Annotated in this window: 103 protein-coding genes and 2 tRNA genes (2 of these 105 only partly in view); 32 read left to right on the top strand and 73 right to left on the bottom strand. The window is 62.4% G+C overall.

Annotated elements, in window-relative coordinates:
* From FAY22_RS19220 to FAY22_RS19205, 4 genes are all read right to left on the bottom strand, one after another.
* Positions 1-344: the 5' portion of a VanZ family protein gene (locus FAY22_RS19220; protein WP_246860573.1), read on the bottom strand. It extends 70 nt beyond the left edge of the window; the window shows 344 of its 414 coding nt (coding positions 1-344); its start codon is at positions 342-344; the stop codon falls past the left edge of the window.
* Positions 345-471: 127 nt separating this feature from the next.
* Positions 472-1,464 carry a helix-turn-helix transcriptional regulator gene (locus FAY22_RS19215; RefSeq protein ID WP_168204888.1) on the bottom strand — a complete coding sequence of 331 codons (993 nt, stop codon included), beginning with the start codon at positions 1,462-1,464 and terminating at the stop codon, positions 472-474.
* Between the two features lie 151 nt (positions 1,465-1,615).
* Positions 1,616-2,938 carry a sorbosone dehydrogenase family protein gene (locus FAY22_RS19210; RefSeq protein ID WP_146332176.1) on the bottom strand — a complete coding sequence of 441 codons (1,323 nt, stop codon included), beginning with the start codon at positions 2,936-2,938 and terminating at the stop codon, positions 1,616-1,618.
* A 245-nt stretch (positions 2,939-3,183) separates the two neighbouring features.
* A complete protein-coding gene (locus FAY22_RS19205; RefSeq protein WP_146332174.1) occupies positions 3,184-3,555 on the bottom strand; it encodes a hypothetical protein in 372 nt (123 codons plus the stop codon).
* Between the two features lie 282 nt (positions 3,556-3,837).
* Here FAY22_RS19205 and FAY22_RS19200 point away from each other — a divergent pair, with 282 nt between their 5' ends.
* Positions 3,838-4,071: a hypothetical protein gene (locus FAY22_RS19200; RefSeq protein ID WP_146332173.1), complete on the top strand. Its 234-nt coding sequence runs from the start codon at positions 3,838-3,840 to the stop codon at positions 4,069-4,071.
* Between the two features lie 15 nt (positions 4,072-4,086).
* On the opposite strand, the gene FAY22_RS19195 is transcribed toward FAY22_RS19200, so the two are convergent.
* The 3 genes from FAY22_RS19195 to trfA all read right to left on the bottom strand — a co-directional run bounded on the left by FAY22_RS19195 (position 4,087) and on the right by trfA (position 9,820).
* Positions 4,087-5,157, bottom strand: coding sequence for an AI-2E family transporter (locus FAY22_RS19195; protein ID WP_146332170.1), 1,071 nt, complete (start codon positions 5,155-5,157; stop codon positions 4,087-4,089).
* A 131-nt stretch (positions 5,158-5,288) separates the two neighbouring features.
* Positions 5,289-8,219 (bottom strand): PAS domain S-box protein, encoded by a 2,931-nt coding sequence (locus FAY22_RS19190; protein WP_168204887.1) that lies wholly within the window; start codon positions 8,217-8,219, stop codon positions 5,289-5,291.
* 656 nt (positions 8,220-8,875) lie between these two features.
* Positions 8,876-9,820, bottom strand: coding sequence for a plasmid replication initiator TrfA (gene trfA / locus FAY22_RS19185; protein WP_146332166.1), 945 nt, complete (start codon positions 9,818-9,820; stop codon positions 8,876-8,878).
* A 1,207-nt stretch (positions 9,821-11,027) separates the two neighbouring features.
* Here trfA and FAY22_RS19180 point away from each other — a divergent pair.
* A complete protein-coding gene (locus FAY22_RS19180; protein ID WP_246860572.1) occupies positions 11,028-11,696 on the top strand; it encodes a Panacea domain-containing protein in 669 nt (222 codons plus the stop codon).
* A 767-nt stretch (positions 11,697-12,463) separates the two neighbouring features.
* Here the strand turns inward: FAY22_RS19180 and FAY22_RS19175 are convergent.
* Complete coding sequence (locus FAY22_RS19175; protein ID WP_146332164.1) at positions 12,464-13,006, bottom strand: hypothetical protein; 543 nt, start codon at positions 13,004-13,006, stop codon at positions 12,464-12,466.
* Between the two features lie 215 nt (positions 13,007-13,221).
* Here FAY22_RS19175 and FAY22_RS19170 point away from each other — a divergent pair, with 215 nt between their 5' ends.
* The 4 genes from FAY22_RS19170 to FAY22_RS19155 all read left to right on the top strand — a co-directional run bounded on the left by FAY22_RS19170 (position 13,222) and on the right by FAY22_RS19155 (position 16,356).
* Positions 13,222-13,806: a recombinase family protein gene (locus FAY22_RS19170; RefSeq protein ID WP_146332162.1), complete on the top strand. Its 585-nt coding sequence runs from the start codon at positions 13,222-13,224 to the stop codon at positions 13,804-13,806.
* A gap of 393 nt (positions 13,807-14,199) precedes the next feature.
* On the top strand, positions 14,200-14,652 hold the full coding sequence (locus FAY22_RS19165) for a BRO family protein (protein WP_146332160.1): 453 nt from the start codon (positions 14,200-14,202) through the stop codon (positions 14,650-14,652).
* An 83-nt stretch (positions 14,653-14,735) separates the two neighbouring features.
* On the top strand, positions 14,736-15,524 hold the full coding sequence (locus FAY22_RS19160; RefSeq protein WP_146332158.1) for a hypothetical protein: 789 nt from the start codon (positions 14,736-14,738) through the stop codon (positions 15,522-15,524).
* A 310-nt stretch (positions 15,525-15,834) separates the two neighbouring features.
* Positions 15,835-16,356, top strand: coding sequence for an HNH endonuclease signature motif containing protein (locus tag FAY22_RS19155; RefSeq protein ID WP_168204886.1), 522 nt, complete (start codon positions 15,835-15,837; stop codon positions 16,354-16,356).
* A gap of 73 nt (positions 16,357-16,429) precedes the next feature.
* On the opposite strand, the gene FAY22_RS19150 is transcribed toward FAY22_RS19155, so the two are convergent.
* From FAY22_RS19150 to FAY22_RS19140, 3 genes are all read right to left on the bottom strand, one after another.
* The gene (locus FAY22_RS19150; protein ID WP_146332154.1) at positions 16,430-17,041 is read right to left on the bottom strand and encodes a hypothetical protein; all 612 of its coding nucleotides are present in this window, start codon (positions 17,039-17,041) and stop codon (positions 16,430-16,432) included.
* 37 nt (positions 17,042-17,078) lie between these two features.
* Positions 17,079-18,533, bottom strand: a complete 1,455-nt coding sequence (locus FAY22_RS19145) for a DUF6538 domain-containing protein (RefSeq protein WP_371417313.1) — start codon at positions 18,531-18,533, stop codon at positions 17,079-17,081.
* A gap of 99 nt (positions 18,534-18,632) precedes the next feature.
* A tRNA-Arg gene (locus FAY22_RS19140) sits at positions 18,633-18,708 on the bottom strand.
* 192 nt (positions 18,709-18,900) lie between these two features.
* On the opposite strand from FAY22_RS19140, the gene FAY22_RS19135 reads away from it, so the two are divergent.
* Complete coding sequence (locus tag FAY22_RS19135; protein WP_146332150.1) at positions 18,901-19,695, top strand: cytochrome c5 family protein; 795 nt, start codon at positions 18,901-18,903, stop codon at positions 19,693-19,695.
* Positions 19,696-19,812: 117 nt separating this feature from the next.
* Here the strand turns inward: FAY22_RS19135 and FAY22_RS19130 are convergent, their stop codons facing one another.
* The 7 genes from FAY22_RS19130 to FAY22_RS19100 all read right to left on the bottom strand — a co-directional run bounded on the left by FAY22_RS19130 (position 19,813) and on the right by FAY22_RS19100 (position 25,708).
* Positions 19,813-20,823 (bottom strand): catalase family peroxidase, encoded by a 1,011-nt coding sequence (locus FAY22_RS19130; protein ID WP_146332147.1) that lies wholly within the window; start codon positions 20,821-20,823, stop codon positions 19,813-19,815.
* 174 nt (positions 20,824-20,997) lie between these two features.
* Positions 20,998-21,762 carry an OmpA family protein gene (locus tag FAY22_RS19125; RefSeq protein ID WP_146332145.1) on the bottom strand — a complete coding sequence of 255 codons (765 nt, stop codon included), beginning with the start codon at positions 21,760-21,762 and terminating at the stop codon, positions 20,998-21,000.
* Between the two features lie 93 nt (positions 21,763-21,855).
* Positions 21,856-22,221, bottom strand: a complete 366-nt coding sequence (locus FAY22_RS19120; RefSeq protein ID WP_146332143.1) for a hypothetical protein — start codon at positions 22,219-22,221, stop codon at positions 21,856-21,858.
* 17 nt (positions 22,222-22,238) lie between these two features.
* Positions 22,239-22,640, bottom strand: coding sequence for a phage holin family protein (locus FAY22_RS19115; protein WP_146332140.1), 402 nt, complete (start codon positions 22,638-22,640; stop codon positions 22,239-22,241).
* Between the two features lie 9 nt (positions 22,641-22,649).
* Complete coding sequence (locus FAY22_RS19110; protein ID WP_146332138.1) at positions 22,650-22,952, bottom strand: YqjD family protein; 303 nt, start codon at positions 22,950-22,952, stop codon at positions 22,650-22,652.
* Positions 22,953-23,176: 224 nt separating this feature from the next.
* Positions 23,177-24,964 carry an ATP-binding protein gene (locus FAY22_RS19105; protein WP_146332136.1) on the bottom strand — a complete coding sequence of 596 codons (1,788 nt, stop codon included), beginning with the start codon at positions 24,962-24,964 and terminating at the stop codon, positions 23,177-23,179.
* 198 nt (positions 24,965-25,162) lie between these two features.
* On the bottom strand, positions 25,163-25,708 hold the full coding sequence (locus tag FAY22_RS19100) for a hypothetical protein (protein WP_246860571.1): 546 nt from the start codon (positions 25,706-25,708) through the stop codon (positions 25,163-25,165).
* 143 nt (positions 25,709-25,851) lie between these two features.
* Here FAY22_RS19100 and FAY22_RS19095 point away from each other — a divergent pair, with 143 nt between their 5' ends.
* Together FAY22_RS19095 and FAY22_RS19090 are read left to right on the top strand one after the other, a co-directional pair.
* On the top strand, positions 25,852-26,556 hold the full coding sequence (locus FAY22_RS19095; protein WP_168204885.1) for a hypothetical protein: 705 nt from the start codon (positions 25,852-25,854) through the stop codon (positions 26,554-26,556).
* 330 nt (positions 26,557-26,886) lie between these two features.
* Entirely contained in the window at positions 26,887-28,026 is a 1,140-nt protein-coding gene (locus tag FAY22_RS19090) for an ABC transporter substrate-binding protein (RefSeq protein WP_146332132.1), read from the top strand.
* Between the two features lie 82 nt (positions 28,027-28,108).
* Here the strand turns inward: FAY22_RS19090 and FAY22_RS19085 are convergent, their stop codons facing one another.
* The gene (locus FAY22_RS19085) at positions 28,109-28,588 is read right to left on the bottom strand and encodes an energy transducer TonB (protein ID WP_146332131.1); all 480 of its coding nucleotides are present in this window, start codon (positions 28,586-28,588) and stop codon (positions 28,109-28,111) included.
* Positions 28,589-28,872: 284 nt separating this feature from the next.
* Between FAY22_RS19085 and FAY22_RS19080 the strand changes: the two genes are divergently transcribed.
* Positions 28,873-29,379, top strand: a complete 507-nt coding sequence (locus FAY22_RS19080; RefSeq protein WP_168204884.1) for an SRPBCC family protein — start codon at positions 28,873-28,875, stop codon at positions 29,377-29,379.
* A 4-nt stretch (positions 29,380-29,383) separates the two neighbouring features.
* Here the strand turns inward: FAY22_RS19080 and pip are convergent, their stop codons facing one another.
* Positions 29,384-30,355, bottom strand: coding sequence for a prolyl aminopeptidase (gene pip / locus FAY22_RS19075; RefSeq protein WP_146332127.1), 972 nt, complete (start codon positions 30,353-30,355; stop codon positions 29,384-29,386).
* 128 nt (positions 30,356-30,483) lie between these two features.
* Here pip and FAY22_RS19070 point away from each other — a divergent pair.
* Positions 30,484-30,560, top strand: a tRNA-Asp gene (locus FAY22_RS19070).
* A gap of 107 nt (positions 30,561-30,667) precedes the next feature.
* On the opposite strand, the gene FAY22_RS19065 is transcribed toward FAY22_RS19070, so the two are convergent.
* From FAY22_RS19065 to FAY22_RS19055, 3 genes are all read right to left on the bottom strand, one after another.
* On the bottom strand, positions 30,668-31,579 hold the full coding sequence (locus tag FAY22_RS19065; protein ID WP_146332125.1) for a recombination-associated protein RdgC: 912 nt from the start codon (positions 31,577-31,579) through the stop codon (positions 30,668-30,670).
* A gap of 116 nt (positions 31,580-31,695) precedes the next feature.
* Entirely contained in the window at positions 31,696-32,808 is a 1,113-nt protein-coding gene (gene dinB, locus FAY22_RS19060) for a DNA polymerase IV (RefSeq protein ID WP_146332123.1), read from the bottom strand.
* An 87-nt stretch (positions 32,809-32,895) separates the two neighbouring features.
* Entirely contained in the window at positions 32,896-33,270 is a 375-nt protein-coding gene (locus FAY22_RS19055) for a hypothetical protein (RefSeq protein WP_146332121.1), read from the bottom strand.
* A gap of 348 nt (positions 33,271-33,618) precedes the next feature.
* Here FAY22_RS19055 and FAY22_RS19050 point away from each other — a divergent pair, with 348 nt between their 5' ends.
* Together FAY22_RS19050 and FAY22_RS19045 are read left to right on the top strand one after the other, a co-directional pair.
* Positions 33,619-34,056, top strand: coding sequence for a hypothetical protein (locus FAY22_RS19050; protein ID WP_146332119.1), 438 nt, complete (start codon positions 33,619-33,621; stop codon positions 34,054-34,056).
* 45 nt (positions 34,057-34,101) lie between these two features.
* Complete coding sequence (locus FAY22_RS19045) at positions 34,102-35,007, top strand: NAD(P)/FAD-dependent oxidoreductase (protein WP_146332117.1); 906 nt, start codon at positions 34,102-34,104, stop codon at positions 35,005-35,007.
* A 15-nt stretch (positions 35,008-35,022) separates the two neighbouring features.
* On the opposite strand, the gene FAY22_RS19040 is transcribed toward FAY22_RS19045, so the two are convergent.
* The 4 genes from FAY22_RS19040 to FAY22_RS19025 all read right to left on the bottom strand — a co-directional run bounded on the left by FAY22_RS19040 (position 35,023) and on the right by FAY22_RS19025 (position 37,230).
* A complete protein-coding gene (locus FAY22_RS19040) occupies positions 35,023-35,442 on the bottom strand; it encodes a hypothetical protein (RefSeq protein ID WP_146332115.1) in 420 nt (139 codons plus the stop codon).
* A 111-nt stretch (positions 35,443-35,553) separates the two neighbouring features.
* Positions 35,554-35,889, bottom strand: coding sequence for a DUF2288 domain-containing protein (locus FAY22_RS19035; protein WP_246860570.1), 336 nt, complete (start codon positions 35,887-35,889; stop codon positions 35,554-35,556).
* Positions 35,867-36,076 carry a SlyX family protein gene (locus FAY22_RS19030; protein WP_146332113.1) on the bottom strand — a complete coding sequence of 70 codons (210 nt, stop codon included), beginning with the start codon at positions 36,074-36,076 and terminating at the stop codon, positions 35,867-35,869. The genes FAY22_RS19035 and FAY22_RS19030 overlap by 23 nt, the downstream gene beginning before the upstream one ends.
* 149 nt (positions 36,077-36,225) lie before the next feature.
* Complete coding sequence (locus FAY22_RS19025; protein WP_168204883.1) at positions 36,226-37,230, bottom strand: porin; 1,005 nt, start codon at positions 37,228-37,230, stop codon at positions 36,226-36,228.
* 411 nt (positions 37,231-37,641) lie between these two features.
* Between FAY22_RS19025 and FAY22_RS19020 the strand changes: the two genes are divergently transcribed.
* Complete coding sequence (locus FAY22_RS19020) at positions 37,642-37,908, top strand: hypothetical protein (protein WP_146332109.1); 267 nt, start codon at positions 37,642-37,644, stop codon at positions 37,906-37,908.
* Between the two features lie 26 nt (positions 37,909-37,934).
* Here FAY22_RS19020 and FAY22_RS19015 read toward each other — a convergent pair whose 3' ends face one another.
* From FAY22_RS19015 to FAY22_RS19005, 3 genes are all read right to left on the bottom strand, one after another.
* Positions 37,935-38,534, bottom strand: a complete 600-nt coding sequence (locus tag FAY22_RS19015; RefSeq protein ID WP_146332107.1) for an HD-GYP domain-containing protein — start codon at positions 38,532-38,534, stop codon at positions 37,935-37,937.
* A gap of 136 nt (positions 38,535-38,670) precedes the next feature.
* Positions 38,671-40,098, bottom strand: coding sequence for a hypothetical protein (locus FAY22_RS19010; protein WP_146332105.1), 1,428 nt, complete (start codon positions 40,096-40,098; stop codon positions 38,671-38,673).
* A gap of 140 nt (positions 40,099-40,238) precedes the next feature.
* Positions 40,239-42,263, bottom strand: a complete 2,025-nt coding sequence (locus FAY22_RS19005; RefSeq protein ID WP_371417312.1) for a UvrD-helicase domain-containing protein — start codon at positions 42,261-42,263, stop codon at positions 40,239-40,241.
* Between the two features lie 200 nt (positions 42,264-42,463).
* On the opposite strand from FAY22_RS19005, the gene FAY22_RS19000 reads away from it, so the two are divergent.
* The 4 genes from FAY22_RS19000 to FAY22_RS18985 are packed head-to-tail and all read left to right on the top strand — an operon-like array spanning position 42,464 to position 46,105.
* Positions 42,464-43,105: a TetR/AcrR family transcriptional regulator gene (locus tag FAY22_RS19000; RefSeq protein ID WP_146332101.1), complete on the top strand. Its 642-nt coding sequence runs from the start codon at positions 42,464-42,466 to the stop codon at positions 43,103-43,105.
* The gene (locus tag FAY22_RS18995) at positions 43,102-44,064 is read left to right on the top strand and encodes an HlyD family secretion protein (RefSeq protein WP_146332098.1); all 963 of its coding nucleotides are present in this window, start codon (positions 43,102-43,104) and stop codon (positions 44,062-44,064) included. Before FAY22_RS19000 ends, FAY22_RS18995 begins: the two co-directional genes overlap by 4 nt.
* Positions 44,064-44,987 (top strand): ABC transporter ATP-binding protein, encoded by a 924-nt coding sequence (locus FAY22_RS18990; protein WP_146332096.1) that lies wholly within the window; start codon positions 44,064-44,066, stop codon positions 44,985-44,987. Before FAY22_RS18995 ends, FAY22_RS18990 begins: the two co-directional genes overlap by 1 nt.
* Positions 44,984-46,105, top strand: coding sequence for an ABC transporter permease (locus tag FAY22_RS18985; protein ID WP_146332094.1), 1,122 nt, complete (start codon positions 44,984-44,986; stop codon positions 46,103-46,105). The genes FAY22_RS18990 and FAY22_RS18985 overlap by 4 nt, the downstream gene beginning before the upstream one ends.
* Before the next feature lie 56 nt (positions 46,106-46,161).
* Here the strand turns inward: FAY22_RS18985 and FAY22_RS18980 are convergent, their stop codons facing one another.
* From FAY22_RS18980 to FAY22_RS18965, 4 genes are all read right to left on the bottom strand, one after another.
* The gene (locus FAY22_RS18980) at positions 46,162-47,970 is read right to left on the bottom strand and encodes an alkaline phosphatase (protein ID WP_146332092.1); all 1,809 of its coding nucleotides are present in this window, start codon (positions 47,968-47,970) and stop codon (positions 46,162-46,164) included.
* 144 nt (positions 47,971-48,114) lie between these two features.
* Positions 48,115-49,677 (bottom strand): FGGY-family carbohydrate kinase, encoded by a 1,563-nt coding sequence (locus FAY22_RS18975; protein WP_146332089.1) that lies wholly within the window; start codon positions 49,675-49,677, stop codon positions 48,115-48,117.
* Positions 49,678-49,696: 19 nt separating this feature from the next.
* Positions 49,697-51,301: a glycerol-3-phosphate dehydrogenase/oxidase gene (locus FAY22_RS18970; RefSeq protein ID WP_146332087.1), complete on the bottom strand. Its 1,605-nt coding sequence runs from the start codon at positions 51,299-51,301 to the stop codon at positions 49,697-49,699.
* A 2-nt stretch (positions 51,302-51,303) separates the two neighbouring features.
* The gene (locus tag FAY22_RS18965; protein WP_146332085.1) at positions 51,304-52,899 is read right to left on the bottom strand and encodes an FAD-binding oxidoreductase; all 1,596 of its coding nucleotides are present in this window, start codon (positions 52,897-52,899) and stop codon (positions 51,304-51,306) included.
* A 101-nt stretch (positions 52,900-53,000) separates the two neighbouring features.
* On the opposite strand from FAY22_RS18965, the gene FAY22_RS18960 reads away from it, so the two are divergent.
* Positions 53,001-54,044, top strand: a complete 1,044-nt coding sequence (locus tag FAY22_RS18960; protein ID WP_146332083.1) for an AraC family transcriptional regulator — start codon at positions 53,001-53,003, stop codon at positions 54,042-54,044.
* Positions 54,045-54,232: 188 nt separating this feature from the next.
* Positions 54,233-55,726: a PAS domain-containing protein gene (locus FAY22_RS18955; RefSeq protein WP_146332081.1), complete on the top strand. Its 1,494-nt coding sequence runs from the start codon at positions 54,233-54,235 to the stop codon at positions 55,724-55,726.
* Position 55,727: 1 nt separating this feature from the next.
* Here FAY22_RS18955 and FAY22_RS18950 read toward each other — a convergent pair whose 3' ends face one another.
* Complete coding sequence (locus FAY22_RS18950; RefSeq protein ID WP_146332079.1) at positions 55,728-56,072, bottom strand: DUF2917 domain-containing protein; 345 nt, start codon at positions 56,070-56,072, stop codon at positions 55,728-55,730.
* A 174-nt stretch (positions 56,073-56,246) separates the two neighbouring features.
* Here FAY22_RS18950 and FAY22_RS18945 point away from each other — a divergent pair, with 174 nt between their 5' ends.
* From FAY22_RS18945 to FAY22_RS18935, 3 genes are all read left to right on the top strand, one after another.
* Positions 56,247-57,683 (top strand): PLP-dependent aminotransferase family protein, encoded by a 1,437-nt coding sequence (locus FAY22_RS18945; protein WP_146332077.1) that lies wholly within the window; start codon positions 56,247-56,249, stop codon positions 57,681-57,683.
* A gap of 163 nt (positions 57,684-57,846) precedes the next feature.
* Entirely contained in the window at positions 57,847-59,064 is a 1,218-nt protein-coding gene (locus tag FAY22_RS18940) for an EAL domain-containing protein (RefSeq protein ID WP_146332075.1), read from the top strand.
* Between the two features lie 112 nt (positions 59,065-59,176).
* Positions 59,177-59,647 carry an SRPBCC family protein gene (locus FAY22_RS18935; protein ID WP_146332073.1) on the top strand — a complete coding sequence of 157 codons (471 nt, stop codon included), beginning with the start codon at positions 59,177-59,179 and terminating at the stop codon, positions 59,645-59,647.
* Between the two features lie 56 nt (positions 59,648-59,703).
* On the opposite strand, the gene FAY22_RS18930 is transcribed toward FAY22_RS18935, so the two are convergent.
* From FAY22_RS18930 to FAY22_RS18920, 3 genes are all read right to left on the bottom strand, one after another.
* Entirely contained in the window at positions 59,704-60,873 is a 1,170-nt protein-coding gene (locus FAY22_RS18930; protein ID WP_146332071.1) for a YsnF/AvaK domain-containing protein, read from the bottom strand.
* Positions 60,874-61,000: 127 nt separating this feature from the next.
* A complete protein-coding gene (locus tag FAY22_RS22470) occupies positions 61,001-61,639 on the bottom strand; it encodes a YsnF/AvaK domain-containing protein (protein WP_246860569.1) in 639 nt (212 codons plus the stop codon).
* A gap of 13 nt (positions 61,640-61,652) precedes the next feature.
* Positions 61,653-61,871 (bottom strand): hypothetical protein, encoded by a 219-nt coding sequence (locus tag FAY22_RS18920; RefSeq protein WP_146332070.1) that lies wholly within the window; start codon positions 61,869-61,871, stop codon positions 61,653-61,655.
* Between FAY22_RS18920 and FAY22_RS18915 the strand changes: the two genes are divergently transcribed.
* Complete coding sequence (locus tag FAY22_RS18915; RefSeq protein ID WP_146332068.1) at positions 61,855-62,454, top strand: hypothetical protein; 600 nt, start codon at positions 61,855-61,857, stop codon at positions 62,452-62,454. The two genes, FAY22_RS18920 and FAY22_RS18915, sit on opposite strands and share 17 nt — an antisense overlap.
* 15 nt (positions 62,455-62,469) lie before the next feature.
* Here the strand turns inward: FAY22_RS18915 and FAY22_RS18910 are convergent, their stop codons facing one another.
* From FAY22_RS18910 to hemE, 5 genes are all read right to left on the bottom strand, one after another.
* Entirely contained in the window at positions 62,470-63,189 is a 720-nt protein-coding gene (locus FAY22_RS18910) for an endonuclease/exonuclease/phosphatase family protein (protein WP_246860778.1), read from the bottom strand.
* Positions 63,190-63,227: 38 nt separating this feature from the next.
* Positions 63,228-65,396 (bottom strand): VTT domain-containing protein, encoded by a 2,169-nt coding sequence (locus FAY22_RS18905; RefSeq protein ID WP_246860568.1) that lies wholly within the window; start codon positions 65,394-65,396, stop codon positions 63,228-63,230.
* A 95-nt stretch (positions 65,397-65,491) separates the two neighbouring features.
* Positions 65,492-66,094 (bottom strand): hypothetical protein, encoded by a 603-nt coding sequence (locus FAY22_RS18900; protein ID WP_146332064.1) that lies wholly within the window; start codon positions 66,092-66,094, stop codon positions 65,492-65,494.
* A 131-nt stretch (positions 66,095-66,225) separates the two neighbouring features.
* Positions 66,226-68,247, bottom strand: coding sequence for a primosomal protein N' (locus FAY22_RS18895; RefSeq protein ID WP_146332062.1), 2,022 nt, complete (start codon positions 68,245-68,247; stop codon positions 66,226-66,228).
* Positions 68,248-69,040: 793 nt separating this feature from the next.
* Complete coding sequence (hemE, locus tag FAY22_RS18890) at positions 69,041-70,129, bottom strand: uroporphyrinogen decarboxylase (RefSeq protein WP_146332060.1); 1,089 nt, start codon at positions 70,127-70,129, stop codon at positions 69,041-69,043.
* A 195-nt stretch (positions 70,130-70,324) separates the two neighbouring features.
* Between hemE and FAY22_RS18885 the strand changes: the two genes are divergently transcribed.
* Together FAY22_RS18885 and FAY22_RS18880 are read left to right on the top strand one after the other, a co-directional pair.
* Entirely contained in the window at positions 70,325-71,425 is a 1,101-nt protein-coding gene (locus FAY22_RS18885) for an ABC transporter substrate-binding protein (RefSeq protein ID WP_146332058.1), read from the top strand.
* A complete protein-coding gene (locus tag FAY22_RS18880; protein ID WP_146332056.1) occupies positions 71,422-73,254 on the top strand; it encodes a GGDEF domain-containing protein in 1,833 nt (610 codons plus the stop codon). The genes FAY22_RS18885 and FAY22_RS18880 overlap by 4 nt, the downstream gene beginning before the upstream one ends.
* Before the next feature lie 29 nt (positions 73,255-73,283).
* On the opposite strand, the gene FAY22_RS18875 is transcribed toward FAY22_RS18880, so the two are convergent.
* From FAY22_RS18875 to FAY22_RS18795, 17 genes are all read right to left on the bottom strand, one after another.
* Positions 73,284-74,048: an SGNH/GDSL hydrolase family protein gene (locus tag FAY22_RS18875; RefSeq protein ID WP_246860567.1), complete on the bottom strand. Its 765-nt coding sequence runs from the start codon at positions 74,046-74,048 to the stop codon at positions 73,284-73,286.
* Positions 74,049-74,483: a CoA-binding protein gene (locus FAY22_RS18870; RefSeq protein WP_146332054.1), complete on the bottom strand. Its 435-nt coding sequence runs from the start codon at positions 74,481-74,483 to the stop codon at positions 74,049-74,051.
* Positions 74,484-74,624: 141 nt separating this feature from the next.
* Complete coding sequence (locus tag FAY22_RS18865; RefSeq protein WP_146332053.1) at positions 74,625-75,047, bottom strand: F0F1 ATP synthase subunit epsilon; 423 nt, start codon at positions 75,045-75,047, stop codon at positions 74,625-74,627.
* A 77-nt stretch (positions 75,048-75,124) separates the two neighbouring features.
* Positions 75,125-76,525 (bottom strand): F0F1 ATP synthase subunit beta, encoded by a 1,401-nt coding sequence (gene atpD / locus FAY22_RS18860; RefSeq protein WP_146332052.1) that lies wholly within the window; start codon positions 76,523-76,525, stop codon positions 75,125-75,127.
* Positions 76,526-76,558: 33 nt separating this feature from the next.
* The gene (atpG, locus tag FAY22_RS18855) at positions 76,559-77,428 is read right to left on the bottom strand and encodes a F0F1 ATP synthase subunit gamma (protein ID WP_146332051.1); all 870 of its coding nucleotides are present in this window, start codon (positions 77,426-77,428) and stop codon (positions 76,559-76,561) included.
* 25 nt (positions 77,429-77,453) lie between these two features.
* Positions 77,454-78,989 carry a F0F1 ATP synthase subunit alpha gene (gene atpA / locus FAY22_RS18850; protein WP_146332049.1) on the bottom strand — a complete coding sequence of 512 codons (1,536 nt, stop codon included), beginning with the start codon at positions 78,987-78,989 and terminating at the stop codon, positions 77,454-77,456.
* Positions 78,990-79,035: 46 nt separating this feature from the next.
* Positions 79,036-79,569: a F0F1 ATP synthase subunit delta gene (locus FAY22_RS18845; protein ID WP_146332047.1), complete on the bottom strand. Its 534-nt coding sequence runs from the start codon at positions 79,567-79,569 to the stop codon at positions 79,036-79,038.
* Positions 79,570-79,571: 2 nt separating this feature from the next.
* Positions 79,572-80,042, bottom strand: a complete 471-nt coding sequence (locus FAY22_RS18840; RefSeq protein WP_146332045.1) for a F0F1 ATP synthase subunit B — start codon at positions 80,040-80,042, stop codon at positions 79,572-79,574.
* A 73-nt stretch (positions 80,043-80,115) separates the two neighbouring features.
* Positions 80,116-80,361 (bottom strand): F0F1 ATP synthase subunit C, encoded by a 246-nt coding sequence (gene atpE / locus FAY22_RS18835; protein ID WP_040040588.1) that lies wholly within the window; start codon positions 80,359-80,361, stop codon positions 80,116-80,118.
* A 70-nt stretch (positions 80,362-80,431) separates the two neighbouring features.
* Positions 80,432-81,271: a F0F1 ATP synthase subunit A gene (atpB, locus tag FAY22_RS18830; protein ID WP_146332043.1), complete on the bottom strand. Its 840-nt coding sequence runs from the start codon at positions 81,269-81,271 to the stop codon at positions 80,432-80,434.
* A gap of 1 nt (position 81,272) precedes the next feature.
* On the bottom strand, positions 81,273-81,611 hold the full coding sequence (locus tag FAY22_RS18825; protein ID WP_146332041.1) for an ATP synthase subunit I: 339 nt from the start codon (positions 81,609-81,611) through the stop codon (positions 81,273-81,275).
* Between the two features lie 330 nt (positions 81,612-81,941).
* Positions 81,942-82,826, bottom strand: coding sequence for a ParB/RepB/Spo0J family partition protein (locus FAY22_RS18820; RefSeq protein ID WP_146332039.1), 885 nt, complete (start codon positions 82,824-82,826; stop codon positions 81,942-81,944).
* 12 nt (positions 82,827-82,838) lie between these two features.
* The gene (locus FAY22_RS18815) at positions 82,839-83,609 is read right to left on the bottom strand and encodes a ParA family protein (protein WP_146332037.1); all 771 of its coding nucleotides are present in this window, start codon (positions 83,607-83,609) and stop codon (positions 82,839-82,841) included.
* Between the two features lie 6 nt (positions 83,610-83,615).
* The gene (leuE, locus tag FAY22_RS18810; RefSeq protein ID WP_146332034.1) at positions 83,616-84,248 is read right to left on the bottom strand and encodes a leucine efflux protein LeuE; all 633 of its coding nucleotides are present in this window, start codon (positions 84,246-84,248) and stop codon (positions 83,616-83,618) included.
* Positions 84,245-84,898 carry a 16S rRNA (guanine(527)-N(7))-methyltransferase RsmG gene (rsmG, locus tag FAY22_RS18805; protein WP_146332032.1) on the bottom strand — a complete coding sequence of 218 codons (654 nt, stop codon included), beginning with the start codon at positions 84,896-84,898 and terminating at the stop codon, positions 84,245-84,247. The genes leuE and rsmG overlap by 4 nt, the downstream gene beginning before the upstream one ends.
* 1 nt (position 84,899) lies before the next feature.
* Positions 84,900-86,813, bottom strand: coding sequence for a tRNA uridine-5-carboxymethylaminomethyl(34) synthesis enzyme MnmG (gene mnmG, locus FAY22_RS18800; protein WP_146333534.1), 1,914 nt, complete (start codon positions 86,811-86,813; stop codon positions 84,900-84,902).
* 212 nt (positions 86,814-87,025) lie between these two features.
* Positions 87,026-87,757 (bottom strand): hypothetical protein, encoded by a 732-nt coding sequence (locus tag FAY22_RS18795; protein ID WP_146332030.1) that lies wholly within the window; start codon positions 87,755-87,757, stop codon positions 87,026-87,028.
* 304 nt (positions 87,758-88,061) lie between these two features.
* Between FAY22_RS18795 and FAY22_RS18790 the strand changes: the two genes are divergently transcribed.
* A complete protein-coding gene (locus FAY22_RS18790) occupies positions 88,062-89,228 on the top strand; it encodes an iron-containing alcohol dehydrogenase (protein WP_146333533.1) in 1,167 nt (388 codons plus the stop codon).
* A gap of 69 nt (positions 89,229-89,297) precedes the next feature.
* Here FAY22_RS18790 and FAY22_RS18785 read toward each other — a convergent pair whose 3' ends face one another.
* The 9 genes from FAY22_RS18785 to FAY22_RS18745 form a co-directional block, all read right to left on the bottom strand.
* Complete coding sequence (locus FAY22_RS18785; protein WP_146332028.1) at positions 89,298-90,275, bottom strand: branched-chain amino acid ABC transporter permease; 978 nt, start codon at positions 90,273-90,275, stop codon at positions 89,298-89,300.
* 28 nt (positions 90,276-90,303) lie between these two features.
* Positions 90,304-91,188 carry a branched-chain amino acid ABC transporter permease gene (locus tag FAY22_RS18780; RefSeq protein ID WP_146332026.1) on the bottom strand — a complete coding sequence of 295 codons (885 nt, stop codon included), beginning with the start codon at positions 91,186-91,188 and terminating at the stop codon, positions 90,304-90,306.
* 203 nt (positions 91,189-91,391) lie between these two features.
* Positions 91,392-92,600: an ABC transporter substrate-binding protein gene (locus FAY22_RS18775; RefSeq protein ID WP_146332024.1), complete on the bottom strand. Its 1,209-nt coding sequence runs from the start codon at positions 92,598-92,600 to the stop codon at positions 91,392-91,394.
* Between the two features lie 41 nt (positions 92,601-92,641).
* On the bottom strand, positions 92,642-93,352 hold the full coding sequence (locus FAY22_RS18770; RefSeq protein WP_146332022.1) for an ABC transporter ATP-binding protein: 711 nt from the start codon (positions 93,350-93,352) through the stop codon (positions 92,642-92,644).
* On the bottom strand, positions 93,352-94,122 hold the full coding sequence (locus FAY22_RS18765; protein WP_146333532.1) for an ABC transporter ATP-binding protein: 771 nt from the start codon (positions 94,120-94,122) through the stop codon (positions 93,352-93,354). The genes FAY22_RS18770 and FAY22_RS18765 overlap by 1 nt, the downstream gene beginning before the upstream one ends.
* Positions 94,123-94,375: 253 nt before the next feature.
* Positions 94,376-94,909: an Rrf2 family transcriptional regulator gene (locus FAY22_RS18760; RefSeq protein ID WP_146332020.1), complete on the bottom strand. Its 534-nt coding sequence runs from the start codon at positions 94,907-94,909 to the stop codon at positions 94,376-94,378.
* 104 nt (positions 94,910-95,013) lie between these two features.
* Positions 95,014-96,642: a GMC family oxidoreductase gene (locus FAY22_RS18755; RefSeq protein WP_146332018.1), complete on the bottom strand. Its 1,629-nt coding sequence runs from the start codon at positions 96,640-96,642 to the stop codon at positions 95,014-95,016.
* A gap of 30 nt (positions 96,643-96,672) precedes the next feature.
* Positions 96,673-97,725 (bottom strand): nitronate monooxygenase family protein, encoded by a 1,053-nt coding sequence (locus tag FAY22_RS18750; protein ID WP_146332016.1) that lies wholly within the window; start codon positions 97,723-97,725, stop codon positions 96,673-96,675.
* 347 nt (positions 97,726-98,072) lie between these two features.
* Entirely contained in the window at positions 98,073-99,581 is a 1,509-nt protein-coding gene (locus FAY22_RS18745) for a CoA-acylating methylmalonate-semialdehyde dehydrogenase (protein WP_146332014.1), read from the bottom strand.
* 109 nt (positions 99,582-99,690) lie between these two features.
* On the opposite strand from FAY22_RS18745, the gene FAY22_RS18740 reads away from it, so the two are divergent.
* Both FAY22_RS18740 and FAY22_RS18735 read left to right on the top strand, forming a co-directional pair.
* Positions 99,691-100,569 carry a LysR family transcriptional regulator gene (locus FAY22_RS18740; protein WP_146333531.1) on the top strand — a complete coding sequence of 293 codons (879 nt, stop codon included), beginning with the start codon at positions 99,691-99,693 and terminating at the stop codon, positions 100,567-100,569.
* Positions 100,570-100,951: 382 nt separating this feature from the next.
* A complete protein-coding gene (locus FAY22_RS18735; RefSeq protein ID WP_146332012.1) occupies positions 100,952-101,728 on the top strand; it encodes a 5'-methylthioadenosine/adenosylhomocysteine nucleosidase in 777 nt (258 codons plus the stop codon).
* Between the two features lies 1 nt (position 101,729).
* On the opposite strand, the gene FAY22_RS18730 is transcribed toward FAY22_RS18735, so the two are convergent.
* The 3 genes from FAY22_RS18730 to FAY22_RS18720 all read right to left on the bottom strand — a co-directional run bounded on the left by FAY22_RS18730 (position 101,730) and on the right by FAY22_RS18720 (position 104,511).
* Positions 101,730-103,754 carry an AsmA family protein gene (locus FAY22_RS18730; RefSeq protein WP_146332009.1) on the bottom strand — a complete coding sequence of 675 codons (2,025 nt, stop codon included), beginning with the start codon at positions 103,752-103,754 and terminating at the stop codon, positions 101,730-101,732.
* 66 nt (positions 103,755-103,820) lie between these two features.
* Positions 103,821-104,168, bottom strand: a complete 348-nt coding sequence (locus tag FAY22_RS18725) for an antibiotic biosynthesis monooxygenase (RefSeq protein WP_146332008.1) — start codon at positions 104,166-104,168, stop codon at positions 103,821-103,823.
* 4 nt (positions 104,169-104,172) lie between these two features.
* On the bottom strand, positions 104,173-104,511 hold the full coding sequence (locus FAY22_RS18720; RefSeq protein ID WP_146332006.1) for an NIPSNAP family protein: 339 nt from the start codon (positions 104,509-104,511) through the stop codon (positions 104,173-104,175).
* Between the two features lie 80 nt (positions 104,512-104,591).
* Here FAY22_RS18720 and FAY22_RS18715 point away from each other — a divergent pair, with 80 nt between their 5' ends.
* Positions 104,592-105,281 (top strand): helix-turn-helix transcriptional regulator, encoded by a 690-nt coding sequence (locus FAY22_RS18715; protein WP_146332004.1) that lies wholly within the window; start codon positions 104,592-104,594, stop codon positions 105,279-105,281.
* Positions 105,282-105,555: 274 nt separating this feature from the next.
* Complete coding sequence (locus FAY22_RS18710; RefSeq protein WP_168204882.1) at positions 105,556-108,420, top strand: EAL domain-containing protein; 2,865 nt, start codon at positions 105,556-105,558, stop codon at positions 108,418-108,420.
* 45 nt (positions 108,421-108,465) lie between these two features.
* On the opposite strand, the gene putA is transcribed toward FAY22_RS18710, so the two are convergent.
* Positions 108,466-112,146: a trifunctional transcriptional regulator/proline dehydrogenase/L-glutamate gamma-semialdehyde dehydrogenase gene (gene putA, locus FAY22_RS18705; RefSeq protein WP_146332000.1), complete on the bottom strand. Its 3,681-nt coding sequence runs from the start codon at positions 112,144-112,146 to the stop codon at positions 108,466-108,468.
* A 142-nt stretch (positions 112,147-112,288) separates the two neighbouring features.
* On the opposite strand from putA, the gene FAY22_RS18700 reads away from it, so the two are divergent.
* On the top strand, positions 112,289-112,739 hold the 5' portion of the coding sequence (locus FAY22_RS18700; protein WP_146331998.1) for an Lrp/AsnC ligand binding domain-containing protein. 8 nt of this gene lie beyond the right edge of the window; the window shows 451 of its 459 coding nt (coding positions 1-451); it begins with the start codon at positions 112,289-112,291; the stop codon falls past the right edge of the window.

Raw genomic sequence — 112,739 nt, 5'->3', positions numbered from 1 at the left:
AACAGGCCGGCATTGATATCGATGAACCAGTCCAGCACGCTGGCGCCACGATAGGAGAACAGGCTTTGCACGCATTCGTCGACGGCGCCCATCGCGGCGATGATCAGGAAAGCCTTGCATGCCTTGCGCCAGGCGCAGCCCTGCGCGCCGCAAAACAGCAGCAAGGCAATGAAGGAATACGCTGCCAAGTGCAAGGTCAGGCCCGACGCAAATTCGCCGATTTCGGCGCGCGCGCCGGGAATCGACCCGAACACGATCACCGCAGCATAGAACAGGAATGCGGCACGCATGGCCAGCGTGCGGTTGTGCGGATCGGCCATCAGTCGTGCGAAGAAAAGACGCATGTCTTGCCTGAAATGAAGTGGCGTGCGCCGCGCGTAGCGCACACCGGTTGATGACAAAAGCTAGCTTGTACCACCGATACCTGGATGCTGGTCTGCGCTTGCCCAAACAATGAGCCGGCGTGCACGCTCAGGAGTTCAGGACGACGTAGCGGGTCAGTTCCGCCTTGTCGTGCACGCCGAGCTTCGAATACGAGCTTTTCAGCTGCGCGCGTACCGTATGCTCGGAGACGCCGAGCGCGCGCGCCACTTCCTTCTGGCTCATTCCGGCCGAAAACAGCATGGCGACGCGGTTTTCGGCGGGACTCAGGCGCGCCGGCGCGGCCGGCCTGGCACTGCACGCGAGGCTGCCGAAGTGCCAGGAAAACTGGATATCGATGCATTTTCCCCGGTAGCCCCGCCCCTGCATGGCGCTGTCGAGCGCCGGCTGCGGCAGGCTGATTTCCTGAAAGTCCGCCCATTCCTTGCGCAGCAGCGCAACGAACAAGGGATCGGCGGCGAGGATGGCGCCGTGGGGCGTCGCCAGCGCCAGCGCGCGCCGCATATCGGCGACAACGGTGGCGGCGGACTCGGCGGCGCGATCGGACGCGAGGCTTTCCAGTGCCCGGCGCCGGTTGGCGCCGATCGCAATATCCAGATGCAGCCATAGCGCGTACAGGCGCTGCGCGTCTCCGGCGCCAAATGGCAGGCCGGTGCCACGGTACATGACCAGCCAGCGCGCCGGCGCCCGTGCCGGCGGCGCATCGCCAAAGATCATCAGGTGGTGCAGGTCGTGCCGGCGCGAAAACGCCGCGAGCCCTTCGCGCGCGCGACTGGCGTACAGGCTGCGGCAGTCGCAGCGCAAGGGCGCGGCCAACCCGTCAAGGAAGGCGTGCGTGATGGGGTCGGCGGCCGACACCTCGGGATAGTCGTCGAGGATGGACGACGCCCTGTTGTGCACATAGGCTTCGGCGATTTCAAGCCCGGCCTGCGGTGCCTCTTCGGCGCGGCCCATGCCCAGGACTGCGCCATCGAAGGTAATCCAGTTCTGCAGCAAGCGCATTGCCTCGCTTGGGAATGCCTGGACCGAAGCGGCACTTGCCAGGTGGTGCAGGTCGGCCAGGGCACGGGCGAATGCTTTCACAGCGTTCTCCTCCACGGCAGCCGGCGCGCGGTAAGGCATCGGCACGCAGGCCGGAAAGCTGGTTAGATGGCCGCCGACCGATTAGTGCGCATTTCATTCATGCGATTGGAGCTGCCTCAAGTGGCGTGCATTTCCAGCTACGCAGAACACGCTATCGACCACGCGCGGCGGGCGTCACGCGCCATACGGTATTGCCGACGTCATCGGCCACCAGCAATGCACCGCGGCGGTCGACGGCGACGCCGACCGGACGGCCGAGCGCCTCGCCCTTTTCACTCAGGAATCCTGTCAACACGTCTTCCGGCATGCCAACCGGTTTGCCGTTCACAAATGGAATGAACACGACCCGGTAGCCGCTGTATGGCTTGCGGTTCCATGAACCGTGCTGGCCGACGAAGGCGCCGCCTGCGTATTGTTCGGGAAACAGGCTGCCCTCGTAAAACGTCAGCCCCAGCGACGCGGTATGCGCCCCCAGCGCGTAGTCGGGCACCACGGCCTTGTTTACCAGGTCGGGGCGCTGCGGCTTGACGCGGGTATCGATATTGCGACCGTAGTAGCTGTAGGGCCAGCCGTAAAACGCGCCCTCCTTTACCGATGTCATGTAGTCGGAAACCAGGTCGCTGCCCAGTTCGTCGCGCTCATTGACGGCGACCCAGAGCGCGCCGCTTTGCGGCTGCCACGCCATGCCAACTGGATTGCGCAAGCCGGAGGCGAACACGCGCGTGCTGCCGCTGGCCGGGTCGACTTCGAGGATGGCGGCGCGGTTGGTTTCGTTGTCGATGCCGTTTTCCGCGGCATTGCTGTTGGAGCCGACGCTCGCGTACAGGCGGCGTCCGTCGCGGCTGGCGACGAGGTTCTTGGTCCAGTGGTGATTGATCGGGCCGGCGGGCAGGTCGGCGACCTTGGTGCCGGGTGCGGTGATCTGCGTCTGTCCGGTGCGATAGGGGAAGCGCACGATGGCGTCGGTATTGGCGACGTAGAGGTCGTTGCCCACCAGCGCCATGCCGAACGGCGAATGCAGCCCCTGCAAAAAGACGGTGCGGGTTTCGGCCACGCCGTCGCCGTCGGCGTCGCGCAGCAGGGTGATGCGGTTGGCGCTCGGCCCGGCCGCGCCGGCGCGCCGCATGAAGCGTTTCATGAACCAGCCACGGATGCCTTTGCTGTCTTCCGGTTTGGGCGGGGCATTGGTTTCAGCAACGAGCACGTCGCCGTTAGGCAGCACGTACAGCCAGCGCGGGTGGTCCAGGCCGCTGGCAAACGCATTTGCGGCCAAGCCGGGCGCGGCCTGCGGCATGGCACCGGGTGGCCAGCCGGTGGCCTTGGCCACATGGACGGTGGGAAGCAACGACATCGCCGGTTCCGGCAAGGCCGGCTGCGGCCCGATCCCGGACTCCAGCGGCAGCTTGGCCACGTCGCCGCAGCCGGCAAGCAAAACGGCCAGCATGCCTGCCAGCAGCGGCTGAGATGCGCGCATCAAGCCTCCTCGTGCGGAATCAAGACAGAAATGGAATGGCAGCGGGAACGAGCGCGCAGAAGCAGTCGTGGCTGCATCCGCATTGCATGCCCGCAGTCGTGGTTCAATCTATCAGGGCGATGATGCGGTCGCGATGCGCAAACTCAAGCGGTGCGCGCCGGGAAGAGAGGAAGAAGCGGAATGTTCCGCACCGCACGCGGCGATGTCGCAGCCGGCCGGCGGCGATGCGGAAACGCGCGGCGCGCTTACTTGCCGTTGGAAACGACGACGCGGTTGACGAAGGTCACGCTTGGGAAGGTACGCTTCAGCAGCTTGCTGTAGAAGTTGGTCATGACGGCGCCGTTGTCGTAACGGATCGTGTCTCCCTTCTTCAGCGACAACTTCTGCGCCGCCAGCCAGGTGGTTTGCTGGCCTTGCGTGACTTCGATATAGGTGTATTCGTTGGCATCGGTCGTGCTCACGACCTTGCCCTTTTGCGTCAGTTCGGCCTCGGCGACCGGCGCCATGCCCATCATCGAGGCAGCGGCGGCAGGGGTCGGGTGGCCGGCTGGCGGCGCGGCGAAGGCGGCGGACATGCTGAGCGTGGCCAGCGCGACTAGGGCGGGAAGGGATTTCATGGAGAGTCCTGTTCAGTGGGAAGCGACATGGCAGCGTCGCAATTGATTAAGATCAAAAATGACGGCGCGCTGCAAGTGTTTTGCGCACGCACTGTCCTGATAGTAACAATATCTTCGAAGACATCCAATTCCTTTTCCGCGAAGACGCTGTCGGCGCAACGCTCGCCAGCGGCGCAAACGCACGCTGACGATAATCAAAGATCATCCTTCTAGGCGTAGCCCCAACTCGAAATGCCAGGCAATTGATCTATAAATAAAGATCAACGTCGCGCGGAGAGATGAATGAAATCGACATTCCATGAAGTGGAGCTTGGCAAGGCGGTGGTCCAGAATGCAACCGACGGCGGCACCGAACAACTGGTGGTGACCTTACCGCCAGAAAACAGGGCCACCATCCAGATTCAGATCAGGCAAAACACCGATGGCAACAGCACCGCCTCCGGCACCATCGAAATCTCCCAGCACGGCTTGCAGCAATTGTTCGACTGGTTGCGGGAAGAACAAGCGCTGCCCTGATCCGGCGCAACGCCGTCAGCTGCCGTCGCCGGAATGACGCAGCTCGGCCTCGACGGCAAACATGTCCCAGCAGGCGATGAACAGCGCGGCGATCACCGGCCCGATCACGAAGCCATTCAAGCCGAACAACGCCATGCCGCCGATGGTGGAAATCAGCACCATGTAGTCGGGCATCCTGGTGTCTTTTCCCACCAGCACCGGGCGCAGTACATTGTCGACCAGTCCGATCACGAACACGCCGAACAGGATCAGCGTCACCCCCTGCCAGATGGCGCCGGTGAGCAGGAAGTAGACGGCCACCGGGCCCCATACCAGGCCGGCGCCGACGGCCGGCAGCAGCGACAGGAAAGCCATCAGCGCGCCCCACAGCAGCGCCGCCTGCACATCGAGAAACCAGAACATGGCGCCGCCGAGCGCGCCCTGAACCACCGCGACGACGATATTGCCCTTCACGGTCGCCCGGATCACGGTCACGAACCGGCTGAACAGCTGCTGCTTGTGCGCGGCCGACAGCGGGATCGCCTGCTTGACGCGCGCCGCCAGCATGGCGCCATCGCGCAGCAGGAAGAACAGCAGGTACAGCATGACGCCGAAGCTAATCACGAAGTCGAGCATGTTCTGGCCCACGTTGACCGCCTGCCTGGCCACGAGCTGGCTGCCCTGCGCCGCGCTGGCGGCCAGTTTTTCCTGCAGCGTCGCCAGCTGCGCGAAGCCGAAGCGGTCGAGCACCTTGACCAGCCAGGCGGGCAGCGCGTCAATGACCTGCCGGAAGTAGGCGGCGAAGTCGATCTGGTTGGCGCGGACCCGTTCGAACACGGTGGCAGCTTCCTGCAGCAGCGACACCGAGATCAGCGTGGTGGGAAGAATGACGACCAGCAGGCACAGCGTGAGCGTCAAGATGGACGCCAGGTTGCGCCGCTGGCCCAGCCGGCCGAGCAGGCGCTGGTACAAGGGAGAAAACAGGATGGCCAGCACCACGCCCCAGAAAACCGCGCCGTAAAACGGCCAGATGATCCAGCCGAAGGCGGCTGTCACCGCCACCAGCATCAGCAGAAATGTCTTGTGCTGCATCTCGCGAGAATGCATCGCTTCATCCCTATCGCAAATCACTCCAGGCGCGGCAAGCCGCCCGCTACGACAGAGCATGCCCTATTTCGGCGACGCTGCCTATCCGGCCCGGCAAGACGACCTCATTTCGCGCCGCAGCGGCACGGCCATCAGTCGTCGTGCGGCAAATAGAACTGGAACGCGTTCTTCGTGCTGTGCTTGACTTCGTACATGGCCGCGTCGGCATGGTTCAGCAGCGCATCTTCATCGAGTCCATGATCAGGAAATACGCAGATGCCGACGCTGGCCGTCACATGGTGCGTCGTTGCGGCCAGCAGCAATGGCGCGCGCACCGCCGCCACCACTTTCTGGGCGATGCAGCGCAGCTGGCCCATGTCGCTCATCTCCTGGATGATCACCACGAACTCGTCGCCGCCCAGGCGCGCCACGAAGTCGCTGGCGCGCACGCCTTCGGTCAGGCGCTTGGCCGTCTCCTTGAGCAACATGTCGCCGGCCTCATGACCGAAGTTGTCGTTGACCGCCTTGAAGTGGTCGAGGTCGATGAACATCACCGCGAACTTGCGGCCGTAACGGCGCGCCTGCTGCACCTGGTTGGTCAGCATCTGGTTGAACATCATCCGGTTGGGCAGGCCGGTCAGGATATCGTGGCTGGCCAGGTGCCGGATGCGCTCTTCGGCCACCGTACGTTCGGTGATGTCCTTGCCAGTGCCGCGATAGCCGATCAGCCGGCCATCGCCGTCGAGCATCGGCAGGCCACTGATGCTGACATAGCGCAGCGCTCCATCCGCGGCAACGGTCTTTAACACCAGCTCGTAGAATGGCTTGCCTTCGGCCAGTCGCGCCTTGTGCGCCATCCACAGTTCGGCCGGCACTTTTTCGAAGGGCATTTCCCACAAGGTCCGGCCCAGATAGTCGTAGGCGGCCATGCCGGTCTTGCCGAGCACGTCGCCATTGATCTGCATGAAACGGAAGTCGCTGTCCTGTTCCCAGTACCAGTCGGACGACAGCTCGGTGAGGTCGCGGAAACGCTCCTCGCTCTCGCGCAGCGCCTCCTCCATCTCGCGGCGCGCGGTGACGTCGCGCAGGAAGCCGCGAAAGCCCACCGGCTCGCCGCTGGCGTTGCGCACCAGGTGGATCGAGCCTTCGCACATCAACATGCCGCCGTTCTTGTGCAGCAGCCGCCAGTCGATCCCCTTCTTCGTGACGCCGGTGCGGTACACCTCGTTGAAGTTGGCGAAGACATACATGGATTCTTCGCCCGAATGGTACTGGCGGTAGTTCCGGCCGATCACCTCATCCATGGTGTAACCGAACATGCGGCAGAAGGCCGCATTGCACATCAGCAGGCAGCCGGCAGTGTCGACCTCGTAATATGCCTCTTCGATATTCTCCAGGATCGAGCGGTATTTCTCTTCGCTGGCACGCAGCGCCTCCTGCGCCCTGCTGCGCGCAGTGATGTCGCGCGAGATGCCGCGAAATCCGGTCGGCGTGCCGCGCGCGTCGACGATGAGCTGCACCGAGGTCTGCGCCACGCAGCGCGTGCCGTCGCGGCGCCACACCGGATATTCGGTCAGCTCGCCGGACTGGCCGGTGCGGAAAACTTCATTGAATACCTTGAACACGGCCTGCGCCGTATCGGCATCCATGTAGTCGCGGTAGTTCATCCCCAGCGCTTCTTCCCTGCTGCAACCGTGCAGGCGGCACAGCGCATCGTTGACGACCAAATAGGTGCCGGCAAGATCGATCTCGAAGTAGCCGTCATCCATGTTCTCGAGGATGCTGCGGTATTTTTCTTCGCTTTCGCGCAAGGCTTGCAGCGCCTTCCGGCGTTCGACTTCGCGCTCGAAATTATCCAGCGCGAACACGATGTTGCGCGTCATGCGTTCGAGCAGCTGCACGATCTCCTCGTCGAACGCATTGGTTTGCCGCGAATACAGCAGCAGGACGCCGACCGACTGGCCGCGGCGGATCAGGGGCAGCGCCGCGCACGAGGCGGCGTGCACTCTACCGGCAGCTTCTCGCCACGGGCTCACCCGTTCGTCATTGAGCAAATCGTTAATGATGCACGGCTTCTGGCTGCGAAACGCGGGGCCGGTCACAGCGCGGCCTTCCGGCTTGCTCTCGTCGAACGAGATGTGGAGAGTGCGCAGCGTATCTACCATGGTGCCGGCGGCGGCAGCGATACGGGCCCACTCCGCTTCCGGGTCGGGAAGCACGACGGACGCGGTCACGATCTGGCCGCTGTGCACGGCCACCTCGCACACGCGCTGGTACAGTTCCTCGGGGTTGCGTGCGTGCAGGATGGCTTCATTGGTGCCGCTGATGGCGGCGTACATCTGGCCGAGATGCACCGCGGCTTCTTCGGCCCGCTTGCGGCGCGTGATGTCCCGGGCGATGGTGACAATCACCCAGCGCTCGCCGAAGCGGATGGCGCGCCGCTGCAGCTCGAAGACATAGATGTTTCCCGCCTTGTCGCGCGCGCTGCATTCGCTGATCATGCCCTGCCCGCGCGCGATGACCTGGTCGAAATCGCACTCGATCTCGGCGCGGTCGGAAAGCAGGAAATCGGGCGGTCCCAGCGTCATCAGCTCCTCGCGGCTGTAGCCGCTGGCTTGGCAAGCGACGTCGTTGGCGTCGATGATGCGCATCGTTTCGCGGTCGATCAGGAAGATCGGATCGCCCGAGGCATCCATCGCCGCGCGAAAGCGGCGCAGTTCAGCTTCGCTACTCTTTTGCGCGGTCACGTCGCGCATGACTCCCCGATAGCCGACCAGGCGGCCCTCGCCGTCGACGACCGGTTCGCCCGCCACGCTGAGGTAGCGCGTGCCGGCCGCGCCAGCCTGCCACATCCATTCGGCATCGCGGAACACGGCGCGGCGCGCGACGATGTCCTGCAGCCACGCCCAGTCCCGCGTCTGCGTCCTGAGCCCCGCAACATGCCAGGGCGCCTTGCCCAATGCCTGCGACAAGACCTCGGGCGCAATGTCCGCGCCGTCGTGCGTGCCTTGCAGCCGCGAAAAACAGCCGTCCGGGTCCTGTTCCCAATAATAGTCTGCGGAGAGCGCAATCAAGTTATGCATATTCTTAGTCTCCGGCCATCCATGCAGGCACTGTCTCCTCCTGCTCCGGCCCATGCGGACAACAAAACGCCTTCCCCGCGCCTCCCTTGAGAGGGAGAAAAACCGTCCCGCCGCTTCGGACGCGCCGGGACGGCATCAATGTGCTCGTTTCACGCGGTGCTTGCGATTCCGTACAAAACCGGCCTGTCAGTCAGCGAAAACCGGCAAACGGAGGAATGGAACCACATCTGCACGAAGGGTTCCCCTGCCTCCGCCATGGGACAAGGATGGCGTTCGAGACAGCGTACATGAAAAATTGCCATTAAGAAACACAAAATACAATGACCTTGCGAGCCTCGGCATGCTGGTCGATAGACCTTTAATATCTGCGGAAATTGTTCGGTTTCTGGCCGAGATAGGGTAATATTCGCGCGCAGTATAAAAAATCCACGTCAGGATGGAGAGAGACAACAGCCCGCCCGCCACAAGCGAGCCGGGCTTTTTTATTGCTGCTTTGTGGCTAATTATCTGTTTGGTGAATATCTGTTATTCGCACAATAAAGCAGAAACATTTGCTGCATTGCGATAAGATGCTTCTGTCTCCTCCAACTCTCCTTGAATTGGATTTAACCCGCGAGCCGCAAGGCAAGCGGGTTTTTTTTCGCCCCTTGCAACCGTTACTGCAATGCTTGGGCGCGCGTGGCCCGCATGACGGTAACCACGTCCGTGACCGGATCGATGCGCCAGGATTTCAGGAAGCCTTCTTCCACCAGCAGATCCAGCGCCTTTTTCAAGCCGTTGCGGAAGTGGTAAAGCTGGTGCGCGGACGAGCCGCACAATCCCTTGAGCGTTTCGACCTTGTAGCCGAACGGCTCGCGGTGCGTGAAGTAGAACCCGTGCAGCCATTTCGCCAGCGGCGAGCGCAGCTTCAGGCGCTGGCGCCAGTCGAGCTGGGTGTAGGCGTCGGACGCAAACAGCGTGATCAGCTTCGGATTGAGGCGCACCTTCCAGTGACGGTCTTCCTCATCCTTGAACGTGAATTCCTGCACCAGCGTGCCGCCGTAGCCGCGCTTGCCGGAACCGGCATCGAAACGGATCTCGACGGCGTTCGCGGTCAGCCGCAGGATGCACAGGCGCAGCCTTTCGTAGGACGGCGACGAGGTCGGCCAGCCCATCGACTTGAGCATCGAGTACGCCGTGAACGACACTTCATGGCCCAGCGGCTGGCTGCGCGCCAGATGCACCAGGTTCAGGAACACGTCTTCGTCGTCCTGCCGCAGCTCTTCCCCGGTATAGAAAATCTCCACGCCCTTGACTGAGGTGATTGGCCGCTCCTTCAGGTGCTGGCGCGGCTCGTTCTGGCGCGCCACGCTGAAGAGGGCCGAGCGCGCCAGCGGGTTCGGCAATCCGCGCACCTGGTTTTCCCACAGCGGCAGCTGAATGATGTCCAGCGCATCCTCGACCTCGCCGCGCATCGTATCGGCACCAGCTAGCCCCTCGCTGTCGCCAAATGCCATTTCCGCCTGCCCGGCCGCCGTCTTTTTCTTTCGGTTGGCGATCGTGGCCTCGATCTTGAGGAGCACTTCGCTGAGCGATTTGGGCTTGGAGGCGGTGGCAGGCATGTCTGGTTCCAGGCAGATTTGTTGACGGGTGGCAAAGGTAGCATGGCAACACTCGTCTTTCGAGCGTGGGGTCTCGTTGTTGGAGCGATGACACACGTTTTTCGAGCGAGATTGCGGAACCAAAATCCACCGGCTTTGGCCGGATGACCCGTTTTTCAAGCGTGGAGAAGGCGCTTCTGATACAAATCAGGCCAAGATTCGTAGCTCAAGCGTGGCAGGGAATGCCCAAATGCGCCCCCTGATCCATGCCAAGGCGCCACGATCCCCGGTTCCGAGGGAGGCAAAACAAGGGAAAACCTCGTTTTCCGAGCGAGGGTAAAGGCTTTGTACGTAAATTCCAGTGTCACTCGTTGCTCAAGCGTGGTTTCTAGGTGGCAAAAATACCCCTCAAGGCCGGCAAAATCACCGCTTCGGGCTCGGGAGAGCACGTATTCCGAGCGTGGAGGGCTGGATCTATCGTATTTCCAGCGTGATTTTTTCGGCGTCTGCAAGAGAAATATCGTTTTTCGAGCGATAGACGTAGGCGTGAGGGCAAAAATCGGCCTGCCGATATCGTATTCCGCGCGTGGATACCCGTCGTCATTCGAGCGTGGAGCCTCGTTTTTCCAGAGAGAACGGGCCGTACGCCCAGCGAGCGCGATTCGTTTGCCGAGCGCGGCGAGGACGTTTTCCGAGCGTGCGACGGATAAAAAATCTCTTTTTATTTCAATGACTTACAAAGCTTTCCGGCAGCCTTAATCGTCTTTAATCTTTCCTTTAATTCGCACCCACCATCGGTCGGAAAACGATAGTAGACGTACGGGACAAATAAGGAAGGACGTCATTGGCGGTCGGAATTGCATTTTTTACAACTAGCCGATGCGCCGGAGCTGAATAAATGGCGGGGGTCGAAAAAGTAGGCTCACAGAGTGGCGGCTGCGGGAAATGCCTAGAGGAAACGAATTACTGCCGAGCCTGATGGCTCATGAAAACAAACTTTTGGGGGAAAGAAGAAATCAATAACTTCCGTCAGAAGTTATTGAAAAGAATGGCGCGGCTGGCGGGGATCGAACCCACTCCTTAAAAATCAAGGAGTTAGCATATACTGGGTGTTACAAGTGGAACACAACAGTGTAACACCGGACTGATTGGATTTTTCGATCCTCATAGCCATACTGAGTTGGTAGAAGTTTCATAAATTCCTTGAGGAACTTCTAGAAGCAACACCTTGACAAACCGCTTTCTTTTGCATAATTTCTTTAAAGATGGGATAATTTTGGGTTATTCTGCTGGCTCCTTTTCGTGGAAGACGCCTTTGAACGTCAATCGAGACCGACTTATCAACGCAATAGTGTTTTTTGCAAAGAACACAGCGTATTGCGGAAAGATTAAGCTCTTCAAACTGCTTTACATGCTTGACTTCGAGCATTTCCGGCAGACTGGCAAGAGCGTGACGGGCTTCGACTATCAAGCATGGAAGTTCGGTCCGGTCCCAGTTCGGCTTATGGAGGAGTGGGAACAGCTAGACGAAGACATGGCGGCTGCAATTCACATAGTAGAAGAGCCTGTAATCGATTATGTCCGTCAGACCGTAAAGGTTAATGAGGGCGTTGATTTTAACGACGACGACTTTACGCCCCGCCAGCTCCGTATTATGAATGCGCTTGCCGAGCAGTATCGGGAAACCCGATCACCTGCAATGATTGATGTTACACATGCCCAGAATGGGGCTTGGGACAAAATCTGGCGTGACGGTGCGGGCGCGAGTAAGCAAATCCCCTATGAGCTCGCAATCCCCGACGACGCACCAGAACGCGAGACTTTGCTAGAAATAGCAAAAGAGCAGCAGATGTATGAAGCATCAATGGCAGCAGAGCGGCCTCAAAACCTCCACTGACCTTGAAGCCCATCCTCCACGCGGGCCAGATTTGGCTTGACTCCCGCTACTATCTCGATACTGAAACCGGCGAATACATGCCGAAGTATCTGCTGATCTTAGCGGATCACATAGACTGCGCAGACATAATTGCTGCGGTTTTCACATCAAAGCCAAACGGACTACGAGAGCATCCCGCCTGCGATCACGGACCGCCGCGCGCGGGCTATTTTGTTGGGGCTCCTGGAGCACCGCTGACACTTCCATCTTGGGTCGACTTTAGTAGCGTCCAAACATACGATGAACTAGATGTTGCTCATCACGTGAAGAGCGGGCGCTATACGCCCGTGCAGCGGTTTCTCGATGCAGGTGTATTCTGCGGGGTGCTTCGATGCATTTGTCAATCGGACGATCTGACGAAACGGCAGAGAAACTGGATCCACGACATCATTGCAACGAAGTGCCCGCTTTAACCAAATGCTCATGATTACAATTACTTTCAATGAGCTACTCCCTGCAACTTAGGCACGCCCCTTAACTTCGCTGCACTTGCATAAAAAACTGATGCAGTTTCGTGCGGCGGTCTCCAATAGTTCGAGACCGCCTATTCCCCCGTACCCCTCCCTGAAGTTGCAGAACGTCTCAAATCTTACGAGTGATGCGACTCGAATAACCTCATTCCTAAAGCAGTAGTTCTAGAGCAAATGCCTTTTGAAGCTGAGACGAAAGTTCTGTGTAATCCAATTGTGCGGAAACCGGGATACCTCGTTTAAGGGATGAGCCGCCGTCTACATAATTTCACCGGTGTCGATCCGTTCCTTGCAGTCAAGGGGGCCATGCTTTCGGATAAATTCGTGTAGTGCTTTCTCGTTGATCTTCAACGACTTAACTGGGCGATACCAAGCTGGAAACTTTGCCATCGTGTGCTCAAAAATACCAGTTCGAACCAGAGCATCAACTACTTCGTTGCTGGCTTGCATCGTATTTCGGTATGGAGAGTTTTCGGGGAGAAAGAGACGGCGAATTAGTGGATCAAGACCATTGCGGGCTTGCTCTTCATCAAATTTTTCCAGCGTTTGAGCCCGCTGAGCGATCGCAATGCAAGTCGTGCCTCTGCGTGCAAACAGATCGACCAGTCGCAACACATCGAGATGAAAATTTGGCCCTGCGTTGGGGAGTCGGACATACCGACCATCTGCGCTCAGTAAGGATGCCGTCTTAGGCAAGTCCCCGGAAGGATTGTTACTTACTAAGGTTTGATAGATCGCCATCGGAACGACAGCGAAAATTGGCTGACCATCAGCCGAGTGGATGAATTGAACGTTTTTCATTATTTACAGTGAATGTTTTCTGAAAGTACAGTGATTATAATTGAAATTTCTTAGGATTCAATAGTTTGATTAGGACGTTTTGCAAGGAGATCAAAAGGCCTAACTTGTGGACTCGGTGCAACACGCTTCCCTCGCCTAGCTCAAAAGATACTTGAGTAGATTTATGCGCTGGCTCATAATAGGATTTATAACTTATGACCCGAAGAGGAGCCAGCATGAGCCACATTGCGTATTACCGAGTATCGACCACAGACCAAAGCATTGAAGCCCAACGTGCGGCACTGGCCCAAGGACAGAAGATAGACAGGGAGTTTAAGGACGAGGGTGTATCGGGTGCCGTGCTTGCCGCAGATAGGGCAGGATTCCGCGCCCTGCTCGATTACATCCGGGAGGGAGATACTCTGCATGTGTACGCAGTTGACCGGCTAGGCCGGGATGCCATTGACGTACAGAGCACAATCCGCGCCTTGCTTGCTAAGGGCGTGACCGTAGAAATTCGGGGCCTAGGCCAGATCGCGAAGGGTGTCGGGGAATTGATTATTGCCGTTCTTGCTCAGATCGCTGATATGGAGCGCCAACGCATCCGGGAGCGTACCGCCACAGGCCGGGAGTTAGCCCGTGCGACCCTCGCTGCGACGGGCAAGACTCACCGGGGCAAAGAAAGCCTTGGCAGGCCAACGATTGGAGATGCCGAAACAGTCCGGGCATGGCGCACCGAGCACAGCGCCAGCATTAGACAGACAGCCGAGCACTTCAAACTGTCTGAGTCCACCGTGAAGCGGTACTGCTCTGCCGCTTGAATACAGCCCCGCTGAGCGATTCATTCCGCGCAGGAGTACCGGAGTCAACCCTGCCGAATCGGAACGCTCTGATGACCATTTAACCCGCCTATTCCATGTAGTGCAAACATCCCCTCCATTTAGAGCGACATGTATTGGAGAGATAGGCCAAGCCTACGCATCTTGAAGGTTAGAGGGACATATAGTGGAGGAACATCGGCAAGCGCAACCCTCTGCATTCCTCCTATCGACAAGCCTGAAGTAACACTGAGCAGTCCAGTACCCAGCCGGGATCAGCCAAAGGTGTGAATCCCAATCCTTCCAAGCAGTGATTCCATAACGGCCACCCAGCTGGCCGCGCTCCCCTCACTCCGGAGGACCAAATAACCCACGACGCAATCCGAAGGAATAACCATGTCTACCATTAACAGCGCCAGCACCTTGTACTACAACAGCACACCTGTGCGGGTAGTCAGCATCGATGGTCGGCCTTGGTTCATTGCCGCTGATGTCTTCAAGTGCCTAGGTGTCGTGAACACCACCACGGCAGTAAAGTCTCTACGCCATGACGAAGTGCGCTTGACTGAGGTACTAGCTCAGCGTCCAATGCAAGCTTTGTCCGAAAAGGGGCTCCGCAAGAAGCTTATGCGCTCTACGAAACCCGAGGCACATGCCTTGCTTGACTGGGCATTGCATGAAGCAATCCCAGCGCATAGGGAAGCGGCCACGACAGAGGAGCAAGCCAAGCGGGATACAGTACAGCGCCTAGCCGCGAGAGTGGCAGAACTGGAGCAGAGACTCTCCACCCTCGCTGTACTCGCAAAGGGTGTACCGCACCCAATACAAGCCGCCTTGCGCACGCAGTGACCGCACCCGCAGCCCGAGCAGGGCAGCAAAAACAACTATCAAGGCCCGCCATAGTGCGGGCCTTGTCCTATCTGGAACAACACATGAGCCTTACCCAGCAAGACCAAGCCCGCCTCAACGTGATTGGAAGCCTTGCCGCCGCAGTCAAAGAGGGAGCAATCAGCATAGACAGCGTTTCCCCGCATTTCAGGGAGGCCGTACGGGATCGCCTAGCCATAGAAGGCTACAACGGCTCAGCTAAGGCCCGCAGCCTCGTTATGCAATGGCAACGCGAGGACAAGATTCGGGCCAAGCAGCGTATGCAGGAACTCCGCGTAGCGGGATGCGAGTTGTACAGCCCGAGGCCAGGAGACTATACCGCCGTAGTTCGTGTGCTCTTGGACGGATGCGAGGATGGAACGTACCCAACAGCGCGGGAATCAGCCCAAGTTGTAGCCGGGGATAAAGCTCCGAAGCTAGTCGCCAAGACCAGTAAGAAGTGCATGAAGCAAGCCTATCGAGATAACGAGGACCACCCCGGTATGAGACGGATTAGAACTGTTGCAGATAACTCTACACTCACTGCGATGGCATCGGGCAGCGTTTCTAGCTGTCTTGGTGCTTTGACTAACAGCCACAAGTTAGCTCGACGCCTTGAGCGTATCGAGCTTGAGCAAGCAGAACTCAAAGCGCGAGTATCCGCCGCTGAAGCAGAAGCAGCCCGAGCGAATGCCCGGATTGACGCTTCCGAACAATGGAAGGCCGATGCCGTGGAACTGTACCGCGCTGGGAAGGCTTACAGCAGCATTGCCAAGATTACAGGCAAGAGCAAATCCACCATAGGCAATCACATCCTTGCCTTGATTTGCGCCGGAAAACTCGAAACCAAATGAGCTGACCGTCCAACGCCGGACGATTTTGAGGTAGGAATCTATAAGGTATTTATTACCTTACTTACAAAAACACCTGTGTTGAATCGTCCGACGTCGATCGGCCCTGCATTCCGAGCCAAACCCTGATTCGCAAGAGTACCCGAGCATGCGCTTGGACTGCCTCTTTCATAGAGCATAGGGCAACCCTCTCACGAGCCTAGCACCACTCCCGTGCGCTGAGCGCCAGCAGCGCCATCCCCGCAAGCACTACCAACTCAACCAAGCAACAGAAGCGAACCACTCCTGTGCCTTACCTATGGAGCTCCGCACCATGACAGCAGCAAATCCAATCCCGTTCTCAATCGAGGAACTGGAATCAATCTTCACCCTTGACCGGGAGAACGGTCGCCTTATCCGCATGAATCCCATTCAACGACGGAAGGACAGGGAGGACTTCAAAGCAGATTACCGATACGTCAGTATCGACGGGACTCAGTACTTCGAGCACCGCTTGATCTGGATGCTGGCTAATGTCCAGCACATCCCTCCCGGTATGGATGTGGACCACATCAATCGGGATAAGTTAGACAACAGACCCGAGAATCTTCGGCTTGCAACTACTGCGCAAAACCGGGCGAATATAGGAAAGCAGCGCAATAACAGTACTGGCTTCAAGGGTGTATTCCTTGATAAGGGGAAGTTCCGGGCCAAGATCAAGACCAACGGCACCCAGCGATTCCTTGGCTCCTATCGCACCGCAGAAGCCGCAGCAGTAGCGTACGACAAAGCAGCTGTTGTGGCTTTCGGTGAGTATGCAATGACAAACTCCCAGATGGGACTACTAGCAGCATAGAGCGCCAGCAGCATTAGTACCCACCAGACCGCGTCCGAGGTTAGCTATTGAATTACCGTTCGCCACGGTCAGTTCATGTAACTGGGTTCGCAACTACAATCATGCCGTTGCGTGAATATATAGTGACATTTCTTTCCCAGAATGCATGGTCGACGGTGAAAGGCTGACCGGCTCGAAACAAGATTGGGTCTGGACTTAGCAAGCCACGCTCGCCTTCTTCCGTGTAGAAAAACAAGAGCAGGATGAACAACGCTGCTACGGCATTTAGCGCATGTTTCAAGTTAGCCTCTTGAAAATGGGTATGCCGCTTATGTTTTACGTTGTTATAGGCCTTCCACCACAACGGACTTTTTTGCAGCCCCCATTGCTCCCATGGATTAAGCATTAAACCGAATTTAGGTATGCTTGCTTCCGCTTGGGCTATTTCAGGAAAGACCGCAGTGATCTCGTTCATATACGCAGTAATACGGTCTGCGGCGCTATCGGGGTTTAGCTTTTGACAAAGTTGCTTTGCAACGACGTCAACCTCTGACGAGGCTGTAGATAAGATTCGCGCAAGTTCAAGAGAATACGCATCGAAGTTATCTGTGGTTGGCTCCAAGTACCTAGCCAATCGAACTAAGTCATCCTCTAACGCGAGGAAAAAGTTCCAATGCTGCGGGGTTTTTTTCTCAATAATGCCCATGCCAGCCCTTTGTCGTTAAGCGAGTGCCTGCCTAATTCTAGTGCGCCACGAGTTCCTCTGAAAACCTCCACGAAGCAGGAAGTATAAGTCCAGGAATCCTGTATCGCTTAATCGCATTTACCAAAGGCCGAATCGGATAAGCATCTCCTCCGTACTTGTCCCCGACATCTCCAGATTCATGCCCGGTCAACGCGTCGTTAATCTCTTTCGGAATCTCTGCTTCGCGCAGGACTTCCTTAAACAAGTGCCTGAAGGAGTGGAACACCATACGCTTGTCTGCAACCTTGCAAACATCACGCAGATACCGGCCAAACCACTTGCTGAAGTTCCCGCTCTCCTTGCCGTCAATGCTGGGGACTAGCTTATGGAAGATGCGCTTGCGCCCTTCGGCCTTTGCCTGCTGCACGTACTCGACAAAGCCCAATCGCTCAAGCTCCGGGTGAAGCGGAACCCGCCTACGGCTCCCCGCATTCTTCAGTCCCTGACCCTCGCCGTCATCGGTAATCCGGATTACCCAAGCAGAATTCTCGCTGCCTTCGTCGTGATAAGGCACTTGCATTACATCGTGAGGGTGCAACTGGCAAAGCTCCTCCAACCGGGCACCTGTAAAGAGCGCCAAGAGCGGAATCCAGTACGATGCATCCCCGCCGCCACCCTTCGGTCGATGTCCTGCGGTATAAACGGGACTGCTGAAGATGCTCTTAAGCGCCAGAAGATCAAACGACCTCCGCGCCTTCTCCCCACTAGGGGCTTTGACAGCCAAGCCGGATGCCTCGTTCGTCTTTATCAGGTCAAGACGCACTGCATAGTTCAGGAGCTTTATCAGGCTTGCCAAGTGCATGTTGATGTTCTGCGGGGTTTGCCCTGCCTGCTGCAACTGCTCGATGAACCGGATTGCGTGCTGCCGCGTCACTTCCTCAACGGTATGAATGCCGGCCATTTCCTCGAATCGGCGTGCATGCATCCGCGTCCGGCTAATCGTGTTTTGCTCCGGCTGGACTCCCAATGCCCACTTATCAATCAGTACATCGAAGCTGGTCTTCCCCTTAAGCGCCCCTGCCGCCTTTGGCTGGCCGTTCTGAGCTTGCCGCGCTGCCCATGCTCCTGCAGTACCCGTGCTTCCCTCGGTCGTTGGAACCTCCTGCAATCCGTTCCTGAAGCCTTCCTGCCGGGAAAGATGGCGCTGGACGCCTGAGCAAAGTAGCCTGGGTTCTGAGCCAGAGTCACTGATCGCATTTACTACCGGTGTAGCCAGAGCAGAAGGTTGAGCATCTGGCAACCCGTCGCTCTTTGGTGCGTGATTCGCCCGAAGTCGCTCGAACTCTCGATCAAGCTCAACGCCGACAATGCGAGCCAGCCGCTCCGCTTCCCGCCTGTCGGATGTTCCAAGCGAGCGCATGACTTCTCTGCCTTTGTAGTGCGGGAGCAAATCTAGGGGGATTTTGCGTCGGAAATAGTACCGGGAGCCACGTTTTGCGAGATGCGTACACATAAGCCTTTTAAGGTTAGGTGTAACACCCACGGGGTACATTTCCCGCTTGAAAGCCTTGCTGGCTCTAGGTTCCGCGTCCTGTAAGGACTTTGGGACGGATGGCGCGGCTGGCGGGGATCGAACCCACGACCCTTGGCTTCGGAGGCCAATACTCTATCCACTGAGCTACAGCCGCGTAGAGGGATGCATAAAAGAAGGCATGAAGGATACCGTCTTTCTGTCGAGACGTCCATGCAAACCATTGATTTTTCGTTCCAAAGCGGGGTCTTTCCGACTATAATCAAGGGTTTTGCAAGGTATTGCGCTGCAGCATCCAAGCCAGTCCCTGCACCTGCCCAACGGTTTCGACAATTGCACTGAGGGAATAATGAGCGACGCACACAACGAACACCAATCCGCGATCAAAACGCCGAAGCAGCTCATCGCTGCCGTAGTGGCAGGCTTTTTGGTGCCGATTATCTGCATCGTCCTGCTGGTCCAGTACGTATCCAATGCCGACAAGGTCGGTGCCGGCTCGGCCGCTCAGACGCCGGAAGCGATTGCCGCCCGCCTGCAACCGGTAGCCGATGAAGGCTATACGCTGAAAGACGCGAGCGCACCGAAGCAGTTGCAATCCGGCGAAGCCGTCTTCAAGGCGGTATGCGCAGCCTGCCACGCCACCGGTGCAGCAGGCGCGCCGAAGGTCGGCGATGCAGGCGCCTGGTCTGGCCGCATCGCGCAAGGCGAATCGACGCTGATCGAACATGCCGTCAAGGGCATTCGCGCCATGCCGGCCAAGGGCGGCAATCCGGATCTGGCCGATGCCGAAGTCGCTCGGGCCGTGGTCTACATGGCCAATCAGTCCGGCGGCAAGCTCAAGGAGCCGGAAGTCAAGGCAGCACCTGCCGCTGGCGCCGCTGCTCCGGCCGCGGCTGACGCAGGCAAGAAGCTGTACGACAGCACTTGCGTAGCCTGCCACGGCGGCGGCGTTGCTGGCGCACCGAAATTCGGCGACAAGGCTGCCTGGGCGCCGCGCCTCAAGCAGGGTTCCGCGACCTTGTACGAGCACGCAATCAAGGGCTTCCAGGGCAAGGCCGGCATGATGCCGCCCAAGGGTGGTTCGACTGCGCCGGATGACGAAGTCAAGGCTGCCGTCGATTACATGGCTGCCGCAGCGAAATAAGCGCTCTGCACCGAACAAAAAAGCCGACCTTCGGGTCGGCTTTTTTTATATGCGCCATGTCATCAAACCGATGGCCCGGACGCGAATATCAGGCTGGGGCGACATGTCATCGGCACCTTATTTTCCCTGGATGCGCTTGCCAAAGGATACGGCGTACGCTGGCGAGCGAAAAAGCAGGATGGGGTCCTGAGTCGGGGCAATCCCGTCAGCCATGACCAGCGGATCAAAATTGACTTTCTCGCATGCCGCTCCCTTCTGCGACATCGCCGATGTGATGGTCAGCGTTCCAGCCTTCACCTGCTTACGGTTTTCAGGCCAAAGTACCGTCGGGTCGTTCTCGGGATCCCCCGCTTCGCCTATCCACACCAGCATGTCCCAATGCACCGGCCCCTTGCGCGTGCGGTCGATGAGCTCCTGTTGCAGGAAATTTTCTGGCATCGATTTGAGCTGGGCGTCGGTCAACCGCTTCTCGCCTTCCTGAGGGACGAAGCGCCAGCGCACGAGAGTCGTTTTGCTGTCCTTGTTGATGAACTTGAACGTGTGGATACCGAAATAGGCGCTGTCGGCGAAGCTGGGCGGCGGGTTGTGCTTTTCGAGGTATTCCGCCTGGGCTCGGCTATCCGGATGGCTTGCCTTGAAGGCTTTCATTTTCTCGGGGTCGGGCTTGCCTGTGGCCGGGTCCGGTGTTGACGCAATGACCTGGTCCAGGAACGTCTGGGGCACGCTAGCCCCGAACATCGGGGTGTTTATCATGGTCATGTGCTGCAAGCGGCCATCGGGCAGCTTGAACTCCAGGGCCATGCCGCGCGGATTCTTCGTCGTATCGGGAACCTTGGGATTGCCTCCGGCAACCGAGAAGCGAGCGATAACGGGAATGGTCTTCCCCGAAAACAAGGGAGAGCGCGAATACTTCCCGACCTCCTGGTTGCCGATGAACTGCCCGACAGCGCATACACCCTTGATGTGATTGCGACGCTCCCCTGGCGTTACTCCGGATGCCTTTTCCAGCGCCCCGACCACTTCGTCGGCATTCACCGGCGGTCCCGATGAAGAGGCAATCGCTGCCGGTATGCCTGCCGGGAGGACGATGCCCGCAAGAAGCAGTTGGATCGCATGTTGCTGGAGCATGTGTTTCTCCTTCCGACGACGAACTGATTGCGGAAAATGCACGCCGTACTCAGCTCCGCTGCCGTTTCGGCTCGCTGAAGAGCGCGCCATGAAGGCCCTTCAGCTCATTGGATGCTCCGTACCTGAATCGCGTTTCACCCGGTAGCCATCGGCGCAAAACCGATGCTGCACGGCTTATCGCGGCGGCAGCAGATAGCCTCCGCCCGCGCCAGTCCCCTGCGTGGCTCCGGTGCCGGACGATTGTGGCGCTTGGGCGGTTGCCTGCGGCTCGGCGACGAAGATTTCTACACGGCGGTTCTTCGCGCGATCGGCATTGCTGTCGTTCGGCACGAGGGGCTCGTGCGAGCCGCGCCCCTCGACGGTGAACCGGTTGGACGCCACGCCGCGCGCGGCCAGGTAATCCCGGGTGCGGGCGGCACGGTTGACCGACAAGGGATCGTTGATGGCGTCGCTGCCGGTGTTGTCGGTATGCCCGATGATGGTGATCTTGGAGTACGGATTTTCAACCAGGGTCGAGGCGAACTTGTCCAGGACGGGCCGGAAGTTCGGCTTTATGTCGGAGCGGTTGGTGTCGAACGAGATATCGGTCGGAATATCAAGCTTGAGGCGGTTGTCTGCCGTCTGCGTCACTTGCACGCCGGTGCCCTGGGTTGCCTGCTGCATGGCGCGCTTTTGCTGCTCCATGCGGGCCGACCAGATATTGCCGATGACGGCGCCGGCCGCGCCGCCAATGGCAGCTCCCGTGGCTGTCCTGCGTCCGCCGCCGTCGCCGGTGGCGGCACCCAGTACCGCCCCCACGCCTGCGCCGATGCCCGCGCCGGTGGCGGTGCCACGCTGAACTTCATTCATGTTGGCGCAGGCGCCGAGCGCCAGCACCGCCGCCAGAGCCGTTAAACCTGGCTTGAAAGCGCAGGACGCTGCGCAGAGTCGATTGCGCATATGCATTCCCTCGTGATGTGAAAATGTGAGGATTGGACCCACGAGGAAGATGCAAGTTCGGCAAGTTACAAATCGATAAAGTTGGTGCCGGCGTCAGCTGCCCGGATCGTCTTCTTGCCCTTGGTTCATCGGCGTTTGTTTCATTTTCATCAGGAACGCCACGACGCCGGCCACGGTGCCGGCAACAAGGGTCGCCTTGAGGAGGGATTTTTTCTTGGCTAGGGCAGAAACGCCGCGCAGCGCCAACGGCAGCAGGACCGGCAGGTTCAGTCCGGAAACGGCAAGGCCGCTTCGTTTCTGCAACAGTGAGACGGCGATGAGGCCGGCGCGCGCGAGCGCATTTCTGGCCAATGTTTCCGGCTGCAGGCTGACGCGCACCGTTTCCTTGGCGATCATCACTTCGGCGCGATAGAGACGGCCTTCGGCGATGAGCTGTTTTTTGCGATCGGCTGGCTTCACGTCGGTTCCTCGCGCCTTCACAGCAGCGCGTCGCGGTCGCCGCGCAGTTCGGCCAGCGTGGCCGGCAACGACAGCGGGTCACGCGCCAGCATGGCTTGCGCGCGCCGCAGGACGACCAGCGCCAGCACGGTATAAAAGATTGCCACCAGGAGCAGGATCTTCCAGCCCAGCGCATCCCAAGCCAGCACTACGACCAGCGCGGTCCAGCAAGCCGCACCCAGCCACAATGCCACTACGCCCAGCGCGCCGACCAGCAGCAGGCGCACCAGGTTGTCGCGCGCCTCGCCCAGCTCGCATGCCGCCAGTTCGATGCGGCTCACCAGCAAGCCGAACAAGTTTTTCGCCACTCCGCCCAGGCCGGCGACCAAGCCAGGCTGGGCGGCGCCGGTCGGTCCCGGGCCGGAGGATTGACTATCCATGCGCAGCAATTACTTTCGTGAAATCAGCAAGCCCACCAGCACGCCGAGGCCGGCCGACACGGCAATGGCTTTCCATGGATGCTCATGCACGAATTCATCCGTGGTCTGTGCGGCTTGCTTGCCTTTTTCCAGCGCCACGGCCTGGATTTCGTGCGCCCTTTCCATTGCGGCGTCGAGCATCATCAAGCCCTTGTTGCGCAGCTCGTCGGCTTGCGCCCCGGTGGTGGCGGCGGCTTCAAGGAACAGTTCCTGCGCATCCTTCATCAGGGTTTTCATGTCGTTTCTGGCGGTTTTGACGTTCGAATTCAGCATGGCGATACTCCTCTTAAAAGGCGGCGCCGGCAGGCGCGCAAATTGGTGGAATGGCCCTGGCTGGCCCATACCGGACCGGCCAGAGCATGCTCTCTTTATCTCAGGTAATTTACTGAATGTAAAGGCTTCGTCGTCAAGCATGCCTGGCGTGCCGCGCGCCTGCGAATGTTTCTTGACTCATGTCATGCGCTGCCGGCAATGGTGGCTTGGCCAAGGCCGCATCTTCAGGATGCCTGGTCCAGGTCCAGATACTGTTCGACCAGCGTCAGAATCGCCTTGGATTGATAGTCGTGAGCCAGATCCTGCAGCTTGTCGGCGAACGGCCGGTAGCGCTCGTCGAGCCCGGCCAGATGCTTGGCGTAATGCCGGATCTCGCGCATGTTGCCGGCCAGCGCAAGCTGGTGCAGGTGGCGCATTTCCGGCTGCGGCGGGCTGATCAGGCGTGCCTCGTCGCGCCTGATCAGCCCGGCAGCAATGGGTATCTCGCGCGCTTCGCGTCCGGCGGGCTGCGCTTCGACCAATGCCGCCACCAGCTCGAAGCTGAAGATGCTGCCGCTGTCCGGCTCGCTGCTAAGCTGAATGTCGCTGTGCATCATGCGCACCAGTTGCCGGCTGATCGACAGGCCGAGTCCGGTGCCGGCGAAGCGGCGCGGCACCTCGCCCACCTGTTCAAACGGTTCAAAAATGGCATCGAACTGTTCGCGCCGGATGCCGACGCCGGTGTCGCCGACTTCGAAGCGCAGCCGCACCCGGCCAATGTCCAGCGGCGTACCGTCCACGCGCAGACTGATCTGGCCATGGTCAGTGAACTTGACGGCATTGCCGAGCAGGTTGAGCAATACCTGACGCAGGCGCTTTTCGTCGAGGATGACGTTTTGCGGAACGCGCTCGGCGCCGTTGCACACAAAGGACAGCCCCTTCTGTTCCGCCTTCACGCGGATGATATCGACGATCCCTTGCAGGAACATGGGCAGGTCGACCACGCTTTCATACAGTTCGAACTTGCCGGCCTCGATCTTGGCCAGGTCGAGCAGGTCAGTAATCAGGGTCAGCAAGTGTTCACCGCTTTGCTGAATTGTGTTCAAGCTAGCGATCTGGCGCTTCGTCAGGTTTTCATCGCGCTTGAGCAATTGCGCGTAGCCCAGCACGGCGTTGAGCGGGGTACGCAATTCATGGCTCATGCTGGCCAAGAAAGCGCTCTTGGCCTGGTTGGCGACTTCGGCGCGCTCCTTGGCCACAGTCAGTTCGGCGGTACGTTCCTTGACCAGTTCTTCCAGGTGGCTGCGATGACGCTGCAATTCCTGTTCGGTGGCGGCGCGTCGCTCTATGTCGCGCTGCAACTCGCGGTTCTTGCTTTCGATTTCGTCGAACAGCGACTGCAAGGCCTGACGCGTGCTTTCGAGGCTGTTGCCAAGCTGCCCCAATTCATCGTTGCCGTGCCAGACGAAGGCTTCGGACAATTCGCGCCGCGCCAGACGCTGCGACTCCAGCATCAGGCGGCGAATCGGCGCCAGTAGCCGCGCTTGCAACAGGAACATGATCAATATCAGCGACAACAGCAACTGGCCCAGCACCGTCACCGCGAAAATGGCGCGGTTGCGCGCGACTTCCTCGTCGAGCTGGCTGCTGTCCATCTCGACCGTCACGTAGCCGATCATATTGCCGTTGTATATGACGTCGCGCGTCAAGCTGAACTGGCGTCCGTGCTGCCGCTCCGGAAACTCTCGCTCCAGGAAACTCCCGAACTTCTTGTCGCGCACCCGCAAGGCCGACACCCGCTCATCGCTCGACAGCGAGTCAAACAGCGGGCGGCCGGAATCGTAGTTCAGGTTCCATAGCGGTTCCTGCATGCCCAGCGCCAGGACATTGACCAGGCGCTGGTGATCGGCGGCCAGGCGCTGGGTGAGCACGCTTTCGAGCTGGCGCAGCGTGAGCACGCTCATGACCGAGGCCGGGATCAGCAAACCGACGATGACTGCCAGCACGATGGAGGCACGCAGCTTCAGTTGCATTGCAGTCGATAGATGGATCGCCCGCGCGGGCACAGGTTGGCGCAATCGATGACGCCGGCCGCCGGCAGCCGCATGTTCCAACTGGTCGGCCGGTCGTCGCTATTGCCAGTGTAGTAACAGCCTGCCGCAAAAGCTATTGCAGATCAGCGCGAACGCCTCGCTCGCAGCCGCGCAGAACGCGGAGACGGCCAGCGCCGCTCAAGCCGCCCTGCTGCGCAATTCGGCAATCCCTTCGATGCTGCCGATGCGGATTACCAGCGGATGCGCCAGCAGTTCCGGCTGCATGGGACGCCAGGCAAACAGCCATTCCTTTTCCGCCGCCTGCTGCTTGCTTTTAGAAAAGGCCGCGCCCAGCGGGCTCGGCACTCCGTACGACACGGCAGCGTCAATTCCGGCCCAGCTCGGCAATGCGCGCTGCACCGCCCGGTGGATACGCTCGCCGAATTCCTCGGCCTGATGCACGACCAGGCAGCAATCGGCGCCGGCGAAGGTAGCGAACAGGCTTTCATCCCAGGCGTTGGCCAGGCTCAGCGTCAGGTAATTGGCTTGCGGGGCATGGCGGCGTGCACCGAAGGGCAGGATCTGCTCGCGCGAGCCCTGAGCGTGCGGCGCATCGCCGGCCGGGCACAAGCGGAACTCGCCCAGCAGCAGCGAACGCTCCAGCCATTGGCGCTGGGAATAGCGATACAGTTTGGAGGGACGCGAATAGGCTGCGGCGGCCAGCATACGGGGATGGGAATTCATGATTGAGCGATGCCAAGTGGATACTCCCATTAAAACAGATTCGTCCCGCGCCGACAAACCGCGTGCATGCTGCCGTCACGCGCCACACAACATGCCTATGAAAAAAAGCGGCCCGCAAGCCGCTTTTTCGCAAGCGCACCAAAATGGATTACTTGCCGGTATCACTCGAGTTCGTGCCAGAGGTGCCGGACGAGCTGGCGCCGCTGCCGCTGGTGGACGAACCGGAGCTGTCGGAAGCCGCCGGGGCAGACGACGACTTCTTGGCCTTCTTGGCTTTCTTGTGCTTCTTGACCTTCTTCTTTTTCGGGGTTTGGTCGGTGCTGCCGGCAGTATCGGTGCTGCCGGCCGCGCCGGCAGCCGCTGGCTGGTCGGTGCTGCTGGCGCCGGAGGTATCGCTACGCGAACCGCTACCGCTGGTCATGCCGGGGCTGGTGGTGCTGGACGAACCGGACGCGCCGCTGCCCATGGAGCCGGAGCTGCCGGACGACGGCGAGGTGCTGCTCGGCGAGGACGACGAGGCGCCGGAAGCGCCACTGCCCATGGTGCCGGAGCTGCCGGAGGAGTCGCTGCTGGACGACGGCGCAGTGCTGCTCGGCGAGGACGACGAAGCGCCGGAAGCGCCGCTGCCCATGGTGCCGGAACTGCCGGAGCTGCCGGACATCCCGGAGGCGCCCGTGCTGCCCGACATGCCGGCGTCATTCTTGTTTTGGCTGCTGGACATGCTGCTGTCGGTGGAGGAACTTGTGCCGGACGAGGTTTGCGCCAACACGACCGAAGACACCGATGCGACCAGAACGAAGGATAGCGATCGAATAGTTTTTGACCTCATGAATTGCTCCTTAAGTTAATTAAACAGCATCATCAATGCAGCAGCTTGGATGCAGCGCCTGCATGCACGTTCAGACAAAACGGCGGCGCCCCGCCGGGGAGCCGATTGAAGCTTTGACAAGCGACTGAAAAGAAAAGATTTTTTGACAATGTAAAAATGTGTAACCGACGCCGGCAGCTTTTACACGCGGCAGCAATGAGGAATGGCAAGCCGGTCAATGCTTCTGCCGCCCAAATCGATGTCGCGCCGCACAATGTCGTTTAGAAACTTTTTCCTATTGACAATTCAAACCATCTAGAGCACGGTCGTGCTTGTTTGTATAAGAAAAAACCAGCCCCGGAGAGACAACATGACCATTTCCCGCTTATTTCGCACCATGGTGCTGGCGGCTGCTGCCGCCGCTTTCAGCCTGCCGGCAGCAGCCCAAGGCGTGACCAACGATGAAATCCTGCTGGGGCAGACCACGGCGCTGACCGGGCCGCTGGCTGAACTGGGGCTGGAGGCGACCGCCGGCGCCAAGGCGTACTTCGACTACGTGAACATGCAAGGCGGCGTACATGGCCGCAAGATCAAGCTGATTACGCTGGACGACGGCTACAACCCGCAAAAGGCGGTGATGAACGTCAAGCAGCTGGTCGAGAAAGACCAGGTGCTGTCGCTGTTCGGCGTGCTCGGCGCTCCGGCCAACGTGGCGATCATGCCGCTCATCCAGCAGGTCGGCATTCCCAACTTCGGCCCGCTGACCGGCACCAACCTGGTACGCCAGCCGTTCAACCGGCTGGTGTTCCATGTCGGCCCGAGCTACGCCGACGAGCTGGCAAAGATCGTCGAGCACCTGACGGTACGCGGCATCACGCAGATCGGCGTGGTGTACCAGGACAACGCCTTCGGCAAGGAAGGCTTGATCGCGCTGGAGCAGATCATGGCCGCCCACAACATGAAGCTGGCGGGCACGGCAAGCATCGATAACACCGGCTCGGACGCTTCCAAGGCGGTCGACGCGCTGATGAAGGTGGCGCCGCAGGCGATCGTGATGGTCACCGCCGGCAAGGCCTCGTTCGACTTCATCAAGACCTACAACCAGCGCGCCGTCGGCATGCAGTACTTCGCGCTGTCGGTGATGGCGTCGCAGTCGGCGATCAAGGCGCTCGGCAAGGATGGCGTGGGCGTGGTGGTGTCGCAGGTATCGCCCTTCCCGTTCTCGGCCACCAGCCGCATCGTGCAGGAATACCAGCAGGTGATGAAGAAGCTGGACATCAAGAACTGGTCGTTCGCCTCGATGGGCGGCTTCATCACGGCCAAGGTGATGGTCGACGGCCTGCGCCATGCCGGCCGCAACCTGTCGCGCGAGCGCCTGATCGAATCGCTGGAATCGATGGGCAAGATGGATTACGACGGCTTCACCATCAACTACAGCAAGAACAACCACCTCGGCCACCGCTATATCGAACTGACGGTGATCTCGAAAGACGGGCGCTTCCTGCGCTAGGCGCGCCCCACTGCCATGCGCTGCCGCTGCAGTGCATGGCATTTTTATTTGCGGCGGAGATTTCCTGCGGTGGGACCGGCGTTCAGCCATCCATCTGCGGCTCGGCGATGGTGCGCAGCTGGAAGCGGCCGTCGTTATTGAACAGCCAGGTTTCCGAAATCTCCAGCTTCCCCTGACGCAGCAGGTGTGTCGCCGGCTGCGGAAACGGCGCGCTGTTGCGCAGGCTTGCCAGCGCGGCCGCCTCGGTTTCGCGATCGTGGTTGGAGCGCACGATCTCGCTCTTGACCAGATTGCCGCGCCCGTCGACGACGTACCTGAGCACGACCACCGAGCGCAGCAAGGCCTGCGGCCGGCCGCTATACACCTTGGCTGAATTGTTTTGCGAAATACGCTGCGCCACGTCGCGCTTGTAGCCTTCCAGCGTAATGGCACCGGAGGCGCGCGCCGCGCTCTTTTCGCCCCGGCCCGCCTTGGCGGAGGTCTTGTCGCCGCCGACGTCACCTTGCGTGGCGCACCCCGCCAGCGCTGCTGCGGCGAGACAGAGTGCGATTCTGGTTTTCATGAGGGTCTCCTCCAGAAGGATTGAAACCGCCCTGCCTCTTGCGGGCCGATTGGCCATGCTGCGCGCATAATGAAAAAGCGGATCGCGCTGCCTGCACCAGTTTCTCAGGCGAAATATTTTCTACTTCAACTTAATGTAGCTTGGAACGAAGCGGGTAGCAATCTTACCCGTGGTTACAAATGCGTCGTGCTCCTTGCAACTTGAGAGGCCTTTCCTATGCTGCTGGGATGGTGTTGCTTGCTTTTTTTGCAATTGAATATTGCACTCCTGCGCAGGCGATGCCCTTGTCCACCGTTCAGGCGACCGTCCCGATGAGTGATCACGGTTCCCCCTCCTTCCAGCTGGACGCGCGCGGCTTTGTCCATGTGCCGCCGCAGCAGGCATGGCAAGTGCTGACCGACTACGAGCATCTGCCAACGTTCGTGCCGGACCTGCTGCGTTCCAAGGTGCTCTCGCGCGGCCCGCATGAAGCAACCATCGAGCAGGTGAGCCGCGCCGGCTTTCTGTTCGTGTCGCATACGGTGCATATGGTGGTGCATGTGGACGAGCGACCGTTTTCTGCGATCGATGTCACGCTGGTATCGGGCGACCTGCGGTATTACCGCGCGCACTGGGCGCTGGCGGAAACCACGCGCCAGGGTGAGAGCGGCACGCTGATCACCTACTCCGGCGAGCTGGCGCCGAAGTTTTACTTGCCGCCGCTGATTGCCCAGCCGCTGGCGCAGGCGCAGGTGCACCGAATGGTGGCGGCGGTGATATCGGAAATCGAAGCGCGCGGCCGCCAGCGCTGAGCCGTCAGTCGAAACGCTGGCGCTGCTTGAACTGCTCGGTCGCCGCCACCAGCGCCGCGGCGATGCCGGGCTCGTAGCCGGAGTGGCCGGCGTCGGCCACCATGTGGAACTTCGCTTCCGGCCATGCCTCATGCAGCCGCATGGCCGACAGCGGCGGACACACCACGTCGTAGCGCCCCTGCACGATCACGGCGGGCAAGTGCCGGATGCGGCCGACGTTGCGGATCAGCTGGTCGTCGGCCAGGAAACCGTCATGCAGGAAGTAATGCGCCTCCAGCCGTCCGATGCCCAGGGCTACCGCGTCGGAGCTGAAATCGTCGATCGCGTCCGGGTCCGGCCGCAGGAACAGGCAGCTGCCCTCGTAGCGGCTCCAGCTGCGCGCGGCCGGCATGTACACCGCCGGGTCTTCGGAAAACAGGCGCTGCGCGTACGCCTGCAGCAGATCGCGCCGTTCGTCGGGCGGGATCGGCGCGGCGAATTGCGCATGCACGTCCGGGAAAAACCAGCGGATGCCGTTCAGGAACCAGTCGATTTCCGCGCGCGTGCACAGGAAAATGCCGCGCAACACGAAGCCCAGGCAGCATTGCGGATGGGCCTGCCCGTAGGCCAGCGCCAGGGTCGAGCCCCAGGAGCCGCCGAACACCAGCCATTGTTCGATGCCGAGCATGACGCGCAGGCGCTCGATGTCGGCGATCAGCAATTGCGTGGTGTTATTGTGGTATTCGCCCAGCGGCGTCGACTGGCCGGCGCCGCGCTGGTCGAACAGCACGATGCGGTAGTGCGCCGGATCGAAGAAGCGGCGCTGGCGCGGAGACAGCCCGCCGCCCGGCCCGCCGTGCAAAAACAGCACCGGCACGCCGTCGGGGTTGCCGCACTCTTCCCAGTACAGCGTGTGGATGTCGTCGACCGCCAGGAAGCCGCTGCGGTAGGGCTCGATGGGCGGGAACATGGCGGCTTCGGCGGCGGATTCGATCATGGCGGACCTGCATATGGGTGGACTTTTTGCATTGTACTAGCCAAAACGCGGAAACTCCTGTACACTTCGGCCCCTTCAGACGTGGTGACAAACGTCGCGTGTCCGGCAACGGGCATGAGCAGTTTTCAGGAGTGGTAGTTCAGTCGGTTAGAATACCGGCCTGTCACGCCGGGGGTCGCGGGTTCGAGTCCCGTCCACTCCGCCAAAATAAAAAGACGAGCTTTCGGGCTCGTCTTTTTTTTCGCCTTCACTTCCCCGCTCGGCGTTCCACGGGATGGCTCGCAAGCCATCCCGGCCACGGAGCAGGCGCGATTACGCCGCCTTCTTCTGCTGCTCTTCCCCGCCCAATGCCTGCACCAGGTCGGCCATCAGCTTGGCCAGTTCGCCGGTCATCAGCGCGAAATCGGTGTCGAAGCGTTCGTCCTCGTTCTGCATCGAGGAGTCGGCATTTTCCTTCAACACGTCCAGCGGCGCGACGCGCTTGACCGCGAGCGACTCGGTCAGCACGAAGGACACGCGATCGCTCCAGGTCAGCGCCAGCCGCGTGCACTGCTTGCCGGCGGCGATATGCCGGCGCACGTCGTCGGCTTCGAGCGTATGGCGCACGTAGCGCACGGTCGCCTTGCCCTCGCCTGTGGCGCGCAGTTCGGTGTCCTGGTCGACTGTGAAGCCGCCGGGCGCCTCGTCGGCGGCCAGCCAGTCGGTCATGGCCGACAGCGGCGAGCGCTCAGTGCGCAGCGCGGCGAACGGCAGGCTTTCCAGCGACTTGAGCAAGAGCTTGAACACTTCGTCGGCGCGCGCGCTGGAAGCCGCGTCGATCACCAGCCAGCCGTTGACCGGGTCGATCCACACGCGCGTGCTGCGCTGGATGGAAAAGGCGCGCGGCAGCAGCTCATCGGTGACCTGCTCCTTCAATTCCTTCATCTGTTTCTTGCCCGGCTTGAAGCCCTGCTGCTCTTCCAGCTCGGCGGCGCGCGCCTTGGTGACCTGGTTGACCACGGTCGAGGGCAGGAGCTTCTTTTCGGTGCACAGCTGCAGCAGCAGCTGGCGGTTGACGGTATGCACCAGCATCCCGTTGTCGCGCGGCGAGGTCCAGCCCTGGGTCTGCATTTCCAGGCTCGAACCCGGCACGTACGCTTGCGGCGCGAGGCTGGCTTCCAGTTGTTCGGCAGACAATGTCCAGGGGGCGGTGAGGCGGTAAATCTGAAGGTTCTTGAACCACATGGCGGGCGCGCAAAAAGCACTCATTCTACAGGCTGTGCGCGCTTACCAGCGCGCGGAATATGTTGCAGAAACGCCTATCCGTCCATGTGCGGCAGGCGCGCCGGGAAGGCCACCGCTCAGGGTTCGGATGCCTGCGTGGCGAACAAGCCCAGCTGCAGCGTATCGTCTTCCTCCTCCAGGCGCACTCCCACGCCCAGCAGGCGCACCGGCCGCCGGCCGCGCTGCCACGCCGTGTCCAGCAGCGTGCCGCACTGCTCGGCGTCGATGCCGGCGCTCACGCACTCGGCCGTCGTGCGGCGGAAATTGTCGAAGCGGATCTTCACGAACAGTTTATGGATATGGCGCTCGGCATCGACGCGCCGCACGCGCTTGACCAGCATCTCGATCAGCGCCGCCAGCTCGCGCCGGCAGGCGTCGAGGTCGGGCAGATCGGTGACATAGGTTTCTTCCACGCTGACCGACTTGCGTTCGCTGCTGGGATCGACTTCGCGCCGGTCGATGCCGCGGCACAGGCCGTACAGGCTGGCGCCGAACTTGCCGAAATGGTGCTGCAGTTCGAGCATCGACCAGCCGCGCAGGTCGGCGCAGGTGTAAGCGCCGAGCTTGTTGAGCTTGGCGGCGGTGACGCGGCCGACGCCGAACAGCTTATCGACCGGCAGCTCGGCCACGAAGGCGTCGACGTCCTGCGGTCGGATCACGAACTGGCCGTTGGGCTTGTTCCAGTCGCTGGCGATCTTGGCCAGGAACTTGTTGGGCGCGATGCCGGCGGAGGCGGTGATGCCGACGGTGGCGGCGATGCGCGCGCGGATGTCCTGCGCGATGAGGGTGGCGCTGCCCTTGAAGTGCGGCGCGCCGGTCACGTCCAGATAGGCTTCATCGAGCGACAGCGGCTCGACCAGCTCGGTGTAGTCGCGGTAGATCGCCAGGATCTGGCGCGACGCGGCGCGGTACTTGTCCATTGCCGGCGGCAGCACGATCAGGTCGGGACAGCGCGCCAGCGCCTGCGACATGGCCATGGCGGAGCGCACGCCGAAACGGCGCGCCTCGTAATTGCAGGTAGCCACCACGCCGCGCTGCTCGGGCCGGCCGCCGACGGCCAGCGGCTTGCCGCGCAAGGACGGATCGTCGCGCATCTCCACCGCCGCGTAAAAGCAGTCGCAGTCGCAGTGGATGATCTTTCGCAGGGAGGACGTCACGGGGGCGCAGGCATGAACAACGAGGCTGTTCATTGTAGCCGCTTGGCGCCGCGCCATAAAAAAACAGCGCCACCGCTGGAGCGATGGCGCTGACCATGTCGGAGACTACTGCCCGGCGGCTTACTTGCCCGAGCTTTCCATTTCCTTGCCGTCCATGCGCTGGGTGGCGGCCGACGTCGCGCCGGACGCCTTCAGTTCGGCTTGCGAATCCTTCTTCGCGGCCTTGTAATCGTCCTTGGCCGCTTTCTTGGCTGCCTTGTACTCTTCCTTGGCGGCCTTCGTCTTCATCTTGTACTCGTCCTTGGCCTGCTTGTTTGCTTCGCGCCGCTGGACAAAGGGATCGGTGCTGCCGGTGGTCGAACCGGTCGCAGCACCGGAGGCGGCGGCGCCGGTTGCTGGCTGCTCGGCGGCGGACGAGCCGGTCGATTGTGCGTAAGCGAGATTGGTGAGGGCGGCAATGGTGCAGCCCAGCAAGAGTTTTTGCAGTTTCGTCATACGTTCTCCTGTAAAAAAGGGAAAATCCGGCGCGGCACGCCGGCACGTATCAAAATGACAAAGCCGACAATCGCATGGTTCCGGCACCGCCGTCCGGAATTGCAAGCGAAACTGACAAACAAGTAACAAATCCTTTCAGTCATCCGCCCCCTCGCTTGCGGCATGGCCGCCGCGCCGTTACACCCCTTTACACAGTTGCCGCGCCGCCACTCCGGACGCTGGTGCGACGTATCCTGTCATGTCGGCAACGCATCCAGCACCAAGGCAGGGGCATGCATATTGCTTCGATATGCCGGAGAACGCGGCGGCATCCCGCACGCAGGATGCCGGCAAACCCAGGAGCACATCATGGCAACCAGCACTTTGGACCCCGACCACAGCCCCGAACGCGACCGTCAGCTCGGCAAGGGGCACGGCACCGGCGCGCTCGGCCCGAGCGACACTTCCGACACCGGCAGCGACGTCCAGGGCGGCCTGCGCTGGCCGGACGAGGCCGACATCGGCCTGGACAAGGGCACGTATGAAGACCCGGACAGCGGCCGCCGCGACATGAGCGCCGGCCCGGACATCGGCGACGCCGACCTCGACAGCGATACCGATTCGCGCGGCACCGGCGAACGGGCCACGGCCGGACGCGACTCCGACATCGAGATGGGAAACGACATCGACACCGACCATATCGAGACCGCCGGCCCGGACGAGGAACCCGACGTGGAACGTTCCGAGCATCCGCAGGGAACGCCGCGCCAGCCACGCCGCTCCGGGCAGCCGCAGCAGCGGCGTTAAGGTGCGTCAGGCGGGATTAAGACCGGCGCAAAGGAAGGATAACTCTTGGCACAGCCCGCGCCACTGGACTGCATCGTCGTCGGCGCCGGCGCCGCCGGCCTGACCTGCGCCATTTACCTGGCGCGCTTTCGGCGCCGCGTGATCGTCATCGACTCCGGCGCCAGCCGCCTGCTGACGATTCCGACGTCACACAACTATCCGGGCTTTGCCGGCGGCATTCACGGCGGCGACATCCTGCAGCGGCTGCGCGCGCAGGCCGCGCACTATGGCACCAACGTCGTCACCGGCGTGGCCGAGCGCATCGAGCGGCGCGACGATGGCTGCTTTGCGGTGGCAAGCGAGCGCAGCCGATGGCACGCGCGCACGGTCGTGCTGGCCACCGGCGTGCAGGATGTCGAGCCCGGCCTGCCGGACGTCAGGCGCGCCGTGGCCCAGGGCTGCGTGCGCTACTGCCCGATCTGCGACGGCTACGAAGCGATCGACAAGAAAGTCGCGGTGCTCGGGCGCGACACGAGCGGGCTGGCCGAAGCGCTGTTCCTGAACCACTTCACACGCGACGTGAGCCTGTTCGCCCTGCGCGGCGAACTGCGCATGAGCGACGAGGAACGCGTGCGGCTGGCGCGCTCCTCGGTGCGCTCGGTACCGCACGCGGTGACGCGCCTGACGTTCGACGAGCGCGGCGCAATGACGGTATGGCTCGACAACGGCCGGCTCGAACACTTCGACATGGTGTATGCGGCGCTGGGCACGCTGGTCAACTCGGGACTGGCGCAGACGCTCGGCGCGCGCTGCACCGACAACGGCGAACTGCTGGTCGACGATCACCAGCAGACCTCGGTGGATGGGCTGTACGCCGCCGGCGACGTCGTCGCCGGGCTCAACCAGATCACGGTCGCGATGGGACAGGCGGCGATCGCCGCCACGGCGGTGCACAACCGGCTGCGCGGCTGAAAAGCTCTGACGTTTTTACAAGGCAGAGAACACGAAGTCGGTGACCAGCACTTCCTGCACCTTGTCGGTGTGAAGCCGGGCATTGCTCTCGTTGCGCAGCGCCTCCTGCCACGCCTTCAGGCCGTTGGGCGCCAGCAGCCGCTTAGGATCGGCATCGTTCAGGCGCTCGCGAGCGAGTTCTTCGAGCACGCGCCTGGTTTGCTGCGCCCAGTCGCTGTCGGCCGCGCTGGTCTTGAGCGACAGGGTCGCGGCCATGCTGTAATCGTCGTTGCTGACGGCGACTTCCAGCGGCGGTGAATACGCGACCTGGCCGCGCAGGCGCTCCATGTGCTGGCGGTACCACCAGGCGCCGGCATAGCCGGCGACCAGCACGAACGAGACGAAAAGCAGGGAATAGACAATCAGGTTGTTGTCGCGTGCAACTTTGCTGGACATGAAAATACTGCGGAAGCGATACGGAGGAATGACGGTGAAGGTGAAGGCGAAGCCATGTCGTGCCGGGCACGAACCGTCATTCTACCGTGCCGCCGGCGGGCACGGCACTGGTTAGTGCGCCTTGTCCTGCTGCACCAGAATCCACGGCTTGACCACCACCGTCCACAACGCCATGTCGGCGTCGAGCCAGGCGCCGGCCTGTTCGTCGCTGACCTTGCCAAGGCGCCCCTCGCCCATCCAGCGCGCCACGGCGTCCTTGTCGTCGTTGGCGATGGACATCGCCACTTCCACCAGGTCCAGCCCGGTGCCCACCGCGATCACGGTGCCCGCCGCGAAGAAGCGCTGCAGCTCCTTCCACTGGAAGCGTGCGGTTTCGCCATTGATTTTGGCGCGCAGTAAGTCTTGGTCGGTATCGCTCATGGCATCAATAATGCGGTGGTCGTTCATGCGCGGGGCCGCGTTCGCTGGCCGCTTCGCGCAAATCCTTCACGTGCCGCGCCAGCGCCGTGCACAGCGCTTCGAGCTCGTCGATCTTCTTTTGCTGCCGGTAGACCGTCTGGTTCAGGGTCTCGACCAGGTCGTCCTGGCGCGCCAGCTTGATTTCGATGTCGATCAGACGCTCGTCGGTGGTCACGTTCGCTGCTCCTCGTCAGATGGGGGATGGCAAGGCACGAGAGCATGGACCAGGCGCCGGGCAATGTCAACCGGAGGGCGCCGAACGACAACGGGGCTCGCGCACGAGCCCCGTTTGTCAAACGTTTTCCGGCCCGAAGCCGGGCGCGCTCAGAACGTGTGGCGCATGCCGACGCTGAACTGCTTGGTGGTGGACGGCGTGACGTTTTCGCGGTCGATGTGGTTGAACAGGGTGTACAGCGTGGTGCGCTTGGACAGCGCGTGCGTGTAGCCCAGCGCCCACTGCTTGACGTCCTGGTTGGTCGCCAGGCGGTCGTCGCGCTTCATGTAGGACGCCAGCACGGTGCCGGCGCCGCCGACCGGAGCGGATGCGCCCAGCATCCAGTCGCGGTTGTCGAGGTTGTCGGCGCCGGTGGCCGGATTGCCCTTGTCCCAGGCGTAGCCGGCGTGCAGGGTCGCAGGGCCGAAGTTGTAGGTGCCGCCCAACAGGGTGGTCTTGGCCGAGCCTGCGTCCGTCTGGGCAGGAGCGGTGCCAGCCGTCAGGTTCTGGTTGTGGTAAGCCAGGACCGCGGTGAGCGGGCCGTTGGCGTAAGTACCGGACAAGCCCAGCTGACGGCCGATGGAGGTGCCGGTGGCGTTCTCGCCGAAGCTGTAGGCCAGTTGGCCAGTAAAGCCGCCGAAGTTGGCGCTGGTGTAGTTGATGGTGTTGTCGGCGCGTTCGTCATACAGGCTGAACACATTCTTGGCCCAGCTGCCCATGGCAAGGCGGAACGGGTCGATGCCTTCGACCGCGACACGGATCGGGTTGTACTGGCGACCGAGCTTGACGGCGCCGAATCCGCCCTGCAAGCCGACGAAGGCTTGGCGGCCGAACAGGCGGCCTTGGGCTTGCTGGCCGTCATCGATGGTGAAGCCGTTTTCCAGCGTGAAGATGGCGGACAAGCCACCGCCGAGGTCTTCGCTGCCCTTGAAGCCCAGGCGACTGCCCGACAGCTGACCGCTGTCGACGGCCCAGGTCTTGGAATCAGTTGCTTTACCGTTATCCTTGTAGCTGATGGCGGCGTCGGCCACGCCATAGACGGTAATGTTGGTCTGTGCGGAAGCGGCGCCTGCGAAGGCAGCCAGCACGGCGAGGGAGACGAGCGATTTTTTCATTGTTTGAAGTTCCATGTGAGTTAAACCAGGAAGGAGCAGGCGCCGGCCGGATTTTTCGCGGAAGCCGGCCGCCACTTGCGCACACTCGACATCAAGTGTCTTTCGCGTATTTACTTTCCAATAAGGAAAACAAATCGAGGAGGACTTTACCTAGCGAACATGACAATCTGATGACCTTGGGAAATGGTCGTCAATGTGTTGTAATGGCACGACAACGTTGCGCCATGCCATGAGAAAAAGCCCGTGCGCCTTGCGGCGACGGGCGAAAAAGCCACCCTTGGGATAATTGTGACTGCCGGCATATTGCCTTGAGCAAATGACATCACGATGACACGGCGGCCAAGGATGGGGCGATGAACGAAATGCACACGCCGCCGTCAACATCATGCATATCGGACACGAGGCCCACCGATGAGATCCACCAAAGCCAGCGCCGCCGTCACCCGGCTCAACACGCGCGACACCGAGTACCGCTATTCGCTGGGGATGACCGCCAGCGGGTTCTTTTACCTGTTGCGCGCGGCGCCCGGCGGCGCGCCGGAAAAGATCAGCGGCGACCTGACGCTGGAGGAATTCGTGGAATTCGCGAACAAGACCGGTCCGCAGAAGAAGGTCAGGGTCAGCAAGCTCGATGCCGCGTTCGAAAAGCAGCTGGGGAATGCGAAAGGCGCGAAATAGCGGGCGATTGCGCGGCCGAGTGGCTGCTATTGCGCGCGCGACGCGCTGCGCTCGATGACGCGCGCAAACTGTTCGAATACCGACGGATCGAACTTGCTGCTGACTTCGGTGTGCATCACCGCGAGAATTTCATCATGCGTGCGCTTGTGGTGATAGACGCGCGACGACGCCATCGCGTCGTAGCTGTCGGCCACCGACAGGATGCGCGACATCAGCGGGATCTCTTGCCGCGCCAAGCCGTCCGGATAACCGCTGCCGTCGAAGTGCTCATGGTGATGCCGCACTACCGCGCCGATCGCGCCGGCGTCCGGCAGCAGCGTGGCGCGCAGGATGCGCTCGCCGCGGGCCGGGTGGGTTTTCATGATTTCCCATTCCTCGGGCGTAAAGCCGCCCGGCTTGCGCAGTACGTGGTCCGGAATGCCGATCTTGCCGATGTCGTGGAAGGACGCGCTCACCGCCAGCATCCCCAGCTCGCTCCTGGAAAGGTCGCAGGCGGCGCCCAGTTCCATGGACAAGGCAATGACGCGGTCGCAATGCAGGCTGGTGTACGGATCGCGCTCATGCAGCGCGACCGCGAGCGCCTCGGTATAGCGGCGCGATGCGCTGAAATCGGACAGATCGTGCATTGCTCCCTTTCGAATACGTCTCGTTGACCCTTCATGCCAGATCGGCAGGCATGGGCCGTCGGACTTTCTTGATTAAGAGAATTCTACCCGGATCACCGCATTGCGTGCAGGCATCAAGTATGCGCGGGGAACGCGCTCAGGAACCGGCCGCTGTCATCGGCGGCACGCTGTCTTCCGCCGGCAACGCGACAGGTTGCGCCGGCGGCGGCGCATCGGCATGCTCGGCCGCTCCCGCTTCGGGTTCCTGCGCCGCAGGCGCATCGTCCAGGGGGCGCAATTCGGTCGTTCCGCTATCCGCGAGCGCCTCCGCGACGGCCGGCGGCGCATCCGGGTCCGCGCCGGACAGGGCCAGCTTCACCTTCTCGGCCAGGCCCTTCTTCTGCGCCATCTCGCTGATGAGCTTGAGCCTTTCCTCGTCAAACACGAAGGCGTTCTGCGACAGCGAGCCGGACGCGAGCTTGTAATGCAGCGTGAAGGCGGCCATGGGGTCGGCGCCGAGCGCTTCCATGCGGTCGAACGCCCATTTGTCGGCCATGTAGAAACCGGTGCCGGCGACCCACGAAATCCCGGACAGGCTGTCCTTGAAGATGGCGGCGGCCTTGACCGAGTTGATCGCGATGTCCTGCGCCTGCTGCCGCAGCAGCTTTTGCGCGGCGTTGATCGCGCTTTGCCGCGCGTCGTCCGCCACCTGCTGGGCCAGCGCCTTGGCCGCCGCCTGCGCTGCGGCCTGGGCGGCGGCATTGCCGGCCGCGCTGGCGGCGCTGTTGGCGGCAGCGTTGGCCGCCGCATTGGCCGCCTGGGCGGCGGCGCCCACGCTGCCGACGACGCTGGCGATGCTGGCGATCGTCATGCCGGTCTTCACCGCCTTCAGGCCGTAGTGATACACCTTCATGCGCGCGCCGGCCTCTTCCGACAGCCCCTGCGTCCACAGCACGGCCCACAAGGCTTCGTCCGGCGTCAGCTTGGGCGAGAAGGCCGAGAGCGGATGGGTCGACTGCAGCCAGTGGTAATCCTGCGCCGGCCCGCCTTCCGGAGCCGCGATCTGGAAATGGCCGCGGCAGACCTCGACCGGCGCGATTTTGACCACGCGCATATCCGACAGCTTCAGCTCGAACGGGCGCCCGCTGTCGCGCCGGTCGATCAGCTCGACCAGCATCTTCTGGGTATTCTCGCGCTTATAGCCGTGGACTTCCTCGATCTTGTCGCCCACCGCGAGACCCGATTCGGGGGCGGCCGCAATCACCGACAATCGCTCGTCGACCGCCAGGCCGCGCACCCAGGCGATCTTCTTTTCGCGCGGCAGATCGTAGGAAGTCGCCACCACGAACGGCAGCTCCCATTGCTTGTCGCAATCCTTGTCGTTGAGCTGTGCGGTCTTGACGACGGCCGCCCGGGTGGCCTGATGGCCCTGGCCGTAGGTGCGGATGGCGGCGAGCAGCTGTGCATCGACCGGACTGCCGTCGTCCACCGTGTACTTCGGCCCGGCGCAACCGGACATGATCGCAATCGCGGCGGCGATGCCGGCAATGCGCAAAGGGGCAAGGCGAACAGGAGAGCCGGGCATGGGAAGCTTTCTTGTTGTGACGGTTGGCGATGGGACATCCCGATTTGAAACAGGATGTAACAGGAAGTATATTTCCGGTTTGCATCATTGCCAATCACCAACTTACAAAAGGCCCGCTGCCAGCATGCTGGCCCGGCGCCTTACGCCGCCTTCGGCCTGGACAGCAGCGCCTTCAGGTTCGCCAGCCGATCCTGCGGCGTCATGACTTCCTCTTCCTTCGGCAGCGCGTCGCCCTCGTCGAGCTTCATTTCCTTGATGAAGCGCGACACGTCGCAATTGATGCTCTCCCGCGCGCGCTTCCGGCGCTTGCACCAGGTGATGTGCAGGCTGCGCTGCGCGCGCGTGATGCCGACGTACATCAGGCGCCGCTCTTCCTCGATGCGCGCGGCCAGCGTCTCGGGTGGCGCGTCGGGGTCGCCCTTGTGCGGCAGGATGCCCTCTTCCACGCCGACCAGGAACACGTGCGGGTATTCCAGGCCCTTGGACGCATGCAGCGTCGACATGCGCACCGCGTCGGGTTCTTCGTCGCGGCCTTCGAGCATGGTCATCAAGGCCACCATCTGCGTGAGCTCCAGCAAGCTCTTTTCCTCGGCGGTGCCATCCTTGCCGCCGGTGCCTTTTTCCTTCAGCCAGGTGGTGAAGTCGAGCACGTTCTGCCACTTGCTCTGCGCCTGGCGGTCGTCGAAGGTATCGTACAGGTAGTACTCGTAATTAATCTCCTTCATCATCTCGTCGAGCAGCTCGGCGGCGTTTTCGCCGCGCTTGGAGGCGCGCGCCTCCAGCCCGTTGATGAAGTTGCAGAATTCGCGCAAGGGAGTGAGCTGGCGGTCGGCCAGTTTCGCTTCGATGCCGCCCTTGAACACCGCCTCGAACAGCGAGCATTGCCACTGGCCGGCGAAGGCGCCCAGCGCTTCCAGCGTCGACTGGCCGACGCCGCGCTTGGGCGTGGTCACCGCGCGGATGAAGGCGGGATCGTCGTCGCTGTTGGCGACTAAGCGCAGGTAGGACACGATGTCCTTGATCTCGGCGCGGTCGAAGAAGCTCTGGCCGCCGGAGATCGTGTACGGGATGCGTTCCTTGCGCAGCGCCTGCTCGATGACGCGCGCCTGGTGGTTGCCGCGATAGAGGATCGCGTAATCGGAAAACTTGCTGCGCCGCTCGAACTTGTGCGCGGAAATCATGATCGCGACTTGCTCGGCTTCCTGCTCGTCGTCCTGCATCGCCATCACCTTGATCGGCTCGCCCAGGCCATGCTCGGACCACAGCTGCTTTTCGAACAGCTTCGGGTTGTTGCCGATCACGGCGTTGGCCGCCTGCAGGATGCGCGTGGTGGAGCGGTAGTTCTGCTCCAGCTTGATCACCTTCAGGTCGGGGAAATCGACCTGCAGCTGCTTGAGGTTTTCGATGGTCGCGCCGCGCCAGGCGTAGATCGCCTGGTCGTCGTCGCCCACGGCGGTAAACATCGGCTTCTTGCCGACACCGGTGACCATGAGCTTGACCAGCTCGTACTGGCAGGTGTTGGTGTCCTGGTATTCGTCGACCAGCAGGTAACGCAGCTTGCGCTGCCAGCGGTCGCGCACTTCTTCGTTCTGGCGGAACAGCTCGACCGGCAGACGGATCAGGTCGTCGAAGTCGACCGCCTGGTAGGACGACAGCGTGGCAACGTAGTTGCGGTAGATGCGCGCGGCTTCCGCCTGCTCTTCGGTGACGGCCAGCTTCACTGCGGTGTCGGGGTCGACCAGCGCGTTCTTCCACAGCGACATCTCGTTCTGGATGCGGCGGATCAGCTGCTTGTCGGTCGTCATGGCCAAGTCCTGCACCAGCGAGAAGCAGTCGTCGCTGTCCATGATCGAAAAGCGGTCCTTCAGGCCGAGTTCCTTCGCTTCGCGCCGCAGGATCTGCATGCCGAGCGAATGGAAGGTACAGACGGTGAGGTGCTTGGCTTCCTTCGGATTCTTGAGGAGCTTGGCGATACGCTCCTGCATTTCGTGCGCGGCCTTGTTGGTGAAAGTGACCGCAGCGATGTTGCGTGCTTCGTAACCGCAGTTTTCGATCAGGTGCGCGATCTTGGTGGTGATCACGCGCGTCTTGCCGGAGCCGGCGCCGGCCAGCACCAGGCATGGCCCCTCCATGTACAGGACCGCTTCGCCCTGCGGACGATTCATTCCATGTGTAGCGTGATGCGGAGCGTGGGACATATGGAAAACCGGAGAAGCAAAAGCGAGCCATTGTAGCAGCGCAACGCCGCACGGACCGGAGAGTTGCAAGTCCGCTACGGGAATAAATCGCTTGCCGTTGAATGCGCTGTGCTGAAGCAGCGGCAGATTGTCATTGCGATATTATTAGTCGGCCGTATAATAATTCCATGGCCCGCCCCTCCCAAAACATCGACCAGCGCCTGCTGCAGGCCGGCTTCGAACTGCTGCCTGAATCCGGCTGCCGCGGCCTATCGGCGCGCAAGCTGGCCGAGCACGCGGGGGTGAACCTCGGGATGTTCCACTACCACTTCCGCAGCAAGGACAACTTCATCCGCACGCTGCTCGCGCAAATGTACGAACAGATGTTTTCCGAGCTGGTGCTCCAGTCGCATGCGAGCGAGGCGCCGCTGCAGAATTTGCGCAATGCCTTGCGCGTGCTGGCCCACTTCGGCCGCACGCACCAGCCTCTGTTGCAGCGTATCTTCGCCGATGCGCTGGCCGGGGAACGCATCGCCGCCGAATTCCTGCAGACCAACGTGCCGCGCCATGTGCGCATCCTGGCCGGGTTGATCGGCGATGCGCAGCGCAGCGGGCACCTCGTGCAGGCGCCGCTGCCGCAGCTGGTCGCCTTTCTCGGCGGCGCGGTGATGGCTCCCCTGCTGCTGGGCGCGGCGGCGCGCAATGCGGGCATGCTGCCGCCCGGCGCAAACGGCATCGTGCAGCGCGAAGTGTTGTCGAAAAAGGCGGTGGAGCAGCGCATCGAATTCGCGCTGCGCGGCCTGTCCAATCCAGATCGGAGCACCGCATGAAAGCAGTACACATTCTATGGATCGCGGCACTGCTGGCAGGCTGTGCGGAAAAAGCCGCCGACTACTTTCCCGGCTACGCGGAAGCGGAATACGTGCGGCTGGCGACGCCGATTGCGGGCACCCTGGTGAAGCTGCATGTCAATCGCGGCGACCGCGTGCAACAGAACGCGCCAGCCTTCGTGCTGGAGCAGGAAAGCGAGCGCGCCGCGCGCGAGGAAGCCGCGTTCCGCGTGCAGCGCGCGCAGGCGCAACTGGCCAACCTCAGGAAGGGCAAGCGGCCGGATGAAATCGCGGCGGTGCGCGCGCAGCTGGAGCAGGCGCAGGCCGCACTGCAGCTGTCGACGCGCAACCTGGCCCGCGTCAAGAAGCTGGTGGCCGACAAATTCCTCTCGCCGGCGGCGCTGGACGAGGCGCGCAGCGCCTATGAGCGCGACCAGGGGCGCGCCGGCGAGCTGCAGTCGCAATTGCGCGTTGCGCAGCTGGGCGCGCGCAGCGACGAGATCGACGCCGCGCAAAAGGACCTGAAGGCAGCCGAAGCGCAGCTGGCGCAGGCCGACTGGCGGCTGGAACAAAAGACGCAGCGCATCCCGGTCGCTGGCGAGGTGAGCGACACGCTGTACCGCGAGGGCGAATTCGTGCCAGCCGGCAGCCCCGTCGTCAGCCTGCTGCCGCCGCAAAACATCAAGCTGCGCTTTTTCGTGCCGGAGCCGGCGCTGGGCGCGCTTAAGCTCGGGCAAGACGTGGTGGTGCGCTGCGACGGCTGCCAGTCCGCCATTGCGGCGAAGATCAGCTATCTGTCGAGCACGCCGGAATACACCTCGCCGCTCATCTACAGCAAGGAAACCCGGGCGACGCTGGTGTTCATGATCGAGGCGCGCCCGGCGGCAAACCAGGCGCAGGCGCTGCATCCGGGCCAGCCGGTGGAAATCCGGCTGGCGAACGCGAAGACGGGCAAGTGATGGACAGCGCGCAAGCCATCATCGATGTGCGCGGCTTGACCAAGCGCTACGGCGAGCGCATCGTGGTCGACCATGTCGACATGCGGGTCGAGCGCGGCCGCATCTACGGCTTTCTCGGGCCTAACGGCAGCGGCAAGACCACCACCATCCGCATGCTGTGCGGCCTCCTGACGCCGGACGACGGCAGCGGCACCTGCCTCGGCCACGACATCCGCACCGAGTCGCGCCAGATCAAGCCCAAGGTCGGCTACATGACGCAGCGCTTCGGGCTGTACGACGATCTCTCCATCGAGGAAAACCTCGACTTTGTCGCGCGCGTGTACGGGGTGCCCGAGCGCGGCGGCAAGGTGGACGCGACGCTGCAGCAGCTGGGGCTGGCCAGCCGCCGCACGCAGCTGGCGGGCGCGCTGTCCGGCGGCTGGAAGCAGCGCCTGGCGCTGGCCGCGTGCCTGCTGCACGAGCCGCAATTGCTGCTGCTCGACGAGCCGACCGCCGGCGTCGATCCGAAGGCGCGGCGCGAGTTCTGGGACCATTTGCACGAGCTGGCGGCGAAGGGCTTGACCGTGCTGGTGTCGACGCACTACATGGACGAGGCGGAGCGCTGCCACCGGCTCGCGTACATCGCCTACGGCAAGCTGCTGGCGCAGGGCACGGCCGAGGAACTGATCGCGCAGGCGGGGCTGGCCACGGTCGAGATCAGCGGGCCGCAACTGGCGCAAGTGGCGCAAGCACTGCGCGCCGATGCGGCGATCAATGCCGCGTCATTCGGCGCCACGCTGCATGCGAGCAGCACTTCTCAGCAGGCGCTCGATGCGGCGCTGGCGCCCTACCGCGACAGCGGCCTGCAAATCACGCCGGTGGCCACTAACCTGGAAGACGTGTTCATTGCGCTGATGCGGCAGTCGGAGGATAACTACGCATGAACTGGTCGCGCCTGCTCGCCATCCTGATCAAGGAATTCCGCCAGATCCGGCGCGACCGGCTGACGTTCGCCATGATGGTCGGGGTACCGATCATGCAGCTGATCCTGTTCGGCTACGCGATCAACACCGATCCCAAGCACCTGCCGCTGGCGGTGGTCTCCGCCGATCACAGCGAGTTTTCGCGCAGCCTGGTGGCGAGCCTGGAGAATTCGTCCTATTTCCGCGTCACCGCGCGACCTGCCAGCGAAGCCGAAGGCGACCGCCTGCTCGACCAGGGCCGCGTGCAATTCCTCTTGGTGATACCGCCCGATTTCTCGCGCCAGATCCTGCGCGGCGAGCATCCGGCGGTACTGCTGGCGGCCGACGCCACCGATCCGGCCGCGTCCGGCAATGCGCTGGCGACGATCAATGCCATCAGCCGGCAGGTGATCGCGCACAATCCGGTCGGGCCGGTGGCCGCGTCGCAGCAGGACACGCCGTTCGACATCCGCGCGCAACGGCGCTACAACCCGGAGGGCGTGTCGCGCTACAACATCGTGCCCGGCCTGATCGGCGTGATCCTGACCATGACGATGGTGATGATGACGGCGCTGGCGATGACGCGCGAGCGAGAGCGCGGCACCATGGAAAACCTGCTGGCGACGCCGGTGCGGCCGCTGGAAGTCATGGTCGGCAAGATCCTGCCCTACATCCTGATCGGCTACGTGCAGACTGCCGTGATACTGATTGCGGCCTGGCTGCTGTTCGACGTGCCGATGTTCGGCAGCCTGGCGCTATTGTCGGCGGCGCTGGTGGTCTACATGGCCGCCAATCTTGCCGTTGGATTCACCTTTTCCACCATCGCCAAGAACCAGATGCAGGCGATGCAGCTGACCTTCTTCTTTTTCCTGCCGTCGATGCTGCTGTCGGGCTTCATGTTCCCGTTTCGCGGCATGCCGGAATGGGCGCAGGCGATCGGCGAATTCCTGCCGCTAACGCACTTTTTGCGCATCGTGCGCGGCATCATGTTGAAGGGGAACGGCGCGGTGGAGATCGCGCCGCAAGTGTGGCCGATCGCGCTGTTCATGCTGGCGGCCGGCCTGATCGCGCTGCGGCGGTACCGGCAGACGCTGGACTGAACTGTGCCTGCACCGCCATCCCGGCCATCGGGCCGGAACGGCGGCGCGCCTGGCGTTTAGGCTACGTTGTCTTCCACCATCGGCGCGGTGGAGCCCGCCTGCACGGTGATGCGCGTGCGCTTGGCCAGCGGCTCGGCAGGTTTCGTGCCGTCGCTGTTCAAGGGCTTGACCTTGTTGAACAGGACGGTGAACGCGGTGGGGGTAATGGTCGCCACCGCATAGCCCTGCGCATTGTGGTCGGTATAGGCAAAATCCGGATTATTGGCGCGCATGACCTGGTCGAAGATTTCCGGCGTTGCGACCAAGGGGGCCAGCGGCGTGCTGCCCGCGCCATCCCTGAGGTAGGTGTAGAACGACGAGCTGCTGATGCCGGCGGTGACGAAGTCGACCACGACCGGCGTGCCGGCTGCGGGATCGGGATTGTCGCGGATCACGCCGCACTGGAAGGCATGCAGATCGCCGGTGATCGCCACCACGTTGCCGATGTTCTCCGTCTTCAGGTACGACATCAGCTCGGCGCGGTGCGCCGGGTAGCCGTCCCAGCCGTCGGCGTTGACGATGTAGAGCTGGTTGTACGGCGCCGGCGCTTGGCTGCGCAGGTCGAGCCACATGCGGTTGAGCGTGACTTCGTTGCCCCACACCTTCCACGCGGCGCCGGAATTCTTCAGCGTGTCCTTCCACCACTGCGCCTGCGTGGTGCCGAGGATGCTGGGCGCGCGCTGCATGGCCGCAGTCTTCTGCGCCTCGATCTGCGCCAGCAGCGGCTGCGGCACGAAATAGCGGCTGCCGATCGAATCGTTGCCGTTGATCGGATCGTGGCCGACCATCGATGCGTACAACGCTTCGCTGACGATATGGTCGTCGCGGTACAGGCGCTCGTCGGTCATCACCAGGTGCATCAGCTTGCCGAACTTGAAGTCGCGGTAGATGCGGATATTGTCGTAGGCTTCGTTGGCCAGGTCGAACGACACGTCGCCCCAGTCGATCGGCATGTATTCGGCCCAGGCCTGGCTGGCGGCGCGGCGGCGCGCGGTCTGCTGCTTGTTTTCGTTGGAATAGGTCTGGTGGTCGCGCCAGCAGTCGTCGGAAAACTCGTGGTCGTCCCAGATCGCGATCATCGCGAACTTGCGGTGCAGCTCCTGCAGGCGCTTGTCGCCGCGGTAGGTGCGGTACAGCGTGCGGTAATCCTCGACGCTGGTGGCGCAAACGCCGCGCGGTGGCAGCGCCTGCCCGTCGGGCAGCATGATCTGCTGGTGCGCGGGCTCGGCGGCGCCTGTCTGGAACGACGCGCCGACCGTCTCGTAGATGTAGTCGCCCAGGTGCACCAGGAAATCGACCTCTTCCTCGGCCAGCATTTCCATCGCCGCCCAGTGGTTGACGCTCCAGTCCTGGCAGGTCAGCCAGGCAAAGCGCAGCGCCTGCACGTCGGCGCCGGCGGCCGGAGCGGTGCGGGTCTGGCCGATCGGGCTGGCGTCCTTGCCGCACACGAAGCGGTAGAAGTAGCGCGTGTCCGGCTTGAGGTTGGTGACCTTGGCGCGCACCGTGTAATCGTAGGTGTCGGCGGCGCTCAGCTTGACCGAGGCGACCAGCTTTTCGAAGCCGGCGTTGGTCGCCACCTGCAGCTCCAGGTCGAGCGCGTTGATCGGAAAGCCCGCATCCTTTGCCGCTTGCGGATTGGTGAGCACGCAGCGCGTCCAGAACACGATGCTGCTCTCCTTCGGATCGCCGCTGGCCACGCCGAGCGGGAAATCGAACGTCCCCTTCGGCAGGTTGGCGAACAGGCCGCCGCAGGCGGTGAGCGTGCCGCCGGCGGCGGCCGCGACCGTGAAATAGGCCGCGCCTTTCAGAAAACTTCTTCTATCCATGTTGTCTCTCTCCCTTTTTAATTCATGAAGCGCCTAACAGCATGCCGCTCGATGTTCGTGCCGCCTTGACCTGGCTCTTGGACCCTTCATATCGGCTCGCCTTGTCAGCGAAATTCCGTTAGGCGCTCGAAAGAACGGCATCCGTCAGTGCATGCGCGGATAGCCGGTGATCTTCTGGATTTCCTTGTACAGCGGCTGCAGCCGCGCATACATTTGCCGGTACACGCGACGGTACAAGTCGTCGTAGATTTTCCGGTGGTGCGGCTGCGGCTCGAACACGCGTCCCACGCGCGTCATCGCGGCGATCGCGCTGCCGAAATCCGCATGCAGCTTCAGACCGACGGCGGCGTCGATGGCCGCGCCCAGGCCCGAGGTTTCATATAGATGCGGGCGCGCGGTGGGCAAGCCGAAGATATCGGCGGTGAGCTGCATCGCCGCGTCGCTTTGCGAGCCGCCGCCGGACACGCGCAATTCGGTGATCGGCACGCCGCTGCGCTGTTCGATGCGCTCTTTGCCCTCGCGCAGCGCGTAGGCAAGGCCTTCCAGGATGGCGCGGTAAAAATGGGCGCGGGTGTGCACGTCGCCGAAGCCGATCACCGCACCCTTCGCTTCCGGCCCCGGCACCTTGATGCCGGGCGTCCAGTACGGCTGCAGCATCAGGCCCATCGAGCCGGGCGGCACCGAATTGACCAGCTCGTCGAACAGTTCTTCCGGCGCCACCCCCTGCTGCGACGCGACGCTCTTTTCCAGGTGGCCGAACTGTTCCTTGAACCAGTTCACCATCCAGTAGCCGCGGAAGATCTGCACCTCGGTGCTGTAGGCGCCGGGCACGGCGGCCGGATACGGCGGAATGAAGGGCGTGACTTCGACGTATTTCTTGCTGGTGGTGTTGATGGTGGCGGTGGTGCCGTAGGACAGGCAGCCCACGTGCGGCGCGATGCAGCCGGCGCCGATCACTTCGCAAGCCTTGTCGGCGGCGGCCGCCACCAGCGGCGTGCCGGCGGGAATGCCGGTGGCGGCGGCGGCAGCCGGCGTGATCTCGCCGATGATGCTGCCGGGCGCAGCCAATTCCGGCAGCATGTGGCGCTCGACCGGCAGCCCCTGCCATTTCCAGTCGAAGCTGCCGGCCCATTTCAGGCCCTTGTAGTCGAACGGGATGTAGCCGACCTGCGAGCCGATGGAATCGATGAAGTCGCCGCACAGGCGGTAATTCAGGTAGCCCGACAAGAGCAGGTACTTGTCGGTCCTGGCCCAGATCTCGGGCTGGTGCGCCTTGATCCAGTTGGCTTCGGCCTCGCCGCTGAAGAACCGGATCGTGTCGCTCACGCGCGCCAGCTTGAACGCGGCGCGCCACAGCGCATTGATGGGGGGGACCTGGTCGGTGCGGCGCTGGTCGAGCCAGACGATGGCCGGGCGCAGCGGGCGCCCTTGCTTGTCGAGGTTGATGACGGTGCCGCGCTGGGTGGTGACGGCCACGCCGGCGATCGCGCTTTTCGGAATATCGCTTTGCGCCCACAGCCGCTGGCAGGCGGTGCACAGCGCCTGCCAGTAGCCTTCGGCGTCGTGCTCGGCCCAGCCGGGCTGCTCCGAAAAGTAGGCCTCCAGGTGCACCTGCGACTTGGCGACGATGTGGCCGCGCAGGTCGAACAGCAGCGCGCGCACGCTTTGCGTGCCGTTGTCGATGGCCAGGATATATTCTTTGGACATGTTCTCCTCCGCCCGGCCGTCACGCGGCCTGTTGGGATGCCGGCGCGCCCTCTTCCGGCACGCTGTAATGCTTTTGCCATAACGCCAGATAGGCCGCGAGCTCGGCGTTCCAGCGCGCGTCGTCCCACTTCAGCGCGGGCTGGCAGATGGCGCGTATCTTCGGCAGCAGCTCGGCGCCGCCGTGGCGCAGCTGCAGGCCCAGCCGCGTGCGCCGCAGCAGCAGGTCTTCCAGGTGCTGCACCGCTTCCATGCGCGCGGCCCAGCGCAGCTCGGCATAGAGCGTGTCGGTGCCGGCGATCGCCTCCAGTTCTCCCTCGCGCGCGTCGGCCACCAGCATGCCGGCATAGCAGCCGTAGCGCCCGGCCAGCCGGCGGCGCTGGAAGGTGTTCAGTTGCGGCCGCCACGCCAGCGCCGGCGCCGGACGGAAGATCGGACGCGGCCGGCGGTCGAGCTGCCAGCCGCGCAGCATGGGCTCGGCGTGCTTGAGCGCATCCTGCGCGATCAGGCGGAAGGTGGTGAGCTTGCCGCCGGTGACGGTCAGCAGCCCGTCTTCCAGCCACACCGCGTGGTCGCGCCCTTCCTTGGACGGATCGGCCTTGCCGCTGTCGATCACCGGGCGCACGCCGGCATAGGTGGCGATGATGTCCTCGCGCGTGATGCCCAGCTGCGGGAACTGGAAATCGAGCGCGGCCAGCAGGTAGCTCACTTCCCCGGGCGTGATCGCGGCCTCGCAGCGCAGGTCGGCGCGATGGTCCACATCGGTGGTGCCGACCAGGGTGACGCCCTCCCACGGGAACGCGAACACCGGACGCCCGTCCTGCGGATGCATCAGGCTGACCGCCTGCGCCACCGGCAGGCGCCAGGCGGGCAGCACCAGGTGACTGCCGCGCAGGGGCCGCAGCTTGTGGCCTTTGTGGACGGCGCCGCGCATGGCATCGGCCCAGGCGCCGGTGGCACTGATGACGACCTTCGCTTGCACCGCATGCATTTCTCCGCTCGCCGCATCCTGCAATTCGACGCCGCAGACTTGACCATTGCGGCGGATCAGCTGGCGCGCGGCCATGTAGTTGATCGCGCTGCCGCCGCAGGCAAGCGCTTCCTGCAGCACGCGCAGCACCAGTCGCGCGTCGTCGGTCTTGGCGTCCAGATAGCACATGCCGCCGTCGAGACCTTCGGTAGCGATGTGCGGTGCGAGCATGGCGAACTCGTCGGGCGCAAAGTAATGCCGCATGCGCTGGCCGGCCATCAGGTCGTACAGCGCCAGCCCCAGTTCGAACATGCGCCGCCCCGGTTTCCTGCCGCGGTAATCGGCGAACGCGAAGCTTTGCGGCTCGACCAGGCCGGCCGCTTCCTGCAGCAGCTTTTGCCGCTCGCGCACCGAGTCGCGCGTGAGCAGGAGCTTGCCTTCCTTGAGGTAGCGCAGCCCGCCGTGCACCAGCTTCGAAGAACGGCTCGACGTGCCCCAGGCGAAGTCGCGCTGCTCCACCAGCAGCGCGCGCAAGCCGTTGCGCGCCGCTTCCAGCAAGATGCCGGCGCCGGTGATGCCGCCGCCGATGATGACGATGTCCCATTTGCACGCGTCGAGCGCCGCGCATGCCTGCTCGCGCCAGTTGGTCTGCCACATGATCAGGCCGCCAACAGTTTGCCTGGATTCATCATCCCGTTCGGATCGAAATGGCGGCACAGCTCGCGCATCGCCCCCATCCCCAGCGTCCCCTTTTCCGCCGCCAGGTAGGGCGCGTGATCGACGCCCACGCCGTGCTGGTGGCTGATGGTGCCGCCGGTGGCGACGATGGCCTCGCACACTGCGCCTTTCAGCGCCTGCCAGCGCGCCAGGTCGGCCTCGTAGCTGCCGGCCAGGCGGTAGGCGAAGGTGGTGTAGACGCTCGCGCCCTGGGCATAGATGTGCGACAAGTGAGTGTAGACGTGCACCCGCTCGCCACAGGCGGCAAACGCGTCGCGCGCGGCTTGCTCGACCGCCTGCATCATCGCGCCCACGCGCGGCCAGTCGACGGCGGTCTCGACCGTGTCGACCGCGTAGCCCTGCTGCCATAGCGCGTTGCGCAGGTAGACGTTGCGAAAGCGATTGTGCTTCCATTTCTTGCCGATCGCCTGGCCCGCGTGCACGCCGTGAAAGCGCCGCGCCACGGCCAACGCCTGGCCGATGGCGGCGGCCACGCCGCCGGCGTCGCCGGACGCGCCCAGCAGCAGCATGCATTTCTGGTTGCGGCAGCCGCGCCAGCCGAGATAGCCCTGCAGCAGGTCGAGCAGCCTGCTCTTGCCGGCCATGGCGAGCATGGTCTGCGTCTCGACCGGGTTGGACAGGCGCAGCATCGACAGCGGCAGCCTGGCTTGCGCGATCGCGCGCACCGCGTCCTCGGCGGCGGCCCAAGTCGGGAAGAACACCGCGTGAAACGCTTCGCGCTGCGGCAGCGGTGAAATGCGCACGGTCGCTTCGGTGAGGATGCCGATGCGCCCTTCCGAGCCGAGCACGATTTCGCGCAGGTCGGTGCCGGCGGCCGACGCCGGAAAGCTCGGGATGGTCAGCGTGCCGCGCGGCGTCTCGATCTTTCCGCCGGCGAATAGTTGCTCGATGCGGCCATAGCGCAGCGACTGCTGGCCCGACGAGCGGGTCACGATCCAGCCGCCCAGCGTCGAATATTCGAACGATTGCGGGAAGTGGCCGAGCGTGTAGCCGTGCGCGCGCAATTGCGCTTCCAGGTCTGGCCCGGCCACGCCAGCGCCGAAGCTCGCCAGCTGCGCCTGCCGGTCGAGGTCGAGCAGGCGCGACAGGCGCGCCAGGCTGATGGTAAGCACCGGCTTGTCCGTCTGCGGCGCGCCCAGGTGGCCGACCACGCTGGTGCCGCCGCCATAGGGAATGACGAGCGCATCCTCCTGCCGGGCCCAGGCCAGCAGCTCGCGCACCTGTTCGCCGCTTTCCGGGAAGGCGACGCCGTCCGGTACACGCTCGACTTTTCCGTAACGCAATTTCAGCCAGTCGGGCAGGCTTTGCCCGAGCGCATGGCGCAGCCGCGCTTCCGGCGTCGTGTCGATGCCGCGCCGCGCCGTCAGCCGGCTCGGCGCCACGGAGCGGCAGGCCTGCGCCAGCGTGGCGTCGGCCGGCGGCGTGCCGGCGCCGATCCGGTCGCGCAGGAAGGCGAGCATGTCGTCGTTGAGGGGATAGTCGATGGCGTCGTCGCCCCAGCCGTTCCAGCGTCTCATCGTGAATTCCTTACTTGTTATACTGCATCGATATTTGACAAAATCTTAACGAGCGGCCGCGGCCGTGTATTGCGCATTCATGACAGCCCACTTGTCCGATCATGCCAACTCCACCCCTTAGCCGCTCCTGCGGCCGTGTCGCCGGCACCTACCTGCAACCGCTGATCGAGGCGGCGGCCGCGCGCGGCATGAGCGAGCGCATGCTGGAACAGGCGGCGGGACTGCCGGCGGGAACGCTGGCGCCCCTGCCGGAATCGCTGGCGGCGACCGATTACGTGCGGCTGCTCGACCTCGGCGCGCAACTGGCGAACGATCCGCAGTTCGGGCTGCACGTGGGCGAGCGGGTCAAGCTGGGCACCTACAACGTCTACGGGCTGATCCTGTTGAGCTGCCGCGATTTCGGCCAGGCGCTGCAGCAGACCATGCGCTACGAGGCGCTGGCGCACGACCTGGGGCGCTCGGAAATATCGGTCGAGGGCAACAACGCCGAATACCGCTGGCACAGCGCCTTTCCGCGCGCCTCGCGCCACCTCGCCGACAGCGTGTTTACCGGCATCCGCGTCTTCGGCAACTGGCTGGCCGGGCAGGCTTTACCACCGGTACATGTTTCGTTTGCCCATGAAGCGCCGCAGGACCGCAGCGAATACCTGCGCATCTTCGGCCCCGACGTGCACTTCGGCGCGCCCGCGCATGTGGCGCGCTTCGATGCCGCCCTGCTGTCCTGGCCGGTGCCCAATGCCGACGTTAGCCTGTACCCGGTGCTGCAGCAGCACGCGGAACGCTTGCTCAAGGAAAAGCAGCGGGCCGAGCGGGAAGGCGGCATCGTCGCGCAGGTGCGCGCGGCGATCGTCGGCAACCTGGAGCAGGACCGCGTGCGCCTGCCGACGATTGCGCAAGAACTCCACATCACGCCGCGCACGCTGCAGCGCAAGCTGACCGATGCCGGCATCGGCTTCCAGCAGTTGCTGGACCAGACCCGGCACGAGCTGGCGCTGGAGTACCTGAAACAGAAAAACCTGAGCATCGCGGAAATCGCCTTCCTGCTCGGCTACCAGGAGCAAAGCTCGTTCAACCACGCCTTCAAGGATTGGACCGGCATGAATCCCGGCGCTTACCGCGCCTTCCAGGAACAGGGCGGCAACTAGTTGCATTGCCGCGCGCATCCGGCGCACGCCTCCCTGCCGGCTGCGCTTTGCGCAAGCGCAGGAACGGCGCAGGCAACCGGAACCGCCCCCCGCCGCACCCAGTCCCACGCGATATTCATTCAATAAGAAGCGTGGCACGTCGCCGCCCCTCTCCCCCAACGGAGCTGACCGGAGACGTTGGAGAGCTCATGAGCGCGAGACACCGCATTCTTCTGGTCGACGACAATCCGGCATATCGCGCCCTCATGGAACGCGAGCTGCAGCGGGAATTCTCCGGCCTGCAGGTGCAGCATGTCGTGGACGCGGATAGCCTGGCCGGCGCGCTGGCTGCGGGCCGCGCCGATGCCGCCGTCATCGATGCGCGCACGTACTGGTCGAGTGGGCTGGACATCTTGCTGGCGATCAAGACCAGCCAGCCGGCATGCGCCGTCATCATGTTCGCTGCCGACGGCGATGCCGGACTCGCGGTCGCCGCCATGAAAGAGGGCCTCGACGATTATCTGGTCAGGCCCGCCTGGCCAGGAAGCCTGGCGCCACTGCGGCACGCGCTGCGCGACTGCCTGGCCCGCGCGCAGCAGCGTCAGGCAGCCCCGCGCGAGGTTACCGAGACGGACGTCGCCAGAAAGCTGCATCTGCTGGCCGAGGCGCAACGCGTGGCCCACATCGGCAGCTGGGAGCTGGACCTCGGCAGCGACACGCTTGCCTGGTCGGACGAGCATTACCGCATCCTGGGCCTGGAGCCGGGCGCAATCCGCCCGACCTATGAACGCTTCCTGCGCTTCATCCACCCCGACGACGTGCAGTTCGTGCGCGACACGATCGCGGCCAAAGTGGCAAAACAGGGCAACTACGACATCGAATGCCGCATCATCCGTGCCGACGGGCGCGAGCGGCACGTGCGTTCGCGCGCCGAAGTGGTCAGCGGCGACGACGGCCGCCCGGCCCGCCTGATGGGCATCCTGCAAGACATCACCGAGCACAAGCAGTACGAAACCGCGCTGCAACGCAGCGAGCGGCAGCTGCGCGCTGCGCTAGCCGAGCGCCGCCAGCTGTCGCAGGACTTGCATGACAATATCCTGCAGGCCATTTGCGCCGTCAGCTTTAGCCTGGAGCACAGTCAGCGCCTGATCGCGGAAGGCCAGGCGCACAGCGCGGCGCGCGAACTGTCCTGGGAAATCGCCACCCTGCGCAACATCATGCGCGATATCCGCCACTTCATCCGCGGACAGGAACCCCTGCTGCTGAGCGCGTCGCAGCTGAAGGCCGAACTGGCGGAGCTGGCACGCATGATCGAAACCCGCAGGCTCGGGCGCTTTTCCATCGATGTCGACCCGGCGGCGGCTTCGCAGCTGATGCCGGACGAGGCGCGCCAGGTGTTGAACATCGCGCGCGAAGCGATGAGCAACAGCGCGCGCCATGCCCATGCGACCTGCGGCACGGTGTCGCTGCGCGCGCAGGACGAGAGCATCCGCTTCGAGCTGCGCGACGACGGCGTCGGCTTCGACGTGCAGCGCATCGCCCACCGCGGCGAGGGCTTGAAAAACATCGCGGCGCGCGCGCGCCAGATCGGGGCCCAGATCGAGGTGCTGTCCCAGCCCGGCCACGGCACGCGCGTCGTGCTCGACCTGCCGCTCTTGGCGCGCGGCCGGCGCAACGGGCGCGACCGGCGCCGCAACGATTAAATCAAATCGACACCTTCAGCCGCACGAGCGCCGCCTGCAAGGCCCTCACGGTGCGCAACAAGCCGGCCGGCATCCGATATGCCGCGTAATGCAGCGAGCGCGGCAGGTCGACCCGCATGCGGCCGTGCCCGATCGCCTCGGCCAGCGCCAGCCCGCCGTTCGGGATCACGAAGGATTGTCCCGGCTTGAGAAAGATATCGGCCGGCTGGTTGCAGGCGGTGATCCACACGATGCCGGCGAGGCACTGCACGCGGCGGCCGCGGGCGCCGACAAGACGCAGCGGATAACCTTCATGCAGTTCGCATTCGACCCCGCTCTGGGTTGCTGCCAGTATCTTCGGTTGCATCGCATCGCTCCTTTCGTCTGTTGAGGTACCAGCGTACGGGCAAGCGTGCGGCGGCGACAGGCGCAGCGATTCGAAATTGTTACCATCACAGCTGGCGCGCCTGCAAACTGTACTGGTCGAAAATGCATCGAACTGTATCTTGGTCGCGGGTGCGCGCCCCTGCAGAATGAATCCATGCCCGCCCAAGCCAACCTCTATGAAAACCTGGCCGACGAACTCAGCGCGTTAATCGCGAACAAGGTGTTCGTCCCCGGCGACCGCCTGCCGTCGATCCGCCACCTGTCGCAGCAAAAGCGCCTGTCGATCAGCACCGTGATGCAGGCGCTGCGGCTGCTGGAAGACCGCGGCCTGGTCGACGCCAGGCCGCAGGCCGGCTTCTACGTGCGGCACCGGGCACGCAGCCTGATCGCCGTGGCCGATACGCAATGCGTGAAGGAGCCGACCCATGTCGGCATCAACAACCTGCTGATGCGCGTGCTGCGCGCCAACAAGGCGCCGGGCACGCTGCAGCTGGCGCTGTCGTGGCCGCCGGACGAACTGCTTCCGGTCAAGCGCATGCAGCAGGTGATGAGCAGCGTGGCGCGCCGCCGGCCCGACATGCTGACCCAGGATGGCTGCTTCGACACCAACGAGCCCAACTTCATCCGCCAGATCATCCGCCGCGCGCTCGACTGGGGCCGGCTCAACCCGCGCGAAATCATCGCCACCAATTCCTGCACCGAGGCGATCTCGCTCGCCCTGCGCGCAGTGGCCAGGCCGGGCGACACCATCGCGATCGAGTCGCCCACCTATTTCGTGCTGCTGCAGCTGATCGAGAGCATGGGCATGAAGGCGCTGGAAATCCCGACCGACCCGGTCACCGGGCTGTCGGTCGACGCGCTGGAACTGGCGATCCGCGAAGGGCTGGTGCAAGCTTGCCTGTTGGTGCCGAATGCGAACAATCCGCTCGGTTGCATCATGCCCGACGAAAACAAGAAGCGCCTGGCGGCGCTGATGACGCAGTACGACATCCCGCTCATCGAGGACGACGTGTACGGCGACCTGTGCTTTTCCTCGGAGCGGCCATGGCCGGTGAAGGCGTACGACGATAGCGGCCACGTGCTGCTGTGCTCGTCGTTTTCCAAGGTCGTCAGCCCCTCGGCGCGCGTGGGCTACGTGGTGGCGGGGCGCTACGCGCAGCAGGTCGCGCTCTTGAAGAATGTCGCCTCGGGCGGCACCAACCATTACTTTCAGGCGGTACTGGCCGATTTCATCGGCAGCAGCAGTTACGACAGCCAGGTGCGCAAGATGCGGCGCGCCATGACCCGGCGCATCGCGCGCATGTCCGACGCGGTGTCGGAATTCTTCCCGGCCGTCTGTTCGGTATCGCAGCCGCAGGGCGGCTTCGTGCTGTGGGTGCAGCTGCCGGAACAGGTCGACGCGCTGCGGCTGCACGAGCGCGCCATCGCGCATCGCATCGCGTTCATGCCGGGTCCGCTGTTCTCGGCCTCTGGCAAGTTCGGCAATTACCTGCGGCTCAATTGCGGCAACGAATGGAGCGCGCAGATCGAAGAGGCAGTCAAAACCCTGGGCGCGCTGGTCCACGAGCGGCTGGACGAATGGGCCGCATAGACACCACTGGCGCCGGCAGTGTCGCGCCGCGGGCACGCCCCGGCCGCCTTTCGCGCCGGGGCGGTACAAAGTGCTTTCATATCTTCCCGAAGCATAGGCATAATTGACGTACGGCAACTATGCCATCCGTGCAGGCGAGGATATTTCGCCTGGAAACGAAGCCATGACCTACCACTCTCCGTCGAACATTGCCGACCTGCATTTCCTCGTAGCCGAAGATGACGAATTCCAGCGGCGCTGGCTGGTCGTCATGCTGGCCGGACTGGGCGCGCAGCATATTGCCGAAGCAGAAAACGGACAGGTCGCGCTCGGCATCCTGCAAGACAAGAGCAGGCGCATCGACATCAGCTTCATCGACCTGAACATGCCGGGCATGGACGGCATCGAGCTCATGCGCCACTTGGCCAAGGCCGAGCACCAGGGCGCAGTGGTACTGGTCAGCGCGCTCGGCTCGGCGCTGCTGTTTTCGGTCGAGACCATGACCAAGGCCTACGGCATCAACCTGCTCGGCGCCTTCGAAAAGCCGGCCACGCCGGAAATCCTGCAAGACGTGATCGGGCGCTACCAGCCGCCGCACGCGCACGATGGCGCTGCCAGGAAAGCCCTGCCGGTGCTGCGCCTGGAAGACATCCGCCAGGGATTGCAGGAGCAGCAATTCGAACCGCTGTTCCAGCCGAAGGTGGAACTGGCCACCGGCAAGGTCAAGGCGGTGGAAGCCTTCGCCCGCTGGCGCCATCCGCAGTACGGGCTGGTGCCGGCGGCGGCCTTCATCCCGATGCTGGAAGCCAGCGGCCACATGGACGAGCTGACCTCGGTGATGGTCGAGCAATCGATCGCGGCCTGCCGCGCATGGCAGGATCTCGGCCTGCTGCTGGCGGTGTCGATCAACCTGTCGGCCAGCTCGCTGGCCGAATCGGGCCTGGTCGAGAAAATCGTCGCGCTCGCCGCCCGGTACGGGGTGGCGCCCTGCGACGTGACGTTCGAGATCACCGAAATCATCGCGATGACCGACGTGCCGGTCTGCCTGGAAAACCTGGCGCGGCTGCGCATGCGCGGCTTCGGCCTGTCGATCGACGATTTCGGCACGGCGCATTCGAACCTGCAGCAGCTGTTGCGCATCCCTTTCCTCGACCTGAAGATCGACCGCTCGTTCGTCGCCGGCGCCGCCCGCAACAAGCAAATGCACCTCGCGCTCAGTTCCTGCCTGGAGCTGGCGCGCAAGCTGCGGCGCAATTCGGTGGCGGTCGGCGTGGAAACGCGCGAGGACTGGGACTTGCTGCGCGACCTGGGCTGCACCTATGCACAGGGGTATTACATCGCCAGGCCGATGGAGCGCGACGCGGTGCCGGCCTGGGTCGAGGAGTGGTCTCAGTTTTTTTGAGCGGGCGAAATTTCCGGCAAGGCAAACTCGACCATTCCTTGCCTGCCGCTGCCGAATTGAGCGAGATAGCGCTACACTGGGAGGTTACCGACCTCTCGCAGCAGCATGCATCATGAAATTCGCCCATCTCATCGAGATCAACGACCCGCTCAATCCCCTGATCGAACCGCTGTCGCGCAAGCAGCTGTGGCGCGGGCTGGTGTTACGCGCGGAAACGCCGCAAGCCTTCATCCCCTGGCTGGACAACTGCGTCATCCTGGACCGGACCGAAACCACGCTGGTGCGCATCTCGCACTACGGCGACGTCACCGTGCATGACAAGGTGGTGCTGCACCCGCAGGAACGGGTGGTCTACCAGGTGCCGCAGCAAAAGGATATTCCGGCGTCGAGCCTGACGATGACGATCGAGGAGCCGCAGCCGGGCGCATTCTTCGTGCGCTTCGAATACGACGACGGCGCAAGCGACGCCGACGACAGCGCGCAGGCGATGTACAACGACTTTCGCCGCTCCGCCTACGAGGAAGCCGACATCGACACGATACGCACGATCCGGCAGATGGCCGAAGAAGGCCAGCTCGACTAGCCAATCAAGCCCCGTCCCCGCGCGGGCGGGAACAGGGCTGAATCAAGACACAGGCTTCAATGCGGGCGGCCGGTGACTTTTTCGGCGCCGTAGCGCACCGCGTCCTTCACCTTGTCCCAGGTGCTTTCCGGATGCTGCGTTTCCCAGTCGCTGCGCAGCTGGGGCTCGACATCCTGCCACTGGTAATTCTTGAAGCGGCCGCTGCCGGCCATGGTCGAGCCATAGCGATAGGCGGCATCGTAGTCTTCATAGCGCCCGCCCGTGGTGCCATAGGCGTTTTGCCAGTGACGGCGGTAGTCGGCATCGTCGACGCTGGCGGTCGTGTCGGCATAGTCGGTGCGCCGGGTGCTGCCCGCGCCGAGCTGCTCGACTTCGACATCGGTGCGGCGCACGGTATCGTTGACCTGTTCCGTGCGCTGCGTCGTATCCTTGCCGACCACGACTTCCTCGACCACGCGCGCGGTCTTCGACACCACCGGCTCTTCTGCCATTTCGCGCACTTCGACCGAACCTTCCTTGAAGGCGGCGAGATCGGCCTCGGTGGCAGGCTGGTCGACCGCATGCCGCTGCACATCCACATGCTCTTCGCGTAGCTGCACCGATTCCTGCACCGGCTTTTCGGTCACGCGCTGGTAGACGCGCACGCCGCCGCGCTGCACTTCACGCTTGCCGACGCGCAGCTGTTCCTCCACCACCGGGATGCGCGTGCCTTCGGTGCCGGCGGTCTGATCCGTGCGCAGGTTCGTTGCGGCCGCCTGGTTCATGTCCGTGGTGCTGCGTGCCGCATAGGTGCCGCGCTCGCGTTCGATTTCGGCATCGGTCAGCATCGGCGCGCTTTCATCGTAGCCGGCCCAGCCCTGGCTGCGCCAGTGCGATGCGCGCTCGTCGATGTCGACCGGATCATGCCGGTTCATGATTTCGGTGGCGCGGTCGCGCATGTCCTCGCTGGCCGCATCGACGGTCAGCACGCAGCTGCCGCGGCGCACCGCTTCCGAATAAATGTCGCGATGCTCGCGGTGCTCTTCCAGCCCGAACAGAGAGCGGAAAAAGTGGCCGATGCCCGACTCGCCCGTATCCTCGCGCCCGCTGACGGCGGTCTGGGAGCCGCTCGTCGCCTGTTGGTCGAGATGCACGTCCTCGCGCGAAAAACCGGCAGCGAGCAATTCATTCATCGCGCTTTCTGCCTGGGTATAGCTGTCATACACGCCTACAACGGTGTTTTCCATGATCAGTCTCTCCTAATTAACAAGATCATCCGGCAGTCCCGCCCGAGCATGTGTTGCCGCTTCCATGCCGAGTCCGCTGCCGCGACTTGAATCTGCTTCACAGGCATAAGCCGTGCCTGCCTTGCGCTTACTGCGGTGTGTGACCGGCGCCTTCGTCGAAACGCTCCACTGCGACTTGTTCCGACCTCAACACCACGCTTTGCGGCTCGCGCACTTGGTGCTGCCGTCGCGTGATGCGCACCTCTTCCTTCAACAGCAGCTGCTTTTGCACCATCAGCACCTCTTCCAGCACCGGCACGACCAGCGTGTCGCCTTCGTAGCGCGCCTGAGGCGGTGCCGCCTCCTGCACGATCTGCCCCACCGGCACATGCTCGACCACCAGCTCGTCACGCCGCAGCGGTTCGTCGAGCAGACGTTCGCGCTCGGCCACGGTCTTGTGCAGGCGCACACCGCGCCCGGTGTCGACGATGCGCTTTTCCACCTGCATCTGCTCTTCCAGCACCGGAAAAGACATCTGCACCGCAGCATCCGAACCGATGTCGAAGGTGAAGGGCAGGCGGAACGTGCCATCGCTCTCGCTCGCCAACAGGCTCACCGGCACCAGCACCCGGGTACCGCCGTCGATGCGGATCCACGCCTGCTCTTCGGCGCCGACATGCTGGGTTGAAACTATCGCCGCCTGGTGGCCGGCCGCATCGATCACCCGCGCATTGGCCAACGTCCCATCGGACAGATGCGTGCTGCCGTTATCGTGAAAATGCGCCATGGGCTGCATCCATTCAGTCGAAAGGGGAATCCGGACATGCAAGTAGCAGGCCGGGCCGCTTGCGCTGCTGCCGGCGCGCGCCGGGGAAGACGCCATCCATTTTTACCAACCGTGCGGAAAAACTTACACTGGCACCGCTCGCGGCAGCCTCCGAACTAATGCGCCGATGCATGTTCATATCTTCTTTAATCGCAGCAAGCCAACAGGAGGCAGCCATGAGCAGCACCATCATTGCAGGCCGGTTCCAGCAGCAAACCGAGGTCGACGACACGGTGGCGGAACTGCTGCGCGCCGGGTTCGCGCGCGAGGACATTTCCACCTTTTTCGTCAATCCCGCGGGACAACACGACACTTACCCGATCGGCGGCGACCGCATGGAGTCGCCCGGCGCGGAACAGTCGCGCAAGGGGGTGGCGACCGGCGCCGCCGTGGGCGCGGCCGCCGGTGTTGCCGCCGCTCCATTTCTCGGGCCGGTCGGCGCCGTCACCGGCGGCCTGGTCGGTGCGCACGTCGGCGGCTTGGTCGGCAGCATGTCGCAGATGAAGGAAAAGGAAGACAGCGGCGTCCCCCTGGATGCGCAAGACCCGCGGGCGCAGCGCCAGTCGGGCATGCTGGTGGCGGTGGCCGTGGCCGACGGCGCGCAGGAAGATCAGGCCATCCATGTGCTGCGCGCGGCGGGCGCGGTCGACATCGAGCGCGCCCAGGGCACCATCGCCAACGGTGACTGGAGCGATTTCAATCCGCTCGACACGCCGGACCTGATCGGCACTCCGCCGCAGGCGCCGCGCGATGCCGGAGCGGGCCGGCGCCTGTAGCGAAGAAGCAAAGCGCTAGCCGTCGATGTGCGCGATGAGCGGCAGGTGGTCGGACGCCACCCGCGCCAGCGGCGTGGCATGCACCTCCACATGCACCAGGCGGTGGCGCGGCCGGATCCAGATGCGGTCGAGCGCGAACACCGGGCGGCGCGACGGGAAGGTGGCCGGCGCCGGCACGGCCTGGAAATGCGACACCAGCCACTTGAGCGTGCGGCCCCAGGCAAACCATTCGTTGATATCGCCCAGCAAAATGACCGGCATTTCGTCGGTGTCGAAGACTTGCAGCAGGCGGCGGATCTGGTCGCGCCGTTCCGCCGGGCGCAGGCCGAGGTGGGTGGCGATCACGCGCAGCATGTGCCCGTGGCAGTCGAGGTCGGCATCGAGCGCGCCGCGCGGTTCGCGGCTGCCGAACGACAGGTCGATCATGCGCATCGACAGGATCGGATAGCGGGACAGCACCGCATTGCCGTAGCGCCGCTCGGGCGTATCGCAGGCCGGCCCTTCGGCCGCGGCATAGCCGGTGGCCTTCTGCAGCGTGGTCAGTACGTTGGGCGTGCGGCTGCCGCCAAGCGGCACCTCTTGCAGGGCGATCACGTCGGCATTGATTTCACGCAGCACCGCGCCCACCCGCTCGGGCGCGAAGCGGCCGTCGCAGCCGACCGCGCCATGGATATTGTAGGTGGCAATCGTCAACGGCCACGGATCGAGGTCGGGTGCGGCCGGCGCAGGTGCCATGTGCTGCGCTGGCGTCGCGGGAGCGGTCAGCGTGTCCGTCATGCCGTGCGGTCCTCCTTGCGTTTGAGCAGGCGCTGCAGGCCCACCGCCAGGCCGATGATCAACAACGCCACGCCCGCCAGCACCGCGACCGTTCCCGCGCTCGGCCGGCGCACCGCTTCTGCCAGGTGATGCACGAAGGTGACCGTCATCATGATGCCGGGCGCCATGCCCATCGTGGTGCCGATCATGTAGTCGCGAAAGCGGATATGCGAGGCGCCCGCCACCATGTTAACCACCGTAAAAGGCGCCACCGGCAGCATGCGGATGACCACCATCGCCAGGATGCCGCGCCGGGCGATGCGCTGGCTCAGGCGGTTGATGCGCGGCCCCACCAGCCGCTGCACCGTGTCGCGCCCCAGCCAGTGGCCGACGCCGTAAGTCACGGCCGCGCTCAGCAGCGTGCCGGCAATGGCATAGATCGAACCGTTCAGCGGACCGAACACGATGCCGGTCACGGCGATCAGCAGCGTCACCGGCACCACCAGCAAGCCCGCCACGACATAACTGCCGAGCACCGCCAGCGGCGCCAGCGGAAAGCCTTCCAGTTCATGCGCGTAGCGCACCAGCGATTCGAGGTTGATCCATTCGCGCAGCGGCGTGAAGCGCCACACCACCGCCAGGAGGGCCAGCGCGATGGCCAGCATGCCCAGGCCGATCAGGCGCGCCGGCAGCGGCTTGCTCGCTTCCCGCGGCACGAATTGCGTGACCAGCTCGTCCGGCTCGATCGGCCGCTCGGGATCGAACAGGGCTTGTTCCGGAATGAGCGAGTCGAGTTCGGGCGCCACGACCGGATCGAGCCGGCATAGCGTGCGGTCCGAATGCCGCAGCGCATCGATGGCGCGATGCAGGCTCCCGTGCGCCGCGATGGCTTGCTGCACCTCTTGCGGCGTGCTGTCGAGATGCTCGGCCAGCAGGCGGTTGCGCAAATGGGTAATGGCGGCGCGAATGCGGTCCCGCTGCGGCCCGTCGCCGCTCGCCTCGATGACGAGGTTGCATTCGGTATCAAGCGCCATCGACCGGTTGGAGAGATTGGCCGACCCGATGCAGAACAGATCGTCGTCGATCGCGAACACCTTGCTGTGCACGTTCAGGCACTGCTCGCGCAGGCCGGGAATCTGCGGGCAGGCCATGCGGTAGCGGCCATGGCGGTCGGCCTGCCGCAGGCGGCGGTGCACGCGCGCGCGCAGCACCCCCATCGTCACCTGCTCGAGCCAGCCGCTCTGGGTCTGGGGCGACACGATCAGCACTTCCGGCCCGTCCGGTTCGGCCAGGCGGGCGGCGAGCGCATCGGCGATCATGCCGGAGGTGAAGTACTGGTTTTCGAAAAACAGGCTGCGGCGCGCGGCGGCAATCGCATCCAGATGCAGCTGCCGCACTTCATGCACGCCGGGACGGCCCTCGAATGCCGGCTCGGTGCGCGCGATGGCCACGTCGATGTCGGTCAAGTCCGGCACGACCTGCGCCGGCCAGGGATCGTGCGCCGCATCCGGCATCACCTCGCGCGGCGCCACCGGCTCGTGGCCGGTCGCGGCGCGCCAACGGGCACGCGCCAGTTCGCCCAGGGCGCGCGCGGCGGCGCCGTCGACCAATGCCTGCACGTCGTGGAACGGCGCATGCGGCCGGCCGTCGCTGTCGCGCCGGCGCGGTTCGCGGCAGGCGTGTTCCGGCGTGTCCCAGCGGCTGCGCGTCAGGTCGAGGCCGCCGACGAAGGCCACGCTGTCGTCGATCACCACCACTTTCTGATGGTGCGAGCCGCCGATCGGATGCTGCCCGTCCATCTTGAATTCGAGGCGCCGGTGCGTGCGCCAGTCCAGCTTATAGACCGGCAACCATTCGCGTTCCAGCGCATACAGCATCGCGAAGTCCCAGTTGAGGACGTAGGCATGCAGGTCGGGGCGCGCGGCGACGATGGCGTGCAGAAAATCGCCGAGCGGTTCGGGACAGCCGTCATTGGCGCCGTGCGGCACCAGCCATACGCGGCTGTCGATATCCCAGCTCAGGATGAAGATGCTATGGCGGGCGCGGCGGATGGCGGCGCGCACCGCGCAAAAATAGGCATCCGCGTCGACCAGCATGGAAAAGCGCCGGGCGCGCTCGATGCGCCAGCAATTGCGTCCCGGTTGCAGGACAGCGGCAGTGGAATGATCGGAAAGCGATTCGCGCAAGCAGCCTCCTATGCCGAATGGAAACGAGACTTGTGTTTCATTCGACGCGGACAGGCGCGCTTAGTTTCTGCAACAGTCCTGCAAGTGGCAGGCCGTCAGTCGCGGCGGTCGTTTTCCGCCAACCCGGTTTTTTGTCCCGGATGCAATTGCTGGTGCGGCGGCGTCGTGGCCGGCGTTCCCTCCTTATCGCTGGGCTGGAGGGAAATCATCGAGCAGGCGGCGGCCAGTTGTTGCGCAAAGACAGGGTTGAGCAAGGTCTTGGCGCGCGATTTGGTCAGGCGCGCATTCACTGGCAGCAAGTCGTTTCTGCCGGGCTTGTCGAGCCGGTGCCATTGCAGCGTACCGCGCCCGAGCGTCAGCTCGGCTGGCACGCCGGCCGGCGATGCGACCCGGTTGCCGGCCACGGTCACGCTCGCCTTATCGGCGGCGACAGTGCCGGTCAGCGTGGGACCGCCTCCAGCACCTCCTCCGCCATCTTCCATCTGTGCCGCGCCGGCGGTGGCGACCAGGTGCGAACCGCACAGCCGGTCCTGCTTCTGGAACAGTTCGAGAACGAAATGGCCGCACCTGGCCGGGTCATTCCTGACGCCGGAAGGACAAACCAGGGCCGTCCATACGCCACTGAAATCGCCCTGCGCCGGCGCGGCGATGACAGTAGACGACAGGAACCATGCGGGAAGAAGAAATAGGTATCGCATCGTGCTCACCCCTCGGATGCACTCACTGTAGGACATCAGGCAGATGCGGCGTTGCGGCTGCTTAAAGTTTCAGAGCGTGTCTGAGGCGCCCGGCAAGCGCGGTCGGCGCCGCTTGCCAGATCGAACGCCGATCAAATATCGACCGGATCGACTTCCAGCGACCATTTCACGCGCGTCCTGCTCTCGCGCAGCGTCGCCAGCCATACCTTCAGGAACGCCTGCAGCGCCGGACGCGACGCCGACTCCACCAGCAGCTGGGCACGGTCGACGTTGGCCACACGCGTCATCGTCATCGGGATCGGGTCGTTGATCGTGATGCCCGGATGCGCGACGCACTCGGCCGCCTGCTGCAAAAAGTCGAGCGCGGTCTGCAGTTCCCGCGCCTCGGCGCGCAGCAGCGCCTGGTACAGGAAGGGCGGCAATCCGGCCTGCGCGCGCTCCTCCAGCAAGCCGGAAGCGAAGCGGTCATAGTCGTGCGCCATCACCGCGCCATACAGCGGATGCTGCGGATAGCGCGTCTGCACCAGCACTTCGCTGGCGTTGCCGCCCTCCTTTTGCGCAGCGCGCCCGGCGCGGCCGGCCACCTGCATCAGCTGGGCGAACAGCCGCTCGGACGCGCGGTAATCGTGCGAAAACAGGGCGGTGTCGGGATTGAGCACGCCGACCAGCGTGAGGTTGCGGAAGTCGTGCCCCTTGGCCACCATCTGCGTGCCGATCAGGATGTCGACGTCGCCCCGGTGCACCGCCTCGAAGGCCGCTTGCGCGCTACCCTTTAAGCGCGTGGAATCGGCGTCGATGCGCAACAGGCGCGCCTGCGGAAACAGGCGCTGCAAGCCCTCCTCGACGCGCTGGGTGCCGCGCCCGAGCGGCTGCAAATCGATATTGCCGCAGGTCGGGCAATGCTTTGGAATGCGCTGCTCCAGGCTGCAGTGGTGGCAGCGCATGCGGTGCTCGGGCTTGTGCAGCACCATGAAGGCGGTGCAGCGCGGGCAGTTGCCGATCCAGCCGCAGGCGTCGCAGGCGAGCACCGGCGCGTAGCCGCGCCGGTTCAGAAACAGCAGCGACTGCTCGCCGCGTTCCAGGCGCAGCTTCACGGCCGATATCAGGGTCGAGGTCAGCCCCTCGGCCGGCTTGTCGCGCTCCATGTCGATTAAGCGCACGCGCGGCAGCACCGCGTCGCGCACGGCGCGCTCGCGCAGCTCCAGCTTGCGGTAGCGGCCGGACTGCGCATGGTGCCAGGTTTCCAGCGACGGCGTGGCCGAGCCCAGCACGATCGGAATGCCGAGCTGGCGCGCGCGCCACACCGCCAGGTCGCGCGCCGAATAGCGCAAGCCTTCCTGCTGCTTGTACGACGGGTCGTGCTCTTCGTCGACGATGATCAGCTTCAGGTGCGGCAGCGACGCCAGGATCGCCAGCCGCGTGCCGAGGACGATGCGTGCCTGCCCCTGATGGGCCAGCAGCCAGTGCTTCAAGCGCTCGCCTTCGGCCAGGCCGCTGTGCAGCGTGGCCACGGCCACGCCGGGAAAGCGCGCGCGCACATTGCTTTCGAGCTGAGGCGTGAGATTGATTTCGGGGATCAGGATCAGCACTTGCGCCGCGCCCTGCCCGTCCTGCGCCAGGACCTGCGCGGCGGCATGCAAATACACTTCGGTCTTGCCGCTGCCGGTCACGCCATACAGCAGGGTCGGCGCGAATCCTTGGGCGCCGGCGATGGCATCGGCGGCGGCGCGCTGCGCGTCATTCAGCACAGGCATGGCGCGCGGCGCCGGATCGTTCGTGCGCTCGGCTTGCCCGATCTTTTTCAGCGCGCGGTCCAGCGAAATCGTCTTTTCCGCGCGCAGGTTTTTCGGCAGGCCCGGCACGGCGACCTCGCCCAGCGGACGCTGATAATAGTCGGCCGCGAAAGCGCACAGTGCCAGCCATTCGGGCGACAACGGCGCGAGCTGGCTGCGCACGGCGATCGCATCCTTGAGCTTGTCGGCGGGGACTTCGGTCTGGTCTTCGACGCCGACGATCAGGCCGACCACCTTGCGCTGGCCGAACGGCACCAGGGCCAGCTGGCCGGCCTGCGGTTCGCCTTCGCCAGTCCAGCGATAGTCAAACCAGCGGTCCAGCGGGGTGTCGAGCACGATGCGAAGAATGCGATGGGTCACAAACGGCGTAATGTAATGATTGAAAAATTCGGATAAATCCTAGATTTGTAAGGATTTTTCCAGCTATCCACAAACTCTGTGGATAACTTTGTGGACAAGCCCCTCTTGACAGCCAGAAACACCAGCGTTCATGCGGGTTTTAACAAATTGCCCATTTGAAAAGCAGGAAAAATTACTTTTCAAATCAATGACTTAAAAAATCGCCTTGATGGCAAAAAAATATTTCGCGGAAAAAATTTGTTGCATCTCTTTAGATTCTATGCAAGTTGTTGGTGTGAATAAGTTGTGTCGGCGTGGCGTCTTTTAGTTCCGGCGCTCTGACTTCGCGCACATTGATGTGGGCAAAACCGCTTACATCTTCGTCAACAAATTGCACCGCTACTTTTTCTCCCTTGACATTGCGAAGCGTGTCAAGAGAGGGCATTGCATCAAGGGAATGAAATAGACGGATTGAAAACTTAATGCGTTTTTTCAGAAAGTGATCTAACTACCCGTTTCATAAGCGCTTTTTTAACTATCCACAAACTCTGTGGATAACTTTGTGGACAAGCCCCTCTTGACAGCCCGCGAACCCAGGTTTTATGCGGGTTTCGATAAAATGCTAAATTGAAAAGCAAAAATTAAGTCGTTTGAAATCAACGAGTTATAAATCGAATGCGGGCTGGAAAAGTAGATAAAAATAAATTTTCGTGCTGCAATGCACAAGCGCATCTCTGTGAATAAACCACTTTAAGTTGGTCCGTTTCTGTTCACCCGAAGACACATTTTGCATGCGGGCAGTAACCACTTGGCATCAGGTGGACGCACGCATTTCCCGGCTCATCTGGTGCACGGCATCGACCAGCACGGCGACTGCTTCCGGCGGGGTGAATTGCGAAATGCCATGGCCGAGGTTGAACACGTGCCCGGCACCGGCCTGCGGCTGGCCGAACGATTCCAGCAGCCTGCGCACTTGCGCCCGGATCTGCTCGGGGCCGGCAAACAGCACGTTCGGATCGAGGTTGCCCTGCAGCGCCACCTTGTGCCCGACTTTCGCCCGCGCCTGCCCCAGGTTCACCGTCCAGTCCAGCCCCACCGCGTCGGCGCCGATGCCGGCGATTTCCTCCAGCCACAAGCCGCCGCCCTTGGTGAACACGATCGCCGGGATCTTGACGCCGTCATGCTCGCGTTTCAGTTGCGCCACCACCTCGCGCATGTAGGCCAGCGAAAACTGTTGATAAATGCCGTCGGCCAGCGCCCCGCCCCAGGTGTCGAAGATCATCACCGCCTGCGCGCCTGCCTCGATCTGCGCATTCAGGTAAGCCGCCACCGCTTGCGCATTGGTCTTGAGGATGTGGTGCATCAGGTCGGGACGGTTGTACAGCATGGTTTTCACGGTGCGGAAGTCGTCCGAGCCGCCGCCTTCGACCATGTAGCAGGCCAGCGTCCACGGGCTGCCGGAAAAACCGATCAGCGGCACCCGGCCATTCAATTCGGTGCGGATCTGGGTGACGGCGTCGAACACGTATTGCAGCGCGCCCGGCGGCGGCGCCTGCAGCGCCATGACCGCCTTCTCGTCGCGCAGCGGGCGCTCGAATTTCGGGCCTTCGCCTTCGGCGAAATACAGGCCCAAGCCCATGGCGTCGGGCACGGTCAGGATGTCGGAAAACAGGATGGCGGCGTCCAGCGCGTAGCGATCCAGCGGTTGCAGCGTGACTTCGGTGGCGAAGTCCGGGCTCTTGGCCAGGCCCAGGAAAGAGCCGGCGCGACGGCGGGTGGCGCAGTATTCGGGCAGGTAGCGTCCTGCCTGGCGCATCAGCCACAGCGGCGTGTACTCGGTCGGCTGGCGCAGCAAGGCGCGCAGGAAAGTGTCGTTCTGGAGGGGAGCGAATTTGGCGGTCATGGCATCTCTTTCATGAATCCGCCATTATCGCCGACCTGCTGCTGATCCAGATCACGAAAACTCGATGCTTTTGAGCAAAACCGCGAAAAACGCTTCAGCTTGAAAAACCCTATCGCTATAGTGGCAATTCTTTGTTTAATTTAACAAAAAGCAATTTCCTGCCGTTCGCATTCAGCGGGCGAAGAGGAGCATGGCATGCGCCGACAGATTACTGCCTGCGTCGGATTGCTGTTGGGCCTGGCAAGCCCGTTGTTATGGGCATCCGCTTTCAGCGTTGTCTTCATTAATCCGGGCCGGTCGGACGAACCGTTCTGGCGCAGCGTCACGCGCTTCATGCAGCCGGCGGCGCAGCAGCTTGGGATTGAGCTGGAGGTGCTGTATGCGGAGCGAGATCATCTGAAAATGATCGAGCTGGTCCAGCAGGTGACGCAGCGCCGCCGCAAGCCGAATTACCTCATGATCGTCAACGAAAAGCTGGCCGGCGGCGAAATGCTGAAGCTGGCCGACCGGGCGGGCATCAAGACACTGGTGACGTTCAGCACCTTCGAGGGCGCGCAGGTGGCGGAATTCGGCCAGCCGCGCCAAAAGTACCGCAACTGGATCGGCTCGCTCACGCCGAGTGCCGCCGAAGCCGGGCGCTTGAGTGCTTTGGAGCTGGTGCAGCAGGCGCGCAGGCTGGGTGTGGTTGCCAGCGACGGCAAAGTGCATGTGGCGGCGATCGCCGGCGACAAGGCGACGCCGACGGCGACCCAGCGTCTGGCCGGCGCTGTCCGGGCATTCGCAGGCGATTCGTCGGTAGTGCTGGAACAAGTCGTATATGGCAACTGGGACCGCGCCCGCGCGCGGGAACAGGCGCAGGCGCTGATGCTGCGCTATCCACAGTTGAATGCATTCTGGGCGGCGAGCGACCTGATGGCTTATGGCGCGATGGAGGCTGCTGAAGCTGACGGGCGTACAGCGGGCCAAGACCTCCTGTTTTCCGCTATCAACAACTCACCGGAGGTGCTGCAGGCGCGCCTGGACGGTCGCATCTCGGCATTGGCGGGCGGCCATTTTGCCGCCGGCGCGTTCGGCCTCGTGATGTTGTACGACTATCACCATGGCCGGGATTTCAGAAGCGAAGGATTGCAGTTGCGGCCACAGCTGTTCCTGCTGCTCGACGAGCGGCGTGCGCGCGTATTTCTGGAGCGTTTCGGTAATGAGGATTTTTCATCGGTGGACTTCCGCCGGTTCTCCAAGCACCTGCGCCCGCGGTTGCGCCGCTACCGGTTCAGCCTACGGCGGGAGCTGCAATGAACAGCGACGCCGATCTCGCCAAACCGTTTCGTCCTCTGCGCCGCCAAGTGGTGGCGTGGGCGCTGTTGTACAGCGTGCTTTTCACGCTGCTGATGACCGCGGTATTAATCGGGATTAATTACGTGGACGAGCGCGAGGCTGCGCTCGAACAGTTGCGGTTTGCCGCCGCCAGCTATCGCAAAAGCCTGGCCAACAGCGTGTGGGACTTGGACATGCCGGCGGTGCGTCTTCAACTCGACGCGCTGGCGAATTTTCCGATGGTCGGGCATGCGACGCTGAGCACGTCGATCGGGCAGACCATTCAGGTCGGCAAGCAGGCCGCCGATGCGGAGGGGGCGCTGACATGGCAGGAAGCCTTGTTCAGCCCGGAACGGCCGGATCAGATAGTGGCGCAACTGCTGTTGCATGTCGACCGCCACGCTTTCCTGCATCGGCTCCAGGTAGACGCCGTGCGCGTGCTCGGCGCCGAAGCCGTCAAGGGGGTGGCGTTCGGCCTGCTGATGGCTTGGCTGATCAGTACCCTGGTCACGCGCCACCTGTCGCACATGGCCGGCCAGGTCTCGCTGTTGCGCCCGACCGCACTAGGCCGCTCGATCGTGCTTGATCGCGCCCAGCGCCCCTATCGTGACGAGCTCGACCAGTTATGCCATGCCTTCAACGGGCTGCACGGCCAACTGTCCGGCTACATCAACCGGCAGCGCGAACTGGAAATGGAATTGCGCACCCATCGCGACTCGCTGGCCGGTATGGTGGCCGAGCGCACCCATTCGCTCGAGCGCCTGCGCAGCTTTCATGCGCTGGTCATTCGCGTGCTGACCCGATTCATCAACCTGCCGCCGGCGCAGGCTAGCAGCGCAGTTGACCATGGCCTGGGCACATTCCGTGAATATTTTTCGGCCAGCCGCTGCCTGCTGTTGACGCATGACCGCCGGCGGCGCGGCTTCAGGGTTGAAAACGGATGGCCGGCGCCGCGCATGCATGGCGTCCAGAACGACGTTTTCCTGTCCGAGGAAATGCTTCCACGGCGTCTGCTCGCAAATCACCAGTCGCGCGTCTGGCTGTGCGGCGATTCGGGCGACGGCGACGCACGCCTGCTGACATTGTTTGGAGACGACGCATATACACTGGTCGGCGTGGAGGTTCACGGCAACACCATCGGCCTGCTCGCCCTGACCGGATGCGTCATTGCTCCCGACAGCGAAAAGGCAGGGCTGCTTGAACTGGCGGCACGCGTGTCGGCCAACATGCTCGACCACAAGGCCGCGCAATTGAACCTGCTGGAGGCCCAGCAAGCGCTACAACGGGCCAATCGGGAACTGCACCGGCTATGCCGGCACGATCCGTTGACAGGACTAGCCAATCGACGCCACTTCGACGACATCAAGGATGTGGAATTCCGCCGTGCCTTGCGCAGCGATGCGCCGCTGTCGGTGCTGATGTGCGACATCGACGAATTCAAGCGCTACAACGATACCTACGGCCACGCGCAGGGCGATCGCTGCCTGACAGCTTTGGCGGCCGCCCTGACCCCGCTGTTTCGACGTGTCGACGAGGTACTGGTGCGTCTGGGAGGGGAAGAATTCGCAGTGCTGCTGCCCCAGGTGGACACCCGGCAGGCCCTGGAGTTGGCCGAACGCGTACGGCAAGCCGCGTGGGACATGAACCTGCCGCATGAATCGTCCAGCGTGGCAGACCGGGTGACGGTCAGCGTCGGCGTGGCGTCTCTCAAGCCGGGACGACACAAGGATTTCGACATGCTGCTGCAGGAAGCGGACCTGGCCTTGTACGGCGCGAAGGAAGGCCGCAATCGCGTCATGCTGTCGGCGTAGCGCTGCCAGCTATGGCGGCGGTAATGCGCTTAACCGGCATGGGTTGCTTGCCCGCCGAGATGCGAAAGACATGCATCCGCCAGCAGCTTGGCCCAGGCAGCACAGCCTTTAGCCGACGGATGATAGCCGTCCACGGCCAGCATGCTCGTGTCGCGTACCGCCAGTTCGAGCGGTACGTACAACGCGCGCGGCAGGTGCGGCGCCATTTCGCGTGCGGCGGCGTCCAGTGCGGCGGATTTGAGACCCATGACCCAGCGTAGTGGCTGCGGCAGCGCGGGGAAATGGGCGACCGGCGGCACGCCGGACAGCAGCAGCAAGCGCGGGGCGCAGCGCGCGTCGACAGCTTGCAACAATGCACGCAGATCGGACTGCCAGCGGCGTACCGGATGAAACGCGGTGGTGTCGTTGACGCCGAACGCCACCAGCGCGATATCGACCGCCTGCGCGGGAATGGAGGGCACGACCTGCTGCAGCGCCTCGCGCACGGTGACGCCGTTGCTGCCGCAGGCACGCCAGTGGACGGCCCTCTGCAGGCGTACCGCCAAGACGCGCGCCAGCTGGCCGGTGATCGCTTCTTCATGCGTGGCCACCCCCACCCCGGCCACCGGCGACTCGCCAACCGTCAGCAGAGACAGTGGCTCGCCTGCGCCGGTGCCGGCAATACCCGCGCATGGCCCGCCCGCTTCGGGCAGGCGCGGGGTGATGCGGCGCGTGCGATGCCCCTGCGCGATCAGAACGGGCAGCAATGGCAGTGCAATCAGTTCAGGCAGGTAGCGGCGCAACTTGGCGGGCATTCAACGCATGACGAACGCATGTTCGATCTTGATGCACTTGTCCATCACCACGGCCAGGCCAGCGGTCTCTGCCTTGGTGGCGGCGGCGTGATCGATCACGCCCAGCTGCATCCATACGCAGCGCGCGCCGACGGCAATCGCTTCGTCGACGACCGGCGCCACGTGTTCCGACTTGCGAAAGCAATCGATGATGTCGATTCGCGCGCCTGCGCGCATGACTGCATCGGCGGCCTGCGTCAGCGTGCCATGGCAATATTCGCCGAGGATATGTTCGCCCGCGTGCGTCGGATTGACCGGGACGACACGGTAGCCGTGCAGCTGCAGGTACTTGGCCACGCCGTAGCTCGGGCGTTCTGGTTTGGTGGAAAGGCCGACCACCGCGATGGTGCGGCTTTCGGTGAGCAAGGCTCGAATCGCATCTGCATCCAGCATCATGGGAATCCCGCGTCACATAACGACACAAAACGAAGTTTCGGTGCAGGCGACGCATGCGCGCAGGCCGGGCGGCGAGCACGCAGTAGGCGCCAAAACAAAAAAAGGCAGCCGAAGCTGCCTTTCATTGTACTGCCTGCATCATCAGCGTTTCTTGCGCAATTTCTCGATCGCTGCCAATTGTGCGATCGCGGCGGCCAATTCAGCCTGCGCTTTCGCATAATCGATTTTCGAGTCCTTGTTCGACAACGTTTCTTCCGCCAATTTCTTCGCTTCGGTCGCCTTTGCCTCGTCCAGGTCGTGACCGCGGATCGCGGTATCGGCCAGCACGGTGACGCCGTTCGGTTGCACTTCGAGAATGCCGCCGGCGACGAAGACAAACTCATCTTCCGCCTGGCCCGGCACCTTGATGCGCACCGCACCCGGCCGAATGCGCGTGATCAGCGGCGTGTGCTGGGGATAGATACCCAGCTCGCCCGCTTCACCCGGCAACGCGACGAACTCGGCTTCGCCGGCGAAGATTTCTTCTTCGGCGGAGACGACGTCTACGTGAATAGTGTGTGCCATGTTAGAACCTTTGTTGTTCGTCTGAAGACCAGACCGCTTAATTGCTCCCCTCCGCTAGGAAGAGGAGCTAACCGGCATTACTGGATCTTCTTGGCTTTTTCGATTGCTTCTTCGATCGTGCCGACCATGTAGAACGCTTGTTCCGGCAGGTGATCGAGTTCGCCGGAGGCGATCATCTTGAAACCCTTGATCGTATCCTTCAGCGAAACGTACTTACCGGGCGAGCCGGTAAACACTTCAGCAACGTGGAACGGCTGCGACAGGAAACGCTGCATCTTACGAGCGCGCGCCACCACCAGCTTGTCTTCCGGTGCCAGTTCGTCCATGCCCAGAATCGCGATAATGTCGCGCAGTTCCTTGTAGCGCTGCAGCGTGCCCTGAACGGCGCGTGCGGTCTCGTAGTGCTCGGCGCCGACCACGTTCGGGTCGAGCTGACGCGAGGTCGAGTCCAGCGGGTCAACCGCCGGATAAATACCGAGAGCTGCGATGTCACGCGACAGAACCACGGTCGAGTCCAAGTGCGCGAAGGTCGTCGCCGGGGACGGGTCGGTCAAGTCGTCGGCTGGCACGTACACTGCCTGGATCGAGGTGATCGAACCGGTCTTGGTCGAGGTAATACGCTCTTGCAGACGGCCCATTTCTTCGGCCAGCGTCGGCTGGTAACCCACCGCGGAAGGCATACGGCCCAACAGCGCGGACACTTCGGTACCGGCCAGCGTGTAACGGTAGATATTGTCGACGAAGAACAGAACGTCCTTGCCTTCATCACGGAACGATTCCGCAATGGTCAGACCGGTCAGCGCCACGCGCAAACGGTTGCCCGGCGGCTCGTTCATCTGGCCATACACCATCGCGACCTTGGAGTTGCCCAGGTTCTCGAGGTCCACAACCTTCGAGTCCGCCATTTCATGGTAGAAGTCGTTACCTTCACGGGTACGCTCACCCACGCCGGCGAACACGGACAGACCGGAGTGCGCCTTCGCGATGTTGTTGATCAGTTCCATCATGTTCACGGTCTTGCCCACACCTGCACCGCCGAACAGACCGACCTTACCACCCTTGGCGAACGGGCACACCAGGTCAATAACCTTGATGCCGGTTTCCAGCAACTCTTGCGACGGGGACAGCTCGTCGTATTGCGGAGCCTTGCGGTGGATCGATGCGGTCGTTGCTGCATTGACCGGACCACGCTCGTCGATCGGGTTGCCCAGCACGTCCATGATGCGGCCCAGGGTTGCCGGACCAACCGGCACCGAGATCGGCGCGCCGGTGTTCTTGATCATCATGCCGCGGCGCAGACCTTCGGAAGAGCCCAGCGCAATGGTACGGACCACGCCGTCACCCAGCTGCTGCTGCACTTCCAGGGTCAGCTCGGAGCCTTCCATTTTCAAGGCGTCGTACACCTTGGGCATCGCGTTACGCGGGAACTCTACGTCCACCACGGCGCCGATACACTGAACGATTTTGCCATCAGCCATTTTCGTTCCTTCAATATAAGTTAATTCTTTTAGTTAAACCGCTGCCGCACCGGCGACGATCTCGGACAGTTCCTTGGTAATCGCGGCCTGACGGGTCTTGTTATAGACCAGTTTCAGCTCGCCGATCACGTTACCTGCGTTGTCGGACGCTGCCTTCATCGCGACCATGCGCGCCGATTGCTCGGACGCCATGTTTTCCGCGACGGACTGGTAAATCAGCGCCTCGACATAACGCACCAGGAGTTCATCGATCACACTTTGCGCATCCGGCTCGTAGATGTAGTCCCATGCCAGTGACGTCTTGTCCGCTTCCATCTTTTCGGACGCCAGAGGCAGGAGTTGATCCATCCGCGACTCTTGCTTCATCGTGTTGATGAACTTGGTGTAGAACAGGTAGACCGCGTCCAGTTTGCCTTCCACGTACGCATCGAGCAGGACCTTGACCGGGCCAATCAGCTTGTCCAGATGCGGCGTATCGCCGAGCTGGACAGCCTGGGCCACGACCTTGGCGCCGATGCGATTGAGGAAACCGAGACCCTTGTTGCCGATCGCGACTGCTTCGGTCTTGATGCCTTGACCTTCGAGTTCACGCACCTTGTTGGTCACCATCCGCAGCACGTTGGTGTTCATGCCGCCGCACAGACCCTTGTCGGTCGTGACGACGATGATACCCACCGTCTTTGCTTCGTTTTGCTGAACCAGGAACGGATGCGTGTACTCTGGATTGGCTTGCGACAAGTGAGCGGCGATGTTACGAATCTTGTCACTGTACGGGCGGGCCGAACGCATCCGGTCCTGCGCCTTGCGCATTTTGGATGCGGCGACCATTTCCATCGCCTTGGTGATCTTCTTCGTACTTTCTACGCTCTTGATCTTGCCGCGTATCTCTTTGCCTGCAGCCATGAGTAATTACTCCTTAGCCCGGTGATCAGAAGGTTTTCTTGAAGGCGGCAATCGCGGCGGCGAGTTCTGCTTCGCCGTCTTTATCGAGTTGCTTGGTGTCTTCAATCTTCTTCAGCAGAGCAGCGTGGCTGGTCTTCATGAAGTTATGCAGGCCGGCTTCGAATGCCAGCACGCGCTTCACGTCGATATCGTCGAAGTAACCCTTGTTCACCGCGAACAGCGATACGCCCATCAGCGAAATCGGCAGCGGCGAGTACTGGGTCTGCTTCAAGAGTTCGGTCACGCGTGCGCCACGGTCGAGCTGCTTGCGGGTCGCTTCGTCGAGGTCGGAAGCGAACTGCGCAAACGCGGCCAGTTCACGGTACTGCGCCAAGTCGGTACGGATACCACCGGACAGATTCTTGATGACCTTGGTCTGTGCAGCACCGCCGACGCGCGACACCGAAATACCGGCGTTAATCGCGGGACGGATACCGGCGTTGAACAGCGAGGTCTCCAGGAAGATCTGGCCGTCGGTAATCGAAATCACGTTGGTCGGAACGAATGCGGATACGTCGCCGGCTTGCGTTTCGATGATCGGCAGCGCGGTCAGCGAACCGGTCTGGCCCTTGACGGCGCCGTTGGTGAACTTCTCGACGTAGTCGGGGTTCACGCGAGCAGCGCGCTCCAAGAGACGGGAGTGCAGGTAGAACACGTCGCCCGGATACGCTTCACGGCCCGGCGGACGGCGCAGCAGCAGCGAAACCTGACGGTATGCCACAGCTTGCTTGGACAGATCGTCATAAATGATCAGCGCATCTTCGCCGCGGTCGCGGAAGTATTCGCCCATGGTGCAACCGGAGTACGCGGCGATGTATTGCATTGCGGCGGATTCGGAAGCGTTGGCGGCAACCACGATCGTGTATTCCATCGCACCGTGCTGTTCCAGCGCGCGCACGATGTTCTTGACGGTCGATGCCTTTTGGCCGATCGCGACGTAGATACACGTCATGTTCTGGCCCTTTTGGTTGATGATCGCATCAACCGCAACGGCGGACTTACCGGTTTGGCGGTCGCCGATGATCAGCTCGCGCTGGCCGCGGCCGATCGGCACCATCGAGTCGATTGCCTTCAGGCCGGTTTGCATCGGTTGCGACACGGACTGACGCGCGATAACGCCCGGTGCCACTTTTTCGATCACGTCGGTCAGCTTGGCGTTGACCGGACCTTTGCCGTCGATCGGCTGGCCCAGGGCGTTGACCACACGGCCACGCAGTTCGGGGCCGACCGGCACTTCCAGCACGCGGCCGGTGCACTTGACGGTGTCGCCTTCGGAAATGTGCTCGTATTCACCCAGGATAACGGCGCCGACGGAGTCGCGCTCGAGGTTCAGTGCGAGGCCGAAGGTGTTGCCCGGGAATTCCAGCATCTCGCCTTGCATCGCGTCGGACAGACCGTGGATGCGGCAGATACCGTCGGTCACGGAAATGACCGTGCCTTGATTGCGAATCTCAGCGCCTTCGCCAAGGCCTTGAATCCGGCTCTTGATCAGTTCGCTGATTTCAGACGGGTTGAGTTGCATAATAACTCCTAAAATTTGTTTCTCTGCTTACGCTAGCGTGACAGGCTCACGACGCCAGGGCGGTGTACATTTGCTGCAGCTTGGCGCGTACCGAGGTATCCAGCACTTCGTCGCCTACTGCCACGCGTACGCCACCGATCAGCGAACTATCCACTTTCACGGACGGATTGAGCTTGCGGCCAAATTTCTTCTCCAGCGTCGCCACCAGGTCGTTCACCTGAGCGCCGGTCAACTCGAACGCGCTCGTGATTTCCGCATCGGCTGCACCTTGCGCCGCATTCTTCAATGCGTGGAATTGCGCGCCGATTTCCGGCAACAGCGTCAGACGGCCGTTTTCGACCAGCATCCCGACGAAGTTTTTCGCTTCGGGGGAAACCTTGGACTTCAACAGCGACAGGAACGTTTCGACAACCTGCTGATCCGGGATTTTCGGATTGCTGGCGAATGACTTGACGTCAGGGAGAGCGGCAACGGCGGCCATCTCCGACACGAGGTCGGACCAGGCGGCGAGATCGCCGGATTGGGCTACACGGAACAGTGCTTCTGCGTAAGGACGAGCAATCGTTGCGAGTTCGGCCATGATTACAGCTCAGTCTTCAGTTGGTTCAGCAGATCGGCGTGCGCCGCTGCATTTACCTCACGTTTCAGAATCTGCTCGGCGCCTTTGACCGCGAGGGTCGCGACCTGCGCGCGCAGTTCGTCACGTGCACGAATCACTTGCTGTTCTGCGTCTGCTTTGGCAGCGGCGAGGATGCGCGCGGCTTCGTCAGATGCAGTCTTCTTGGCTTCTTCGATAATTGCTGCAGCGCGCTTTTCAGCGTCGCCGATACGCTTCTGGCCTTCGTCGCGGGCGGAAGTCAGTTCAGCCTGCGCGCGCTTTTCGGCGGCAGCCATCTCTGTCTTGGCACGGTCGGCGGCGGCCAAACCATTCGCGATCTTCTCAGCACGTTCGTCGAGCGCTTTCATCAGCGGCGGCCACACGAATTTCATCGTGAACCACGCGAGGACGAAGAAGACCACGAACTGCGCAAACAAGGTTGCATTCAGGTTCACGGTGTTTTCCTTCTCAGAATAACGAGCGCCGAACCAGGAGGGTTCGGCGGATGGAAATCAGCTATAAGCCGTATTACTTCGCGATGAACGGATTTGCGAATGCGAACAGCATTGCGATACCAACACCGATCAGGAACGCCGCGTCGATCAGACCGGCCAGCAGGAACATCTTGGTCTGCAGGGTATTCATCAATTCCGGCTGACGTGCGGAGGCTTCCAGGTACTTACCACCCATCAGAGCGATACCGATACAAGCACCGATAGCACCCAGGCCGATGATCAAGCCGCAAGCCAGAGCAACAAAAGAGATGTCAGTCATTTGATTTCCTTCAGAAGGTTAAGGTTAAAAATAAAAAACTAAAAAATTACAGCTACTATCTTTCGATTCTTTAGTGGGCTTCGTGGGCCTGGCCGATATACACGAGCGTCAGCATCATGAAGATGAAGGCTTGCAGGAACACGATCAGAATGTGGAAGATCGCCCATGCGGAGCCGGCAATCACCTGGCCGATGAAGCCGAAGGCGGTGGCCATCGAGCCCAGCAATGCGATCAGCAGGAACAGCAGTTCGCCGGCGTACATGTTGCCGAAAAGTCGCATGCCGAGGGAAACGGTGCGTGCCAGGTATTCGATCAGGTTCAGCAGCACGTTGAACGGCGCCATGTAGATGCCGAACGGTGCCGCAAGCCACTCATGCAGCCAGCCGCCGACGCCCTTGATCTTGAGGTTGTAGTAGATCACCACGGCCAGCACACCGAGCGACATGCCGAGCGTGCCATTCAGGTCGGCGGTCGGCACCACGCGATGGTGGGTTTCGATGCCAAGCAGGCGGAAGATGCCGGAGAACAGGTCCACCGGCAGGAAGTCGAGCGAGTTCATCAGCGCGACCCAGACGAATACGGTCAGCGCGAGCGGAGCGATGAAGGTGCGGTCGCCGTGGATGATCGACTTGGACTGGTCTTCGACCATTTCCACGACCATTTCGACGAACGCCTGGAAGCGGCTTGGCACGCCGGACGTTGCCTTGCGTGCGGCCAGCCACATCAACAGGCAGCCGACCACGCCCATCGCGATGGACCAGAACACGGTGTCCATGTTGATGATTGAAAAATCGACGATCTTTTCTTGATGATGGGTGGAGAGATGTCCGAGGTGGTGGACGATATATTCGGACGCGGTGGGGGCGTGTTCTGCAGCGTGGCCCGCTGCTTCAGCCAGTTCGTTTGCCATGTCAGTGCCTAAATAATAAGATGATGTAACTCTTCAGCGCCACGATGAAGGCGGCGATCAGCGCCAGCCAGTTCAAATCGCGGTACAGCCAGACCACCGCGCCCAGCAGCGCAATGGTCAATGCAATCTTAATAAACTCGCCGATGAAAAAAGTCATCGGATTGACAGCGCCCGGCTTTTGCGCGTTCGTAAACAGTCGCAAGGCAAACAAGCCGTTCGGCACTACACAGCACAGCCCACCGAGAAGCGCGGATATCAGCGCATGCACTCCGCCAAGCATGCCGGCAATCAGTCCGGCGATGACCGTAGTCGCAAATTGCAGCAGGACGATGCGCAGCATAAGGGTCCAAAATCGTGCAATCCGGGGAGCCTTTGTTCTATTCAGACTCTCGCTACGGGCCGCGGTGTTTCCTGGTGGTGCATTTTTGTGAAACCACGGGATTATAAGTGTTTTCCACAGTGAGCGTCAAACCTTTGCCGCGACGAAATTTGAGCAGTCCCCTACCGTAAAACTACGGTAGTGCATGCTTCCGTCGTACCTGTCCACATCGTTATCTAGGTTAGCAAGGCATGCGCCGCACCCCAATGACGCTCGAGGTAATACTTTTCTATAGACATGAAAAAAGAGCGGGCAACAACCCGCTCTGTTACTCGCCCTGCCGCAATGGCCCTACTCGCCTCGCAGCTTTGCGATCAGTCCGTCCAGTGCATCGAGGTTCGCGAAATCGATGACGAGCTGGCCCTTGTTCTTCGCGCCGAGCTTGATGGCGACTTGGGTGGCTAGCGCATCGGACAACTCTTCTTCCAGGCGGGCAATGTCGCGCGACTTTTCCTTGCCATTGCGCGGTTTGGCCGTCGCTTCGTCGGATGCCTTCGCCACCAGCTTTTCGGCATCGCGCACGGACATGCGCTTGGCGACGACCTGGTTTGCCAGCGTGATCTGGGTCGCGGCATCGACCGCCAGCAAGGCGCGCGCATGGCCCATGTCGATGTCGCCGGCCATCAGCATGGTTTGCACCGGCTTGGCTAGATTCAACAGGCGCAGCAGGTTGGACACGGCGCTGCGCGAGCGGCCGACCGCGCCGGCGGCCTGCTCATGAGTGAAACTGAAATCGGTGATCAGGCGCTGGATGCCTTGCGCCTCTTCCAGCGGGTTCAAGTCTTCGCGCTGGATGTTTTCGATCAGCGCCATGGCGGCGGCGGCTTGGTCGTCGACATCCTTGACCAGCACCGGGACATCGGTCAGGCCGGCGATCTGGGCGGCGCGAAAGCGGCGCTCGCCGGCAATGATTTCGTACTTGTCGGTGCCGTTGTGTGCAATCGGGCGCACCAGGATCGGCTGCATCAAGCCCTGCGCCTTGATCGAGGCGGCCAACTCGTTCAACGCGCCCTCATCCATGCGCGTGCGCGGCTGGTACTTGCCGGCCTGCAGTTGCGCTACATGGAGGGTCGCAGGCGCGCCCTGCACATTGGGAACCGCTTCCTCGAAGTCGGAGGAGCCGCCGAGCAATGCATCGAGCCCGCGCCCGAGTCCCTTGGATTTTTTGGTAGCCATAAGCTTCTTCAGTTACATGGATTTGATGCGCTGAACCATCTCGGCACCGAACGCGATATAGGCTTGCGCGCCCTTGGACGAGGGATCGAAGGACACGCCGGGCATGCCGTAGGACGGGGCTTCGGCCAGGCGCACGTTGCGCGGGATAATGGTCTTAAAAACCTTGTCGCCGAAATGCTGTTCCAGCTGTGCCGACACTTGCTGCGACAGGGTCATGCGCGGATCAAACATTACGCGCAGCAAGCCGATGATCTTCAGGTCGGTATTGAGCTTCGCGTGCACTTTCTTGATGGTGTTGACTAGGTCGGACAAGCCTTCCAGTGCGTAATACTCGCACTGCATCGGGATGATCACGCCGTGCGCGGCGCACAAGCCGTTGAGCGTGAGCATCGACAGCGCGGGCGGGCAATCGATCAGCACAAAATCGTACTCGGCATCGACTGCGGCAACAGCATCTTTCAAGCGCTTTTCCCGGTTCTCGAGTTCCACCATTTCCACTTCCGCGCCTGCCAGTTCACGGTTGGCGGGTAACACGTGAAAGCCGCCGTTGCCGTCAGTCTTGCGCGCAGTCTTGATATCGGACAATCCCAGCAGCACTTCATAAACCGATGCGTCGAGTTCGGACTTGTTGATGCCGGCACCCATGGTCGCGTTGCCTTGAGGGTCGAGATCGATCAGCAATACGCGCTGATCGAGTTGGGCCAAGCCGGCGGCGAGATTGACGGCAGTGGTGGTTTTGCCGACGCCGCCTTTCTGGTTGGCGACGCAGAAGATTTTTGCCATGGGGTTTTAATTGGTAGTGAGTTTGATGCCAAAGCCGATCAGAAACACGCCAGCCGCTTTCGATGCATATGCGGCAATACGCCGATTGCGCGCAAGCTTGCGCGCAGCAACATTGCCAATAAGTACTAATAGGCTGCCGTAAAACAAGGTGCAGCTGGAAATCACGATTCCCATTGCGATGAAAGTCGCACTGCCTTGATGGGTGGCAGGATCGATAAACAATGGAAAGAAAGCCATATAAAACACAATCGCTTTCGGGTTAATCAAGGTAACGAGAAATCCGCGGCGAAAATCAGCGGCATTCGAAAATGGTACGGCTCCGCCACCCTGCTCCGGTTTCGCGATCATCAGTCGGATGCCGAGGTAAGCCAGATAAGCGGCACCGAGGTACTGCATACCTTTGAACAATAACGGGTTCGCCTGCAACAGGGCCGCCACACCGATTGCAGCGAGAAACATCAGGACGACATCGCCCAGCATCAGTCCAGCCAGCGAAACAAAACCGCCGCGCACACCATGCTTGCCGGTGGATGTCAGCACGCAAAACGTCCCGGGCCCGGGCAGCATGAGAAACACCATGGTGGCAATAATTAATTGCCGTACGTCAGTGATGCCAAGGGCGTGAAACATGTCGATCATTGTGGCTCCCTCCGTTGAATGAAGACAAGATGCCGTTCCGCATGCAGGTCCGGCACCTGTAATGCACTTACCTTAACCACTTGCCACGGAGCAGGCAGGCGTGCGATTTCCGCGTCTGGCGCGATACCTTTCATGGCGATGAAACATCCCTGTTCCTGCAACAAGTGACCGGACCAGCTGACGAAGTCGGACAGATCGGCGAATGCGCGCGACGTGATCACATCGAACTTTTGTGGCACCTGCAATTGTTCGACGCGACCGGTATACACCTGAACATTGGCCAGGTGCAGCTCTGCTTTGACTTGAGTGAGAAAGGCGGTTTTCTTGTGCACGGTGTCGATCAGCGAAACGCGCATGTCGGGACGTGCGATGGCCAGGACAATACCGGGCAAGCCGCCACCAGCCCCCACATCAAGGATGTTGTGCGCATGGGCGAAGGCAGGCAACACTGCGAGCGAATCGAGCAGGTGTTGCGTCACCATTTGCATCGGGTCACGTACGGCGGTCAGGTTGTACACACTGTTCCACTTCGCCAGCAATGCGAGATAATCGAGCAGCTGCGACAGCTGCGTGTCGCTAAGCGACAGATGCAGTGCCTGTACTCCGACGTGCAACACCTGTTGCAACTTGTTTCGGTCAAATTCGCGCATATCAAGCCGCCGCAAATTCCTTGAAACCACCCTTTTTCAAGTGGACCAGCAGCAAGGAAATCGCCGCAGGTGTTACACCGGAAATGCGGGAAGCTTGCCCCAGTGTTTCTGGCCGGTGTTTATTCAGCTTTTGCCGTACTTCAATCGAGAGTCCGCGTACTTCCATGTAGTCCAAGCTGGCAGGCAATTTGAGATTTTCGTAATAATCGTGACGCTCGACTTCGCGCGCCTGACGGTCGATATAGCCTGCGTACTTGACCTGGATTTCGACTTGCTCCTTGACCGCTTCGTCGGATACGCCGGGCCCCGCCAGTTCCTGGCCGTTCACCCCTTTCAGCGTCATCAGGTTGTCGTAACTCACATTCGGGCGGCGCAGCAAATCAGTGAGCGCATACTCGCGCTCGATAGCCTTTCCCAACACACGTTCGGCTTCCGATTCTTCCACTAGACGGGGATTGACCCAGGTGGATTTGAGGCGCTCCAGTTCACGCGCCACGGCATCGCGTTTCCGTTCGAACATGGCCCATTGGGCATCCCCAATACATCCGAGCTGCCGCCCGATTTCGGTCAGGCGCATATCGGCATTATCTTCCCGCAGGCTTAACCGGTATTCGGCGCGGCTGGTAAACATGCGGTACGGCTCTTGCACGCCTTTCGTGATCAAGTCATCGACCAGCACGCCGAGATAGGCTTCGTCGCGGCGCGGCGTCCACGCTTCGCGCCCCTGCGTGTAGAGTGCAGCGTTGAGACCGGCGAGCAAGCCTTGCGCCGCCGCTTCTTCATAGCCGGTGGTGCCATTGATCTGGCCGGCAAAAAACAATCCCTGAATAGCCTTGGTTTCCAGAGAGGACTTCAAGCCGCGCGGGTCGAAGTAATCGTATTCGATGGCATAGCCAGGCCGCAGAATATGGGCATTTTCCAAGCCGCGCATCGAGTGCACCAAGTCGAGTTGCACATCGAACGGCAGGCTGGTCGAAATCCCGTTTGGATAAAACTCGTTCGTGGTCAGGCCTTCCGGTTCCAGGAATATTTGGTGCGCATTCTTGTCGGCAAATCGATGGATCTTGTCTTCAATCGACGGGCAATAGCGTGGGCCGACACCCTCGATGACGCCGGTGTACATTGGGCTGCGGTCCAGGCCGTTGCGGATAATGTCATGCGTGCGCTCGTTGGTGTGGGTGACCCAGCATGGCAATTGCCGAGGATGCAGATCGACGGACCCCATCACGGAAAACACCGGGATTGGATCGAGGTCGCCCGGCTGTTCTTCCAGAACGGAAAAGTCGATCGTGCGGCCGTCGATGCGCGGTGGCGTGCCAGTCTTCAGGCGCCCTTGCGGCAGCTTCAATTCCTTTAAGCGCGCAGACAGGGAAATCGCCGGCGGATCGCCGGCACGTCCAGCCGAGTAGTTGTTGAGGCCGACGTGGATTTTTCCATCAAGAAAGGTCCCTGCCGTAAGGACCACTGCTCGGCTGCGAAAACGAATGCCGACTTGAGTAACAGCGCCGACCACGCGATCGCCTTCGACCATCAAGTCGTCAACGGCTTGCTGAAACAACCATAGATTGGGCTGGTTTTCCAGCCGCCCGCGAATCGCCTTCTTGTACAGGATGCGGTCGGCCTGGGCGCGGGTGGCGCGCACGGCAGGTCCCTTGGACGAATTCAGGATGCGGAACTGGATTCCGGCTTCATCGGTCGCGATCGCCATGGCGCCCCCAAGCGCATCGACTTCCTTGACCAAGTGGCCCTTGCCGATGCCACCAATCGAGGGATTGCAGGACATTTGTCCCAGTGTTTCGATGTTATGGGTGAGTAACAAGGTTTTCTGTCCCATGCGGGCAGAAGCTAGCGCAGCCTCGGTGCCAGCATGGCCGCCGCCGACAACAATGACGTCAAATTCTGTAGGAAAAAACATAGTTCGCCTCGGCGAGACTGGAGTGCGGGATGTGCCATACATGGCGCGCTCCGGGATTTGGACTGGCAGTTTGCATGCCTGGAGGCGAGATTATAAGGCTTTTTCTTGTATCGCCTGCGCCGCCTGCTATTTCGGTGAGCGTTTTTGTTTCACGTGAAACAGTATTAACGACATTAGGATGCGGCGCACACCCTGGATGAAAGTTTTTTATGTTAATTAGTGAAACGGGCAAGCAGGAAACCAATAATAAAGGCGAAGCCGATGCCGATCATCCAATAACCCCAGTGTAGTTTTTCTCGTTTTCCCGGAGTTGCGGCAACTGCCTGTTGGCGACTCGCCGATGCACGGCGCGGCTTGTCAAAGTCGCGCATGTGTTCAATCGGGTTCGCGTATTGCGGGCGTTGCGCCCTCACCTCGGCTCCTAGCGCGTCGGCTTGCTCGATCAACGCCTCGTCCATGATGCCGGTCGTGGTCACAGGAGAAATAGTCCCGGCCGGTGCCCCCACAAAAGCCGGTTCCTGCGCAGCTCCAGGTAACCAAACCAGCCGCTGTGCGCCCTGCTGCTGCGGCATGTTGGTGGCAGAAATGGCCGGGCCGAAGATGCCGAAATCCTCTTCGGGATCGAAGGAAATGATCGTCAGCGGATCGGTAGATTCCTGTTGAATGAAACGGTCTATGACCGTTTGCTCCATTTCTTCCGGTTGCTGTCCTTCGATGGGAAGGAACACTTCCAGAATCAACTCCTTTTTATGCAAGGTGGTTAGTGCCCTCTGGAAGCGTTCTTCGGTCAGTACTGGCAGCTTGTTGCGCACTCCCTGATAAGACGTCGTTCCATCGACCATAATCAGCACGAGCCGCTCGCTCTGTGTCAGACGACGCTGCTTTTCATAAATCTCGTCGCGCCCAGCTTGAGTGCGCTGAAAAATCACGGTCGGCTCAAACATTGTTACTCCAGTTATACGTAATGTTTCACGTGAAACATCCGCTGCACTTACACTTACTGCTTCGGAAGCGCCATCGAACAGGGCGAGGATATTACACCTAGAAAATAATAATCCTATCCGTGCGCGCATTTGCCCGCTATACCAAATCCACCACAGTGCTGTCTGCCCGTCACTTTCTCTATGCGCGCAATAATCGCCATCTCCCATTTTCAAGGGAGCGAAGGCGATGCCGATGAGCCGCGGGCACATCGATCTTCGGCTTGCTACAATAAAAAACCAACTCTCAGGAGACATCATGACCAGCATGGCAGCGTTCAGAGCATTTGCATTCAGTACCGTCCCTCATCTCGTGAGTGAAACCGGCGCAATAAAAAACATCGGTGCGCTCGTTTCCCAACAGTTTCCAGATGTACGCCGCGCCCTGATCGTCACCGATGCCGGCTTTTTGAAAACCGGCTTGATCGAAGCACCGATTTCCAGCCTGCGCGCCGCCGGCTTGGCAGTCGCCATCTATTCCGACGTTGTCGCCGACCCACCGGAAACAGTGGTGCAGCATGCCGTTACTGAAGCTAAAAAGAATGAAACCGATATCGTCATCGGCATCGGCGGCGGCAGTTCGATGGACGTTGCCAAGCTGATCGCCGTATTGGCGGGCAGCGAGCAGGAATTGAAAACCATGTATGGCATCGGCAATGTCAAAGGCTCCCGCCTTCCACTGGTGCAAGTGCCAACGACTGCCGGAACCGGCTCCGAGGTCACCCCCATCGCCATCGTCACGACCGGCGCCACGACCAAGATGGGGGTTGTGTCGCCGCAGTTGTATGCCGACCTCGCGATCCTCGATGCAGAATTGACGGTCGGCTTGCCACCCAAGGTCACCGCCGCCACCGGCATCGACGCCATGGTACATGCCATCGAGGCGTACACGACCAAGCACAAAAAGAATCCCTTGTCTGACATGCTGGCGTGCCAGGCAATTTCATTGCTTTCAAGTAATATTATCACTGCCTGCGAAGATGGCAGGAATCTGGCCGCGCGCCAAGCCATGCTGCTGGGCGCAATGCTCGCCGGACAATCATTCGCCAATGCGCCATGCGCCGCCGTGCATGCCCTCGCCTATCCGATCGGCGGCATATTCCATGTGCCGCACGGCTTGTCCAATTCGCTTGTATTGCCGCACGTACTGCGTTTTAACGCGCCGCATGCTTCCAATCTCTACGCGGAGCTGGCTGAAATCGTCGCACCGGGAATCAGTGGCAGCGCCGAAGCGCGCACCCAGGCCTTGATCGACAGGATGGATACGATCGCCAGGAAAACCGGCATTGAAACCCGGTTGCGTGAGGTCGGCATTGCTGAGGCCGATCTCGATCGCCTGGCGGACGACGCGATGTTGCAGACGCGACTGTTGACCAACAATCCGAGGGAAGTGACGCGCGCGGATGCGCGTGCGATCTATGCAGCGGCGCTGTAAAGCGGATTTGGCCGCGAACGATGAGAACGGGTAGGGTGTGCCGAGGCACGCCCTACCCTATGCCTGCCATTAATGCGCGCCCGCGCGCGGACGCTTGAACAGCGCGCCGATCTCGCCCACGATCCCGCGGCGGAACAGCAGCACGCAGACGATGAAGATAAAACCGGTGACGATGGTGACCGAGTCGCCGATCGAACGGAACCATTCGACGCTGGTGAGCGTGGCCAGCCAGTTGCCCAGCTCGCCCAGCTTGTTTTCCAGTGCGATGATGATCACCGCGCCCACGATTGGCCCGACCAGGGTGCCCATGCCGCCAACGAGCGTCATCAGGATCACCAGGCCCGACATGGTCCAGTGCACGTCGGTGAGCGTCTCGAAGCCGAGCACGACTGTCTTGGTGGCCCCGGCCAAGCCGGCCAGCGTGGCCGACAGCACGAACGCCAGCAGCTTGTACTTGTCGACGTCATAGCCCAGGGAAATGGCGCGCGGCTCGTTTTCCTTGACTGCCTTGAGCACCTGGCCGAACGGCGAGTGCACCGTACGCATGATCAGCGCAAAGCCGGCGATGCAGATCGCCAGCACCACGTAGTACAGCACGAGATCGTTGGACAGATCGACCATGCCCAGCAGGCGGCCGCGCGGCACGCCCTGCAAGCCATCCTCGCCGCCGGTAAACGGCGCCTGCAGGCACACGAAATACAGCATCTGCGCCAACGCCAGCGTGATCATCGCGAAATAGATACCCTGGCGGCGGATCGCCAGCAAGCCCATGATCAGGCCGATGGCCGCCCCGGCCGCCGTGCCCAGAAGAAGGCCCAGCTCGAACGGCAAGCCCAGGTCGCGCAGCACATAGCCTGCAGCATAACCGGCGCCGCCAAAGAAGGCCGCATGGCCGAACGACAGCAACCCGGTAAAACCGAGCAGCAGGTTGAAGGCGCAGGCGAACAGCGCGAAGCACAGCACCTTCATCAGGAACACCGGGTACATCACGAAGGGCAAACCCAGGGCGGCGATGAAGGCGATTGCGTAACCGATTTTCTTGTTCATGGTTGAACCGTTTCGAGTGACTTCTGGATTACTTCTCTTTGCCGAACAGTCCGGCCGGCCGGATCATCAGCACGATGGCCATGATGATGAACACCACGGTGGCGGACAGTTCCGGATAAAACACGCGGGTAAAGCCTTCGATCACGCCCAGGGCGAGGCCGGTGATGATCGAGCCGAGAATGGAACCCATGCCGCCGATCACCACTACCGCGAACACCACGATGATCAGGTTGCTGCCCATCAGCGGCGATACCTGGATCACCGGCGCGGCCAGCACGCCGGCAAAGGCTGCCAGCGCCACGCCAAAGCCATAGGTCAGCGTGACCATCAGCGGCACATTGATGCCGAAGGCTTCCACCAGCTTCGGGTTCTCGGTGCCGGCACGCAGATAGGCACCCAGCTTGGTCTTCTCTATCACGAACCAGGTCGCCAGACACACCGCCAGGGAAGCCACCACCACCCAGGCACGGTATTTCGGCAGGATCATGAAGCCGAGGTTGAATGCGCCGGCCAAGGCGTCGGGCACCGAATACGGCTGGCCGGACACGCCATAGAACGAGCGGAACAGGCCCTCGACCATGAGCGTGATGCCAAACGTCAGCAGCAGGCCGTACAGGTGGTCGAGCTGGTACAGCCAGCGCAGCATGGTCTTTTCGATGACGATGCCGAACAGGCCGACCAGCAGCGGCGCGGCGATGAGCATGACCCAGTAATTGACTTCGAAATAGTTCATCCCCATCCAGGCGAGGAACGCGCCCATCATGTACAGCGCGCCGTGCGCGAAGTTGATCACGTTGAGCAGGCCGAAGATCACCGCGAGGCCGAGCGACAGCATCGCGTAGAACGAACCGTTGACCAGGCCGAGCAGCAGCTGGCTTAACAGGGCTTGCAGGGGGATGCCGAATAGTTCCATGAGCGAATATAGGAAAGCGTATTAGCGGAATTGCGCCTTCGCCTGCCGGGAGAAGGCGCAAATGAGAAGCGAGCGTCGCAATCTGCTGCGGCATCGTTGCGAGCTCACTCCCCTGTTCCCTCCTCCCGCCGAAGGAGGGAAACCAGGCACGTTACAGGCTGACAGACAAACCTGCGCGCAATGGCGGTGCAGTTGCGATCAGCTTACTTCCACAGCGAGCACTTCGATTCCGCCTTGGTCGTGAAGGCCTGCTCGCCCGGGATGGTCTGCACCACCTTGTAGTAATCCCATGGGTACTTCGATTCCGAGGGCTTCTTCACTTCCATCAGGTACATGTCGTGCACCATGCGGCCGTCCGGGCGGACCACGCCATTCTTGGTGAACATGTCGCTGATCTTGGTCTTCTTCAGGTGCGCCATCACCTTGTCGGCGTCGTCGCTGCCGGTTGCCTTCACCGCGTTCAGGTATTGCGTGGCCGCCGAGTAGTCGGCCGCCTGCAGCATCGACGGCTCCTTCTTCATCTTCGAGAAATATTTCTTCGACCAGGCGCGGGTATCCTCATTCTGGTCCCAGTACCAGCCGTCGGTCAGGTACATGCCCTGGGTCAGGTTCAGCCCCAGCGAGTGCACGTCGTTGATGAACATCAGCAGGCCGGCCATCTTCATCGTCTTGGTGATGCCAAACTCGTTGGCGGCCTTGATCGCGTTGATGGTGTCGCCGCCGGCATTGGCCAAGCCCAGGATCTGCGCCTTGGAGGACTGGGCCTGCAGCAGGAAGGACGAGAAGTCGGAAGCCGACAGCGGATGCTTGACGCTGCCGAGCACCTTGCCGCCGTTGGCCTTGACCACGTTAGCGGTGTCGTTCTCGAGCGAGGCACCGAAAGCATAGTCGGCGGTCAGGAAGAACCAGGTCTTGCCTCCCTGCTTGACAACGGCCGAGCCGGTGCCCTTGGCCAGCGCCACGGTGTCATAGGCATAGTGCACGGTGTACGGGCTGCACTCCTCGTTGGTCAGGCGCGAGGTGCCGGCGCCGATGGCGATGAACGGCTTCTTCTTTTCCGCCGCGATCTTGGCCATCGACAGGCTGGTGGCGGAATTGGTGCCGGCGATGAGCACGTCCACGCCCTGCTGGTCGAACCATTCGCGCGCCTTCGAGGCGGCGATGTCGGCCTTGTTCTGGTGATCGGCATAGATGAACTCAATCTTCTTGCCGTTGATCGCGCCACCCGCATCGGCGATCGCCATCTTGATCGCCTCGACGCCGCCGGGGCCGTCGATATCGGCATACAGGCCCGACATGTCGGTGATGAAGCCGATCTTGATCACGTCGCCCGAGACCTGCGCCGACGCGGCACCGGAAAAACCAAACGCCGCAGCGGCAGAAACTGCAAGTGCAATTGCTTTTAATTTCATCACGATCTCCTTAGTTGAACAGCCGACCTGAGCGGTCTTTCTTATACCCCGAGCAGCGAATGCAGCACGGGCATTTTGGTATCCAGTTCGGAGGCAGCGAAGGTCTCGACGATCTGACCGTGCTCCATTACATAAAAACGGTCCGCCAGCGGCGCGGCGAAGCGGAAGTTCTGTTCCACCATCACGATGGTATAGCCCTTCGCCTTCAGGGTTGTGATCATGCGTGCCAGCGCCTGCACGATCACCGGCGCCAGGCCTTCCGAGATTTCGTCGAGCAGCAGCAAGCGCGCACCGGTGCGCAGGATGCGGGCCACCGCCAGCATCTGCTGTTCACCGCCCGACAGGCGCGTGCCCTGGCTGTTCTTGCGTTCCCGCAGGTTGGGGAACATCTCGTAGATTTCGTCGACCGACATGCCGCGGTCCGTCTTCGACACGAACGGCGGCAGCATCAGGTTTTCCTCGGCCGACAGCGACGAAAAGATGCCGCGCTCTTCCGGACAGTAGCCCACGCCGAGATGCGCGATCTTGTAGGTCGGCAGGCCGATCGCTTCTTTGCCGTTGATCTTGATCGAGCCGCGGCGCGCGCCAACCAGGCCCATGATGGAGCGCAGCGTGGTGGTGCGGCCCGCGCCGTTACGGCCCAGGAGCGTGACGACCTCGCCCGGTTCGACCGACAGGTTCACGTCATGCAGGATGTGCGATTCGCCGTACCATGCCTGCAGTCCGGAGATGGACAGCGCCGGCGCCGCCATCAGTGCGCTCCTTCCAGCGCGCCGCCGGTGGTGCCCATGTAGGCTTCCATCACCTGAGGGTTCTTCGACACTTCTTCGTAGCTGCCTTCGGCCAGCAGCGCGCCGCGCTGCAGTACCGAGATGCGATCGCTGATCCCGGAAATCACGCTCATATTGTGTTCGACCATCAGGATGGTTCTTCCGACAGAAACTTTCTTGATCAATTCGGTGACGCGGCTCACGTCTTCGTGGCCCATGCCTTGCGTCGGTTCGTCCAGCAGCATCAGTTCCGGTTCCATCGCCAGGGTGGTAGCGATTTCCAGCGCGCGCTTGCGGCCGTACGGCAGGTCGACCGTGATCGTGTCGGCGAACTTGTCGAGATCGACTTGCGCCAGCAGCGCCATGGCGCGCTCATTGAGCGACGCCAGCGTCTTTTCGCTCTTCCAGAAATGAAAGGAATTGCCCAGCGGGCGCTGCAGGCCGATACGCACGTTTTCCAGCACCGACAGATGCGGGAAGACGGCGGAAATCTGAAACGAACGGATGATGCCCTGGCGCGCGATCTGCGAGGGCCTGGCGGCCGTGATGTCACGGCCGTTGAACAGGATCTGGCCCGAAGTCGGCACCAGGAACTTGGTGAGCAAATTGAAACAAGTCGTCTTGCCGGCGCCATTCGGGCCGATCAATGCGTGGATATGGCCACGCTGTACACGTAAATTCACATTGTTGACCGCGGTGAATCCCTTGAACTCCTTGGTCAACTGCCTCGTCTCCAACACCGCATCCGACATCGGTTCTCCCTGTTGCCTGCTGTTCGTGAGGTGCATTCGAGAGTGTCATGCACTCCCAGCACAGTACACAGTACGCCTTTGAGGGTGACAATACGGCAAACAATGCTTCTGCCGATTGTTTGGCCTGCATCAATTTTGTATTTATTTATTAATTGATTGCAGGTAATGAACGCATGTTAGCACGGAGGAAATGTACGCGGATTACGTGATTCTACGTAGTGGTCCTGCCCCGCCTCCTGTGGATTGCGTGGGTTCAGGAAGCCATCGCGCCGCTCAATGCACGCGCCTTCTCGCGCAGGGAGGCGGTAAACAGCATCGCCGATTCCGCCGCCTTCAGGCGGCCGAGATCGAAGCGCTGCAGGTGCTGCAGCACGATCTGGTTGATCGATACCGTCGCCTGCATCATCAGCAGGTCGGCGCTGGAGGTGACGGCGTCGGTTTGCGGCGGCGCGACGAACGGCGCGGCGCTCTCTTCGCGCACGGTATCGAGGCAGTGATAGATGTCGGCCAGCGAAATCGCATGCGGCGCGCGCGTGCAGATCCAGCAATCCTGGTGCGCCTCGTGCGGCTTGAGCAGCCCGCCGGCCGTCAGCGCGCGCAACAGCTTGCGCAGATAGCGCACCGATAATTCGAGCGATTCGGCCAGCTGGGCGGCACTCGGCGGATGCGACGCATTGCAGATAATCTGCGTCATCACTTCCAGCGCGGTGGACAGCTGCAGGTGCAGCGATGCATTACCGAGGATGAATTCTTCGTTCTGGTACATGGCGGGGCGGGCGGCGATCATGGTGGAAAGCAGCTTACGCGAGCGCGGCGCAGCAAATCCAATGCTTTGTCAACATGACGTTATGCAGGAAATGCATAACCTTCGCCAACCCCGCCCGAGCGCGATCAGCGCCGTTGCGCGCGTATCCATTGCGCCGCCTTTTCCGCAATCATGATGGTCGGCGAATTGGTGTTCCCCGACGTAATCGTGGGCATCACCGAGGCGTCGACCACGCGCAATCCCTGCACGCCCTTGACGCGCAGCTGACTGTCGACGACTGCCAGCGCGTCGTCGGCGCGGCCCATCTTGCAGGTGCCGACCGGGTGGAAGATGGTGGTGCCGATGTCGCCCGCCGCGATCGCCAGCTCCTCGTCGGTGCGGTAATGCGCGCCCGGCTTGAACTCTTCGGGCGCGTATTTTTTCAGCGCCGGCGCGGCCACGATATTGCGCGTCAAGGACAGCGCCTCGGCGGCGACCTTGCGGTCTTCCGGCGTGCTCAGGTAATTGGCGGTGATCTTCGGCGCGGCGAAAGGATCGGCCGAGGCGATGCGGATATGCCCGCGCGCCGTCGGCCGCAAATTGCACACGCTGGCGGTAAACGCGGGGAAGGGGTGCAGCGGCTCGCCGAAACGATCCAGCGACAGCGGCTGCACGTGGTACTCGAGGTTGGGCGTGATATGGGCGGAATCCGAGCGGGTGAAGGCGCCCAGCTGTGACGGCGCCATCGACATCGGACCGCTGCGCGACGCGAGGTACTGCATGCCGATCTTCATCTTGCCGACCCAGTTGTTCGCCATCGTGTTGAGGGTTTTCGCGCCGCGGATCTTGAATGCCATGCGCAGCTGCAGGTGGTCCTGCAGGTTTTCGCCCACGCCCGGCAAGTCGAGCGCCACCGGCACCCCGTGCCGCTGCAGCAGCGGCGCCGGCCCGATGCCCGACAATTGCAGGATCTGCGGCGAGCCGACCGCGCCAGCCGCGCAGATCGTCTCGCGCGCGGCTTGCGCGAACCACTCCGTGCCGCCGCCGGTGAATTCGACGCCCGTGCACACGGTGCCCTGTGCGCCCGACTCCAGGCGCAGGCGCTTGACGTGGCAGCCGGTCATGATGTCGAGCTGCCCTTTCCTGCCTTCGGCCGACTTCAGGAAGGCGCGCGCGGTATTCCAGCGCAAGCCCTTCTTCTGGTTCACTTCGAAATAGCCGCAGCCTTCGTTGTCGCCGCGGTTGAAGTCGTCGCATTTCGGGATGCCGACCTGGGCTGCCGCCTCGCGGAAGGCGTCGAGGATTTCCCACGACAGGCGCTGCTTTTCGACGCGCCATTCGCCGCCGGCGCCGTGGTGCGCGTCGGCGCCCTTGTGATAATCCTCGCTCTGCTTGAACACCGGCAGCACGTTTTCCCAGCGCCAGCTGTCATCGCCGGTCAGGGCCGCCCACTCATCGTAGTCGCGTGCCTGGCCGCGCATGTAGATCATGCCGTTGATCGAGGACGAGCCGCCCATCACCTTGCCGCGCGGGTAAATCAGCGCCCGGCCGTTCAGCCCGGCGTCGGCCTCGGTGCGGTACAGCCAGTCGGTGCGCGGGTTGTTGATGCAGTACAGGTAGCCGACCGGGATGTGGATCCACAGGTAATCGTCCTTGCGGCCGGCTTCCAACAGCAGCACCGACACGCCCGCGTCCTGCGCCAGCCGGTTGGCCAGCACGCAACCGGCCGAGCCAGCCCCGATGATGATGTAATCATATTTACCTGCGGATTCCACGGCTACGCTCCCCCGTTGTCCCTGTCGTTATCAAATCAATGCCTGGCGCCATTCGGCCACCAGCGTCTCCAGCAGCCTTGCGGCCGGCATGGCGCGCACCATAGCCACGCCCTGCCCGGCCCACAAGGACATCAGTTCCGTTTCATTCAGTTTCGCCGCCTGCGAGCGGATCGCGCCGGTCAAGGCGTTCTGCACCGGATAGGCGGGCAGCTGGCGCTCCACGTCCTGCATCGCATCCATGAAGCGGTTGACCAGTCCGCGCGCATAGCGCCCGGAAAACGCGCGGGTCAGGCGCGTGGCCGCGCGCGCCGGCGCATGTGCCGCTTCCAGCAGGCGCTCCTTGTAGAGCGGATGGATGCCCGACTCGTCGGTGGCCAGAAAAGCCGTTCCCATCTGGACCGCCTGCGCCCCCAGTGCCAGGGCGGCGGCGATGCCGCGTCCATCCATGATGCCGCCGGCGGCGATCACCGGGATGCGCACCGCGTCGGCCATCTGCGGCACCAGCGTGAATGTGCCGAGGCCATCTTCTTGCGCGCCGATGAAGGTGCCGCGATGGCCGCCGGCCTCGATGCCCTGCGCGCAGACGGCATCCGCGCCGGCCGCTTCCCATGCCTTGGCCTCGGCCACGTTGGTGGCGGTGCCGACCACATAGATGCCGGCCCGGTGCAGGCGTTCCACCTGCTCGGCGCTCAAGATGCCGAACGTGAAACTGGCGATCGCCGGTTTTGCCGCAATCAATGCCTCGAATTGCGCCGGGAAATCCTCGCACCATTTCGTCGGCAGCGGCAGTTCGTTCCAGCCGAGCGGCTCCCATACCGGGCGCAGCAGCTCGCGCGCGCGGTCGACTTCACCGGCGGCGGGTTGCGGCGCCGGCTGCACGAACAGGTTGACGATGAATGCATGCGTGGTCAGAGCACGGACCTTGTCGACTTGCTCGGCCAATGCCTGCGGCGACAGCAAGGGGGCGGCCAGCGCACCGATGCCGCCGCCATTGGACACGGCCGCCACCAGCTGCGCCGTCGTCGCTCCGCCTGCCATCGGCGCCTGGATGATCGGATAACGGCAAAAATCCATCAGCTCCATGCTGTCCTCTCGATTTCTTGTCTGATTGGCATTTCCCCGATTTCGGTAGGAAAAGGACGTTTTTTATCTTGTATTTGATATATACGAATAGTAGTAGTGGTTAACGCCTGCCGATTTCTGTGGATAACAGCGTAAACCGGAAATAAATCAGCCATTTAGGCGCCGTACAAGTGCTTGCACAAGCACTGTATGGACAAAGGACAGATCGTGGACAAAAAATCCGCGGCCGAATAACTCGACGGTTGTTCCCAACGCATCCAGCGGCTATCCAAAGAGTTATCCACAGAAGTATTGAAACACCAGCGGCTTCCCGCTCAAGCGGGAAGGACAGCGCTTGAACACCGGCCTCACTTCGCCACCGGCATCGTGAATTCCGCTCCCTTGCCGATCGTTTGCGGCCAGCGCTGCATCACTGACTTGTAGCGTGTGTAGAAGCGCACGCCCTCTTCGCCGTATGCATGCAGGTCGCCGAACAGCGACCGCTTCCAGCCGCCGAACGAATGCCAAGCCATCGGCACGGGAATCGGCACGTTGATGCCGACCATGCCGACTTCGATGCGGCGGGAAAACTCGCGCGCCGTATTGCCGTCGGAAGTAAACAGCGACACGCCGTTGCCGAATTCATGGGCATTGATCAGCTCGACCGCGGCCGCGAAATCGGGCACCCGCACCACGCACAGCACCGGCCCGAAAATCTCTTCTTTATAAATCGTCATGTCCGGCGTCACATGATCGAACAGCGAGCCGCCCAGGAAAAAGCCGTTTTCGTGGCCTGCCACTTTCAGGCCGCGCCCGTCGACCAGCAGCTTGGCGCCGGCCTGCACGCCGCCGGCGATATACGCCTCGATCTTGGCCTTGTGCTGGGCGGTGACCACCGGGCCCATTTCGGCATCGGCGTCCATGCCGTTTTTCACTTTCAACGCGTTGACGCGCGGGATCAGCGCCTCGATCAGGCGGTCGGCCACGCTGCCCACCGCAACGGCCACCGAAATGGCCATGCAGCGTTCGCCGGCCGATCCGTAGGCCGCGCCAATCAAGGCATCGACCGCCTGCTCCAGGTTCGCGTCCGGCATCACCACCAGATGGTTCTTGGCGCCGCCCAGCGCCTGCACGCGCAGTGGATAGGCGCCCTGGCGGCGCACGCCTTCGGTATAGATGTACTCGGCAATCGGGGTCGAGCCGACGAAGGACACCGCCTTGACATCCGGATGGTGCAGCAGCGCGTCGACGGCGACCTTGTCGCCCTGCACCACGTTGAACACGCCGTCCGGCAAGCCGGCCTCGTTGAGCAGGTCGGCAATCATCAATGACGGCGACGGATCGCGCTCGGATGGTTTCAAAATAAAGGTGTTGCCCGTGGCAAGCGCCATCGGCGCCATCCACATCGGCACCATGAACGGGAAGTTGAACGGCGTGATGCCGGCGGTCACGCCCAGCGGCTGGCGCAGCTGCCAATTGTCGATGCCGCCACCGATGTTGTCGGTGAATTGCGTCTTCAGCAACTGCGGCACGCCGCAAGCGAATTCGACCACTTCCAGCCCGCGCGTGACTTCGCCCTTGGCATCGGAAAACACCTTGCCATGCTCGCGCGTGATCGCAGCGGCCAGGTCGTCCTGGTGTTTTTCAATCAATTCCTTGAACTTGAACAGGATGCGCGCGCGCTTCAAGGGCGCGGTCTCGGCCCAGGCGGGCGCGGCATCGCGCGCCGCGGCAACGGTCGCCTCGACTTCCGCGACGCTGGCCAGCGCCACGCGCGCGCCGACTTCGCCGGTGGCGGGATTGAACACGTCTTGCGCACGGCCGGAAGTGGAGGCGACCACTTGGCCGTTGATGTAATGCTGGATCTGCTGCGTCATAAGAATTCCTTTTAAAGATTTCCAATTTTCCACAGCATATCCCTGCCGTAATCGCAAATCCAATGAGTTCTTATCAAGAATGTTATAAGCCGGTTTTATAATGACTGGCATGGACCTGACCCAATTGCGCGCCTTCGTCACCGTCGCCCGCGAAGGCAATCTGACGCGCGCCGCCGAGCGGCTGCACCTGACCCAGCCGGCGGTCAGCCTGCAGATCAAGTCGCTGCAAAATGCGCTGAACCTGCAGCTATTCACCCGCACGCCATCCGGCATGGCTCTGACCGACGACGGCGCCAAGCTCTTGCCGTTCGCCGAGCGCGTCATGGACAGCGTGGCCGAGTTCCGCCAGGGCGCGGCTGCCCTGCATTCGACGCTGTCGGGGCGGCTGTCGATCGGCACCATCCTCGACCCGGAATTCATCCGTCTCGGGCCCTTCCTGAAACGGCTGGTGGAAAGCTATCCGCAGCTGTCGACCCAGCTGCAGCACGGGATGTCGGGCTGGGTGCTGCAACAGGTCAAGGCCGGCACGCTCGATGTCGGCTATTTCCTCGGCACCCCGGGCAAGGAATTCCACGCGCTGCGGCTGACGTCGTTTACCTACAACGTGGTCGCGCCGCAAGGCTGGAAAACCCGCGTCGCCGGCCGCGACTGGCCGGCGCTGGCGAAGCTGCCGTGGCTGTGGACGCCGCCCGAATCGGCCCACCACCGCCTGCTCACCAAGACCTTCGGGCATTACAAGGTCACGCCCAACAAGGTGGCCCTGGTCGACCAGGAACCGTCGATGCTGGATCTGGTGAAGTCGGGCGTGGGGCTGTCGTTGATGCGCGAGTCGATCGCCTTGCGCGAAGCGCATGCGCACGGCCTGGTGATCGCCGACAAGGTCAGCCTGTCGACCGACCTGTCGTTCATCGCCTTGGCCAAGCGCAGGAACGAGCCCACGATCGCTACCGTCTTTGCATTGCTACAAGCGTTATGGGGAAATGAATAGCAAAGATTTAATATTTTGACGATTTCTTGCTTGGTTGTTGCTTTTACGCCTGTGGATAAGTCCTTGAATTTCCGCTTGAAGCATTGGGGATAACCAAGATACCTTTCCACACCCGGATTTTTGTCCCAAAACTATCCTTGCGCCATACAGGTTTTATCAAAAGTTTTATGCAAGCCGTAAACTTCTGATTTTCCGGCGGTTTACCGGGTTATCCACAGGCGATGGCCGGTGTTAACCATTACTACTATTCGTATATAAAGACTTTTAAATTAAAACCGCATTCCCTTCACCCAGCGCAGTTGCGCAAACCCCAGCACGGCTCTACGCTACGCTATTGCCTTAATGCAGCACGTTGAAACACCGAAGATAAAGACCGATTCCAATGATTTCCCCTCCCTTTCGCCTTGGCGTGATCAGCGCCTTGCAACATGAACAACATGGCCTGATCGACCTCATGCAAGACCGGCAACCCGTCACGCGCGCCATGCGCGAGTACATCACGGGCAAGTTGTGGGGCGTGGATTGCGTGTGCGTGCTGTCCCGCGTGGGCAAAGTCGCCGCCGCGGCCACGGTCGCCACGCTGATCGAGCGCTTCGGTGTCACCCATATCGTGTTTACCGGCGTGGCCGGTTCCGCCGATGCAGACGTGCGCGTGGGCGATATCGTGGTGGCCGATGCGCTGGTGCAGCACGACATGGATGCCACTCCGCTGTTTCCGCGTTTCGAAGTGCCGCTGACCGGCCAGTCGCATTTTGCTTCCGACATCCACCTGACCAACCGGCTGGCCAAGGCCGCATCCGATTTCATGGACAGGGATTTGCGGGAGCTGGTCGCCGTGCCGGACATCGAGGCCTTCCGGCTGCACCAGCCGCGCGTGCACCGCGGCCTGATTGCCAGCGGCGACGAATTCATCGACTGCCGCAACAAGCTGGCCGGCCTGAAGCAGGCGCTGCCGCCGCTTCTGGCGGTGGAAATGGAAGGCGCGGCGGTGGCGCAAGTCTGTTTCGAATTCGGCGTGCCGTTCGCGGTGGTACGCACCGTGTCGGACGCGGCCAACGAAGATGCGCCGGTCGATTTCATGCAATTCATCGACCGGGTCGCGGCGCGCTATGCGTTCGGCATCGTCAAGCGCCTGTGCGAGGATAGCGCGCCGCACTGAGTCACCGGCCGCTGCTGCGTTCGCCCTCGCCCTTGCCCGCGACCGGCGGCGGCGCGGCAGGTTTTTCGCCGGCTTGCGCCAGCAGCGTGCCGCACTCGCTTTTTTCGCCGGGGCCGACATTGATCAGCGGGATCAATGCCGCCGCCACCGGCGCCAGCACGCCCAGCGCGACCGCGCCGCCGGCCTTGGCCGCCAACACGCCCTTGTCGACGCCGACGTCCGGCTTCTTGAACGAACCGTTCACATACAGCGGCGAGCGCAGCGAGATCAGGCGCATGCCCTTGCTGTCGGGGCGGATCTCCAGCGCCAGCTGTTCTTTCGCCAGATTGATGCGGCCATTGACGTAGATCGTCGCATCCTTGGTGTCGACCACGAAGGCGCGCGATTGCATCACGCCATTCTCGATCGTGAAGTCGTTGACGGCGCAATTGAGCTGCACCTGCTTGTCGCCGAACAGCTTGGTGGCGATGATGGTGCTGATGTTCAAGCCCATTTCTTCCAGCAGCAGCTTGCTGATGGTGCCTTGATTGATGACGGCCCGCAGTTCGCCGTCGGACGACGCCAACAGCGTGGCCACCGAATTGCCGGTTGCGCTGAGCGCCGCTTCGCCATTGATTTCGCCCAGGCTCGCCTGCATCTCTTTGATCGTCGGGAACAACTGTTTCAGCTTCAGGTGGCGCGCCGTCAGCCGCAATTGCGCTTTCATCGGCTTGCTCTTGCCGTGGATTTTCAGGTTCGACACCAGGTTGCCGCCGGCAATGCCGAACTTCAGCGGCGCCAGCGTCAGTTCGCCGTCCTGCAACTGGATGCGGGTGACGAGGTGATCGATCGGCAACTCCTTCTCGCGCACGATCTTGCGCCCGGTGAATTGCACGTCGGCGTCGATGCTGTCCAGGCGGTCGGTCTTGAAGGTTTCCACCGGCAAGACCTTGTCCTTGGGCTGGTCGACTTTCGCATTGCGCTGCGCCTTGCTCTTTTCCGAGTCGGCGCCGACGATGGGCGACAGATCCCTGAAGTTCAGGTAGTTCGATTCGACGGTGCCTTCCAGCAGCGGGCGCGGCTTGCGCGCCTTGAAGTGCAGGCTGCCGGACAAGTCGCTGCTGCCGACCTTGCCGGAAAATTTTTCATAGTTCCAGTCGCCGCCGAGTTCGTTGAGCGCGCCATACAGGTGGCCCTCGGTCGAGAATGGCGGCGTCTCGGGCAGCACGACATGGATGAGCGGGTACAGCTGTGCCATGGAGACGCTCGCCAGCTTCAGGCGCAGGTCGAGCGCGCCCAGCCTGGTCGGCTCGGTCAGCGTGCCCGTGGCATCGATCGTGGTTTTTCCGACATGAACCGTCGCATCGATCGGGTATTTCGCCTGCTGGTCGCGCAGCGACAGCACCGAGCCCGCCCTGCCGTTGCCGGACACCGCTTCACCGTTGAAGGTGCCGTCGAGCTTCCAGCCGATCTGGTAGTCGCCGCCCTCCTTGCCGAGGGTGTCGATCTGGGCCTTGATGTCGGCGTGCTTGATCGCGTCGACCAGATGCACCGCCCCCTTGCTCAGGATCAGGCGCTGCAGGTCGAGCTCCCAGGCCGACGGCTTGCCGGACGAATGGAAGGTCCAGTTGTTGCGGCCATCCTTGTCGCGCTGCAGGAACAGGCGCGGCTCGTCCAACGCCAGCGAGGGAATGACGATGCGGTGCCGCAGCAGCGGCAGCGGGCTGACCGAGAACGTCACCTGGCGCGCCTGGGCCATCGTCGGTTCGGCGGCCCAGTCCGGGTTGCCGAAGACGACATCCCGGGCATTCAGGCGCGGCCACGGAATCCAGTCGCGCCAGCCGCCTTGCGAACCCGGCGGCGCATGCCAGGTCAGCGACAAGTCGCCGCGGATGTCGAACGCGCGTCCGGTCGCTTCGCTGACACGCGAGTTGATCCACGGCTTGACGCTGTTCCAGTTGAAATTCAACAACACGGCTACGGCAATGACGAGAATCGCGAGTAGCCCGCCCCCACTCCAGATCAGTATTTTCGCCGCGCGAGACATGTCTATCAGACTTGTCAAACATGCAGGAGTTCAAGGTGCGGGTGCCCCCCGCGCCGGCCGCCGGTTTCATGCCGCGTGGGCTCGGCGCGAATCGTCCGGCGCCTGGGCGCGCTCGGCCAATCCGTAATCGCGGATCACTTGCGCCACGCGCAAGCGGTAGTCCGCAAAAATGCTTTCCCGTCCCTTGGCCTGGACGGCGCGGTGCACTTCGAGGTTGCGCCATTGCCGTACCGCTTGCTCGTCGCGCCAATATGACAGAGACAGCAGCTTGCCGGGTTGCGCAAGGCTCTCGAAGCGTTCGATCGAAATGAAGCCGTCGATCTGTTCCAGGTACGGGCGCAGCGCCGCGGCCGCGTCGAGATAAGCCTGCTTTTGGTCGGCATGCGGCAGCGCTTCAAAAATCACGGCGATCATTTTCCTACTCCTTGCCGGAGGCGGCGGTCTGGAACGTTTCATCGACGATTTCGGTAAACGTGCGCTCCTCGCGCAAAATGAATTTTTTCGCTTGCGCCATTTCGAAATTGGCGCGCCCTTGCGGATCGGCTTTCAAGCGTGCGCGATATTGCTCGTATGCGGCCAGGCTGTCGAACGCAATCAGGCCCCAGGCCACGTTATTCGTTCCTTCATGGGGCAGGAAATAGCCGATCAGGTGGCCGCCGCAACGTGGAATGATGCGGCCCCAGCATTGCGCATATTCCTTGAACGCATCGCGTTGAAAGGGATCGATTTCGTATCGGATAAAGCAGGTAATCGCCATGATGCTCCTCGTTGTCGGTGGTGGCAGTGCACCCACGATAGCGCCTTGAGAGCCATGCATGGTTCGGCTAACATCGAACCATGAAAGACGGCCCCAATATCGTCCGCATTGCCGCGCTGATCGGCGACCACGCGCGCGCCGAGGCGCTCACCGCGCTCATGAGCGGGCGCGCGCTCACGGCGACCGAACTGGCGGATGCGGCCGCGGTGACGAAGCAGACCATGAGCGGCCATCTCGCCAAGCTGCTGGACGCGGGGCTGCTTGCGGTGGAGGCGCAGGGGCGGCATCGCTATTACCGCCTCGCCGATGAAGAGGTCGCGCACCTGCTGGAATCGCTGATGGGGGTGGCCTACCTCACCGGCGCGGTAAGACTGCGTTCCAGCCCGCGCGAGCCGGCGTTGCGCCAGGCCAGGGTCTGTTATGACCATCTGGCCGGCGAGCTCGGGGTGCGCATCTATGCGCACTTGCTGAAAATGCAGGCCCTTGTGCTGGGCAGCGACGGCTTGGCAGTCACCGAAACCGGGCGTCGCTGGTTTGCGCAAATCGGCATCGACACCGATGCCCTCGCATCGAAGCGGCGTCTGTTTTGCCGCACCTGCCTGGATTGGAGCGAACGGCGCCATCACCTTGCGGGCAGCCTGGGTGCGGCACTCTTTACCCGCTGTATCGAGCAAGGCTGGGCCCGCCGTGCCGCCGATTCACGCGTCGTCACCTTGACGCGCGCCGGCCAACTGGCATTGCAAGAACTGCTCGGCGAGCAATCCCGCTAGCGCCGTCGGGGCTCGCACTCCTATCCAGGTTTCCCATTTTCACCGCAATGCAGCTTTACCGTGGCTAGGTAGGGGGGCGCTCGGTCCAGAGCAATTCCCTATTGGTAATATTGACACACGTCAACAATGCGAGAATAGTAATTATATTTTCTATGGGTAACTAGATAACTAGATGTGTGGATGCCCTTGCCCGAAATGCGTATTCCGGTAACCGGTTTCGGACAAGAACGACGAGCCCTCCTGTTTAATGAAAAGAACGACGATGGAACAGTTAGTGCCACATCTGCCTGCCGATACCGGCCCAGAAGAGCCCATTGCCCGTCCCCGCGCCGCGCTCAGCCAGAAAATCGGGGGAATTTTCCTGGTGCTCCTGCTGCTGGGCGTGGCCAACGTCATCGTCGTGCACACCTTGCTGGCGGAATTCAACGGCGTGGCTGCCACGGTCAACATCGCGGGAAAGCTGCGCTTCCTGAGCCAGAAAATCGCGCTCAACGCCAGCAATGCGCTGCACGGCTGGAGCGCCGGCAAGGGCATTGCCGAAAGCGATATCGTCGACTACGAGGCGGCGCTCGAAACCCTGGCGCAGGGCAAGCAAGTGTTCGGCCATTCCATCAAGCCGCTCACGGCGCAGCAGCACACGGAACTGGGCGCGATCCGGCGCGACTGGAGCGGCTACCGCGCTTACATCGAGTCGCTGCTGGCCGGAGCCGCCACCGGCAACGCCAGCGCGGTTCAGCTCGCCGAGATCACCGAAGGGTCCGCGCGCATGCTGGCCGGAGCCGAACGGCTGCTGCAATCGCTGACGCTGGATGCGCAGCAGCGGCAGGAACAGGCGCTCAACACGATGTATTTGCTTCTGCTGGTGGACGCGGCGGGGCTGGTGGGCGTATTCATGCTGATCCGCATGCGGATCGTCTATCCCTTGCGCAAGCTTGCGCGGCGCAGCCGCGAACTGGCCGAAGGCAACTACCACGTGCGCATCGGCTACCGGGCCGACGATGAAATGGGCCAGCTCGCCGACGCCTTCAACTACGCCGCGCAGCGCATCGGCGCGCTCGTCGGCAAGCTCGAGCTGGAGCACCAGAGCCTGTCGCAGGCGGAATCGATGTTTCGCGGGCTGGCGGAAAACTCGGTGGTGGGCGTCTACGTCTTGCAGGACGGGTGCTTCCGCTTCGTCAATGCGAAGATGGCCGGCATGTTCGGCTACGAGCGCGACGAGATGCTGGAAACGGTCGGCGTCTACGACCTGGTGCCGGAGGGCGATCGCAACCTGGTGGAATCGAACATGCAGAAGCGCCTGCGCGGCGATACCCAGGGCGTGCGCTACGAGCGGCGCGCGCGCAGGAAAGATGGCGACATCTTCGACGTCGAGGTGTTCGGCTCCGTCATGCAGCTCGACGACAGGCCGGCGACAATCGGCATCATGCACGACATCACGGAGCGCAAGCAGGCCGAGGCGAGCGCGCGCATGGCGACCCTGGTGTACCAGAACAGCGCCGAGGCGATGACCATCACCGATGCCGAGGGCATCGTCATCGACATCAATCCCGCCTTTACCCGGATCACCGGCTACGAACGGGACGAAGTCGTCGGCCAGCGCATCAGCATCCTGCGCTCGGGACGCCAGGACCGCGCATTCTACGACGCGATGTGGCACGCGATCGCCAGCACCGGGCACTGGCAAGGCGAAATCTGGAACCGCCGCAAGAACGGCGACGTGTATGCGGAATGGCTGACCATCAGCACCGTCTACAACCCGAACGACACGGTGTTTCGCCGTATCGCGCTGTTTTCCGACATCACGTACAAGAAAAAGACCGACGACCTGGTATGGCACCAGGCTAACTTCGATTCCCTGACCGGCTTGCCGAACCGCCTCATGTTCCGCGACCGCCTGGAGCAGGAAATCCGCAAGTCGCACCGCGCGTCGCTGCCGATGGCGCTGATCTTCCTCGACCTGGACCGCTTCAAGGAAGTCAACGACACCCTGGGCCACGCCGTCGGCGACAAGCTGCTGCAGCAGGCCGCGCAGCGCCTCTCGGGTTGCGTGCGCGAGTCCGACACGGTGGCGCGGCTGGGCGGCGATGAATTCACGATCATCCTGGGCGAGCTGAACCAGCCGAACAACGTCGAGCGCATCGTGCAGGACGTGCTCAGGAACATGGCCGAGCCATTTGTTCTCGGCGACGAGGTCGCCTACGTGTCGGCCAGCCTCGGCATCACGTTCTATCCGGACGACGCGACCGAAATCGAGGACTTGCTCAAGAATGCCGACCAGGCGATGTACGCCGCCAAGAACCTGGGGCGCAACCGCTTTCACTACTTCACGCCGTGCATGCAGCAGGAGGCGCAGGCGCGGCGCCGCCTCATCAGCGACTTGCGCCTGGCGCTGGCGGAACGGCAGTTCCGCGTGCAGTATCAGCCGATCGTGGACCTGTCCACCGGTGCCATCAGCAAGGCCGAGGCGCTGATCCGCTGGCAGCACCCGGCCCGGGGCCTGGTCAGCCCGGCCGAGTTCATTCCGATTGCCGAAGAAACCGGTCTCATCGTCGAGATCGGCGACTGGGTATTCCGCGAAGTGGTGTGGCAGCTGTCGCGCTGGCGCGCGCGCTACCCGCAGCTGGTGGTGAGCCTGAACACCTCGCCGGTGCAGTACCGCAACAGCGGCATCGACCATCTCGGCTGGTTCAAGCATTTGCACGACTTGGGAGTGCCGGCCAACGCCATCTCGGTGGAAATCACGGAAGGCTTGCTGCTCGATACCAGCGCCGCCATCACCAACCAGATCCTGCGTTTCCGCGAAGCTGGCGCGGGCGTGGCGCTCGACGATTTCGGCACCGGCTACTCGTCGATGTCCTATCTCAGCAAGCTCGATATCGACTACCTGAAAATCGACCGCTCCTTCATCCTCGACCTGACGCCGGAATCGGAAAACGTGGCGCTCTACGAAGCGATGATCGTGATGGCGCACAAGCTCGGCATCAAGGTGATCGCCGAGGGAGTGGAAACGGAAGAGCAGTTCCGCATCCTCCAGGCCGTCGGCTGCGACTATGCGCAGGGCTACCTGTTTTCCAGGCCGGTGCCGCCCGAGGAGTTCGAGGCGCTGCTCCGGAGCGCGCCGCCATCCATGCTGAACTGAGGCGCCCGCTCCCGGTCATGCCGGAAGCGGGCTGAGCCGCGCTTATTACGCCTGCAGCGTCATCAGGCTGGCATTGCCGCCGGCAGCCGTGGTGTTGACGCACAGCGCGCGTTCAGCCACCAGGCGCCACAGCGGAATCGGGGCGATGTCCGCCGTTTCCACCACCGGCACCAGCGCGCCTTCGCGCGCGGCCAGTTGCGGCAGCAGCTGCGGCGCGCGGGCCGCGTCCACCAGCGCCATCTGCAGCGAAGCCTGCGCGACATCGTTGCCAGAGAGCGTGGCGACGGCGTTGCGCACCGCATCCGGCAGGCCTGCCGGCAGCAGGCCCGCCGACTCCGCCGACACCAGCGCCTTGTTGCCGGTCGCGAGAACGGCCGCCAGCTGGTTCAGCAGGGCATCCACGCTCGAAGCAGAGCACAGCACGGTGCCGCGCGGTGCGAACGTCAAGGTGTTGCGCTCGCCGGTCGGCCCCGGCAGCACCAGCATGGTGTCGAGCAGGGACTCGTGCAGGTAAGCTTCGGCCAGCGTGACGATGCGCGCATGGCCGTGCAGGCCGGCCCACCACACCAGGCTGTCGAGGATGGTGTGAGTGGCGTTCTGCGGCGTATGGATGGTGTGCGCCGCACGCGCCACCGCCGCGCCGCGCTGCAGGCGCTTGAGGTAGAGCGGGCCGCCGGCCTTGGGGCCGGTGCCGGACTTGCCTTCGCCGCCGAACGGCTGCACGCCGACCACCGCGCCGATGATGTTGCGGTTGACGTAGATGTTGCCGACGTGCGCGCGCGACGTGATGAAGTCGATCGTCTCGTCGATGCGCGAGTGGACGCCCAGCGTCAAGCCGTAGCCGGTGGCGTTGATCGCGTCGATCAGCTGCGGCAGCTGGTCACGCTTGTAGCGCAGTACGTGCAGCACCGGGCCGAACACTTCGCGCTGCAGCTCCGACAGCGAGGCGATCTCGATCACCGTCGGCGCCACGAAGGTGCCGTTTTCGCAACCGGCCGGCAGCGGCAGCTGATGGAAGTCGACGGCGCGCGCTTTCATCCGCTCGATATGGCGCAGCAGGTTCTGCTGCGCTTCGGCGTCGATCACCGGGCCGACGTCGGTCGCCAGGCGGTCCGGATTGCCGATGACGAGTTCCTGCATCGCGCCCTTGAGCATCTTGATGGTCTTGTCGGCGATGTCGGCCTGCAGGCACAGCACGCGCAGCGCCGAGCAGCGCTGGCCGGCGCTGTCGAAGGCGGAGGCCAGCACGTCCTGCACCACCTGTTCCGGCAAGGCGCTGGAATCGACGATCATCGCGTTCTGGCCGCCGGTTTCGGCGATCAGCGGGATCTCGTGCTTTTCTTGCAGCGCGCGCGCGGCCAGCGTGCGGTTGATCAGTTGCGCCACTTCGGTCGAGCCGGTGAAGATCACGCCGCGCACGCGGGAGTCGGCGGTGAGCCGGGCGCCGACCACTTCGCCGCGTCCCGGCAGCAATTGCAATGCGCCGCGCGGCACGCCCGCTTCATGCAGCATTTCCACCGCGCGGTGCGCGATCAGCGGCGTCTGCTCGGCGGGCTTGGCCAGCACCACGTTGCCGGCGGCCAGCGCCGCGCTCACCTCGCCAGTGAAGATCGCCAGCGGGAAGTTCCACGGGCTGATGCACACGACCGGGCCGAGCGCGGCGGCATTCGGCTCGTTGGCCACCTGCGCGGCGTAATAGCGCAGGAAGTCGACCGCTTCGCGCACTTCGGCAATCGCGTTCGGCAGCGACTTGCCCGCTTCGCGGATCGTCAGCGCCAGCAATTCGAACTGGTTCTGCTCGAACAGGTCGGCCGCGCGCGCCAGCGCTGCGGCACGCTGCGACGGCGGCGTGGCCTGCCAGTCGGCGGCGTAATGCGCGGCGGCGGCCAATGCGCGCTCGACGTCGTCGGCGCCGGCTTCGATGACCTGGCCGACGACGTCGCGCCGGTCGGCTGGATTAAGCACCGCTTGCGCGGCGCCGCTGGCGGTACCGTCGGCCAGCAGGGGCGCGGCCTGCCACTGATGGGCGGAGAAGCGCTGGAATACCGCGTCGATGTCGCGCAGCGTGTTTTCGTTGCTCAGGTCGACGCCGGCGGAATTGTCGCGTTCGCCGCCGAACAGCTTGACCGGCAGCGCGATGTTCTGGTGCGGCTCGCCGCCGAGCTTTTTGGCGGCTTCGAGCGGGTCGGCGATCAGGGTTTCGATGGCGACGTTTTCATCGACGATCTGGTTGACAAAGGACGAGTTCGCGCCGTTTTCCAGCAGGCGGCGCACCAGGTACGCCAGCAGGGTTTCGTGCGAGCCGACCGGCGCGTAGATACGGCACGGCTTGCCCAGGTTTTCCTCGCCCACCACCTGGTCGTACAGGGTTTCGCCCATGCCGTGCAGGCACTGGAATTCGTAATCCTTGACGCCCTTTTCCTGCGCCCACACGTAAATCGACGACAGCGAGTGCGCGTTGTGGGTGGCGAACTGCGGATAGATCACGTCGGCCGCGGCCAGCAACCGCTGTGCGCACACCAGATACGACACGTCGGTGTAGACCTTGCGCGTGTAGACCGGATAGCCCGGCATGCCGTCGACCTGGGCGCGCTTGATTTCGGCGTCCCAGTAGGCGCCCTTGACCAGGCGCACCATGAACTTGCGCTTGCTGCGGCGCGCGAGATCGACCAGGTAATCGATCACGAAAGGACAACGTTTTTGATAAGCCTGCACCACGAAGCCGATGCCGTCGAAGCCGGCCAGGTCCGGGTCGAACGCGAGCGCTTCCATCAGGTCGAGCGACAGCTCCAGGCGGTCGGCCTCTTCGGCGTCGATGTTCAGGCCGATGTTGTATTGCTTGGCCAGCAGCAGCAGCTTCTTCAGGCTCGCCAGCAATTCCTCCATCGTGCGCTGGCGCTGTGCGCGCGAATAGCGCGGGTGCAGCGCGGACAGTTTCACCGAGATGCCGGGGCCGTTCTTGATGCCGCGGCCGTTGGAGGCGCGGCCGATCGCGTGGATCGCCTCTTCGTACGAGCGATAGTATTTCGCCGCGTCTTCTTCCGTGAGCGCCGCCTCGCCCAGCATGTCATACGAATAACGGTAGCCGCGCGCCTCGTTGTCGCGGCTGTTGGACAGCGCCTCGTCAATCGTCTGGCCGGTCACGAACTGGTTGCCCAGCATGCGCATGGCCAGGTCCACGCCCTTGCGGATGAGCGGCTCGCCGCCCTTGGCGATCAGCTTGGTGAGCGCGGAGCCCAGGCCCTGTTCGCTGTTGGTGGACACCAGCTTGCCGGTGATGAGCAGGCCCCAGGTGGCGGCGTTGACGAACAGCGAAGGCGATTCGCCCAGGTGGCGTTTCCAGTCGCCCTTGCTGATCTTGTCGGCGATCAGGCGGTCCGCGGTCTGGTGGTCGGGAATGCGCAGCAGCGCCTCGGCCAGGCACATCAAGGCCACGCCTTCTTCCGACGACAGCGAGAATTCGTGCATCAGGGCGTCCACGCCGGACGCGCGGGTGCGCTTTTCGCGCACGGTCTGCACCAGGTCGGACGCCAGCGCCTGGATGCGGCTGTGCGCGATGTCATTGTCCTGCGCCTGCGCCAGCAGCCATTGCACGGCTTCGCGCTCGTCGCGCCGGTACGCGGCCGTGATCGCGGCGCGCAGGGGCGAGGCATTTTGCAGCACTTCATTGTGCAAAGCGGCAAATGGAACGTTGGAAGCGGTAACTTCACGGGAAGCAATCAACATAGGAATCCGTTCAAATCACAGAAAAATGATGATTTGATTGTAGTGACGATTCCTAAGGATTAATTCCGGTAATAAAAGCGCGTATCGAAATTTTGTATTTTGTGGGAGAATCTTTCCGAACAAAATTTTTGGTCAAAACGCCATGCTGGACAAGATCAGCAAGAAAATCCTCTCCGAATTGCAGAACGATGGCCGCATCAGCAATGTCGAGCTGGCGTCGCGCGTGAACCTGTCGCCCGCGGCCTGTCTGGAACGGGTGCGCAAGCTGCAGGAAGCCGGCTACATCCTCGGCTATGCCGCGCAGCTCAATCCGCAATTGCTGGACGTGTCGCTGCTGGTGTTCATCGAGGTGGTGCTGGACCGCACCACGCCGGAAGTGTTCGAGGCATTCAAGCGCAGCGTGCAAGTGATCCCCGAAGTGCAAGAATGCCACATGGTCGCCGGCGGCTTCGATTACCTGGTCAAGGCGCGCGTGAAGGACATGAACGCCTACCGCGAATTCCTCGGCAAGTCGCTGTTGCAGTTGAAGGGCGTGCGCGAAACGCACACCTATGCGGTGATGGAAGAGGTCAAGAACACGACCAAGCTGCCGA

The sequence above is a fragment of the Noviherbaspirillum sp. UKPF54 genome, assembly GCF_007874125.1.
Classification (GTDB): domain Bacteria; phylum Pseudomonadota; class Gammaproteobacteria; order Burkholderiales; family Burkholderiaceae_D; genus Noviherbaspirillum.
Note: the sequence above shows the minus strand (reverse complement) of the source record. Positions and strands in the feature narration are given on the sequence as shown.

What these genes read in the sequence shown, in the direction of transcription:
- FAY22_RS19210 (WP_146332176.1), bottom strand. Translation starts at nt 2,938, where the DNA reads ATGCGCGCATCTCAGCCGCTGCTGGCAGGCATGCTGGCCGTTTTGCTT.
- FAY22_RS19205 (WP_146332174.1), bottom strand. Translation starts at nt 3,555, where the DNA reads ATGAAATCCCTTCCCGCCCTAGTCGCGCTGGCCACGCTCAGCATGTCC.
- FAY22_RS19200 (WP_146332173.1), top strand. Translation starts at nt 3,838, where the DNA reads ATGAAATCGACATTCCATGAAGTGGAGCTTGGCAAGGCGGTGGTCCAG.
- FAY22_RS19195 (WP_146332170.1), bottom strand. Translation starts at nt 5,157, where the DNA reads ATGCATTCTCGCGAGATGCAGCACAAGACATTTCTGCTGATGCTGGTG.
- FAY22_RS19190 (WP_168204887.1), bottom strand. Translation starts at nt 8,219, where the DNA reads ATGCATAACTTGATTGCGCTCTCCGCAGACTATTATTGGGAACAGGAC.
- trfA (WP_146332166.1), bottom strand. Translation starts at nt 9,820, where the DNA reads ATGCCTGCCACCGCCTCCAAGCCCAAATCGCTCAGCGAAGTGCTCCTC.
- FAY22_RS19175 (WP_146332164.1), bottom strand. Translation starts at nt 13,006, where the DNA reads ATGAAAAACGTTCAATTCATCCACTCGGCTGATGGTCAGCCAATTTTC.
- FAY22_RS19170 (WP_146332162.1), top strand. Translation starts at nt 13,222, where the DNA reads ATGAGCCACATTGCGTATTACCGAGTATCGACCACAGACCAAAGCATT.
- FAY22_RS19165 (WP_146332160.1), top strand. Translation starts at nt 14,200, where the DNA reads ATGTCTACCATTAACAGCGCCAGCACCTTGTACTACAACAGCACACCT.
- FAY22_RS19160 (WP_146332158.1), top strand. Translation starts at nt 14,736, where the DNA reads ATGAGCCTTACCCAGCAAGACCAAGCCCGCCTCAACGTGATTGGAAGC.
- FAY22_RS19155 (WP_168204886.1), top strand. Translation starts at nt 15,835, where the DNA reads ATGACAGCAGCAAATCCAATCCCGTTCTCAATCGAGGAACTGGAATCA.
- FAY22_RS19150 (WP_146332154.1), bottom strand. Translation starts at nt 17,041, where the DNA reads ATGGGCATTATTGAGAAAAAAACCCCGCAGCATTGGAACTTTTTCCTC.
- FAY22_RS19145 (WP_371417313.1), bottom strand. Translation starts at nt 18,533, where the DNA reads ATGTGTACGCATCTCGCAAAACGTGGCTCCCGGTACTATTTCCGACGC.
- FAY22_RS19135 (WP_146332150.1), top strand. Translation starts at nt 18,901, where the DNA reads ATGAGCGACGCACACAACGAACACCAATCCGCGATCAAAACGCCGAAG.
- FAY22_RS19130 (WP_146332147.1), bottom strand. Translation starts at nt 20,823, where the DNA reads ATGCTCCAGCAACATGCGATCCAACTGCTTCTTGCGGGCATCGTCCTC.
- FAY22_RS19125 (WP_146332145.1), bottom strand. Translation starts at nt 21,762, where the DNA reads ATGCGCAATCGACTCTGCGCAGCGTCCTGCGCTTTCAAGCCAGGTTTA.
- FAY22_RS19115 (WP_146332140.1), bottom strand. Translation starts at nt 22,640, where the DNA reads ATGGATAGTCAATCCTCCGGCCCGGGACCGACCGGCGCCGCCCAGCCT.
- FAY22_RS19110 (WP_146332138.1), bottom strand. Translation starts at nt 22,952, where the DNA reads ATGCTGAATTCGAACGTCAAAACCGCCAGAAACGACATGAAAACCCTG.
- FAY22_RS19105 (WP_146332136.1), bottom strand. Translation starts at nt 24,964, where the DNA reads ATGCAACTGAAGCTGCGTGCCTCCATCGTGCTGGCAGTCATCGTCGGT.
- FAY22_RS19100 (WP_246860571.1), bottom strand. Translation starts at nt 25,708, where the DNA reads ATGAATTCCCATCCCCGTATGCTGGCCGCCGCAGCCTATTCGCGTCCC.
- FAY22_RS19095 (WP_168204885.1), top strand. Translation starts at nt 25,852, where the DNA reads ATGGATTACTTGCCGGTATCACTCGAGTTCGTGCCAGAGGTGCCGGAC.
- FAY22_RS19090 (WP_146332132.1), top strand. Translation starts at nt 26,887, where the DNA reads ATGACCATTTCCCGCTTATTTCGCACCATGGTGCTGGCGGCTGCTGCC.
- FAY22_RS19085 (WP_146332131.1), bottom strand. Translation starts at nt 28,588, where the DNA reads ATGAAAACCAGAATCGCACTCTGTCTCGCCGCAGCAGCGCTGGCGGGG.
- pip (WP_146332127.1), bottom strand. Translation starts at nt 30,355, where the DNA reads ATGATCGAATCCGCCGCCGAAGCCGCCATGTTCCCGCCCATCGAGCCC.
- FAY22_RS19065 (WP_146332125.1), bottom strand. Translation starts at nt 31,579, where the DNA reads ATGTGGTTCAAGAACCTTCAGATTTACCGCCTCACCGCCCCCTGGACA.
- dinB (WP_146332123.1), bottom strand. Translation starts at nt 32,808, where the DNA reads ATGAACAGCCTCGTTGTTCATGCCTGCGCCCCCGTGACGTCCTCCCTG.
- FAY22_RS19055 (WP_146332121.1), bottom strand. Translation starts at nt 33,270, where the DNA reads ATGACGAAACTGCAAAAACTCTTGCTGGGCTGCACCATTGCCGCCCTC.
- FAY22_RS19050 (WP_146332119.1), top strand. Translation starts at nt 33,619, where the DNA reads ATGGCAACCAGCACTTTGGACCCCGACCACAGCCCCGAACGCGACCGT.
- FAY22_RS19040 (WP_146332115.1), bottom strand. Translation starts at nt 35,442, where the DNA reads ATGTCCAGCAAAGTTGCACGCGACAACAACCTGATTGTCTATTCCCTG.
- FAY22_RS19035 (WP_246860570.1), bottom strand. Translation starts at nt 35,889, where the DNA reads ATGAACGACCACCGCATTATTGATGCCATGAGCGATACCGACCAAGAC.
- FAY22_RS19025 (WP_168204883.1), bottom strand. Translation starts at nt 37,230, where the DNA reads ATGAAAAAATCGCTCGTCTCCCTCGCCGTGCTGGCTGCCTTCGCAGGC.
- FAY22_RS19020 (WP_146332109.1), top strand. Translation starts at nt 37,642, where the DNA reads ATGAGATCCACCAAAGCCAGCGCCGCCGTCACCCGGCTCAACACGCGC.
- FAY22_RS19015 (WP_146332107.1), bottom strand. Translation starts at nt 38,534, where the DNA reads ATGCACGATCTGTCCGATTTCAGCGCATCGCGCCGCTATACCGAGGCG.
- FAY22_RS19010 (WP_146332105.1), bottom strand. Translation starts at nt 40,098, where the DNA reads ATGCCCGGCTCTCCTGTTCGCCTTGCCCCTTTGCGCATTGCCGGCATC.
- FAY22_RS19005 (WP_371417312.1), bottom strand. Translation starts at nt 42,263, where the DNA reads ATGAATCGTCCGCAGGGCGAAGCGGTCCTGTACATGGAGGGGCCATGC.
- FAY22_RS19000 (WP_146332101.1), top strand. Translation starts at nt 42,464, where the DNA reads ATGGCCCGCCCCTCCCAAAACATCGACCAGCGCCTGCTGCAGGCCGGC.
- FAY22_RS18995 (WP_146332098.1), top strand. Translation starts at nt 43,102, where the DNA reads ATGAAAGCAGTACACATTCTATGGATCGCGGCACTGCTGGCAGGCTGT.
- FAY22_RS18990 (WP_146332096.1), top strand. Translation starts at nt 44,064, where the DNA reads ATGGACAGCGCGCAAGCCATCATCGATGTGCGCGGCTTGACCAAGCGC.
- FAY22_RS18985 (WP_146332094.1), top strand. Translation starts at nt 44,984, where the DNA reads ATGAACTGGTCGCGCCTGCTCGCCATCCTGATCAAGGAATTCCGCCAG.
- FAY22_RS18980 (WP_146332092.1), bottom strand. Translation starts at nt 47,970, where the DNA reads ATGGATAGAAGAAGTTTTCTGAAAGGCGCGGCCTATTTCACGGTCGCG.
- FAY22_RS18975 (WP_146332089.1), bottom strand. Translation starts at nt 49,677, where the DNA reads ATGTCCAAAGAATATATCCTGGCCATCGACAACGGCACGCAAAGCGTG.
- FAY22_RS18970 (WP_146332087.1), bottom strand. Translation starts at nt 51,301, where the DNA reads ATGTGGCAGACCAACTGGCGCGAGCAGGCATGCGCGGCGCTCGACGCG.
- FAY22_RS18965 (WP_146332085.1), bottom strand. Translation starts at nt 52,899, where the DNA reads ATGAGACGCTGGAACGGCTGGGGCGACGACGCCATCGACTATCCCCTC.
- FAY22_RS18960 (WP_146332083.1), top strand. Translation starts at nt 53,001, where the DNA reads ATGCCAACTCCACCCCTTAGCCGCTCCTGCGGCCGTGTCGCCGGCACC.
- FAY22_RS18955 (WP_146332081.1), top strand. Translation starts at nt 54,233, where the DNA reads ATGAGCGCGAGACACCGCATTCTTCTGGTCGACGACAATCCGGCATAT.
- FAY22_RS18950 (WP_146332079.1), bottom strand. Translation starts at nt 56,072, where the DNA reads ATGCAACCGAAGATACTGGCAGCAACCCAGAGCGGGGTCGAATGCGAA.
- FAY22_RS18945 (WP_146332077.1), top strand. Translation starts at nt 56,247, where the DNA reads ATGCCCGCCCAAGCCAACCTCTATGAAAACCTGGCCGACGAACTCAGC.
- FAY22_RS18940 (WP_146332075.1), top strand. Translation starts at nt 57,847, where the DNA reads ATGACCTACCACTCTCCGTCGAACATTGCCGACCTGCATTTCCTCGTA.
- FAY22_RS18935 (WP_146332073.1), top strand. Translation starts at nt 59,177, where the DNA reads ATGAAATTCGCCCATCTCATCGAGATCAACGACCCGCTCAATCCCCTG.
- FAY22_RS18930 (WP_146332071.1), bottom strand. Translation starts at nt 60,873, where the DNA reads ATGGAAAACACCGTTGTAGGCGTGTATGACAGCTATACCCAGGCAGAA.
- FAY22_RS22470 (WP_246860569.1), bottom strand. Translation starts at nt 61,639, where the DNA reads ATGGCGCATTTTCACGATAACGGCAGCACGCATCTGTCCGATGGGACG.
- FAY22_RS18915 (WP_146332068.1), top strand. Translation starts at nt 61,855, where the DNA reads ATGAGCAGCACCATCATTGCAGGCCGGTTCCAGCAGCAAACCGAGGTC.
- FAY22_RS18920 (WP_146332070.1), bottom strand. Translation starts at nt 61,871, where the DNA reads ATGATGGTGCTGCTCATGGCTGCCTCCTGTTGGCTTGCTGCGATTAAA.
- FAY22_RS18910 (WP_246860778.1), bottom strand. Translation starts at nt 63,189, where the DNA reads ATGGCACCTGCGCCGGCCGCACCCGACCTCGATCCGTGGCCGTTGACG.
- FAY22_RS18900 (WP_146332064.1), bottom strand. Translation starts at nt 66,094, where the DNA reads ATGCGATACCTATTTCTTCTTCCCGCATGGTTCCTGTCGTCTACTGTC.
- hemE (WP_146332060.1), bottom strand. Translation starts at nt 70,129, where the DNA reads ATGACCGCCAAATTCGCTCCCCTCCAGAACGACACTTTCCTGCGCGCC.
- FAY22_RS18885 (WP_146332058.1), top strand. Translation starts at nt 70,325, where the DNA reads ATGCGCCGACAGATTACTGCCTGCGTCGGATTGCTGTTGGGCCTGGCA.
- FAY22_RS18880 (WP_146332056.1), top strand. Translation starts at nt 71,422, where the DNA reads ATGAACAGCGACGCCGATCTCGCCAAACCGTTTCGTCCTCTGCGCCGC.
- FAY22_RS18875 (WP_246860567.1), bottom strand. Translation starts at nt 74,048, where the DNA reads ATGCCCGCCAAGTTGCGCCGCTACCTGCCTGAACTGATTGCACTGCCA.
- FAY22_RS18870 (WP_146332054.1), bottom strand. Translation starts at nt 74,483, where the DNA reads ATGATGCTGGATGCAGATGCGATTCGAGCCTTGCTCACCGAAAGCCGC.
- FAY22_RS18865 (WP_146332053.1), bottom strand. Translation starts at nt 75,047, where the DNA reads ATGGCACACACTATTCACGTAGACGTCGTCTCCGCCGAAGAAGAAATC.
- atpD (WP_146332052.1), bottom strand. Translation starts at nt 76,525, where the DNA reads ATGGCTGATGGCAAAATCGTTCAGTGTATCGGCGCCGTGGTGGACGTA.
- atpG (WP_146332051.1), bottom strand. Translation starts at nt 77,428, where the DNA reads ATGGCTGCAGGCAAAGAGATACGCGGCAAGATCAAGAGCGTAGAAAGT.
- atpA (WP_146332049.1), bottom strand. Translation starts at nt 78,989, where the DNA reads ATGCAACTCAACCCGTCTGAAATCAGCGAACTGATCAAGAGCCGGATT.
- FAY22_RS18845 (WP_146332047.1), bottom strand. Translation starts at nt 79,569, where the DNA reads ATGGCCGAACTCGCAACGATTGCTCGTCCTTACGCAGAAGCACTGTTC.
- atpE (WP_040040588.1), bottom strand. Translation starts at nt 80,361, where the DNA reads ATGACTGACATCTCTTTTGTTGCTCTGGCTTGCGGCTTGATCATCGGC.
- atpB (WP_146332043.1), bottom strand. Translation starts at nt 81,271, where the DNA reads ATGGCAAACGAACTGGCTGAAGCAGCGGGCCACGCTGCAGAACACGCC.
- FAY22_RS18825 (WP_146332041.1), bottom strand. Translation starts at nt 81,611, where the DNA reads ATGCTGCGCATCGTCCTGCTGCAATTTGCGACTACGGTCATCGCCGGA.
- FAY22_RS18820 (WP_146332039.1), bottom strand. Translation starts at nt 82,826, where the DNA reads ATGGCTACCAAAAAATCCAAGGGACTCGGGCGCGGGCTCGATGCATTG.
- FAY22_RS18815 (WP_146332037.1), bottom strand. Translation starts at nt 83,609, where the DNA reads ATGGCAAAAATCTTCTGCGTCGCCAACCAGAAAGGCGGCGTCGGCAAA.
- leuE (WP_146332034.1), bottom strand. Translation starts at nt 84,248, where the DNA reads ATGATCGACATGTTTCACGCCCTTGGCATCACTGACGTACGGCAATTA.
- rsmG (WP_146332032.1), bottom strand. Translation starts at nt 84,898, where the DNA reads ATGCGCGAATTTGACCGAAACAAGTTGCAACAGGTGTTGCACGTCGGA.
- mnmG (WP_146333534.1), bottom strand. Translation starts at nt 86,813, where the DNA reads ATGTTTTTTCCTACAGAATTTGACGTCATTGTTGTCGGCGGCGGCCAT.
- FAY22_RS18795 (WP_146332030.1), bottom strand. Translation starts at nt 87,757, where the DNA reads ATGTTTGAGCCGACCGTGATTTTTCAGCGCACTCAAGCTGGGCGCGAC.
- FAY22_RS18790 (WP_146333533.1), top strand. Translation starts at nt 88,062, where the DNA reads ATGGCAGCGTTCAGAGCATTTGCATTCAGTACCGTCCCTCATCTCGTG.
- FAY22_RS18785 (WP_146332028.1), bottom strand. Translation starts at nt 90,275, where the DNA reads ATGAACAAGAAAATCGGTTACGCAATCGCCTTCATCGCCGCCCTGGGT.
- FAY22_RS18780 (WP_146332026.1), bottom strand. Translation starts at nt 91,188, where the DNA reads ATGGAACTATTCGGCATCCCCCTGCAAGCCCTGTTAAGCCAGCTGCTG.
- FAY22_RS18775 (WP_146332024.1), bottom strand. Translation starts at nt 92,600, where the DNA reads ATGAAATTAAAAGCAATTGCACTTGCAGTTTCTGCCGCTGCGGCGTTT.
- FAY22_RS18770 (WP_146332022.1), bottom strand. Translation starts at nt 93,352, where the DNA reads ATGGCGGCGCCGGCGCTGTCCATCTCCGGACTGCAGGCATGGTACGGC.
- FAY22_RS18765 (WP_146333532.1), bottom strand. Translation starts at nt 94,122, where the DNA reads ATGTCGGATGCGGTGTTGGAGACGAGGCAGTTGACCAAGGAGTTCAAG.
- FAY22_RS18760 (WP_146332020.1), bottom strand. Translation starts at nt 94,909, where the DNA reads ATGATCGCCGCCCGCCCCGCCATGTACCAGAACGAAGAATTCATCCTC.
- FAY22_RS18750 (WP_146332016.1), bottom strand. Translation starts at nt 97,725, where the DNA reads ATGGAGCTGATGGATTTTTGCCGTTATCCGATCATCCAGGCGCCGATG.
- FAY22_RS18745 (WP_146332014.1), bottom strand. Translation starts at nt 99,581, where the DNA reads ATGACGCAGCAGATCCAGCATTACATCAACGGCCAAGTGGTCGCCTCC.
- FAY22_RS18740 (WP_146333531.1), top strand. Translation starts at nt 99,691, where the DNA reads ATGGACCTGACCCAATTGCGCGCCTTCGTCACCGTCGCCCGCGAAGGC.
- FAY22_RS18735 (WP_146332012.1), top strand. Translation starts at nt 100,952, where the DNA reads ATGATTTCCCCTCCCTTTCGCCTTGGCGTGATCAGCGCCTTGCAACAT.
- FAY22_RS18730 (WP_146332009.1), bottom strand. Translation starts at nt 103,754, where the DNA reads ATGTCTCGCGCGGCGAAAATACTGATCTGGAGTGGGGGCGGGCTACTC.
- FAY22_RS18725 (WP_146332008.1), bottom strand. Translation starts at nt 104,168, where the DNA reads ATGATCGCCGTGATTTTTGAAGCGCTGCCGCATGCCGACCAAAAGCAG.
- FAY22_RS18720 (WP_146332006.1), bottom strand. Translation starts at nt 104,511, where the DNA reads ATGGCGATTACCTGCTTTATCCGATACGAAATCGATCCCTTTCAACGC.
- FAY22_RS18715 (WP_146332004.1), top strand. Translation starts at nt 104,592, where the DNA reads ATGAAAGACGGCCCCAATATCGTCCGCATTGCCGCGCTGATCGGCGAC.
- putA (WP_146332000.1), bottom strand. Translation starts at nt 112,146, where the DNA reads ATGTTGATTGCTTCCCGTGAAGTTACCGCTTCCAACGTTCCATTTGCC.